Here is a 110,649-nt window from a genome sequence, read left to right on the forward strand (position 1 = left end):
CCGGAACCGCGCGAAGAGCGCAGCTACCGCAAGCGCCACCACCGTCATCATCACCATGGCCGCGGCAATTTCTGCCCGCCTGGACAGGCGAAAAAAGGCCGCTGCTAAGCGCGCCGCTGCAAAGAAAACGGGACGCCATGCGTCCCGTTTTTCATTGCTCTCCCGCTATCCATCCCGGCCAGCTCCGGCATCATTCGCGCCGGGATCCGGCTCGAACCAGTCGTCGCCGAAAATCTCCGCCGGGTGCTGGGTGCGGCTGCTGCCGTTGCCGCAAGCCATGTCCGCAGCCGGGCAATACTTGTCGCAACCCCAGCAGATGCGCTCGGGATGGCGGGGATGGAGGGGAAACTTCTTGGCGGTGCCGGGGACGGAGGATCGCATGGTGTCATTGTGCGGCCGCTCCCATCCATCGGCATTGATCTGGAATAAGGCTAGCGCGCCGGCTTCAGCCCCGCCAGGCTATACGGCGCAGGCTGCCAGGTGTAGCCGGCGCCGTCGCGGCGGACATAGCCCAGGCCAGGGAAGCGGATATGGGCGGCGCCCACCAGCCAGCCTTGGCGGGCGGCCTCGTCCATCCGCGCCAGGCGCTGCTTGGCGGCGGCGGCGGCGTCCACGTCGAAGCGTATGGTCACGCCAGGCTTGGCGAACTGCACGTCCTGCGCGTGGATCAGATCTCCCCACAGCAACATCTTCTTGCCTTCGCTCTGCACCTCGTACAGCGTGTGCCCCGGCGTATGGCCGGCGCCCGAAACCGCGCGGATGCCGGGCAGCAGCTCCGTCTCGCCGTCGAACGGCTTGAGCCGGCCGGCCTCGATGTAGGGCCGCAGCGCCGCCTCGGAATCGGCGAAGGAGTGGCGCTCTTCCTTGGCCACCTTGCCGGCATTGGCCGGATTCAGCCAGAAATCCACGTCCCGCTGGCTCACCCGGATGTCGGCGGCGGGGAACATCCGCTTGCCTTGCCGCGTCAGGCCGCCGGAATGGTCGGCATGGATGTGGGTCAGCAAGACCGTGTCGATGTCTTCCGGCCGGTAGCCGGCCGCCCGGATGCTGTCCAACAGCTGGCCGCCGGCCTGGCCGAACAGGTCGCCGGCCCCGGTGTCCACCAGCGCCAGATGGCTGCCGGTATGGATCAGGAAGGCGTTGATCGAGGTTTCCGCCTGCGTGCCCAGGTGGGCCTGCGCCAGCCGGCGCGCGGTGTCGGCCGGCGGATTATGCAGCAACTGGTCCAGCGGAACGGCCACCGTGCCGTCGGACAGCGCGGTCACTTCAAAAGAACCCAGCATCATCCGGTAGAATCCCGGCGCCTGGACGCGCGCCTGCGCCGGCGGGGACAGCTCGGCCGCCAGGGTCGGCGCGGCGGCGGCGCCGGCCAGGGCGATGGCCAGCGGCAGCAGGCGGATGGCGCGGGCGGCGGCATGGTATGGTGTGGACATGAAGCGCATGGGGTATTCCTTTCCGGGCGGGGAGTTCAAGTGTCCCGATGATGCAGCGCCCGACCATGCCATTCAAATCGATTGGAATGATGATGAGTATCAGGGAAAAAGATTTCCGCGGCGTGGACCTGAACCTGCTGGTCACGCTCGCCGTGCTGCTGCGCGAGCGCAGCGTGTCGCGCGCCGCCGCCTGCCTGCATCTGGGCCAGCCGGCGGTCAGCGGCGCGCTGGCCCGGCTGCGGGAGCTGTTCGACGACGAATTGCTGGTGCGGGTGCCGCAGGGCATGGCGTCCACCGCCCGGGCGCTGGCCTTGCAGGCCGAACTGACGCCCTTATTGGAACAACTGCAAACACTGCTGTTCGCCGCGCCCGCGTTCGAGCCGGCTTCCGCCACCCGCGCGTTTTCGCTGGGCATGAGCGACTGGGTGGAAATCTGGCTGGCGCCCAAGCTGCTGCCGCGGCTGCGCGCGCTGGCGCCCAAACTGCGCGTCGCGCTGGAGACCACCGACCCGTTCACCGGCAGCGCGATGCTGGAGCAGGGCCGGATGGAGCTGGGGGTATCGGTGTTCGTCCCCGGACCGGCCTGGCAGCAGACCCGGCCGCTGCGCTCGATGGGCTTCGCCGTCGTTTACGATCCCAAGCAGCTGCCGCTGTCCGCGCCGCTGAGCCTGGACGACTACCTCGCCCACGAGCACGCGCTGGTCAGCTACCGCGGCGCGCGCCAGGGCGCCGCGGACCGGGCGCTGGCCGAGCGGGGCCTGTCGCGCGTGGTCAGCCACACCGCCTCCCGCTTCGCCTCGCTGCCGCCGCTGCTGAAAGCCCTGCCCCTGCTGGCCACCGTGCCGGAAGCGCTGGCCGACGAATGGGCCGCCAGCCACGGCCTGCGCGCCAGTCCGCCGCCGCTGGATCTGCCGCCGTTCACCGTCTCGCTGATCCGCCACGCCGCCAGCGGCGGCGACCCCGGGCTGGACTGGCTGGAAGCGCAGATCCTGGACATCGCCGGACGCTGAAAACTCCCCCCCCCGCTACAACGCCACCGCCAGCCAGCCCCACATCGCCAGCAGCAGGATGTTGGACGCCAGGAAGGCCAGGAAACGGTGTATCGGGTGATTGTAGGAAAGATGGATGGCGGAATGCGCGACGCGCGCCGCCACGTAGCACCAAGCCAATCCCAGCGGGACGGCCCCGGCCAGATTCTTGGCGATGACGATGGCGCCGAACACGTAAAACAGCACCGGCGCCTCGAACAGATTGGAGAAATTCCGCGCCAGCTTCAATTCGCCGTCCGGCGGCGCGTCGCCCTGCATCAGCCGGTAGTAACTGCCTTTCACCCGCCCCGAGCGGGCGTTGGCGAAACGGCAGGCGCCGAGGCGGACGCCGACGAAAAAGGTCAGCAATACCAGCGCGAACATCGGGTAAATCATCGTTTTCCCTTTCTGGTGGTCCTGCGTGATCAAAACCGGGCGGGACGGCGCGTCTCAAGATTCCGCCGGCTGCCCCTCCTCCCGATCCAGCTCCTGCTGCAGCTTTTCCAGCTCATCCAGCACCCGCACGAACTTGCCGCCAAACGAGGTGACCCGGTATTCAACCCTGGGCGGGGATTCGTCAAACGCCACCCGCTCCAGGATGCCGAATTCCATATTGCGGCGCAGGCATTCGTTCAGTACCTTGGTGCTCAAACCCTCCACCTGGCGCACCATTTCGCCGGGGCGATTGATGCCGCTCGCCAGCAACTGGTAGACCGTCAGCGACCATTTGCAGCCATAGATGCTTTCCACCATGCGCGCGCTGCGCTCCGGCGGCGATTTTCGGGAGAATTTTTTTTCCTGCGCCTTCATCGAGATGTACCAAAAAGTAAGTGGCTTACCAATTTGTGCCTGCTGTTCAAGGATTTGCCGCGCTTTTAAGCTGCGGCCATCTCCTCAACCCACGGAACGCAAGCATGACACATTCCCCCACTCTCGCCATCATCGTCGGCGGCTCCAGCGGCATGGGCAAGGAAAGCGCGCGCCGTCTGCTGCGCCAGGGCCGGACAGTGCTGCTCCTGGCCCAGAGCACCCTGCGCCTGGCCGCCGCCAAGGCGGAACTGGAAGCTGACACCGGCGGCAAGGTGGAAACCTCCGCGGTGGACCTCTACCAACCGGAACAGGTGCGCGCCTTCATCGCCAGACTGGATGCCGAGCCGCGCGCCATCGGAGAATTGGTCAACGCCGCCGGCTACTTCCAGCCGGTGAGCTTCCTGGAGCACAGCGAACAGGACTACGACCGCCAGCTGGACATCAACAAGGCCTTTTTCTTCATCAGCCAGGCGGTGGCGCGCAATATGCGCCGCCACGGCGGCGGCGCCATCGTCAACATCGGCTCGATGTGGGCGCGCCAGGCGGTGAAGGCCACGCCGTCGTCGGCGTACTCGATGCAAAAGGCCGGCCTGCACGCGCTGACCCAGCATATGGCGATGGAACTGGCCGACGACGGCATCCGCGTCAACGCGGTGGCGCCGGCGGTGGTGTTGTCCAGCATCTACAAATCCTTCATCGCCGAAGACCAGATCGCGGCGACGCTGGCCGGCTTCAACGGCTTCCACCCGCTGGGCCGCATCGGCACCGCGGACGACGTGGCCGACGCGATCGAGTTTCTGCTGTCGGACAAGGCCGGCTGGATCACCGGCACGGTGCTGGACGTGGACGGCGGCGTGATGGCGGGCAGGAATTAGACGGGAATAATCGGCGGGCGCGGCCTGTGGCCGACCCGCTCTGCAAGCGAGCGCCTCAATCGAGCTGCCTGACGTCGCCGTTGCGCGGCGTCGCGTTCTCGTGAAGCAGGTCTTCCAGGTACTGCATCAGGCCATCTTCCGTCACCCAATCCGGGATGACGAAATCGGCGGGCCGGCGCTTGCCGTCATTGCCGGGCAGGAAAGTCCGCCAGCCGGAGCCATGCCGCTCCACCGCGATGATCTGGCCGTAGACCGTGAATCGATACGTTTGCATGCACCAGCCTCCGTTTGCGCTCAATGGTTCATGATTACAGACTGACTATCGTCGGCGCAATGTCAATCACCCACGGTCAAACCGCGTCTGCTTGAACAAAGTGATAGTCGCTCCTTAGAATGGTTTTGAAAACAGAATTATGCAGTGCTGCTGAGTCTCTCTTTTTCTTTTAGCTACACAAAAGAAAAACACGTCCATTGGCCTGCGCCAACATTTAAATAATCACATACAAAACAGCTATTAACCTTATAAACATATTAATTATTTGCATTCAAAGCATCCTTTATGATATTGAATCTGACTTTCACATCACAATCCAAATAGCCAACAATCCATATATCATCTGCTAATTTTTCTTTGTGATAAAAATCATTCATACACTTTTCCTCTTTTGTATGCATGATGTCAATAACAATACCAACACTATCACTGCTTTCCGTCATATGAATAAGTTCACTTGGAAACCATCCTGACATTTCGATCTTATGGCTTAAATCATAAATAATCTTAACTCCAAATCCATAATGGCTTTCCTCTTCATTTTCATCCAATCTGTTGTATAAAATATTATCCCTACGACACCTCAAGAAACCATCTGTTGATTTCAAAAAATACCAACACATATCCAGTAGCTCTAAACACCTTTCCATGCCAGGTGGCTCAGCATCATTGTGCTCAATATCATTTCTGACTTCCAATAGCTTTTTCAACATCAACGGTCTAATGACATTAAATGTTTCCAAATATTCCAAATATCCCCTTGGAGAATTTGGCAACGCAATCTGTCGCAGATTATAAACTTGCTCTATAAATTTAAGTCTTTGATTTAGGCATCGCTTAAGCGTCAATATTGAATCGGCCCTATGAAACTCACTATCACCACTTAATAATATTCTTTCAGCATGCTTCCAAATTTCATAAGCTCGTGCAAAATTTCCCTCTGGAATGAAGCGCCCCCCTTCATAACTGACATACCAATCAAAAACCTCCTTACTTAACCAAGCCTTCTTTTCCATAGCAAACCTTTATCCAATAGAAAATTGACAAAAAAAAGGCAAGCTATACAAGCTTGCCTTCATAATACTTGATTAAATTAATGCCACCACAGCAGCTCTACGGCCGCTGCTTGAAGAAAGTCATCGGCGCGGAAGCCGGAATCTCGCTCGGCGGCGGCGACTTCAGAATATGCTTCTTCATCTTGCCCATCACGTGCATCTCGCAAGGGCGGCACTCGAATTTCAGCGTATAGGTCTCGTCGCCGGACTTCAGGATCATCGGATCGGCGCGCACCTGGCCCATCACGCCCTTCACCCCCTTGGCCTGCTTCGGGCACAGATTGTAGGAGAAGCGCAGGCAGTGCTTGGTGATCATCAGGCTGACCTCGCCCTCTTCCTGATGCGCCTCGTAGGCCGGCTCTATCACCTCCACGCCGTGCCGCTTGTAGAAGTCCCAGGCCAGCGCGTTGTAGACGTTGGCCAGATAGCTGAGCTCCTTCTGCGGGAAGACCGCCGGCGGCTCCACGGCGGCCTTGCGCTCGGGGCGGACCCAGGCGGCGGCGCGGGCGGCTTCCAGTTTTTCCGCCGCGTCGCGGCGCAGGCCGTTGATGACCGAGGCCGGCACGAACCACGGCTGGCTCAGATGTAGCGCGACGTCGTGCGCCTGGAACATGGTGTTGCCGAGCTTGGCGGCGGCGTCGCGCAGGCTCTGCTCGGCGCGGGCAGCGTCCTTGGCCGGCTCCAACGCCAGCTCGGCGCGGGCGCTGGCGCTGCAGCCGTCGGCGTCGGTATACGTCAGTTCCAGTCCATCGGCGGTTTCGGACAGCGAGGCCCAGACGCCGACGCGGCGCTCGGCCGATTTCTTCAGCAGCGCCAGCTCCCAGGCGTGGTCGCGGTTGCGGCTGATGTCCACGCCGGGCTTCAGCCCTTGCAGCGCCGCCGGGTCATTCGGCTCGCAGCGCCACACCAGCAGCCCGCCCTCGGCCTTGCCCACCTGCTTGACGGTATTGAGCTGCATGCCCACCACTTCGCGCTTCTTCATGAAGTTGATGCCGTCGCCATTGGACATCTGCTCGGCGGTGGCGATCTCCAGCCAGGCGTCGCCGACCTTGTGCACGGTGCCCAGGCCGACGCCGACGAACTTGGGCGAATCGAAGGCGCCGATGTCCTGCTTGCGGCCGGTGGCGAAGTAGTCGGTGGCGCCGCGATGGAAGGTCTTGTCCGGATCCGGCGTGAAGTAGATTTCGCTGCTGCCGCTGGCGGCCGGCGCCAGTTCCGGGCGGCGCTCGAAGATCTCGTCCAGCAACAGGCGGTAGTGGGCGGTGATGTTCTTGACGTAGGACACGTCCTTGTAGCGGCCCTCGATCTTCAGGGACCGCACGCCGGCGTCCAGCAGCGCTTCCAGGTTGGCGCTCTGATTGTTGTCCTTCATGGACAGCAAATGCTTGTCGAAGGCCACCACGCCGCCCTTTTCGTCGGTCAGCGTGTACGGCAGCCTACAGGCCTGCGAGCAGTCGCCGCGGTTGGCGCTGCGTCCGTTGTCGGCGTGGCTGATGTAGCACTGGCCGGAGAAGGCCACGCACAGCGCGCCGTGAATGAAGTATTCGATGGCGGCGGAATCGGCCACCCGGTCGGCGATCTTCCGGATCTGCGGAATGGTCAGCTCGCGCGCCAGCACGATCTGGCTGAAGCCGGCGTCGGACAGGAAGCGCGCCTTGTCGGCGTCGCGGATGTCGCACTGGGTGGACGCGTGCAGCTGGATCGGCGGCAGGTCCATCTGCAGGATGCCCATATCCTGGATGATCAGCGCGTCGACGCCGGCATCGTACAACTGCCAGATCAGCTTGCGCGCGCCTTCCAGCTCGGCGTCGTGCAGGATGGTGTTCAACGTGGCGAAGATGCGCGCGTGGTAGCGGCGGGCGAAGGCGGTCAGCCCGGCGATGTCCTCCACGCTGTTGCAGGCGTTGTGGCGCGCGCCGAACGACGGCCCGCCGATGTACACCGCGTCGGCGCCGTGCAGGATGGCTTCGCGGCCGATTTCGGCGGTTTTGGCGGGCGACAGCAGTTCGACTTGGTGCGGCAGCAGGCTCATGGCGGTTCCGGGCTGATCGATGGGTACGATGCGTGGTTGGGTGGGGGCGGAATTATAACGGAATCATGGGCTTATAGATAGCAGCCGATTGCGCTGTCCCGTTCTAGGTACGACTACTTAAAATACTGTATCCAGATTGCTTGCCCTCGCGGCGGCTGCTACTCCGAAGAGTATCGGGGCCCAGTCCCCGCCCATAGCAGCGAGTCCCTCATGTTCAACTCCCTCACCATCGCCCGGCGCCTGGCTGTCATGGTCTGCGCGCTGCTGGCCATCCCCTTGCTGGTCGGCTGGTACGGCCTGCACACCCAGGAAGGCATACTCGGCGACTTCGCCACCACCTACAACGACCGCGTGGTCTGCCTGAAGCAACTGAAGATCGTCGGCGACGGCTACGCCGTCGGCATCGTCGACAATGCGCAGAAGCTGCGCAACCAGAGCCAGACCACCGCCGGCTTCCTAGCCAATCTGCACAAGGCGCAACTTGATGTCAGGCAGCAATGGAGCGATTACCGCGCCACCTATCTGACCCCGGAGGAAAAGGGACTGGCCGACCAGGCCGAGGCGGCGATGGCCAACGCCAACCGCAGCGTGGACAAGCTGCGGCAGATCGTGCAGAGCGGCGACGCGGCCGCGCTGCAACATTACGTCGATAGGGAAATGTATCCCGCGCTGGACCCGGTGTCGCAGCGCATCGCCGCGCTGGTGGACCTGCAACTGCGGGTGGCGGCTGAGGAATTCGCCCAGTCGCAGCAGCGCGCCGCCTTCAGCCACGCCGCCAATATCGCGCTGATCGCCGTCGGCGTGGTGGTGGGTTTCCTGCTGGCCTGGATAATCGTGCGCGGGCTGCTATCCGAACTGGGCGGCGAGCCGCGCGACGTGGTGGCGCTGGCCGAACGCATCGCCGAAGGCGACTTGGGCCAAAAGCTGACGGTGAAGCCGGACGACCATCACAGCGTCGTCGCCTCGATGGCGCGGATGCAGAGCGCGCTGATCCAGCTGGTGCGCAATATGCAGGACATCACGCTCAGGCTGTCCAACAGCGCGACCGAGCTCGCCGCCGCGTCGGAACAGGTGGCGACCAGCGCCGAGGAGCAAACCCGCGCCGCGTCGTCGATGTCGGCGTCGGTGGAACAGCTGTCGGTCAGCATCTGCTCGGTCAACGACACCGCCGCCGACGTGGCCAAGGATTCGGTATCCAGCGGCGAACTGGCCCATCAGGGCGAGACCATCATCGACCAGACGCTGCAAACGATAGGCCGCGTCGCCGAGCAGGCGCGCTCCTCGCAGCAGCAGGCCGACCTGATGGGCAGCCGCTCGCAGGAGATCGCCAACGTGATCCAGGTGATCCGCGACGTGGCCGAACAGACCAATCTGTTGGCGCTGAACGCGGCGATCGAGGCGGCGCGCGCCGGCGAGCAGGGCCGCGGCTTCGCCGTGGTGGCCGACGAGGTGCGCAAGCTGTCGGAACGCACCGCGCAGTCCACCACCGAAATCAGCGGCAGCATCCGCGAGATGCTGGACTGCAGCCAGCACGTGGTCGACAACATCCATCACACGGTGGACCAGATGGAAACCGGGCTGACCCAGGCCAGCAGCGCCCGCGAGGCGATCACCGGCATCGCCGGCAATGTCGACCGGGTGAAGGGCTCCTTGTCCACGATATCGATCTCGCTGAACGAACAGCAGCAGGCCGGCACCAGCATCGCCGCCAATGTCGAGCAAGTGGCGCAGATGTCGGAGGAAACCAGCGCCGCCGCGACGCAAACCGCCGAGGCCGCCGGCCAGGTGGAACAGATGGCCGGCGCGCTGCAGGCGGCGATCAGCCGCTTCAAGCTGCCGGCCGGCGGCCAGCCGCCGGCCTCGGACCGGACGCCGCAATCGTTGACCGCCACCGCCTGGCAGGCCTGAGCGCGGCGGAACCCGACTGCAATACTTGGCTTGTGGGCCAGAAGGCCGATCAGACAGGCTCAACACGGAATCACGCACCTTGCCGACAGCCGCCGCACCTTTCCTTAGGGGAGGCCCGCCTCCCCCTTGAACCTTCCTCTCTCGTTTTGGCCCGCCTCGCGCGGGCATCTTTCTGCCTGTGAATATTGCGGTGCAACATCCGCAATTCGAACATCTCAGTTCCATTTAGAACATCAAGCATTGGTATTTTACTGGCTTATTTTCGCAGTCAATCATCCATCATTCCAAACCCATCACCACTCATACTTAAATTGCGATTATTTGCTAATTAACATCATATTTATTGCCAACAATTATCATTTATTAGGTTTTTATTAAATTTATTACCTTGCATGGCAACATTGCAACGCCATGCCATTCGATTTTAACCAGAATTGTCTCATACCAATTGAAGACCAATATAAGACCAGCTAACGTGCCTCCAGGACGTCCACCCCTGAATTCGGCAATCGGACCTGGAGCAATCTCATGCACAAGAAACGCGTTTTATTCCTGGCAATCATGGCCGTGCTGTCCGGCCACGCCCTCGCGGCGGAAGAATCGTCCGTCCCTCCCGGCAGCGACGGCCCCGCGCTGAAAGGCACCGCGCAAGCCATTCCGGAAAGCGACGTCTATGACCTGCTGACCAAATCGGAAACCACCTTCAGCGCACTGTATTACGGCCGCGACCGGCAGGAAAAACAACCCAACAACAGCAATGGCGGCGACATCCGCGTCAACGCGCTGAACCTAGGACTGAACTTCAAATCCGGCTACGCCTGGAATGTGCTGGGCTTCGACGCAGCCGCCCATACCTCGCTGCGACTGACCAAGGGCATCGGCTTTTCCGAAGTGCTGTACCACGACTACAACGACATGAGCGATCCGGCGGAGGGCGGCGGCGGCCGGGACAAGAGCGACGCGGTGCTGAGCCAGGCCGCGATGAAGTTCCGCCAGAGTCCGGACGGCCAGGGCTTTTCCGCCCGCGCCGGCTACACCCCGATCAGCATCGGAACCATGGGCACCTCCGGCGGCCTGCAGTCCCACTCCTACCGCGGCCTGGAAGCCAAGTACAAGATCGGCGACTTCGAGCTGGGCTACGGCTGGGCCGACCAGTTCCGCAACGAGTGGGACTACCGCTTCCGCGATATGACCAATTCCTGGGAGCAGGGCCGCAGCAACGGCAGCCAAGCCAAAAAAATAGATTACGTCAACAGCATAGGCTTCCGCTACGCGCCGGAAAACGCCTTCATCGACCTCGGCTTCGGCGAAGGCAAGGACTACCGCCGCACCGCGCAGATCGCCGGCTCCTACACCTGGAAACTCGCCGGCGGCGACACGCTGACCGGCGTCGGCTACTACTTCCAAGGCAAGGACGAAGCCCAGCTGGGCATGAAGAACTCGCAAACCGCCAGCCACGCCAGCGCCAGCGTCAGCTACACCACCGGCGGCCTGACACTGATGGGCGGCCTCGGCAAAAGCCGCAATCCGGACGGCGGCGAAGTCAATTTCCGCCTGACGCCATACGGCAACAGCGACAACCGCAACTTCATCCAGACCTGGGGCCAGGACGACGACTTCGTCTGGGACGGCACGCGAGTCGTGAAGATCGGCGTCAGCTACGACCTTTCCAAGCAAGGCCTGCCCGGCGTCAGCGTCGGCGCCAGCGGCAACTACGCCACCGGTCTGAAGAATCCGAATGGCGCGCCCGACAGCAAGGCGCATGAGATCGACCTGAGCGCCAGCTACTCGGTGCAAAGCGGATGGCTCAAGGGCGCCAGCATCGGCGTCTACCCGGCCTGGTTCCGCTCCGGCGACTTCTACGGCAAGAAAGACCGCAACGACGTGAAAGTGATCGCTTCCTACAGCAAGACCTTCTGATCCACCAGTGGCCGGCATGCCAGTGCCGGCCGCTTCGCCTATCGGTTCCGATAAGCGAAGCCGAAAAGGAGAAAAAACACGATGAAACTGAAAACCCTGAGCCTGTCGCTGCTGATCGCCGCCGCCCCCCTGTTCGCCCACGCCGCCGACAAACCGGTGCTGGAGGTGTGGACCATGAGCCTGTCGCCCAAGTTCGACGGCTACTTCAAGGAACTGGTCAGCAAGTACAACGCCCAGCATCCGAATGTGGAAGTGAAGTGGACCGATTATCCCTGGGACGTGATCCAGGCCAAGTTCACCGCCGCCGTCGGCGCCGGCAAGCCGCCGGCGCTGGTCAACCTGAACGTGCCCTGGGCCTACGACTACCAGCAGGAGGGCCTGATCCAGCCGCTGGATGGTCTGATCGACAAGAATCAGTACGTGGCCGGCGCGCTGAAGGACGTCACCTTCAACGGCAAGGCCTATGCCTTCCCGCACTATAACGGCGCGGATGTCATCGCCTACAACGCCGCCTTGTTCAAGAAAGCCGGCCTGGACCCGAACAAGCCGCCCAAGTCCTTCGATGAGGAGCTGCAGTACGCGAAGGTGATCAAGGCCAAGACCGGCGCCGCCGGCTTCGCGCCCAAGATGGGGCCGACCAAGATCGAGGGCCTGTTCCTGCAAAACGGCCTCGATGTGATCAAGGACGGCAAGCCGGCGTTCAACAGCCCGGCCCACATCGCCTTCGTCAAGAAGCTGGCCGAAGCCTACAAGGCCGGCGCGCTGATGAAAGACAATCTGTTCGTCCAGGACAACTTCCAGGTGGCGATGGCCGCCTACAACAGCGGCCGCATGGCGATGCTGGAATCCAGCCCCACCGCGCTGACCCGCGTCCGCGACGAAGCGCCCAAGGTCTACCGCGACACTCGCGTCGCCGCAGCGCCGCTGGGCCCCACCGGCATCGCCGCCGGCGGCTGGATGTTCAACTTCGCGGTGGCCCGCAACGTGGACAAGGCGCTGCTGCCGGAGATCGGCAAGTTCGGCAACTACCTGACCAACGCCGACAACCAACTGGCCTTCGCCAAGCTGGCCGGCACGCTGCCCACCGCGCGCAAGGCGGCGCAAGACCCGCACTTCCAGAAAGTGGCCGCCAACGCCGGGCCGGCCGAGCGCGCGGTCGGCATCGCCGCCGCCAATCTGGACAAGACCCGCACTCTGTTCCTGTCGGTGAAAAACGCCGACACGCTGTCGGCCAGGCTGTCGGCCGCGGTGGAAAAGGCGGTGACCGGCCGCCAGGATGCCAAGGCCGCGCTGGACGAGGCCGCCGCCTACTGGAACGGCAAGCTGTAAGACCGGCCTTTGTCCGCGCCCGCAGCCCTCGCCGGCGGCGGGCCGCCTCTCTTTCAGACTCGGTGGCACTTCATATGCGCAAACCCCGCAAGACCACGCTGCAGGCCTATCTGTTCCTGGCGCCGGCATTGCTGCTGCTGGCCGCGTTCTCGTTCTGGCCGGTGGGCTTCGGCTCCTTCCTCGCCTTCACCCGCTACAACCTGATCGACGCGCCGCAATGGGTGGGCCTGGACAATTTCCGCGAGCTGTTCGGCGACGAGCTGTTCCTGTCGGCGCTGAAGAACTCGGCGCTGTACCTGCTGGTGGTGCCGATTATCCAGCTGTTGGCGATGCTGCTGGCGGTGCTGGTCAACAACAACCTGCCCGGCATCAAGCTGTTCCGCGCCGCCTATTATCTGCCGGTGGTCACCTCGGTATCGGTGATCGGCATCATCTGGAACTTCATGTACACCGAGGACGGCGTGCTCAACGCCGCGCTGCGCTGGCTGCATCTGATCAACGATCCGGTAGGCTGGCTCTCCGACGATCACATCGCGCTGTTCGCGGTGATGTTCATCACCGTCTGGCGCGGCATCGGCTGGTACATGGTGCTGTACCTGGCCGGCCTGCAAGCGATCCCGGCCGACGTCTACGAAGCGGCGCAGCTGGACGGCGCCGGCCGCTGGCAGCGCTTCTGGCGCATCACCGTGCCGCTGTTGGCCCCCACCATCCTGCTGTGCTCGGTGATGTCGGTGCTGGCGGCGGTGAAGGCCTTCGAGGAAGTGCAGATCCTGACCAAGGGCGGGCCGATGCAGTCCACCTACACCGCGCTGTTTTACGCCTACGAGTTCGGCATCAAGTCGCTGAATTTCGGCCGCGCGCTGGCCGCCAGCCTGGTGATGTCGGCGTTCTGCATCGCGCTGGCCTGGCTGAACTTCCGCTACCTGCAACCGCGAGACCGTTGAGGAGACGCGATGAACCACTCCACCACCCTGGCCGCTCCCGCCGTCCGCGCGCGGGCGGACCGGCTGGCCGCGCGGGCCGTCCATTACCTGGCGCTGTCGGCGATCGCGCTGATCACCGTCTACCCGTTCTGGTGGACGCTGGTGACGGCGCTGTCCGGCGACGGCGAGGTATTCGCCTTCCCGCCGCCGCTGCTGCCCACCGCGCCGACGCTGGACCATTTTCGCGAGGCGGTGTCCAGCATCGACATCCTGGCCTTCTACCGCAACTCCTTCGCCATCGCCGCGCTGACGGTGGCTGGCACGCTGCTGGTCAGCGCGCTGGCCGCCTACCCGCTGGCGCGCATGAAGTTTCCCGGCCGCCGGCTGGTGTTCGGCGCCATCCTCGCCACCATGATCCTGCCCAGCGAGGTCAACTTCCTGGTCAACTTCATCACCGTGTCCAAGCTGCAGCTGACCGACAGCTACAGCGGCGTGGTGCTGCCGACGCTGGCCGGCGCGGTGGGCATCTTTTTGCTCAAGCAGGCGTTCGAGGCGGTGCCGCAGGATCTGATCGACGCCGCCCGCGTCGACGGCGCGTCGGAGTGGCAGATCTTCTGGCGCATCATGCTGCCGCTGGCGCGGCCGGCGCTGGCGGCGCTGACCATCCTGACCACGGTGTCGGCGTGGAACCAGTACATCTGGCCGTCCATCGTGATGTCCAGCCCGGACAAGTTTCCGCTGTCGGTCGGCGTGCTCTACCTGGCCGGCGCCTTCAGCTTCAAGACGCGGGTGGTGGCGGCCGGCGCGGTGCTGACCGTGCTGCCCATACTGATCGTATTCCTGTTCACCCAGCGCTATTTCCTGCGCGGATTCGATGGAGCGGTGAAATGACCCTGAGCAAGGAACAACTGGACCAGCTGGCCGGCCGCTGCCTGATGGTGGACGTGGCGGGCCCGGCATTGAGCGATGAAGAAGCGGCGCGGCTGCGGAAAATGCGCGTGCGCGCCGTCTGCCTGTTCCGCCGCAACGTGCCGGACGCGGCCTCCACCCGCCGCCTGGCGGCGGACCTGAAACGCGCGCTCGGCGACGAGCTGCTGATCGCCCTCGACCAGGAAGGCGGCGCGGTGATGCGCACCCGCTTCCTGCCGCAGGCACCGGCGGCGATGGCGCTGGCCGCCGTCGGCGACGAGGACCTGGCGCGCAAGGTGGGCGGCGCGGTGGCGCGCGGCATCAAGAGCCTGGGCGTCAACTGGAACTTCGCGCCGGTGCTGGACCTGAACAACAACCCGGCCAATCCGGTGATAGGCGAACGCTCCTTCGGCGCCGATCCGGCGCGCGCCGCCGCCCTGGCCCGCGCCTGGATGGACGGCCATCTGGCCGAGGGCGTCGCCTGCTGCGTCAAGCATTTCCCCGGCCACGGCGACACCCATACCGACTCCCACCTCGACCTGCCGGTGGTGGACAAGCCGCAGGCCGAGCTGCGCGACTACGAGCTGGCGCCGTTCAAGGCGCTGTCCGCCCACGCGCCGGCGCTGATGAGCGCCCACATCCGCTTCCCCAGCCTGGACGCCGAATGGCCGGCCACGCTGTCGCCGGCCATTCTCACCGGCCTGCTCAGGCAGGAACTGGGCTTCCAGGGCGTGGCCATCACCGACGCGCTGAACATGAAAGCGATACGCGAGCGCTGGGGCCAGCCGGCCGGCGCGGTGCAGACGCTGAAAGCCGGGGCGGACCTCGCGCTGGTGCTGCAGTTCGCCGACGAGATGGAAGCCAGCTTCGACGCGGTGCGCGCCGCCTTGCGAAGCGGCGAACTGGCCGAACAACGCCTCGCCCAAGCCGCCGCGCGGGTGGACGCGCTGATCCGCCGCTATCCCAGCCTGGACGATTACGACTACGCCGCCGAACAGCGCGCGGCCGACGAGGCGCTGTTCGCCGACGCCTGGCGCCGCGCGCTGACCGCCCATGGCGAAGTCCCCATCCTGCCCGCCGGCCAGCGGCTGCGGCTGGTGGTGCAGGACCAGGCGCCGTCCGACGGCGTGTCCGAGGAAGGCCTGGCGGCCGAGGCGCTGATCGCCGCGCTGTCCCGGCGCCACGCGCTGGAAATCGTCCGCTTCAAGGAGCGCGCCGCGCTGGCCTGGCCGACGCTGCCGCAGGATGGCCTGTTCACCGTGCTGGCCTCGACCACGCGCGAGCGCTACGGCCGGCGCGAGCAACAAAGCTGGAAACCGGACTTGCATCTGGCATTATGGAATCCCTACGCCGCCGCCGACATCGCCGCGCCGGCCTTGATCAGCTACGGCTTCGCCGACGCCGCGCTCTTCGCGGCCAGCCGCTGCCTGGCCGGCGAGATCGCCGCCGCCGGCCGGCTGCCGGTGGACCTGGGCCAACCCCATCAGGAGCAATGAGATGTCCCGACTCTCGCTGAAACACATCCGCAAGGTGTACGACGACGGCAACGCCGTGATCCACGACGTCAGCCTGGACATCCGCGACGGCGAATTCATGGTCTTCGTCGGTCCGTCCGGCTGCGGCAAATCGACGATGATGCGGATGATCGCCGGGCTGGAGGACATCAGCGCCGGCGAATTGTGGATAGACGACAAGCTCTCCAACGACGTCGAGCCCGCCCGCCGCGGCCTGGCCATGGTGTTCCAGAGCTACGCGCTGTACCCGCACATGACGGTGCGCGACAACATGGCCTTCAGCCTGAAGCTGGCCGGCCACAGCAAGGCCGAGATCGACGCCGCGGTGCGCCGCGCCGCCCTGACGCTGCAGATCGAGCACCTGCTGGAGCGCAAGCCCAAGGCCCTGTCCGGCGGCCAGCGCCAGCGCGTCGCCATCGGCCGCGCCATCGTCAGGAAACCCGGCGTGTTCCTGTTCGACGAGCCGCTGTCCAACCTGGACGCCGCGCTCAGGGTGCAGATGCGGATCGAGCTGGCGCGGCTGCACCAGGAGCTGGGCAGCACCATGATCTACGTCACCCACGACCAGGTGGAGGCGATGACCATGGGCCACCGCATCGCGGTGTTCAACGCCGGCCGCATCGAGCAGGTGGGCACGCCGCTGGAGCTGTACAACCACCCGGCCAACCGCTTCGTCGCCGGCTTCCTCGGCTCGCCCAAGATGAACTTCATCCCGGCGCGGGCGCTGGATCAACATTCAGGCGGCGTGGAGCTGGAGCTGCCGGGCGCATTCCGGCTGGCGCTGCCGCTGGCCGACGCCGGCGGCGGCCCGCTGGCGCTGGGCGTGCGCGCCGAGCACCTTTACTTCGCCGAATCCGGCCTGCCGGCGACGGTGCAGCTGGTGGAGCATCTGGGCGACCAGCAGATCGTCTACCTGCGCCACGAAGGCGAGGGCGAGACCATCGCGCTGAAACTGCCCGGCCACGAGGCCGAGCCGCGCCCGGGCGAGCGCCGCTTCCTGGCGCCGGACCCGCGCCATTGCCACCTGTTCGGCGGCGACGGGCTGGCGCTGGCGAGGCGTGACCCGCTGCCCATCCAGGAAAGGCCGCAAGAAACGGCCACAAGCTGACTCGCTTCGCGTCACGCGCCGCCGGTTTCCGAATCGTCACCGCGAAACCGGCCTTATCGAAATATACCTTCCGGCCATCATGAAAATTTCGATCGTCATTCCCACCTACAATTGCTCGGCGCTGCTGGCCGCCTCGCTTCGCGCCCTGGAACGACAAACCCTGCCGCGCCGCCAGTTCGAAGTGATCGTCTGCGACGACGGCTCATCCGACGACACCGAACAAGTCGCCTCCCGGTTCGCCTCCGCGCTGTCCCTGCAATACCTATGGCAACCCGACCAGGGCTTCCGCGCCGCCACCGCGCGCAATCAGGGCGTCGCGGCGGCAAGCGGCGACATCATTCTATTTCTGGACTCCGGCGTGCTATTGGCGGAAACGGGACTGGCCGCGCATTGCCGCCGCCATGCCGAGCGCCCCCGTCAAATCGTGATTGGCTACGTCTACGGCTATATGGCGCAGACCCTGCACACCGAGTGGGGCGGCCCCAGCCCCGATCCCGACTGGCCCAGCCGCGTCGATCCAGAGCGGGTCGAAGCATCCATCGCCGCATTGCGCGCCATGCGGGTGGCCGATGTGCGGGAGGGGCGCTATCTGCGCCATGGCGACGATCTTTCCGTCTGGCCGGTGCCGTTCGACGTGTTCTGGACCTGCCATGTCTCGCTGGAGCGCGCGCATTTTCATGAAGCGGGCGGCTTCGACGATGATTTCCGCCAATGGGGAGGCGAGGATTTCGACCTCGCCATTCGCCTGTTCAACAGCCCGGATGCGCACTGGACGCTGGATCGCGAATGCCGATCTATTCACCTCCCGCACCAGGAGGAGGTGGCCTCCAATGCGCAACGCGAACAGCGCGTCGCCGACACGCTGCGCCGCCTGGCCGCGCGTTATCCGCAACCGCAGCTGCTCGCATACCTGGACTGCCTGGCGGCCAACAGCAAGCCGCTGGACGTCAACGCCTACCTGTCGCGCCCAGCCCGCGCGGCGCCGGTGGAAAGCGCGCTATGCTGAACGTCGCCATTCTCGGCTGCGGCTACATGGCCTATTACTACGCGATGGCGGCATTCAACCACCGCGCCCTGTTCTCGATATGCGGCGGCTACGATACCGATGATCGGCGCGCCTCGCGCTGGGCGGCGCATTTCCATGTCCGCGCCTATCCGTCTTTTGAGGATCTGCTGGCGGATCCCGACATCGATATCGTCGTCAACCTGACCCCTCCGCAACAGCATTTCGACGCCAATCTGCGCATTCTGCGATCCGGCAAGCACCTATACAGCGAAAAACCGCTGGCGATGACCGGCGAACAGGCCAGGATCTTGCAGCGGGTCGCCCAGCTTCACGGTGTGCTGCTCGGCGCCGCGCCGTCCTGCCTGCTCAGCCCTGCCGTGACGCTGGCGGCGCAGCTGCTGGAACAAGGCGCGATCGGCCGCCCCCGTTTCCTGCATCTGTCCATGCATGATTTCCGCGTCGACCTGGCCAGGCCGGAGCGCTGGATCAACCCGCTGGGCGTGGGCTGGCCCTACGCCAACGAATTCGAAACCGGTTGCACCGCCGAGCACAGCGCCTATTCGCTGTCCATCGCGCTGGCCTGGTTCGGCCCGGTCAAATCGGTGAACAGCCTCACCCGGACGGCGATCCCCGACAAGCGGGTTGCGGGGGCGCCGCTTCCCCCCGGCCCCTCGCCCGACTTCACCACCAGCGTGCTGGATTTCGCCAATGGCGTCACCGGCCATCTCACCTGCGGCATCGTATGCGACATCGCGGACAGAAGCATCGCCATTCATGGCGATGAGGGCAGCTTGGCGCTGGAAGACTGCTGGGACTATTTTTCCCCGCTGCGCCTTGCCCGCCGCCGGCCCCTGGGCGACGGCCAACACGTGGAGAGCCGGACCATCGCGCCTGAGCGCGGCGCGGGCTTTATCCACGATTACGGCATGGAAATGGATCAATGCATGGGTATCGCCAACCTTTGCCTGGCGATCCGCAATCATTCCCCGTTGCTATGCGGCGGCGAACTGGCGATCCATGCCACCGAGCTGTGCGAGCGCATATCCAACGGCGGATCCGCGCAGTTGGACGCGTCGTTCCAGCCCTTGTCCGCCCAGCCCTGGATGGCAGCGGCCCGCGCCGCTCTCGGCGCGCCTCCGCTCATCGCGTGGCGGCAAGAGCAAGGCACGCCGGCGGCCGCGCTGCCGGCGTCCAAAACGATGGCGGGAATCCATCTGGACACGCTCCCGGCAATGCCGGCCGCACCCGCCTGCCTATACGCCGCCGGCAACGACTCCGAGCTGCCCCGGCAACTGGAGGAGACGCTGGCGGCCGGCCTGCCCGCTTATCTGCCCCCTTCCCGCCTCGCCCAGCTGCTGCTGCGGAACGGCCCGCGGCCCGATCTTTCCAGCCCCTGGCTGAAAAGCGGCCTTCCCGCCGGCTATCGCGCCGATATTCGCGACGCGCTCCGGCAGTCGCTGCCTCCCAAGCAGTTGGAAACACTGCGATGGGAATGGACTACCGCGGCGCCCGCGGATCGGCTGGCTGACGCCTTGGCCCTGTGCGGCCTGCTCGCCGACTGGCCCGACGCGCCGGTCGAACTGCGGTTCGGCCCAAACCAGCGGGACGATATCCGCCTCGACCTGCAGTGGTCGAATGGCCCCCGCATCGAGATGCGCATCCGGCGCGGCGAAGCCGACGCGATCCAGGCCCATGCTTCGCTGCGCGGCATGGCCGAGTTCATCGTGCCAGAGGCGTGGCTGGCCGCCGCGCTGCGACCGGACCCGGAAGCTGCCCTCAGGCAGTTGAGCTGGCTGGCCCGGCTGCCGGCGCATCATGTCGACTGGCAGCCGGCGCACTCATTCCGCTTCGCCGCGCTGCTCTACGCGTTGCCCGCCCCGGCTCAGGCCTTATTCCACTGATGGGACGCCGTCCATGACCTTCCGCGACTCCTCCTTGCTCGCCAGCATCTTCCTCACAGGCATGAGTACCGCGCTGTTCAATCCCCTGCAGAGCTCTTTCTTCGTGCGCGAGCTGGGGGCCAGCCCCGGCTTCGTCGGCGTGTATATGGCGCTGTCCATCGGCTGCGCCATGCTGACGTCGCACTGGATAGGCTCCCGCTCCGACGACGGCCGGCCGCGGCAACGGTTGATCCGCGTATCCGCGCTGGCGGGCATGCTGGCCTTCCTCGCTTTCGCCACGCTGCGCGACAAGGTCTGGCTGGCATTGGCCAGCCTGACCCTGGTCAGCCTGACCTCGATTGCCGCGCCGCAACTGTTTGCGCTGGCGGCGTCGCGGTCGTCGGGCAACGGCGCGGGCATGCTGGGCTCCATGCGCGCCATGGTGTCCCTGGCCTGGGTGATCGGCCCCCCTCTTTCATTCGGCATCGCCGCCGCCCTTGGCTACCAGGCCGCTTTCGCGCTATTGATCGCCATCTATGGCCTGATCTGGCTGGCCAGTCATCGGCTTCCCGCCAGCGATAAACCGCAAACCGCGCCCGCTGCGGCCGCGATCGACGACAAACCCGGCAAAGCGATGTGGCTGGTGGCCGCCGGCATCGGGATGCTCTATGTCGCAATCAATAATTACATCATCCAGATGCCGCTCCACCTGGCTCTGCAGCCGCATGCGCCCTCATGGCTGCCAGGGGTGCTGTTCGGGTTAACCGCCGCGATAGAGATTCCTTTGATGATGCTGTCCGGCAAGATCAGCCGCCGCTGGCCGCCGGAAGAACAGCTGCTGGCGGCCGCCATGCTGGGCGCGGGCTATTACATCGTATTTGTCATGGTGGATGCCTGGCAGCTCATTCTGCTGCTTCAATGGCTGCCTGCCGCCTGCATCGCCTTGAGCGCCACCGCGGGACTCCAGCTATGCCAGCGATTGGCCCGGGAACGCCTGGGCTACGCGTCCACCTTGTACTCCAACGCGATATCCGCCGGCATGGCGTTAGGCGCGTTGATAGGCGGCGGCATCGCCGCGGTCTGGGGCTACCGCGCGTCGCTCGCCCTATGTTCCGCCGCCTGCCTGCTGGCTAGCCTGCTGTTTCTCTGGCTGCGCGGGGAAAGGACGCGCGCAGCCGGCGCGCTGGCCCCGCAAATGAAGTGACCTGCCACTTACCCACAGCCATCGCCAAAAAGACAAGTTATCCACAACCAGGCCCCCGCTAAGTATTCTTTCCTAGTTAGGGACAATCTACCCTACAACTAGAACAGAATCATTCTTGTCGGGAGCTTCACATGGAGCGCCAAACCTCTCTGGCCGGGCAGCTGGCCGCCATCGTCGGCCTGGTGGTCGCCATTCTGTTGTGCGCGTCGCTGTTTTCCCTGTACCAGCTATGGGGCGGCATCCGCACCTTCCGCGACCAGGTGGCGGCCGACCAGCAGAGCGTGCGGCAGGTGCTGACCATGCAAGTGGACTTCAAGAAGCAGGTGCAGGAGTGGAAGGACACGCTGTTGCGCGGCCAGGACCCGGCCAAGCTGGCCAAATACTGGGGCAATTTCGAGAAGAAGGAAGGCCAGGTCCACGACGAGGGCAGCGCGCTGGCTGCGTCGGTATCGGATCCCCAGGCTCAGCAATTGCTGCAGCAATTCGTCGCCGCCCACCAGAAAATGGGCGAAGACTACCGCCGCGGCCTGGAGGCATTCAAACAGTCGGGCAGCGACGCCAAGGTCGGAGACAAACAGGTGGCCGGCATGGACCGCCCGCCGACCGAGCTGCTGACCCAGGCCAGCGAGCTGCTGGCCAAGCGCGCCCAGGCCGACGCGGCCGATGCCGAAGCCAGCGCCAACGCCGCGCTGTGGCGGGTGGGCGTCGCCATGGCCATCGGCACCGCGCTGGGGCTGGGCTTCTTCCTGTATTACGTCAACGCCACCATCATCCGCCGCGCCCGCCAGGTGGTCGCCGATCTGACGCGGCTGGCCGACGGCGACTTCACCCGGCCGTTCCAGCCCGGGCGAATGGATGAGATCGGCCGCATCGCCGCCTGCAGCGAAACGGTGCGCATCCATCTTGGCGCGCTGATAGGCGAGCTGATCCAGGCCGCCAGGCAGGTGGGCGACACCAGCCAGGAGCTGGGCCGCTCCGCCCGCGCGCTGGCCAGCGGCGCCGAAACGCAGAACGACGCCATCGCCAGCAATGCCGCCTCGCTGGAGCAGATGGCCACCAGCATAGACACCATCGCCGATCAGACCTCCCGCATCAGCGAGGATTCGCACAACAGCGCGCAGAAGACACGCGAGGGGCTGGAAGAAGTGGCGCGGCTGCGCCGCCAGGCGGAAACCATAGACACGGTGATGGGCCAGGTCGACACCGCCTCGCAGGCCTTCCGCGACAGCACCCAGGCCATCGGCCATTTGACCAGCCAGATCCGCGACATCGCCGAACAGACCAATCTGCTGGCGCTGAATGCGGCGATCGAGGCCGCGCGCGCCGGCGAAATGGGCCGCGGCTTCGCGGTAGTGGCCGACGAAGTGCGCAAGCTGGCGGAAAACTCGGCCAAGGCCGCCAGCGAGATCAAGCTGGTGACGGAACGGCTGAGCCAGAACGCGCAATCGGTGGGATCGACGGTGCAAAGCGGCCTGGACGCCACCCGGCAAAGCCGCGGCACCATGGAAACAGTGATGTCCAACCTGCAGGCAGCCAACGACAGCGTGCAGGAGGCCAGCGGCGGGGTGGTGCAGATCCGCGACGCCATCGCGGAACAAAAAACCGTGTGCAACAGCATCGCCGGCAGCTTCGAGACGGTGTCGCAGATGGTGGCCGACAATACCCTGGCCGCCGGCGAGCTGCACGGCGCGGTGGTGAGCCTGAACGGGCTGTCCACGCACATGCAGGACATGGTGGGCAAGTTCCGCCTGTGAAGCGGCGCCGCGCGTCCGAAACCGACGCGCGGAACGCGCTGTCAGGCCGAGAAAACCGGATTGGCGGCGTTCAGCCGGAACCGCAGCAGCCGGCCGGCATGCGGCGCCAGCCGCCGCTCCAGCCAATCCATGCCGGCCTCGCCGGACGGAAAGCCGCCATCCGGCCGCTCGCTGACGAACACCGCGTTGCGGCTGGACTCGGTCAATTTGAAACGGTCCGACTCCAGCCAGTTCAGGCAGCGGCACACCACCTCGCGCCCGCCGTTCAGCCACGCGGCTTCGCCCGGCAGCGCGCGCTCCGCCTCGGCGCGGCCCAGGGGCAGGAAAGCTTCGTCGCCGCGCGCCAGATCCAGCAGCAGCGTCCCGTCCAGCTTGTCGATGTCTTCGCCGCCGAACGGCGCCAGGCTGAGCAGGGAGGCCTGGTTATACAGGTCCACCAGCGGCAGGATGCGGCGCAGCTTGTCCTTTTGCGCCGCTTTGGCCAGATACTCCAGCGAACAGCGCGCCTTCTTGTCGCCCGGCAGCGCCCGGTAGATTTCCTTCCAGCGCAGCAATAGCGCGTCCAGATCCGCCTCATGCGCCGGCAACACCAGCTCCGCGTCCGGCAGCCCGGCCGCGTCCAGGTCCAGCGCCAACAACCCGCTGACTTCCATTTCCGGCATCCGGCCCAGCAGGGCCTCACTCAAGGCAATGCGCATCTTCGCTCCCATCATCGGTATTGGAACCATGCTAGCCAATACGGGGAGGGCCGTGAAACGAAAGCTTTTAATGAGGCATTAGCGCGCCGGCGCCGGAAACGAAACCGCCCGACGGACCGGGCTGCGTTTAATCGGGAAAACCGCTCAGGCGCTCAGCGCCTCGCGCGACGGCTGCGCGCGCGCGGCCAGCCAGGCGTCCACCACCTCGGCGGCGTTGGCCGGCAAATGCAGCTTCAGCTTGGAGCGCCGCCACAGAATGTCCTCGCTGCGGGCCGCCCATTCGGCGTCCGCCAGGTAGGCCAGCTCGGCCTCGTACAGGCCCGGCAGCACTTCCTGGCCCAGCCCGGCCAGGCTGTCCGCCTTGCCGATCAGCTTGGAAACGCGGGTGCCGTAGGCGCGCGCCCAGCGCTCGGCCAGCGCCTCCGGCAGCCACGGATGGCGCTGGCGCAGGCCTTGCAGGAAGAGGCCGAAATCGGCGCCCGGCATGTCGCCGCCCGGCAGCGGCTCGCCGGCGGTCCAGGTGGCCTGGCCGCAGCCGAGCAGCGGCGCGATCTTGTCCACCGCCTCTTCCGCCAGCTTGCGGAAAGTGGTGATCTTGCCGCCGAACACCGACAGCAGCGGCGCGCCCTGCAGGTCCATTTCCAGCGCGTAGTCGCGGGTGACGCTGGAGGCGTTGTCGGAGGCGTCGTCCAGCAGCGGGCGCACGCCGGAATAGGTGGACAGCACGTCGGCGGGCGTGATCTGGCTGTGGAAGTAGCGGTTGCTCATCTGGCACAGGTAGTTGATCTCGTCGCCGTCTATCGCCACCTGGGCCGGGTCGCCATGGTATTCGACGTCGGTGGTGCCGATCAGCGTGAAATCCTTCTCGTACGGGATGGCGAAGATGATGCGCTTGTCCGGGTTCTGGAAGATGTAGGCGAACGGATGGTCGAACAGCTTCTTCACCACGATGTGGCTGCCCTTGACCAGGCGGATGGACTTGCTGGACGGCATCGCCAGCTTGTCCTCGATCAGGCTCTGCACCCAGGGGCCGGCGGCGTTGACCAGCGCGCGGGCGCGGACCTCGAAACGGCCGCCGTCCTCGCGCTGCAGCGTGGCCAGCCAGTGCTCGCCGTCGCGGCGCGCGGCGACGCAGGCGGTGCGGACATGGATTTTCGCGCCGTGCTCGGCGGCGTCCATCGCGTTCAGCACCACCAGCCGCGCGTCCTGCACCCAGCCGTCGGAATAGACGAAGCCGCGCTTGAACGCGTCCTTCAGCGGCGCGCCGGACGGGTGCCTGGCGAAGCTGACGGTTTCCGAGCCCGGCAGCACTTCGCGCTTCGCCAGATGGTCGTACAGGAACAGGCCGGCGCGGATCATCCACTCCGGCCGCTGGTCGCGCGCGTGCGGCATCACGAAGCGCAGCGGCCAGATGATGTGCGGCGCCGCCTTCAGCAGCACCTCGCGCTCCTGCAGCGCCTTGCGCACCAGGCCGAACTCGTAATATTCCAGGTAGCGCAGGCCGCCGTGGATCAACTTGGTGCTGGCCGACGACGTGTGCGAGGCCAGGTCGTCCTTCTCGCACAGCAGCACCGACAGGCCGCGCCCGGCCGCGTCGCGCGCGATGCCCGCGCCGTTGATGCCGCCGCCTATGATTACCAGATCGTAAGTTTCCACCGCATACCTCGCTAAAGTCCGGGCTGGCCCTGCCAGCTTTACTACCCAGAATAATTAATAACGAACCTTAATACAACACAATATTTTCGTTTTACGTTTTATTTTGCGCGTTTTATGTACGCGAATAGTTTTTTGCGCGTCCGACGGATCGCCAGCCGCGTCCCTCACGCTCAAGCCGAGGCCAGCTTGCCCTGTTGATGGCCATGCCAGGTGGTCAGCGCCAGCAGCACGATGGCAGCGACGCAGGAGCCGATCAGCAGCGCGAAGCCGCCGTCCCAGCCGAAATGGTCGACGGTGTAGCCGACCGCGGCGTTGGCGGCCACCGAGCCGCCCAGGTAGCCGAACAGGCCGGTGAAGCCGGCGGCGGTGCCAGCCGCTTTTTTAGGCGCCAGTTCCAGCGCGTGCAAGCCCACCAGCATCACCGGGCCGTAGATCAGGAAGCCGATGGCGATCAGCGCCAGCATGTCCACGGTGGGGTTGCCGGCCGGGTTCAGCCAGTAGACCACGGTGGCCAGGGTCACCAGCGCCATGAAGAACACGCCGGTGGCGCCGCGATTGCCGCGGAACAGCTTGTCCGACATCCAGCCGCACAGCAGCGTGCCGGGGATGCCGGCCCATTCGTACAAGAAGTAGGCCCACGACGACTTGTCGACCGAGAAGTGCTTGACCTCCTTCAGATAGGTAGGCGCCCAGTCCAGCACGCCGTAGCGCAGCAGGTAGATGAAGACGTTGGCCAGCGCGATGTACCACAGCAGCTTGTTGGGCAGGATGTATTTGCGGAAGATCTCGCGCGCGGTCAGCTCTTGCTCGTGGGTGTCGCTGTAGTCTTCCGGGTAGTCGTTCCGGTAGGCCTCTACCGGCGGCAGGCCGCACGATTGCGGCGTGTCGCGCATGGTCAGCCAGGCGAAGACGGCGACGCCGATCGCGGCGGCGGCCGGCACGTAGAAGGCGGCGCGCCAGTCGTTGAACCAGCCCATGCCCAGGATGAACAGCGGGCCGATCAGGCCGCCGCCGACGTTGTGCGCGCAGTTCCAGATCGACACCACGCCGCCGCGCTCCTTCTGCGACCACCAGTGCACCATGGTGCGGCCGCAGGCCGGCCAGCCCATGCCCTGGAACCAGCCGTTGAGGAACAGCAGCACGAACATGACGCCGACACTGGACGTGGCCCAGGGGGCGAAGCCCATCAGCAGGAACACGGCGGCGGACAGCACCAGGCCGGCGGACAAGAACACGCGCGGATTGGAGCGGTCGGACACCGCGCCCATCAGGAACTTGGACAGGCCGTAGGCGATGGCGACGCCGGACATCGCGAAGCCCAGGTCGCCGCGCGAAAAGCCCTGCTCCACCAGGTAAGGCATGGCCAGCGAGAAATTCTTGCGGACCAGGTAGTAGCCGGCGTAGCCGAGGAAGATGCCGAGAAAGATCTGCCAGCGCAGCCGGCGGTACAGGCCGTGCTGCTGCGCGTCGGGCAGCGGAGGAAGGTGTGGCGCGGGTTTGAACAGACTGATCATGGGACTTCTTTCCGAGTTGAGGTGCGGACAACAGCCATCCACCGTCCCGGGCGAAACCATAAGGCGTCGCCCGAGGGGCGGATCGCTCCGGCGGGCCGCGCGCTCTGTCGGCGGCGGTCCCGCGCCAGGCTGGCTGGCGCCAGCCTGTGAAAACGCCGCCGTGCGGACACGGCGGCGCAAAAACGGCTACAACATCAAAGCGGCAGCGTGAAGGCCAGCGCCGCCAGCGCGCCGCCGATCAGCGAGCCGACCACCGGCACCCAGGCATAGCCCCAGTCGCTGTCGCGCTTGCCGGGAATCGGCAGGATGGCGTGCATGATGCGCGGCGCCAGGTCGCGCGCCGGGCTCATCGCGTAGCCGGTGGTGCCGCCCAGCGACACGCCGATGCCCAACACCAGCAGCGCCACCGGCAGCGCGTCGATCGCGCCCAGCGACATCTTGGGGGCCACCATCGACAGGATGGCGAACACCAGCACGAAGGTGGCGACGATCTCGGACACCAGGTTGCCCGGCAGGCTGCGGATGGCCGGGCCGGTGCAGAAGGTGGCCAGCTTGGTGTCGGCGCAATCGGTGGTTTCGTAGTGCTTGCGGTAAATCAGCCACATCAGGCCGGCGCCGGCCATGCCGCCCAGCATCTGCGCGGCGACATAGCCCGGCACCTTGTCCCACGGGAACTTGCCGGCCACCGCCAGCGCCACCGAAACCGCCGGATTCAGGTGCGCGCCGCTGATCGCCGCCACGCTGAACACGCCGACGAACACCGCCATCGCCCAGCCGAAGGCCACCACGATCAGGCCGCTGTTGTGGCCCTTGGTGTTCTTCAGCAGCACGTTGGCCACCACGCCGTTGCCCAGCAGCACCAGCAAGGCGGTGCCGATGAATTCGCCCATCAAAGGATTCATGATTGTCTCTTTCCAACTTTATCTTGAGTTGCCCGCCGCTTGGCGCGGCGGGTCATGCCGTCATCGCTCGGGCACGGCCGGCAGCGGGTTACGCCGGCCCGCGCGCCGTCAGTCCTGATCGTCGGCCCACACCTTGGCGGCGTTGACCGCGCGTTGCCAGCCCTTGACGTTGGCGGCCACTTCGCCGGCCGGCATCGCCGGCTGGAAGCGGCGGTCCAGCTGCCATTGGCCCTGGATGTCGTCCACGCTCTTCCAGTAGCCGACGGCCAGGCCGGCCAGGTAGGCGGCGCCCAGCGCGGTGGTTTCGGTGATCTTGGGGCGCACCACGTTCACCGCCAGGATGTCGGACTGGAACTGCATCAGCAGCTCATTGACGGTGGCGCCGCCATCGACGCGCAGTTCGGCGATGCTCATGCCGGCGTCGGCTTCCATCGCCTTCAGCACGTCGCGGGTCTGGTAAGCGATGCTGTCCAGCGCGGCGCGGGCGATGTGGGCGGCCTTGGTGCCCAGGGTGGCGCCGACGATGGTGCCGCGGGCGCTGGCTTTCCAGTGCGGCGCGCCCAGGCCGGCGAAGGCCGGCACCAGGTAGACGCCGTCGCTGTCCTTCACTTCCTGCGCCAGCGGGCCGACGTCGGCCGAGTGGCGGATGATGCCCAGACCGTCGCGCAGCCATTTCACCACCGCGCCGCCGATGAAGATCGAGCCTTCCAGCGCGTACTGCACCTTGCCGTCCACTTTCCAGGCGATGGTGGTCAGCAGATTGTTCTTGGATTCGATCGGCTTGTCGCCGGTGTTCAGCATCATGAAGCAGCCGGTGCCGTAAGTGTTCTTCACCATGCCCGGCGTGGTGCACTGCTGGCCGAACAGCGCCGCCTGCTGGTCGCCGGCCACGCCGGCGATCGGAATTTCGCGGCCCAGATGGGCGGCGTGGGTATGGCCGTACACTTCGCTGGAGCTCTTCACTTCCGGCAGCATGCTGGCCGGAATGCCCATGATGTCCAGCAGCTCGGCGTCCCACTGCAGGGTGTGGATGTTGTACAGCATGGTGCGCGAGGCGTTGGACACGTCGGTCACATGCACTTTGCCGTGGGTGAAGTTCCAGATCAGCCAGCTGTCCACGGTGCCGAAGGCCAGCTTGCCGTCGCGGGCGCGGTCGCGCGCGCCGGGCACGTTGTCCAGAATCCACTTGATCTTGCTGCCGGAGAAATAGGCGTCGACCAGCAGGCCGGTCTTGGAGCGGATCAGTTCGGAGAGGCCGCGCGATTTCAGCTCGTCGCAGAACTCGGCGGTGCGGCGGTCCTGCCAGACGATGGCGTTGTACACCGGCTGGCCGGTTTCGCGGTCCCAGACGATGGTGGTTTCGCGCTGGTTGGTGATGCCGATGGCGGCGATGCTGCGGCCGTCGATGCCGGCCTTGGCCACCGCTTCCGCGGCCACGCCCACCTGGCCGCCCCAGATTTCCTGCGGATCATGCTCGACCCAGCCCGGCTGCGGATAAATTTGGCGGAATTCCTTCTGCGCCAGCGACACGATGTCGCCGCCGCGGTTGAATAGGATGGCGCGGGAACTGGTGGTGCCCTGGTCCAGGGCCAGCACGTACTGATCGGTCATGACTTTCTCCTGTTTGCCGGTAAGGCGGCATGGTGGACATGCCTGGGTGTCGACGTTGCGCGAATGTTTGTTTTTTTGCTTATGACGTTCGTTTTATTTGCGGACAATTCTAGGCCCGAACAGAACCTTGTCAATCTTCCGGTAAAAAAAAATACATTTTCCGCGCTGCAACCAGAGATCGCCATCCGCGCAATACGGAATTAATCCTTTAATATCAACACACTGAAAGATGTAGCTCCGCGCTACATTTTCACACGCGCCTATTTCCACGCCCCCGTTCCGGAAAAACGGCGCGCCATGCCGGCCCGCGCGGCGAGAACAGGCGAGGCCTCAGGACAAATGGATGGAAAATCCGTCTATTTCGCACTGCAACAAGCATTTGCATGCGCTACAGCCGCTTGCTTGAAAACGAAAAAATAAGAAAATAACCGAAACTAAAAAGCGGACGCTTCGATCAGACCATCGTCGCAAAACGTTGTTTCGCCAACAAACGGCCGCAAACACGTAATCCTGCCGCTACAACGCAGATATGGCAGCATGAATGACAAGGCAGACTCCGGTTCCGCAACGGACCGCGCGACGCGAAACGCCGGGCATTCGACCCAGCGCAAGAAAGCGAAAACGGCGATATGGCATCATCGCCGCAATCCGGATACGCGACGCGGCGCCCCGTCCGGCAACCACCCGCCGCAAGAATTACGCAATGGTTCCAAGCTACTCGGCCGCATGGGCCGCAAAGGACTGTCATGCTTCGCAACACCAAAATACTCGCCACGCTCGGCCCCTCGTCCAGCACCCCGGAAAAAATCCTGGAACTGGCCCGCTCCGGGGTCAACATCTTCCGGCTCAATATGAGCCACGGCAGCCATGACGACCATCGCGCCCGCCTGGCCGCCATCCGCGCCGCGGAGAAAGCGCTGGACCGCCCGATCGGCGTGCTGGTGGACCTGCAGGGCCCCAAGCTGCGCATCGGCAAGTTTCCGCAGCCGGCCACGGTGAAAACCGGCGACCGCTACGAATTCACGCTGGACGAAACCGACGGCGGCGCCGAGCGAGCCACCCTGCCGCACCCGGAGGCGTTCGAGGCGCTGGAGCCCGGCCACCGCATCCTGGTCAACGACGGCAAGCTGGCGTTCGAGGTGACGGAAATGCATCCGCGCCGCATCGTCACCCGCGTCGCCGTCGGCGGCGAGCTGTCCAGCAACAAGGGCTTCAACCTGCCCAACACCGTGCTGCCGCTGTCGGCCATCACCGACAAGGACCGCAAGGACGCCGAGTTCGCGCTGGAGGAAGGCGCCGACTGGGTGGCGATGTCCTTCGTCCAGACCGCGGCCGACGTCAAGGAACTGCGCGGCATCATCGGCAAACGCGCCGGCATCGTCGCCAAAATCGAGAAGCCGTCGGCGGTGGACGACCTGGAGGCCATCGCCACGCTGGCCGACGGCGTGATGGTGGCCCGCGGCGACCTGGGCGTGGAGCTGCCGCCGGAAGACGTGCCGGTGGCGCAGCGCCGCATCGTCCACCACTGCCGCCACCTGGGCCGTCCGGTGATCGTCGCCACCCAGATGCTGGAATCGATGATCACCGCGCCGACGCCGACCCGCGCCGAAGCCAACGACGTGGCCACCGCCGTCTACGAAGGCGCGGACGCGGTGATGCTGTCGGCCGAGACCGCCGCCGGCCAGTATCCGCTGGAAGCGGTGCAGATCATGGACCGCATCATCCGCCGCGTGGAAAGCGCGCCCGACTACCGCAAGGTGATGGCGCTGGACTACAGCGCCGCCGACGAGCCGGACCGCACCGACGCCATCGCCGCCTGCGTGCGCAAGGTCAGCACCCTGCTGCCGGTCACCGTGGCCGTCGCCTTCACCACCAGCGGCGCCAGCTGTCTGTCGCTGGCGCGCGAACGCCCGTCCACCCCCATCCTGGGCATCTCGCCCAAGCTGGAAACCGCGCGCCGGCTGACGCTGGTGTGGGGCGTGGTCGCCTACCACGGACCGGACGCCGAAAACCTGGAAGACATGGTGGTGAAAACCACCTTCTGCGCGACCAAGCTCAGCCTGGCCGAGCAGGGCAAGCCGATGGTGATCATCGCCGGCGTGCCCTTCGGCACCCCCGGCTCCACCAATCTCTTGCGCATCGTCTATCCGTAAGGCGCCACCGGCATGGCAGCGACAACGGAACCCTCGGGTTCCGTTTTTTCTTGCCCGCCCGCCGCAGGTACTATGCTGCAACAGTGACCACCTCCAAGAGCCCGTCCCGATGCGGCCGATGTTTTTCCGCAAGGCGCTGGCGTCGCTGCTGTTGCTGACCGCCTGCCTAGCCAGCCGCGCCGGCGAGCCGCCCGGCCTGATCGTCGACTTCGACGCCAGCAACCCCCCGCTGATGTACGCCGGCAAGCCGGGCGCGGCCGGGCTCTATCCCTTGCTGGTCGCCAAGGCCTGCGAACGCGCCGGCATCGCCGTCACCCTGCGCGCCGTGTCCTGGCGCATGGCGCTGCAGGAATTGCGCGGCGGCAGCGCCGCCGCCGGCGGCATCATCAAGACAGCCAGCCGGGAAAAGCTGTTCGACTTCAGCCAGCCGCTGTTCACCGAACGGGTGGTCATGGCCTACCCGCGCGCGAACGGCCAGTCCTACCGCCGGCTGGAGGACCTGAACGGCAAAAGGGTGGGGGTGATGGCCGGCTGGAGCTATGGCGACGCCTTCGACCAGGCCCGCAAAGACCGCAAGTTCACCGCCTTCGACGGCGACAGCGACCAGCAAAATCTGCAGCAGTTGAAGCTGGGCCGGCTGGACGTGGTGCTGGGCATACGCGAACCGCTGCAGCTGGCGCTGCGGGAGGGCGGCTACCATGGCTTCGCGCTGTCGGCGGAAGCGCTGGCGGCCAACCACTCCTATCTCGCCATCAACAAACATTCGCAGCAGCAGGCGCTGCTGACCCGCTTCGACCTGGCGCTGGAAGGCATGCGCAAGGATGGCAGCTACGACAGGCTGGTGCGGGACGTCCTCAACGCCGGCCGCGACGATTGAGCGCGTTCAGGCGCCGCGGATCTGGGCCAGCGCGCCGTACAGGTCGGCGCAGCTCCAGTGCTCGGCGTACTTGCCGTCGCGCACCACCACGATGTCCATCGCGTTGATGGCGATGCGTTTGCCGCTGGCGGCCTGGCCGAAGAAGGCGCCGGTGTGGGTGGCTTCTATGGTCTTGCGCGTCACCACCTTGCCGTTTTCCTCGATCTGCTCATGGATGTGCACGCGGATGTCGGACAAGGCCGGATGCAGCATGCCGGTGAAGAAGCCGGCGAAGCCGTCCGGCCCCGAGGGGACGCCGGGCGGGGCCGAGTGATTGACGAAATCGGCCGCCACCAATTCGGCGAATGCCCCCATGTCGCGGTTTTCTATCACCTCGCGGTTGAAGCGTTGAATCACTGCCTTGCTGCTGTCCATGAAATCGCCCTGAGAATGGGCGCCGGCACATGTCCGGCGTCCGGGTTGAATCGCCGGCCATCCGGCAATGACGTTGAATTAAACGACAAGCGCCATTTCATTTCAATAACATAAAAAAGACAGTATCCAAATCATTCGGCATCATTCCTGTCCCGCCTCCGCCATCTGCGCGGGCTTCCGTCCAGAGGGTCAAAAGCTGTAGCTGCTGACTTCCACCAGATTGCCGTCAGGATCGTTGAAATACACCGAGGTGATGGGGCCCATCGCGCCGCTGCGGGTGATCGGCCCCTCGACGATGGCCACCCCCTCGCGCTTCAGGTTCTCGATCACTTCGGGCAAAGGAATGGCGGCGATCAGGCACAGGTCGCCGGAGCCGATCGCCGCATGATTGCGGGTCTCCTGGCCCAATGACTGCAGATTGATCTTCTGGTTGCCGAAACGCAGCGCGCGGCGGCCGTTGCCGAAGGTCACCGCCTCCAGCTTCAACGCGCGCTGATAAAACGCCGCCGCCGCCTCGATGTCGCGCACGGTCAGGACGATGTGGTCGATATGGCTGATCATGGCCATTGCTCCGGGTGGAAAACGGACTGTCCACCCTGCCACAAGCGCGCCGGCTTGTCATGCCTTTGGCATTACACGGAGACGGTCGCCGCTGGTATAGTCGTTTTTCCCGTCGCTTCCCGGTTCGGCCATGACTCTCCACCTGTCGCTGCAACACGCCCGCCACCTGCAACTGGCCGCCCAGGGCCTGCTCGCCGCCCCGCGCCGCAAGGCGGCCAAGGCCGACGCGCTGGCCGCCATCCGCCGCATGGCGCTGCTGCAGATCGATACCATCAGCGTGGTCGCGCGCAGCCCCTACCTGGTGCTGTACAGCCGGATCGGCGCCTACGACCCGGCCTGGCTGGACCAGTTGCTGGCCGAGGGCGCGCTGTTCGAATACTGGGCGCACGAAGCCTGTTTCGTGCCGACGGAAGACTACCGGCTGCTGCGCCACCGGATGCTGAACGCCGAAAGCATGAGCTGGAAATACTCGCAGCGCTGGCTGGACCAGCACCGCGCCGACATCGACGCCATCGTCGAGCACATCCGCGCCCACGGCCCGGCGCGCTCGGCCGATTTCGAGCGCAAGGGCGGCAAGGGCAACGGCTGGTGGGACTGGAAGCCGGAGAAGCGCCACCTGGAAGTGATGTTCACGCTGGGACGGCTGATGGTGAAGGAGCGGCGCGGGTTCCAACGCGTCTACGACCTGGCAGAGCGGGTGCTGCCCGGCTGGGACGACGCGCGCGACCTGCCGTCGCCGGAAGACGCGCAGCTGGACATGGTGCGCAACAGCTGCCGCGCGCTGGGCGTGGTCAAGCCCGGCTGGGCGGCCGACTACTACCGGCTCAAGCGCGCGCCGTACGGCGAGCTGCTGCACGGCCTGGCCGACAAGGGCGAGCTGATCCCGGCGAGGGTGGAAGGCTGGAGCCACGACGCCTTCGTCCACGCCAGCCTGGCCGCCGAACTGGAACTGGCCGCGGCGGACAGGCTGAGCAGCGGCAACACCGCCATCCTGTCGCCGTTCGACCCGCTGGTGTGGGACCGCAAGCGCGCGCTGGAGCTGTTCGATTTCGATTACAAGATCGAGTGCTACACGCCGGCGCCCAAGCGCCGCTACGGTTACTTCACCCTGCCGATCCTCAACCGCGGCAAGCTGGTGGGCCGGCTGGACGCCAAGGCCCACCGCAAGGAAGGCGTGTTCGAGGTCAAGTCGCTGCATCTGGAGCCGGGTGTCCGCGTCAGCCAGCGGCTGGCCGACGACCTGTCCGCCGCGCTCTGCCGGATGGCCGCCTGGCACGGCGCGCCGCGGCTGGCCATCGGCCAGGCCCCGGGAGACTTGGCCCAGCGCATCCTGGCCTGAGAACCTGTTGAATGCCGGCTGCGCGTCTGCGAGACTTCAGAACAGGCTGCTAGCGCCTATTGCGCGTTGGCGTACCAGCCGCTGACGCCGGGCTGGCGCTCGTCCCACAGCGCCACTTCGTTGTACTGGATCACGGGCTGGATGTCGGTGTAGTTGGGAATGTCGCCCATGATGCGCGCGGCCACCGGGCCGAAGGCCTGCTGGAAAGCCTCCGTCGATTCGCACAGCAGCGTCGCCTGCGCGACGTAATCGGGCGCGCTGCCGGGCTCGGCGCCGGACAGGCCGCGGTCCACCCTGGCGCCCTTCAGGGCATTGCCCAGCAGCTGCTGCACCATCGGCATGTGCTGCCGCAGATAGTAGTCGAAATCGAAATGCGCGCCGGCGCGCTGGGGATAAGTGACGCTGACGGTGATCATCCGGGACTCCGTGGCGGTAAAGGGGAGACATCAACTTAAACCCAAATGCCCGCATTGCCAATGTCATTCCGGCCTGGCTGTCCGACAAAATGGAACTTGCGTCCCCTTATTCCGCTCTTTAACAGCATCTTTCAACGCTTAGGACAAAACCATGCGTATCGTGATGCTCGCCGCCGGCAGCGCGCTGCTGCTCGCCGGCTGCAACCAGCAACAGACCACCCAGCTGCAACAGGCCGCGTCGGCCGCCATCGGCAGCGTGCACCAGGGCGTGGACAGCGCCAGCGCGCCGCTCGGCCAACTGAAGGATCAGGCCAGCGCCGCGATCGGCGCGGCCAAGCTCGCCGCCTCCGCCGCCGCCCAGAATCCCGAGGTGCAACAGCAGGTGGACAAGCTGAAGGAGCAGGCGTCTGCGCTCAAGGGCGCCATCCTGCCGAAGAAGGAATAGCGTTAACGAGATTTTGATGTCCGGCCGCCGTTTATTTAGATTCAATTTAGACACGCCGACCTAGCATGAGCCTGCATCCACCATACAGGAGAAGGTCCATGCAAACCCTGGCCGACATCTGCCGCGGCAGCGATATCCTGCTGGACGTCGACATATCGGATAAACGCCAGCTGTTCGAATACGCCGCCCGCCAGTTGGGCCAGCGACACGCGCTGAACGCGCCGGCGCTGCAGGCCGCGCTGCAGCAGCGGGAGGAAACCGGCAGCACGGCGCTGGGCCACGGCCTGGCGCTGCCGCACGCCCGCATCGCCGGCCTGGCCGACGTGCGCGCGCTGTTTATCAGCCTGAAGCGGGGGCTGGATTTCGACGCCCTGGACGGAGAGCCGGTGCGCAGCCTGCTGGTCTTGCTGTTGCCGCGCGACACCCGCGCCCCGCACCTGCAACTGTTGGCGGAGATCGCCCGCGTCTTCGGCGAGCGCCCGTTCCGCTCCGAGCTGGCGGCCTGCCGTCTCCCCGGCCAGGTGGATAGCCTGTTCCAGCGCTGGTCCGACCCCGAGCCCAGCAACGATCCGCATTTCATGCTGGACAGCAACCGCTATTTCCTGGACGCCGAAGCCAGCCTGCGGCCCGATTACAGCGTGCGCCGCAAGGTGACCGCCCGCTTCTGACCGTGACAGCGCGAAAACCCCTTTGCTAGGATGAGACGATGGTTTCATCCTTCCGCAACAGGCGCGCATGTCCAATTCCCTGCTGATCATGGTTTCGCTGGCAGTCGCCAGCATCGGTCTCATCACCTGGCAGCACAGCGTGCGCTCCGACCTCATCCGGGCGCGGCGCCGCTGGCTGCAGGCCTCGCTGCTGCTGGCCGCCGGCATGCTGGTGGAGGGCTATGTCGAACCCGGCAAGGGAGAGATGCTGCGGCTGGCGCTGGGCAGCGGCATGAGCAACGCCGGCATCGCGCTGCAGCTGACCATCATCGCCCGCGTCACCGGACTGAAGCCGCCCAACTGGCTGTGGCTGGCCGTCGGCCTGGTTTCCACGCTGGACAAGCTGCTGCCCTACCGCCCGCTGATGCTGGCGCTGGAAAGCGCCGAGATTCCGCTGCTCTACCTGGCCGCGGCCTGGCTGTACCAGCGCGCCGAGCGGCTGGTCAGCCGCAACCGCTTCAGCCCCACCGCGCTGCTGTTCCTGCTGGGCGCGCTGCTGTTCGTCTGGCGAGACGCCAGCGATTTCTACCTCCGGCTGCAAACCTCCACCGCGCCTGACAGCCTGGACCAGCTGCACCAGCTGGCGCTGGCGTTCGCCGCCGCCGCCCAAGTATGCGGCGCGGTGGGTTTTCTCAACATCGTGCTGCAGCGCCAGCACAACCGGCTGGAGGACGCGGCCAACTTCGATCCGCTGACCGGAGCCGGCAACCGCCGCGCACTACAATACTGGCTGCGCACGCTGGAGGCGTCGGTGGAGCGCGTCTGCGTGGTGATGCTGGACATCGACCATTTCAAGTCGGTCAACGACCGCTACGGCCATCCGGCCGGCGACGCGGTGCTGCAGGTGCTGGCCGCCGTGCTGCGGGGCGGCATCCGCGACAACGACATGCTGATCCGCTATGGCGGCGAGGAGTTCTGCCTGCTGATGCCGGACGCGGACATCGAGGACGGGATGCTGGCGACGGAGCGGCTACTGCAGGCCTTTCGCCAACTGGCGCCGCTGCCCAAGCAGCCGGAACTGCGCTGCGCCTTTTCCGCCGGCGTGCATGAATGGCATTGCCGGCAGCAGGACTTCGCCGATGCCCAGCAGAAGGCCGACCAGGCCCTGTATCTGGCCAAGCAGTCGGGGCGCGACCAGGTGCGCCGGCTCTAGCGGCCGACTACGGGCTGCTCCTCGCTGGCTTTTTCGTCGGTCTTGTCCGCCAGCTTGCTCGGCCCGGCGGCCAGATCCATCCGGTGGCGCTGCTTCATCTCATACATGCACTGGTCGGCCTTGCCCAGCAGCTCTTCCGGCGGCATGAAATCATCCGGACCGGTTTCCGAACAACCCACGCTCAGGGTCACGCCCGGCAGCGCCGTAGCCAGTTCCTCGCTCAGGCGGATGAGAAAAACGCCCTCCGCCTGTTTGCGGTCGCAATTGGGCAATACGATGCAGAATTCGTCGCCGCCGTAGCGAAAGCTTCCATCTTCGACTCGCGTAATGCGATTGATCACCTCACCTAGCCGGCGCAGCACCTCATCCCCCTGCTGGTGGCCTTGGCTGTCGTTGATTTGCTTGAAATCGTCGATGTCCAGATACACCAGCGTCACCTTCTCGTGACGGCGCTGCGCGCTGCGCAGCACCCGCGTCAGCGTCTCGTCCAGGTAGCGCCGGTTAAGCAGCCCGGTCAGCGGGTCGGTGCGCGACAACTCCTCCAACTGGCGGGTGCGGATCACCACTTTTTCCTCTAGCGAACGCGCGTACTGCTCGGACTTGTTGCGCGAGGTTTCGATCTCGGCCACCAAGCTGCGGATATAGGTTTCGAAAACCAGCGCCACGTCGAACATCACCAGCTTGTCCAACGCCAGCAAGGTATGTCCTCTCACTTCAATGTCGGGAATCAGTTCGCAGATCTGGGCAGACAGCAACGTCTTCAACGATTGCACCGCCGCCAGGTACAGCTTGGGCTCGACGCCGATGCGCTTGTGCACCAGGCCGATGCGCAGCCGGTTGTTCACATATTCCAGGTCGTAGACGCCGCTGAACAGGTCGATCACATAGCGGCGCTGGGCGTTTCGCAGCCGCTGCAGGGTGTCGGCGTCGCCGATCAACAGCGCGATCTCCGGCGTGCTGGTCTGCAACTCGTAGAAACGCGTCACCAGTTCTTCCAGATGCGACTCCACCAAATGGCCGGCGGCGCGCAGCAGCATTTCGTCGCGCGGTTCCAACTCAAACAATTGCTTGCGCTGCTCAATCTCGAACTCGGTAATGCGCAATTGTTCCAGCAGGGTCTGATCGGTTTGTTTCATCCCGTTCCCCAGAACGACGATATCTTCTTAAAGCTATATGTCAGGTTTTCGCTATTCAATCCAGATAACTACCTTCCCGCGTCGAAACTGGCCATCTGTCCACACAGGGCTCGCGCCCCCCAGGTCGGCGTAACCCACTCTCAACCCCGGCGCCAGCACCTTGGACAGCGAACCGACGTACGCCACGCGCCGGCCGGCCCAGCGGCGGCATCGGCCGATGGTCGAAGTGTAACTCGTGGTCATAGTCGTCCTCGATGATGTGAAAATCGTAGCGCTCGGCCGGCGCCATCAGCGCGGCGGGAAACTGGTGGAGGGGCGTCAGATACACCGCCTTCACCGGATGGCGGCGGCACAAGGCTTCCTGCGCATCCGGCAGCATGAGGCGACTTAAAGCCTCTGACAAAACCTCGCAGAGAACCTGAGCCAAGGCGCGCCGACACAGGTAGCACTCATTACGACAAGCAGGCGCAACGCAGGATCAGGGGTTTTGTTAGCAGCCTTATCCACAAGCCGCCGCGCGCCTCCCTGTTTATCCACAACCGTCAGCCTTCGCCCTGCTGCAACAGCACCGCCAGTTCGTCCGCCGCCTCGCTCCACTCGGCGTCGCACTCCAAAGCTTGGCGCAAGAAGGCGGCCTGGGCCGGCGTCCAGAACGGCGCGTCGGCCAAGGCGACGCGCGGCGGCAGCGGGTGGCTGGAGATGAAGGCCCGGATGGCGGCGGGCTCGTCCGGCAAGCCCAGCTGGCGAAACAGGCCGGGCAACAAATGATTGCTGGTGTCCATCCTCGACTCCCTAAGCAGGTTTCATCCCCTCATGCTAGACCGCCGCCGCCGCCTCTGTGCCGCAACGAACGCCAAACCAGCCCCATCGGCCGGTTATACGCGCTCACAAGCCCAGCCTGGCGCGAATCTCCGCCGTCCAGTCGACCTCTTCCCAACCCGGCTCCATCCTCAGGCTCAGGCAATAATCGCGGCCATCGCCGGCGATCTCCATCCATACATGGACAGCCCCATGGCTGTCGGGAACCAGGGTCAGCCGGATCTGGCTCCAGTTCCAGCCGGCGTCGCGCGGCCTCAGCACCCATTCCTGATAGCAGCCCAGCAAGCCGGCGACGCCGCCGACATAGGCGATGCCGGCTTCCATCCCCGCGCCCGCCAACTCCCAGCCCAGGCGGGAAAAAGCCTGCAACAGGGCATCCATGCGCGGCGGCGGCAACACCTGCAGCCGGTCGCTGTCGCCGGCGTCCCGCGCCTGGCCCAAGGCCAGATCGGTATGGACCCACACCAGCGGCTCGCCGCCCAGGGCCGGGTGGCAATTGACCGGCGTCGCTTCCGGCAACGGCAGCAGAAACGGCAAGCGCCATTCGCAGCCGGCCGGAATCCGGCACGGGCCGCTGACCGGCAGGCTGGCCAGCAACAGGGTTTCCCCGCCGCGCTCGCCTGCGGCCTCGGCCAGCAGCAGCAGTTCTATTTTGGCGATGCGCTGGTCGACCGCTCCGCCGCAGACCCTCACCTCTCCGCGCAGCGTTTCGCCGGACTGCAGGCGCGGGTTCGACAGACGGGTGGCCACGGCGGCGGCGCCCGTCTCCACGGCGGCAAAAAACGATTTCAGCATGTATTGGCGATCCAAATGGAAAACGGGCCGGCTCACAAGCCGACCCGATAACATTTTATGCCAAAAAAATCATTAAAATACCAAAATTGACCTATTGATCAGACCTTGTCATACAGCTTGCTACCGCCTTTGACGAACTCGATCGACTTTTCCCGCATCCCCTCTCTCAGCGCGTCCTGCTCGCCTATGCCCTGGCTGGCCGCGTATTCGCGCACGTCCTGAGTGATCTTCATGCTGCAGAAGTGCGGACCGCACATCGAGCAGAAGTGCGCGACCTTGGCGCTGTCTTTCGGCAGCGTCTCGTCGTGGAAATCGCGCGCCTTGTCCGGGTCCAGCCCCAGGTTGAACTGGTCTTCCCAGCGGAATTCGAAGCGCGCCTTGGACAGCGCGTTGTCGCGGATCTGCGCGCCGGGATGGCCCTTGGCCAGGTCCGCCGCGTGCGCCGCCAGCTTGTAGGTGATGATGCCTTCCTTGACGTCATTCTTGTTGGGCAGGCCCAGGTGCTCCTTCTGCGTCACGTAGCACAGCATCGCGGTGCCGTACCAGCCGATCTGCGCGGCGCCGATGGCCGAGGTGATGTGGTCGTAGCCTGGCGCGATGTCGGTGGTCAGCGGCCCCAGGGTGTAGAACGGCGCCTCGCGGCACCACTCCAGCTCCTTGTCCATATTCTCCTTGATCAGCTGCATCGGCACGTGGCCCGGGCCTTCAATCATCACCTGCACATCGTGCCTCCAGGCGATCTCGGTCAGCTCGCCCAGCGTTTTCAGCTCCGACAGCTGCGCCTCGTCATTGGCGTCCCAGGCGCTGCCCGGGCGCAGGCCGTCTCCCAGGCTGAAGGCCACGTCGTAGGCCTTCATGATTTCGCAGATATCTTCAAAATGGGTGTAGAGGAAATTCTCGCGGTGATGCGCCAGACACCACTTGGCCATGATGGAGCCGCCGCGCGACACGATGCCGGTCATGCGGCCGGCGGTCATCGGCACGTAGGCCAGGCGCACGCCGGCGTGGATGGTGAAGTAGTCGACCCCCTGCTCGGCCTGCTCGATCAGCGTGTCGCGGAAGATTTCCCAGCTCAGGTCCTCGGCCTTGCCGTTGACCTTTTCCAGCGCCTGGTAGATGGGCACGGTGCCGATCGGCACCGGACTGTTGCGCAGAATCCACTCCCGCGTTTCGTGGATGTTCTTGCCGGTGGACAGGTCCATGATGGTGTCCGCGCCCCAGCGCGTGCCCCAGGTCATCTTGTCCACTTCCTCGGAAATGGACGACGTTACCGCGCTATTGCCGATGTTGCCGTTAATCTTCACCAGGAAGTTGCGGCCAATGATCATCGGCTCGGATTCCGGATGGTTGATGTTGGCCGGGATGATGGCGCGGCCGGCGGCCACTTCCTGGCGCACGAATTCCGGGGTGATCTCCTCCGGCAGGTTGGCGCCGAAACTGTGGCCCTTGTGCTGGCGCGTCATCAGGTCCAGCAGCCGCTGGTTGCCGGCGGCCTGCAGCGATTCCACATAGGCGCGGCGGTTCAGGTTTTCGCGGATGGCGACGAACTCCATCTCCGGCGTGACGATGCCGCGGCGCGCGTAGTGCATCTGGCTGACGTTGCGGCCGGCCTTGGCGCGGCGCGGCTTGCGCTGCAGATTGAAGCGCAGCTCGGCGAGCTTGGGATCGGCCTCGCGGGCGCGGCCGTATTCGCTGGACAGGCCGTCCAGCCGCTCGCAATCGCCGCGCTCGGCGATCCAGCCGGCGCGCAAAGGCGCCAAGCCGCTCTGAATGTCGATGCGGACGGCCGGATCGCTGTAGGGGCCGCTGGTGTCGTAGACGAAGATGGGAGGGTTCTTTTCGCCGCCGAACTGGGTCGGCGTGTCGGCCTGGCGGATCTCGCGCATCGGCACTTGAATGTCCGGGCGGCTGCCTGCTGCATAAATCTTGCGGGAGTTGGGCAAAGGCTGGACGGCGGCGGCGTCCACCACCATCTGCTTGTTCACGGGCGCGTTCATCGGGCGGGTCTCCAAAAGCGATGAAGCGGCGCAAGGAGCGGTCCGGCATGGCCGGCTGCGGGCCCGAATGGGCCGGTATGGCAGGTGACGCTTCCCTACGCCGGTATTATCCGGGTCAGGTTCCAAGGGTATTTCTCACCCGCGCTCCGTCATCCGGCGCCATGGCCTACACTTTGGTGGCCATCTGCGCCGAACGCCAGGCGCAGGACCCCTAGCGATGCCGTGTGAAGGTAAGGCAAATATGGGATAATCGCAAGCAATCTAGATTGTTGACAAAGCATCTCGCCTTCGAGAAGGCGAGGCTCCCTTGCAGGTTTAAGAGGGCGGCATGCGTGCGAATTTTCAATTCGCTCAGCGGAGCGATAGGGATTCAATGGTCAGGCTGCGGACTCAAGCACTTATGTGGCGGGGCCCGGCTCTGCCGGGTTCTGTAAAATCGCACCAATTCACTTTGTCAGCAGACTGTATCGTCATCACACGAGTCCTTGCCGCCGACGCTGTCCTCCATGGGCGGAGCGGACTCCCAGCCCTCCGGAGTTTAAGTTGATGGATTTCGAAAAAACCCGTTTCAACATGGTCGAACAGCAGATTCGTCCGTGGGATGTTCTGGATACCAACGTGCTGGATCTGCTGTTTCACGTGAAACGCGAGGACTTCGTCGCCGACAATCAGCGCCAGCTGGCCTTCGTCGACACCGAACTGCCGCTGCCCAACGGCAGCAAGATGCTGCAACCGAAGATGGAAGCGCGCCTGGTGCAGGACGCCGCCATCCAGCCGAGCGACAAGATCCTGGAAATCGGCACCGGCAGCGGCTACCTGACCGCGCTGCTGGCCAAGATGGGCAAGCAGGTGGTGAGCGTGGAAATCGATCCGGCGCAGAAGGAGCGCGCGGCCGCCAACCTGAAGAAGGCCGGCGTCGCCAACGTCACCCTGGTCGAGGGCGACGGCGTGCTGGGCCTGGCCGAGCAAGCGCCTTACGACGTGATCGTGGTCGGCGGCTCGCTGCCGGTAGTCCCGCAAGAACTGAAGGACCAGCTGGCCGTCGGCGGCCGCCTGATCCTGGTGGCCGGCGATCTGCCGGTGATGGCGTGCAAGCTGATCGAGCGCGAAACCGACACCAGCTTCCGCGAAACCGCGCTGTTCGAGACCTGTGTCGAGCGGCTGAAGAAATTCGAGGCGGTTGAACCCGCCCGTTTCAGCTTCTGATCATGCTGCGCGAAATCACCGCCCCGGCGCTGGCCGCGCAACTGGCCGATCCGCAGGCCGCGCGCCCGGTGCTGCTGGACGTGCGCGAAGGCTGGGAATACCAGCTGGCGCACATCGAAGGCAGCGTGCACATCCCGATGAATCTGATCCCGATCCGGATGAGCGAGCTGCCGGACGACGCGCCCATCGTCGCCATCTGCCACCACGGCATGCGCAGCGCCCAGGTGGCGCTGTTCCTGCTGAACGCCGGCTTCGACAACGTGATCAATCTGCAGGGCGGCATCGACGCCTGGTCGACCCAGGTGGACCCGGCCGTCGCCCGGTATTGATGCTGGACGGCGCGTCGCCTACAAACACCGCCCGAGGGCGGTGTTTTGTTTTGGAACGAATCGCGCAGCCATCTTTCCAAGCCACGTTAACCGCCTGGCGATCCATAGCAAAGAACCCGATATGTCTTCTCTGACCTACCTCGCTCCCGCCCTCGCCCGCGTCCACCCCGCCTGGGAAACGGTGCTGGGCCAGCCCGCCATCGCCGCCCGCCTGGCCGAAATCGACCGCCAGCTGGCCTTGCAGCAAGGCGACGGCAAGACGCTGTTTCCGCCCCCGCCCCAGGTGTTCAACGCGCTGACCTTCGCCGCGCCGGCCGACGTCAAGGTGGTGATCCTGGGCCAGGACCCCTACCACGGCGACGGCGAGGCGATGGGCCTGTCGTTCTCGGTGCCGGACGGCGCGCGCGTGCCGCCGTCCCTGCGCAACATCTACAAGGAACTGGCGGCCGACCTCGGCCACGGCATTCCCGCCTGCGGCGACCTCAGCCACTGGGCGCAGCAGGGCGTGCTGCTGCTCAACAGCGTGCTCACCGTCGAGCGGGACAAGGCCGGCAGCCACGGCAAGCTCGGCTGGCAGTCTGTCAGCGACGCGCTGATCGACGCCGTCAACCGCGACAACCCCGGCTGCGTGTTCCTGCTGTGGGGCAATTGGGCGCAGAGCAAGGCCGAGCGCATCGACGCCGGCCGCCACCTGGTGCTGACCGCCGCCCACCCGTCGCCCTTGTCCGCCAGCCGCGGCTTCCACGGCTGCCGCCACTTCTCCCAGGTCAACGCCTGGCTGATCGCCCGCGGCCGCCAGCCGGTGCGCTGGGAAGCGGCGCCGGCCGCGCGGAACGCCCTGTTCTGAAACGGCTCCGCCGCGCCGCTTTGCGCGGCGGGCCGCTTGCCCTAAGCTAGTAGCTCCTCCACTCCCCCGCTCTCATCGTGGAAATCCTGCTGCTGCTGGGCCTGATCCTGTTGAACGCCGTGTTCGCGATGGCCGAGATCGCCATCGTCTCCTCGCGCAAGGTCAGGCTGCTGCAAAAGGCCGAAGACGGCCACAAGGGCGCCCGCGCCGCGCTGGCGCTGGCTTCCGAGCCCACCCGCTTCCTGTCCACTGTCCAGATCGGCATCACCTCGATCAGCATCCTGTCCGGCGTCTACGGCGAGGCGGCGCTGTCCGAGCATCTCCGCGGCGCGCTGCTGGACGTGCCGCTGCTGGCGCCGTACAGCAAGCCGCTGTCGGTGGCGCTGATGGTGTTGTTCATCACCACGCTGTCGCTGATCCTGGGCGAACTGGTGCCCAAGCGGCTGGCGCTGCTTAACCCGGAACGGGTGGCGATGGCGCTGGCGCGGCCGATGCTGCTGCTGTCGCGCGCCAGCGGCCCGCTGGTGCAGGTGTTCAGCCGCGTCACCGACGGCCTGCTGCGCCTCTTGGGCGCCAAGAAGAGCGACGAGCCGTCCATCACCGAAGACGAAATCCGCACGCTGATGGAACAGGGTGCCGACGAAGGCGTGTTCGACCGCGCCGAACAGGAACTGGTGGAAAACATCTTCCGCCTGGACAACCGCAAGGCGTCGGCGGTGATGACGCCGCGCAAGGACGTGGTGATCCTGGACCTGGAAGACGGACCGGAACGCAATCGCGAGCTGTTGCTGGCCTATCCATTCAGCCATTTTCCGGTCTGCCGCGGCGACACCGACCAGGTGATAGGCGTGCTCAACGCCAAGACCCTGCTGGACCGCCTGCTGCGCGGCGAGCCGCTGGACTTCGCCGCCGAGCTGTCGCCGCCGTTGTACGTGCCGTCCACCTGCTCGCTGATGCAATTGCTGGAGCAGTTCAAGCAGGCGCGCAGCCACAGCGCGCTGGTGGTGGACGAGTACGGCGAGCTGGAAGGCCTGGTGTCGATCAACAATGTGATGGAAGCCATCGTCGGCTATCTTCCAGACATCGACGGCGAAATCGACGAAATCGTGCAGAGAGAAGACGGCAGCTGGCTGGTGGACGGCATGGTGTCGCTGGAGCATTTCCGCGAGTTCTTCGAGCTGGAAGCCCAGCTGCCCGGCGAGGCCGGCGGCAACATCCACACCCTGGCCGGCGTGATCCTGTACCAGCTGGGCCGCGTGCCCAGCGTCACCGACCGTTTCGAATGGAACGGCTTCAGCTTCGAGGTAGTGGACATGGACCGCACCCGGGTGGATAAGATCCTGGTGCAGCGCCATCACCTGCCGCAGCCGGAGTTCGAGTCGATATGAGCGTCGTCACCGCCGCCTCCCATCCGGACGCCTGGCTGGCCCTGCGCGCCGCGCTGTGGCCGCACTGCCCGCGGGGTAGGCACCAGGAGGAAATCGACGCCCAGAGCGCCGATGTCCGCCGCTGCGCCGCCTTCCTCGTTCAGGACGGCCAAGGAGAGGCCGTCGGCTTGATCGAGCTCGCGCTGCGCGGCGATTACGTCAACGGCACCCGCTCATCGCCGGTGGCTTTCGTCGAAGGCCTGTACGTGGCGCCGGAACACCGGCGCGCCGGCATGGCGGCCCTGCTGCTGGCCGCGGCCAAGGACTGGGCCATCCGCCGCGGCTGCGCCGAGCTCGCGTCCGACACCGGCCTGGACAACCAGGTCTCGCAGCACGCGCACCTGGCGCTGGACTTCGAGGAAACCGAGCGCGTGGTGTTCTACCGGATGGCGCTGTAAACGCCCTCAGCGCGCCGCGCGCTGCACCAGCCTGGCCTCCCCCTCCCCGCACACCTCCAGCGTCGCCCAGGCGCCGTTGAGCAGGCTCCATTGCGGCGGCACGTGGCCGATGTCGGCATCCACCGCCACCGGATACGGCAAACCGTCCAAAGCGGCGCGCAACGCCCCCTCATAGCTCAAAGCATCGCTGTCGGCCGCGTCAGGGCCGCCGCTGCGGCCCAATACCAGCCCGGCTAGGCCATCCAGCGCGCCGGACAGCCGCAGGCCCGCCAGGGCCCTTAAAACGCCGCAGGGCGCGAGCTCGCAGTTTTCCAGGTACAGGATGGCCGGCTCCGCCTTGAACGCGTCCAGATCGAAATACGGCGTGCCCTGCAGCGGCGCCAGCACATCCAGGCAGCCGCCGATCAATCTGCCCTCCATTTTCCCCGCTCCGCCCTCCAGCAGCCGCACCCGATTGGCGAACTGCCGGCCCGGCTCGTCCCAGCGCCAGTAAAGCCCATGCTGCGCCTGCGCCGGCGGCATGCCGGTCTCCAGCGCCGCCAGCAGCGCCTCGTTGCCGAACGCGCGCTCTTTCAGCGGCAAGTCCATCAGATTGGGCCCGTGCAGCGTCGCCCAGCCGGCGCGCAGCGTCAGCGGCGCCATCAGGGTGGAGACGTCGGAAAATCCGGCGATCCATTTCGGCGGCAATTCGGCCAAGGCATCGAAATCCAGGCCTGGCAGCAATTCGATCGCCCGTTCGCCGCCCCAGGGCGGCAGGATGGCGCGGATGTCGGGATCGAACAGCAAGCGCCGCAATTCGGCCAGCCGCGCCGCGGCGGGAGCGCTGGCGTCGTGTTTCTCGCCGCGCAGGCACTCCCCCTCCACCACGCGGTAGCCGCGCGCGCGCAGCTCGTTCAGCGCGTCGTCCAGCCGGCCGTGCAGCTGCGGATGGACCCCGGAGGAAAAAGCGGTGACGGCGATGGCGTCGCCGGGCTGGAGCGGCGCGGGAAAGCGGATGGGCATGGTATGGCCTCGAAGCGTGTGGACAAGTCTGCCGCGCTCAATCCCGCCGCGGCAGATCGAGCGCGAAGGTGATGCCGGTGCTTTTCTGCTGGTAGCCGATGCGGTGGTAGAAAGCGTGGGCCCAGGTGCGGTGGATGCCGGAGCGCAGCCGGATGCGCGGGTAGCCGCGTTCATGCGCCCACCGTTCGCAGGCTTCCAGCAGCAGCCGGCCTATGCCCAGGCCGCGGCAGGCGGGATCGACGACGATGCCGCCGATTTCGACATAGCTGTCCGCTTGCAGCAGATGGCCGCCGTGGCCGTGGATCCAGCCGACCACCTCGCCCTCCCGTTCCGCCACCCAGATCTCGTTGTCGACGGCGTCCCGCGCCGTCGCATAGCGGGACGCCAGCTGCTCGGGGGTGGTCGGATAGTCGAGGTCGCCGCACAAGCGCGCCACCGCGTCGATGTCGGCTTCCGTCATGGCGCGGATGAGAATGGGGTTCATGTGGCCGGTTCCGAAGCAAAACCCCATGCTAAGGGAATCCGGCAGACAAACCAAACGTCATTTCTCGCGGCGAGCCAGCCCGTATCCGTCCCCGTCGCTCAGAAGCTTGTCAGCCGTTCTTGTTCAGCCGGTGGAGTTCGATCAGCTTCGCGTACTTGATATGGCTGTTGAAGCAGCCGATCAAGATGTGCACCAGGCCCGGCAAGCCGTCCAGGAAGCCGCGGCGGACGAAATAGAACTTGAAAAAGCGCAGCAGCGGACTGAACAGCAGTTTGCCGGCGCCCACCTTCTTGCCGCGCTTGTACAGCTGTTCCGCCTGCAGCGAGGTATAGCGGTTCTGCTTGGATAAATAGAGCGCGATGTCCTCGCCGGACTCGTGCATCAGGTCTCCCGCCAGTTTTTCCGCAGGCCCGTCGCAGATCACGTACTCGTGCACCGCGTCGTCGGACCAGCGCGCGCGGCGGCGATCGAACAAGCGCAGCGACCAGTCCGGATAGCCCTCGCCGTGTTTCAGGAAACGTCCCATGAAACGGTTGCAGCGCGGGAAGCGATAGGCTGCGGCCTGTGGATTCTCCAGCATCCTATTGATAGACAAGGACAATTCTTCGGACAGGTATTCGTCCGCATCCAGGCACAGCACCCAGTCATGGCTGGCCTGGCTGACCGCGAATTGTTTCTGGGGACCGAATCCCAGCCATTCCTGGTGGATAACTTTGGCCTGATAGGCGGAGGCTATTGCCAATGTGCTATCGCTGCTGCCGGAATCCACAACCACGATCTCGTCCACAAAGCTCAATTTCTGCAGACATTGTTCCAGTTGTTTGCCTGCATCCTTGGTGATTAGCACCGCGCTGACTGCTACTCGCATCTGTTCATGTATTCCCATTTATAAAATGATGAAACTGGTAGAAGGTTGCTTCTTCTTGTGGATAAGTACGTTTATCCGTTTATTTTCAATGGATTGATTCTATCCAAAACCTGTTGTCAGCCGTGCTCGCAATTGGGTGAGCAGTTGTGGATAACTTTAGCGGTTTCTGCAGACTCATGGTTGTCCACAGTTGTTGATCCGGTTTTGCAGACTGGCTTGTGCACGACTTTTTTTGCATCCAGCCTGGCCTACCTCAGCGGTTTTTCATTAACGCAACTATAAAATGATGAAACTGCTGAAGGTGGCACTTTGCTGTGGACAATTGCTAAAAAGGCCTTTGCTTCATAGGTTTGTCCTGTTGATAGGCATGGGATTATTGCATAGGGCAATGGCAGGGCAGATTGTGGATAAATCCGGCCGGACTTATTCACAGCCGCTTATCCACATCCCGTCACGAGGGATTTTACGTGGTTAACCACAGCCCCGCTCGGGTACAATGCGCGCCATGATGAATGTGCTGATTGTGCGCACCTCGTCGATGGGCGACCTTATCCACACTTGGCCGGCCATCACCGAGCTGAAGACGCATTACCCGAATATCCGCTTGAGCTGGCTGACCGAGGAAAGCTTCGCCGACATCGCCCGCCTGCACCCGCAGGTGGACGAAGTGCTGACGCTGAGCTGGCGCAGTTGGCGCCGGCGCCTGTGGCAGCCCGCCGCCTGGCGCGAACTGAAGGCTTTGAAGCAAAAGCTGCTCGACGCGCGCTTCGATTTGGTGCTGGACAGCCAGGGGCTGATCAAGAGCGCGATTCCGGCCCGCTGGGCGCGCGCGCCGTTGGCCGGGCTGGACTGGAGCAGCGCGCGCGAAGCCTTGGCCAGCCTGTTCTACGACAAGAAGCACAAGGTTTCGCGCAAGTTGTCCGCGATCGCGCGCAACCGGCAGTTGTTCGGCCTTAGCTTCGGCTACGCGCCGGAAGGCCAGCCGCTGTTCGGCGTCCGGCCCGGCGAGCGGCCCAGCTGGATGCTCAGCGGCCGCTACGCGGTGCTGCTGCACGCGACCAGCCGCGCCTCCAAGGAATGGCCGGAGGCCCGTTGGGTGGAATTGGGGACTCGATTGTCTTCCGGCCATGACATGGTGACCGTGCTGCCCTGGGGCAGCGACAAGGAAAAGGCGCGCGCCGAACGCCTGGCCGCGCGGCTGCCGGCCGCGGTGGTGGCGCCCAAGATGAGCCTGGGCGAAGCCGCCGGGCTGCTGGGCCACGCCAGCGCGGTGATAGGCGTGGATACCGGCCTGGTGCACCTGGCCAACGCGCTGAACGTGCCGGTGGCCGCCATCTACACCGATACCGACCCGCAGCAGACCGGCGTGGTGGAAACGCCGTGGGCGACCAATCTGGGCAATATCGGCCAGTGTCCCACCGTGGACGAGGTGCTGGCGGCGCTGCAATCGCGGCGGGATTGGACATGAGCTGGCAGCTGGCGCTGTACAACGGCCTGTGGCGCGCGCTGACGCCGCTGGTGCGGCGCTATCTGAGGAAGCGGGCGCGCAAGGCGCCGGCCTACCTGGAGCACTGGGATGAGCGCTTCGGCCAGGCCCTGTCGCCCAAGGCGGGAGGCGCGATCTGGATCCACGCGGTGTCGGTAGGCGAGACGCGCGCCGCGCAGCCGCTGGTGGCCGCGCTGCGCCGCGAATGGCCGGACGCGCCGCTGTTGCTGACCCAGATGACGCCGACCGGCCGCGCCACCGCCGAGCAGCTGTACCCGGACGCCGAGATCCGCTACCTGCCCTACGATTATCCACAGGCCGCCGCCGATTTTCTGCGCGCCTACCGGCCGCGTTGCGGCGTGCTGATGGAAACCGAAATCTGGCCCAATCTGATCCACGCCGCGGCGGCGCAGCGCGTGCCGCTATTGCTGGCCAATGCCAGATTGTCGGAAAAATCGCTGAGCGGCTATCGCAAGATCGCCGGGCTGATTTCGCCGGCTTTGGCGAAATTGACCGCAGTTGCCGCGCAGACAGCGGAAGATGGCGAGCGTTTGACGAAGTTGGGCGCGCGGAATGTTTCGGTCTGCGGCAGCAGCAAATATGATATAGAAGTGCCGGAAGCGCAGCGTCATCTGGCCGCCGGCTTCCGCGCGCGGGCCGGCGGGCGGCCGACGCTGCTGTGCGCGAGCACCCGCGACGGCGAGGAAGCGCTGATTCTGGACGCCTGGCTGGCCGCCGGCGACGCGGTCGGCGACGCGCTGCTGGTGATGGTTCCCCGCCATCCGGAACGCTGGGACGAGGTGGAGAGACTGGCCGCCGAGCGCGGCCTGAAGCCGCAGCGCCGCAGCGACGGCGCCGCCATCGCCGCCGATGCTCGGGTGTGGCTGGGCGACAGCATGGGCGAGATGTTCGGCTACCTGGGCGCCTGCGACGTCGCCTTCATCGGCGGCAGCCTGCTGCCTTACGGCTGCCACAATCTGATCGAGCCGGCCCAGATGGGCGTGCCGGCGCTGTTCGGCCCGTCGGTGTTCAATTTCCAGCAGGCCGCCGCCGATTCGCTGGCCGCCGGCGCGGGCCGCCAGGTGGCCAACGCGGCCGAGCTGGTGTCGACGGCCTTGGCGCTGATGGACGATCCGGCCGCCGGCGAGGCGATGCGCCAGGGCGCCGCGCGCTTTCGCGACGCCCACCGCGGCGCCAGCGAAAGGATGTTGGCGCTGATCCGCCAGGCGCTATCTTCCTGACGGCCGCTCAAAGCTTTTTTCGGGCCGCGCGGCCTAAAAATGAAAAACCGCCCATCCGGGCGGTTTTTTTCATGGCTGGCGTCATTGTCCCAGCCATTTGGCGGACAGCCGGGCGAAGCCGCCGTCCTGCATCCGCTGGCCCAGCCATTGATCGACCCAGGCTTTCCAGCGCCAGTCGTTGGGCAGCAGATAGGCTTTTTGCGAGAAGTCGAACGGCTTGTCCGGATGGATGGCGCACAATTCCGGATGCAGCTTCTGCTGGTAACGGGTTTCCACCGCGTCGGTCACCATCGCGTCGGCCTTGCCGTCGATGATCTGCTGGAAAATGCGGTTATTGTCGGGGAAAACCGTCAAACTGGCATCCGGCAGGCGTTGGCGGGCGAAGCGCTCGTTGGTGCCGCCGGGGTTGACCACCAGCCGCGTTTGCTTGCGGTTCAGCTGTTCCAGCGTCTGGAAGCGGGCCGCGTTGTCGCAGCGGGCGATCGGCGTCTTGCCGTCGTTCAGGTAGGCGGCGGAATACAGCGCCTGTTTCTGCCGCTCCAGGCTGATGGAGATGCCGCTCATCGCGATGTCGAACTTGCCGTCGCGCTGGTCGCGCATCAGCGTCGGCCAGCTGGTGGCCACCAGTTGCAGCTTCACGCCCAGCGCCCGCGCCAGGTCCGCGGCCATGTCGATGTCCAGGCCGCGGTATTGACCGCTGGCCGGATCCAGGCGGCTGAACGGCAGATAGTCGCCGGTGGTGCCTACGCGCAGCTCGCCGCGGGCGAGGATGTCGTCCAGCCGGTCGGCCTGGGCGGCCGGGCTCAGCAGCAGCGCCGCCAGGCAGGCGGCGGCGATGGTTGGGGCTTTCATCGGCTGCCTTCGCGCGGGTTCAGGGGGAAGGCGAACAGGTCGCGGCGGTAGGTTTCCACCACCAGGCTGAACGGGGTATTGCCGTCCTTGTACAGCACGGCGCGGTGCTGCAGCACTTGTTCCGGGATGTCCAGGCCGCGCTTGGCGTCGCCGGCCGGCAGCGGACGGGTTTCCCAGCCCTGCGGCAGCGGCGACCACAACAGTTTCGCGCTTTCGGTGCGGCGGGTGAAGTCCAGCGCCTTGACCGCGGCGCCGAACGGCGTGTCGGTGGTGTCCAGCAGGCGGTTCATCTCGGCGGTCAGCCGCGACGGCACGTACCAGTTGTCGGCCTCGGACAGCACGCGGTCGCCGCAGGCCAGCTGCACCCGGCGGTAGCCGATGGGCTCGTCGGCGCCCACCTTCAACTGGCGGCGGATCTCGGCGTCGGCCGGCTTGCGGGTGGCGGTGTCGCGGAGCGCGCGGATGCGGGCCTCGGCGGCCAATTTGTGTTCGCCGCACCATTGCTGCAGCGTGCGGGTGGCGCTGGGATTGCTCAGCAGGGTGGCGTTCAGCGTCTGCAGCAGCGCCTGCGCCTTGACGCGGGTGTCGGCGCCGTCTTGCCAGCCGGGATAGGACCAGGCTTCGGCGTGGGCCTGGCCGGCCATCAGCAGCGCGGCGGGCAGCATCCAGGCCAGCGTCTGTTGGCGAAATCTTCCGGCATGGGTTTTGTGGGTGGCGTTATGCTTCATGGATCTTTACAAAAGTAGAACAAACATACTAATGAGGCCAATAGTAAACGCAAAGTTCCGCTAAGTTGAAAACAGGGTCGACCGCACTGGGCGGGCCAGCCCGTTTTCCCCTTTTCGAGTCGCCCTGCGAGGAGCCGTCATGGCTAAAGATTTTTCTCCCTTGCCCACACTGACTCTGCCGCGCACCACCGACCTGGTGAGACTGGACCAGCGGCCCCATCCGCCGATAGGCGTGGACAGTCCGGCGTTGAGCGTGATGACCGATCTGAAGCTGGTCAATCCGATAGGCATACGCGCCGACGCCGATCTGCGCGAAGCCCACCAGCGCATGGTCAGCCACGGCATCCGGCTGCTGTTCGTCCACGACGACGACGGCAGCCTGCTCGGCTTGGTCACCGCCGTCGACCTGCTCGGCGAGCGTCCCATCCAGTGCATGAAGGAGCACGGCAAGCATTACGCCGACATCCAGGTATCCGATGTGATGACGCCGCGCGGGCGGCTGGACGCGTTGAGCCTGGCCGACGTGGCGGCGGCCAATGTCGGCCAGCTGGTCGCCACCATGCAGCATCTGGGCCGCCAGCACGCGCTGGTGGTGGAAGTGAATCCGTCCAACGGCCACCACGAGCTGTGCGGCTTGTTCTCCACTTCGCATATGGCGCGCTTGCTGGGACAGCCGCTGTCCTTCATCCGCGTGCCGCAGGCGCTGTCGGAGATCCAGTACTCGCTGCTGCACGCCGGTTGACCCGGAAGCGGGAACGGCAAGAATCGGGTCGCCGCCGGGCGCGCGCCGCCATAGACTTCGGACATCGCAATGATACGAAGGAGAGCGCCATGGCCTGGCAACTGGAAACCCTGGACCCGGTTTTCGTCGAACGCGCGCGGCGCGAAGGCGTCGACGCGCTCGGCCAGCCGGTGCGGCGGCTGACGGCGGCCGGCGGCGAACCGTGCCGCGACGCGCTGCGCCGCGCCCGCCCGGGCGAGGCGCTGATCCTGGCGAGCTACAGTCCGTTCCGCCAAACCGGGCCCTACCGCGAGTACGGGCCGATTTTCCTGGCCGGCGAGCCACAGCCGCCCGCCTTGCCCGGACTGTCGGCGCTGCTGGGCCGAGCCGGAGATAATGCCTACCTCGGCGACGGCGTGGCGCTGCGCGCTTATGACGACGGGCAGACGATGTTGGAAGCCGTGTTGCTGCCGACGCGCGAGGCGGGGGCGACGCTGGCGCGCTGGGAGGCGCGGCCGGAGATCGCGTTCGCGATGCTGCGTTTTCCCGCGCACGGCTGCTACGCGCTGCGGCTGAACCGGAGCGCGTGAAATGGACGCCCTTTTGCATGCCGACGAGGAAGCCGGCCGCGATTACGCCCGCGTCCGCGACGCCATCCGCTACCTGGTCGCCCATGCCGGCGAGCAGCCGCAGCTGGCCGACATGGCCGCCGCGCTTTATCTGTCGGAATCGCGGCTGCAGCGGCTGTTCAGCCGCTGGGCCGGCGTCAGCCCCAAGCGCTTCATCCAGCAACTGACCTGCGAGGCGGCCAAGGCGCGGCTGGCGGCCGGCGCTTCCCTGCTGCCGCTGTCGCACGAGCTGGGCTTGTCCGGCAGCAGCCGCTTGCACGACCTGTTCGTCACGCTGGAGGCGATGACGCCCGGCGAATACCAGCAGGGCGGCACCGGGCTGGACATCGCCTGGAGCGTCGAAGCCACCCGTTTCGGCCCGGCGCTGCTGGCGCAGACCGCCCGCGGCGTGTGCGCGCTGCAGTTTGTTTCCGGGGACGAGGAGGCGGAGGCCTGGCTGCGCGGGCAATGGCCGCGCGCCGCGCTGCGCCATATCCCTGGCCAGGCGCGCGCGTTGTGCGGCCGCTTGTTCGATCCGCTGGCCGAGGCGGGCGGACCGCCGCTGGCGCTCAGGGTGCAGGGCAGCAATTTCCAGATCCAGGTGTGGCGGGCGTTGCTGGCCGTGCCCTACGGCGGCCTGCTCAGTTACGGCCAGCTGGCCGGAAAAATGGGGCGGCCGGGCGCCGCGCGCGCGGTGGGCAACGCGGTGGGAGCCAATCCGGTGGCCTGGCTGATTCCCTGCCACCGGGTGATTCGCGCCGAGGGCGCGCTGGGCGGCTACCGCTGGGGCGAGGAGCGCAAGCTGGACCTGATAGGCTGGGAAAGCGCGCGGCTGAGCCGCGAGGAAGCGACGGCGTGAGCGGGCAGCGGCGGGAGTTCGCTTGGCTCGCGCTGCTGGCGGCGCTGTGGGGCGGGTCTTTCCTGTTCATGCGCGTCGCCGCGCCGGCTTTCGGCCCGCTGCCGCTGATCGCGCTGCGCGTCGGACTGGCCGCCTGCCTGTTGCTGCCGTTGCTGTTGTGGCGCGGGCAATGGAAGCTGTGGCGCGGCCACTGGCTGCCCATCGCCGTGGTCGGCGTGTTTTTCACCGCGTTTCCGTTCAGCCTGATAGCCTGGGCGCAGCTGTCCTTGTCGGCCGGCATGGCCTCGGTGTTGAACGCCACCACGCCGTTGATGACCGCGCTGTGGGCGTGGCCGCTGGCCGGCGAGCGGCTGTCTTCGCGGCGGGCGGCGGGCCTGGTTTTGGGCTTGGCCGGCGTGTTGGCCTTGCTGGCCGGCCACGGCGCGCGTTTCGAGGTCCGTTCGCTGGCGCCGGTATTGGCGATGCTGGGCGCCACCGCCAGCTACGGTTGGGCCGGGCATATGGCCAGGCGCTGGCTGCCCGGCATGCCGCCTCTGGTGACAGCCTGTGGCGGCTTGGCCAGCGGCGCGCTGCTGATGCTGCCGCTGGCGTGGCATGACTGGCCGGCGAGCCAGCCGCCGCAGAAAGCCTGGATCGCCCTGGCGCTGTTGGCGGTGTTTTGCACCGCGCTGGCTTATCTGATTTTTTACCGGCTTATCAACCGGCTGGGCGCGACCCGCGCCAGCGGCGTCACTTACTTGGTGCCGGTGTTCGGCGTGCTGTGGGGCGCGCTGTTCCTCGGCGAAACCATCGGCGCTGCGATGCTGCTAGGCGCTGCGCTGATCCTGGCCGGCGTGCTGGCGCTGAACGGGCGGCGCTAGGCGGACAGCCGGCTCAACTCGTGGAAGAACAAGCGGCTCAACCGTTCCAGGCCGGAGTCGTCGCGGCCTTCCGCTCGGCGATACAGGGCAAGCGGCACCGAGGGCAAGGGAGGCAGATAATCATCCGGCAACGGCGCCAGCCTGCCGCCGACAGCATTGGGCAACAAAGCGCCTACTCCCAAGCCTGCCTCCAGCGCGGCCTGGACGGCGAGCTGGCTCGCGCTTTCGAATACGATGCGGGATGGACGCGCGCTCAGGCGCAGCGCTTCCAGCATGGCGTCGCGCCAGCTGCATGGCGCGGCGAACATCACCAGGGGCAATGTATTTCCTTCCGGCATGCGCCCGTCCAGCGCCATCCAGCGCAATGGGCATTCCACCACCCACTTCGGCGTTTCCCTCAAGCCGCACTGCAGCGGATTGGCTATCAGCAAATCCAGATCGTTTCGGCGATAGGCCTCGCTGAGTTCGATTTCCATCGCGGCCCGCACCTCCACTCGCAGCGATGGATGAACGGCGGAAAAATCGGCTAATACCTGGGGCAGATGATGACTGATCACATCTTCGATCAGGCCGACCCGGCAGCGTCTCGGCTCCATGGCCAGAGCGCCGGGCACCATCTGTTCGGCCAGAGAGACGATGCGCTCGGCGTAGGGAAGCAGCGCCTGGCCGGCCGCCGTCAGCGCCACGCCGCGGGTGGAGCGCTGCAGCAAGGTCTGGCCGCAGTGTTGTTCCAGCTTGCGCAGCTGCAAGCTCAGCGCCGGCTGGGTTCGTCCCAGCTCAAGGGCGGCGCGGTTGATGCTGCCGAGGCGGGCCACGGCGGCCAGCGCGCGCAGCAAGGCGGTATCGATGTCGCTGGTCATATGAATTGCTTATAACGATTGCCGGATTTTCCAGTCTACCTATAGCGGCGACGAATGTTTAGCATGGGCCCAATGTGAATCGCCGCAAGGAGAGGAAAATGTTTTTCGCCGCATTATTGCTGGCGGTGGCCGGCTCCGTCGTCTACCACCTGTCGATCAAGCAGTTGCCGCAGGAGTTGAACCCGTTCTTTTCGCTGGCGGTCAGCTACGGCCTGGCGATGTCGCTGTGCCTGGCGGGCATGTGGTGGCTGCCGGCGGGCCAGCGCGGGATGTCGGCGCTGAACTGGAGCAGTTTGGGCGTGGCGCTGGGGATACTGGGAATCGAGATGGGCTTCCTGCTGGCCTACCGCGCCGGCTGGAACCTGGGCTACGCGGCGCTCAGCTCCAATGTGCTGAGCACCGCCTTGCTGCTGCCGATAGGCTATTGGCTGTTCCGCGAGAGCCTGTCGCCGGGCAGGCTGGCCGGGCTGGGGCTCAGCCTGGCTGGCTTGTGGATGATGCTGCGCTTTCGCTGAGCGTCTCGCCCAGCGGCAGGCGGATGGCCACCTTGAAGGCGCCGTCCTCGTCGGTCAGCTCCAGCGCGCCGCCATGCTGCTTGACCACCCGCGAGACGATGGCGAGGCCGAGGCCGCTGCCGCCGTCGGTGCCGCGGTGCTCGGCCAGCCGCTCGAACGGCGCCAGCGCGGTTTCGCGCAGCGCGGCGGGTATGCCGTCGCCGTGGTCGATCACGCTGAGCATGGCGTCGCCGGCGGCCTTCTCCAGCCGGACCACCACCGGCGGACGGCCGTAGCGGCGCGCGTTCTCCAGCAGATTGCTCAGCAGCCGCTCCAGCGCCAGCGCGTCGGCCCTCAGTTCGATCTCGTCGCGGATGTCCAGCCGCGCGTCCATGCTCTCGCGGCGGAAGCGCGCCACCACGCTGGCGGCCAGATCGGCCAGCGCCACCGGCTCCAGCCGGCTGGTCTCCTCGGCGCGGGCGAAATCGATGAACTGGCGGACGATGCGCGACAGCTCGTCGATGTCGGACAGCATGTCGTGCTGGTCGGTGCTGGCTTCCTGCATTTCCAGCGTCAGCTTCAGCCGGGTCAGCGGCGTGCGCAGGTCGTGCGACAGGCCGGCCAGCATCAGCCGCCGCTCGCGCGCGGCGTTATCCAGCGCCTGGGCCATGCCGTTGAAGTTGTGCGCCAAGAGCTGCATCTCGCGCGGGCCGGTTTCCGGAATCGCCTGCGGCATCGAGCCGCTGGCCAGCTGGCGGCTGGCCTGCACCACCTGGCTGATCGGCCTGGTGATGCGCCAGGCCAGCAAGGACGCCAGCAGCGTGGCGAACAACGCCGCCAGCAGCGAGGCCTGCAGCATCGGGCTGATCATGCGGTCGCGGTAGCGGCCGAAGGGGATCACCAGCCAGTACGGCTGGTCCAGCACGTGCACGTGCACCCACAGCTCGCTGTGGTCGGCTCGGCGCGCGTAATGCGCCTGCACCGGCTCGTTCAGGTCATGCGACAGCCGCTGCGCCAGCATCGCGCCGATCTTGGGCAGATCCTCGCTGAACTGCTGGCCGCGGTCGGCGTTGAACGGCAGCAGGCTGGGCAGCCCGGGGCGGTTGTAGTTGTCGAGGAAGGCTTGCCGCTCTTCCTCGACCATGCCGGTCATCGAGTCCTCGAGAAAGGACAGCGTGTCCAGCACCTGGATGTACAGCTGCCGCTCCAGCAGCTTGTGGCGCTCGTTGTTGGCCAGCCAGATGGTGAACAGCTGGGTGGTGATCACCACGGTGACCACCAGCAGCGCCAGCCGGAAGAACAGGGAGCCTAACAGCTTGCGTAACAAGGCCTACTCCCTGGGCGATCCGTCCGGCACGAACACGTAGCCGTAGCCCCACACGGTCTGGATGTAGCGCAGCTGGCTGTCGCTTTCGCCGTTTTCCAGCGCTTTGCGCAGGCGGGAGATGTGCACGTCGATGCTGCGGTCCAGCGATTCGCCGTTGCCCTTGCCCAGCGCCAGCTCCATCAGCTGTTCGCGGGTCAGCGGGCGGCGCGGATGGCTGACCAGAACCGACAGCACCGCGAATTCGGCGCTGGTCAGCGACACCGGCTGGCCGCCGCGGCGCAGCTCGCGCTGGCCGAGGTTGAGCACGAACTCGCCGAACTCCACCACGTCGTCGGCGTCGTGCAGCGCGGCCAGCGCCGGCGTGGTGTGATGGCGGCGCAGCACCGACTGGATGCGGGCGGTCAGCTCGCGCGGATTGAAGGGCTTGGGCAGGTAGTCGTCGGCGCCCATTTCCAGGCCCAGGATGCGGTCGATGTCCTCGCCACGGGCGGTCAACATGATCACCGGCAGCGATTCGCCCTGGGCGCGCAGCCGGCGCACCACCGCCAGCCCGTCCTCGCCCGGCATCATCACGTCCAGCACGATCAGGTCGGGACGGTTGCGCGCCAGCTTGCGGTCCAGATCCTTGGGATCGGGCAGCGTTTCCACGATATAGCCCTGCTGGGTCAGGTAGCGGGTCAGCAGTTCGCGCAGCTTGGCGTCGTCGTCGACGACCAGGATTTTATTATGTTCCATATGCTGTTCCTTCAGTGTTCCGGCTGCCAGCTTAGCGCGGCGCGGCGCAGGCTGGGACGCCTTGTTTTTTACAGATGTTAAGCCGCCACGTCGCGATACAGTCGTTAACAATTGTGACGTCCCCATTGACGTCCGCGCAAATGCTTGCGCTTAAGCTGGAACAAATGGCCGGCGCGGAAGCCGTTTCAAGCGGGAAATATGCAGTATTTTCATGACGCTGGCCGAATCCGCCGCTGCCGGAAAATGGATCGCTGCGACGCTGATCCGCATCCGATGCCTTGCCGGGCTTGCGTTTCGCCGCCTTGAGCGGCGATGGCAGCGCGGTCAACAGACAGGATAGAATATCGACATGAAGCGATATCTGATCATGCTGGCGCTGGGCGGCCTGCTGGCGCAGCAGGCCGCGCTGGCGCAGCATTTCCCCGGTCCGGGACCCGGCAGGCATGCCGAGGGCCGGCCGTCGGCGCGCGGGTGCGACGGCGATCAGTCGTGCAACAACCGCCGGCTGCGCAATCTGCGCCAGCGCGAAGCCGCGCGCAACGGCGACATCGGCTTCGATCCGGTCCAGCATCAGTCCAGCCGTCTGTTGCCTCCGCCGGACGATCATGTCAAATCAGTACCCAGCAAGCCCAATTTTTGGCAGGATAAACGCCGGCAGGAGCAGATGCAAAACCAATCCGATTGATTCGACGTCCGCTGAGGAAAGGACAGGACGATGACGCAAGGGGGAAAGCGCGGCGCAAGCCTGGGAAGGCGGGCCTTGACGGGCCTGCTGTTGTGCGGGCTGTCCGCTTTTCCGCTTGCCGGATGGGGCGCCAAGGACGACTGCGCCGACGCGGTGGCTCCCCAGCGCTGCCAAGCGCATCTGCAGGGGCTGCGCAGCTGCCTGGATCTGCCGGAGGCCAGGCGCCGGGCCTGCCTCGCTTATTACACCCCCCCTCTCAGTTGCCAGCGCCAGCGCGACGCCAAACGCTGCGAAGCGCTGCTGGCGGCGCAATCGTCGTGCGAAGGCATGCTGGGCGCGCAACGCCGCGCCTGCGTGGACGAGCGTTTGCCGCCGGCGTCCTGCGCCCTGCGCGGCCAGCGGCCTTGCGCGGCGGACGACGCCGCCTGCGACGCCGGCCGCCGCCGCGACGGTTGCAGCCGTCCATCCCTGCCATTGGACGAATAGCGCCGGAATCAGGGCAGCAGGATGACGGAGCCGGTGGTGCGGCGCGCTTCCAGGTCGCGGTGCGCCTGCGCGGCTTCCGCCAGCGGGTAGCGGTGCGACGGCGCGAGCTTGACCGTGCCGTCCCGCAGGCGGCGGAACAGCGCGGCGGACGAGGCTTCCAGCTCGGCGCGGGTGGAGATGTAATCGCCCAGCCTGGGCCGGGTCAGGAACAGCGAGCCGCGCTTGGTCAATTCCAGCGGCGCCAGCGCCGGCACCGGTCCGGAAGCGTTGCCGAACGTCACCATCATGCCGCGCGGGCTCAGGCTGTTCAGCGAGGCCTCGAAGGTATCCTTGCCCACCGAATCGAACGCCACCGGCACGCCCTTGCCGCCGGTGATCTCGCGCACCCGCGCCGCCACGTCTTCCTCGCGGTACAGGATCACGTGGGCGGCGCCCAGGCCGCGGGCGATCTCGGCCTTGGCTTCAGAGCCCACGGTGGCGATGACGTGGACGCCCATCGCCGACAGCCACTGCAGCGCGATCTGGCCGACGCCGCCGGCGGCGGCGTGCCACAGCACGGTCTGGCCCGGCTGCACCGGGAAAGTGCGCTGCACCAGGTATTCCACCGTCATTCCCTGCAGCATCGCGCAGGCGGCGGTTTCATCGGACACGCCGTCCGGCAGCTTGACCAGGTGTTCGACGGCGATCAGCCGTTCGGTCGAATAGGCGCCCAGCGGGCCGCCGGCATAGGCGACGCGGTCGCCGGGCGCGAGTCCGGCCACGCCCTCTCCCACTGCTTCCACCACGCCGGCGGCCTCGCTGCCGAGCCCGCTGGGAAGCGGCAGCGGATACAGGCCGCTGCGCTGGTAGGTGTCGATGAAATTGACGCCGATCGCGGTATGGCGCACCCGCGCCTGGCCGGGGCCGGGCGGGCTGATTTCCGCATTCTGCAGGCGCAGCACTTCCGGGCCGCCGGTTTCCGTGAAAACGATAGCTTGGCTCATGGCGTTTCCTTTGCGAGTGGATGGCACAGTCTGCGCCGGGCCGTGGCGGGCCGGCAAGCGGGGGCGGCTAGACAGGGCGTCAAACCTGGCTGGACAGTCGCCGCCGCGCCCAGGCGACCACCTCCGGCAATACCTTGGGCCAGTTGTTCAGCCGGTGGTCGTCGCCGTTGAATACAGCCTGCCGGCTGTGGCGGTAATGGACGGCCGCTTCGCGCCAATCCAGCGTCTCGTCGCGGCTGCCCAGCAGCAGCCAGTAGCGGCCGGCCGTCGGCGCCGCCACTCGCTGCGACAGCAGGGCCCGCAAGTCGTCGTCCCCCAGCGTGTAGACCTCGCCGGTGTAGGGGTTGGTCTGTTCGCCGCGAAAGCGCTCCAGATCCCGGTCCGGGCGCACCGCGGGATTGATCAGCGCGGCGGGACGGCCGCGCAGTTCGGCCAGATGCGTGGCGTAGAAGCCGCCCAGCGAACTGCCGATCAGCAGAGTGTCGGCCGGCAGGCCCGACACCAGTTCGTCGGCCTGGCGGATGGCTTCGGCCGGATGCGGCGAAAGCCGCGGACAGTGCAGGACGATGTCGGGCGCGTGCTGGCGCAGCCAGGCGGCGGTTTCGCCCGCCTTCAGCGATTGCGGGCCGGAGTTGAAGCCGTGGAGATAAACGATGTGCATGATGGACGCCGGTGTGGAGTGTGTCGATGGTACGACGCCGGCTGAGGTTTGTCTTTGCGGCAAGTGCTTAATTTCGTTGTAAATCTCGAGTAAAAGCTTGCAACCAGCGGCGATGAGCCATTGTCATGCCAGTGGGTGCAATGCTCAAATAGCCGCAAAATCCAATTACAAGAGGAGAACCTCCATGACCACCCTTCCGGTAGGCGGCCCCACCGTTGCTCCGCATTCGCTGGAAAGCCTGATCGTCGCTTGCGGCTACCTGCAGCACAGCGCGCTGCTGTTCGCCGAGGACATCAACGACGACCTGGCGCTGATCCGTTCCGGCTTTTGCCCGCGCCACCAGGTGCAGCTGGACGCGCTGGGCGACATGCGGGTCAGCCAGGAAGTGCACGAGGAAGTGGACGCGCTGTTGCAGGACAGCCATACCCTGCGTTTCGCGCTGCACGAGATGCTGATGCAGTTCGGCCCCGCGGTGTGCAACGATCCGCTGGCGCGCGTCATCTTGCAGGGAGTGCGCAGCCTGGGCGATTGGCACCAAGTATGCCGCTCGCTGGCCGATCTGGGACGCGGCCCGGTGCGGGCGGCGGCCTGAGCGCGGTTTCGCGCCCGCCAGGGGCGGGCGCATCGAAGCGTGGTGCGTCAAATAAATTGTTTGCAATTAAGTAGCGTGCTATTTAATATGTGGACATGGAGCAAGAAAAAATTTGTCCGCCGCCGGACGCGCTGCTGAAGCTGGACCAGCAACTCTGTTTCGCGCTGTATTCCGCCTCGCTGGCGATGAACAAGGTGTACCGCGACAACCTGAAGCCGCTGGGCATCACTTATCCGCAATACTTGGCGCTGCTGGTGCTGTGGGAACAGGACGAGCGCTCGGTGTCCGACATCGGCGAGCGGCTGTATCTGGACTCGGCGACGCTGACGCCGCTGCTGAAGCGGATGGAGGCGGCCGGCTGGCTGGAGCGCAGGCGGCTGCCCAGCGACGAGCGGGTGGTGGTGGTCAAGCTGACCGAGGCCGGACGCGCGCTGCGCGGGCAGGCGGAGCGGATTCCGTTGCAGCTGTTGTGCCGCAGCGGCCTGCAGCTGGATCAGATCGCCGGTTTGCGCCAATCGCTGTGCGATTTGCGGGACCAGTTGCTGCAATGACCCGTCAGGGTTTTGATAATCAAATAGCGCACTATTTAATAGCATATTATTTCAATCGTAACGGCGACACGCCAAGGAGAGCCAGATGAACCCTCTGCAGAAAGTACTGTATACCGCCGAAGCCACCGCCACCGGAGGCCGCGATGGCCGGGCCGAATCCAGCGACGGCGCGCTGGCCGTGAAACTGAGCACGCCGCGCGAGCTGGGCGGCGCGGGCGGCGACGGCACCAATCCCGAGCAGCTGTTCGCGGCCGGCTATTCCGCCTGCTTCATCGGCGCGCTCAAGGTGGCCGCGCAGCAGGCCGGCGTGCGCCTGCCGGCCGAGGTGTCGGTGACCGGCAAGGTGTCGATCGGGCCGATCGCCCACGGCTTCGGCATCGCCGCCAAGCTGGCGGTGTCGCTGCCGGGCGTCGAGCGCGAGGCGGGTCTGAAGCTGATCGAAGCCGCGCATGGCATCTGCCCCTATTCCAACGCCACCCGCGGCAATATCGAAGTGGAGCTGACGCTGGCGTAAGCGCCGCGAAGGGAAAACAGCGGGCCGCTCCGGCGTTCGGGGCGGCCCGCTGTTTCATGCTCTGTCTCGGCAGGGGTTCTGGAAATCGCTGCCGCGGCTTCCGTTGCGCGCGCAGCGCTAGCCCACGGTTTCGGAATGGCGGCTGGGCGACTGCTTGTTGCCGTACATCTTGCGGTCGGCCACCGCCAGCAACTCGTCTATCAGCAGGCCGTCCTCCGGGTAGTAAGCGATGCCGATGCTGACGCCGACCAGCACCCGGTGCTGGTCGACCTGGTAAGGCATCTGTATCGCCTGCTTCAGCCGCGCCGCCACCTTGTCCGCCTCGCGGTTGGACTCGATGTCCTCCATCAGGATCACGAATTCGTCGCCACCGATGCGGGCGACGGTGTCTTCATTGCGGATCACGTCGCGGATGCGGGCGGCGATCAGTTGCAGCACCCGGTCGCCGACCATGTGGCCATAGGTGTCGTTGACCGGCTTGAAGCGGTCCAGGTCCAGGAACAGCAGGCCCAGGCGCTTGCCGCTGCGGTCCAGCCGGGTGATCGCGTGCTGCAGCCGGTCGTAGAACAGGTTGCGGTTGGCCAGGCCGGTGAGGCGGTCGTGGTTGGCCAGGTGGAACAGCTGGCTTTCGCGCTGGCGGCGGCTGTCGCTGCTGCGCACGAAGCTGAAGCCGGCCAGGCCGATGCCCAGGCCCAGCAGCAGCGACAGCAGCATCCATACCGTCCATTCGAACAAGCCGATCTGCGCCCAGCCTTGCTGCCAGCTCAGCGTCAGCCGCAGCGGCTGGCTGCCGCCGCCCAGCAGCTGGCTGGTCTCCAGCCGCGGGAACAGCAATTTCTCCAACGCGCTGGGGTGGGCGCCGCCCAAGTACAGCGCCTGGCCTTCCGGCGGGCGCAAGGGGTCGTCGCGGTGGTGCAGGTTGACTTCCATGCCCGGCTGCAGCGCGATGTCGGTGGGCAGCAGCGAATCGGCGCGGACGAACAGCATCACGAAATGCTGGGGCTGCAGGCCGATCAACTGGTCGTCGAGGCGGTCGTCCACGCCACGCAGCAGCACGTAGCCGGAATCGCCATGCGGCTGCAGCCGCAGCTGGCGCGACAGCGTGGCGCGGCCGCTGTTGATGCAGTCCTGCAGCGCCTCGCGCAGCCGCGGCTGCTGCCAGGCGTCCCTCCCCACCAGCCGCAGATTGGCCTGCGACTGCGGTTCGGCGTACATCAGCGGGAAGTAGGCGTCCTGTTCCGGCAGGCGGACGCCGCCGCCGGCGAAGCCGCGCAGCCGGTAAGCGGCGCCGTAATCGCGCTGCAGCGCGCGGTCGTAGCCGGCGACCTGTCCGGCCGGCACGCGCTCGATATGGGCCAGCGTGGTGATTTGCGGATAGCGGCGCAGCAGTTGCGCGACGAAGGGGTGCTTCTGGCGGTGTTCGGTGCGGTGGTCGATGCTGCTGAAGGTGGCGTAGCTGTCGAGTATGGTTTCATTGGCGAGCAGGCGCTGTTTCAATTGCTCGGTCAATTGCTGGAGCTGGCTGTTGAATTGCTGTTCGGCGCCCAGCAGGGAGCGGCTGGCGATGGACAGGGCGGCAAGCGCGCTCAGTATCAGCCATAGGACGAGGCACCCAGCATAGACCAGTCTTGCGTGCATGTTAAAACCATCGACATATATTCAGCAGTGAACGATTCTATAAGAACAATGGGTCTATTTTTTAGCAATAAGCCGGGGAATGCCGGTTTTAAGTAGTAGTACGTAATCAATTGTCTACGCTCAGCGCGGCGCGCAGCGCGTGGATCTGGCGGCGGCTGACCGGCAGCGGCGTCGGGATGTCGCGCAGTCTGACAATCCACTGTTCGTCGCCGCCGTCGTCGCCGCGGCACAGCTCCTGCACCGCGTGGCGCATCACCAGGCAGTTGCGGTGGATGCGCAGCGCCGATTCGCCCAGCCGCTGCTCCAGCGCCACCAGCGCGTCGTCCAGCAGGTATTCGTTGTCGGAGGTGACCAGGGTGACGTACTTGAGCTCGGCTTTCAGGTAGCGCGCGTCGGCGAAGGGCACGTTGAGCAGGCGGCCGCGCTGGCGCACGGTGAAGCTGGGCTGCTGCCGGCCCTCCCGCCGCGCCTGGGCGCGTTGCAGCGCCTGTTCCAGCCGCTCGCGCCGCACCGGCTTGAGCAGATAGTCGGCGGCGTCCAGTTCGAAGGCCTCCACCGCGAAGTGATCGTGGGCGGTGCTGAACACCAGCGCTGGCGCCAGCGCCTGCTGCCGCAGCTGGCGGGCCAGCGCGATGCCGTCCAGGCCGGGCATGCTGATGTCGAGCAGCAGCACGTCGACCGGATGGCAGGCCAGCCAGTCCAGCGCCGTCTTGCCGTCGGCTAGGCAATGGACCTCTTCTACGCCGCAATCGGCCAGTAGTTGGCGCAGCCGCTCGCAGGCCAGCGCCTCGTCGTCCACCACCAGCGCCCGCAGCGCGCTCACAGCGCCCATTGCGGCTTGTCCATCTTGTTCACCAGCGCGCGCCAGGAGTGCAGGATCTTCTGGAACTTGTTGTTGGTGGGCGCGGTGTCGCGCACCTTGCCCAGCAGCTCGTAGGCGCGGCGCATATGGCTTTCGTGCCAGCCGTTCTGGCTGACGTAGGCCATCACCGCGTTGATCAGGTTGAGCATGATCTGCACGTTGTGCGGCATTTCGTCCAGCGCCTTGACGAAGCGGTCGATCGCCGCGTCGAACTGGCCGGACTGCGCCTCGCGCACCGCCTGGTTGTTCAGCTCCAGCACCGATTTGACGTTCTGTGCGATCAGTTGGCGGCCGGCCTGTCCCAGGCCGATCTCCTCGAACATGTCGCCGAAGTGGGCCAGCATGTCCTCGTCGTCGTGGTGGTTGCGCACCAGGTATTCCATCACGTCGTTGCCCTGGCCGTCGCGTCCCTGCTGATAGCAGGCGCGCGCGTATTCCAGCTGCGATTCCTGATCCAGCTTGGGGGCCAGCTGCTTGAAGCGCTCGCCGGCGGCCTGCAGCAGTTCGCGGGCCTTGTCGGCGTTGCCGTTCTTGGATTGAAGCTGGCTGTCCATCACGCCGGCCAGCCACTCGCCTTCCTCGTTGTAGCGGTAATCGTGGCGCAGGCTGGCCAGCGTGCGGGCGGCGTTGCCGCTGTCGCCCCGGGCCAGCTGGACCCGAAGCAGCGCCGCGTAATGGGTGGGGCTGCGGTGCCAGGAGTACTTGGCGATGTCCAGCGTCTGCTGGCAGGCGGTTTCGGCGGTGGCGAGGTCGTGGTTGAGCAGCGCGATCTGGGCCAGCTGCTGCTGGCGGCGGAACACCACCGGCGACATTTCGGTCGCGGTCTGCAGCGTGTGCTGGGCGCGGCCCAGGTCGTGGCCGCGGTAGAGCCGGGCCAGCCAGTCGTAGGCTTCCATCACCTGGTTGTTGTCGGCCAGCACCGCCTCGAACAGCAGCCGCGCCTCGTCGTGGGACTTCAATCCGGCCAGCGATTTGGCCAGCCCCATCTTGGCCCAGGTGGAGGGGCGGACGCGCAGCGCCTGCATATAGGCGTCGCGGGCGGTGTCGAAGTCGTTGATCTTCAGCGCCAGCGAGCCTCTCAGCCGCATGAAGTCGAGCGCGAACTCGCCGTTTTCTTCAATTTTGAGGCCGCAGGTTTCGATGGCGGACAGGTATTCGTGGCGCAGCACGCTCTCGTCCACCAGCCGCAGGGCCTCGCGCTTGCGCATCGCCCGCTCCAGCCGGTCGCGCAGCACCTCGCCGGTGAACGGCTTGAGCAGGTAGTCGTCGGGCGCCAGTTCGGCGGCGGAGATCACCCGCTGCGCGCGGCGCTCGCCGGTGACGATCATGAATACGCAGGACTGCTTGAGCAGGTTGCGCTCCCGGATCTCCTCGAACAGGTAGAGCCCGTCGTAGCCGTTGCCCAGATCGTAGTCGCACAGCACCACGTCGAACTCGTACTTGGCCATCTTGGCCAGCGCGTCGCTGGCCTTGGCCGCGTATTCGACCGAGTTGGCGCCGAACGACGACAGGGTCATCGCCAACGCGCGCTGCATCTGCGGCAGGCTGTCTATGATCAAAAACAGCCGCTTGGCGTAGGGATCGTCGAAGGCGGCGCTGCGCGTCGGCGCCGTCTTCACGTGGTGCACCGGCGCGGATGCCGCTGTCGGGGAGGGAGTGGTTTCGCTCATGACGCCTCATCGGCTCGCTGTGCTGTGGTTGCGGATCGCAGTGTCGGCGGCGCGCGCGTCCCGGCTCAGGCCGGGCTCAGTTTCGCATAGCGCATATCCAGCCATTTGACGCCGTGTTCGGCGAAGTTGATTTGCAGCCGCACATCCTCCCCGTTGCCCTCGGCGTCTATCACCACGCCGATGCCGAACTTGGCGTGGCTGACCGCCTGGCCGATGGACAGGCCGTAGGCGTTTTCCGCCTGCCGGCGCGGCATGGCGGCGGAGCGCCGCGCCTGCTGCGGCGCAACGGGTGCTTTCACTGTAGCAGACAGCGAATGGATCAGTTCGGCCGGAATCTCGTCGATGAAGCGCGACGGGATCGGGTAGCGGCTCTGGCCGTGCAGCATCCGGCTCTGCGCGCTGGACAGATACAGCCGCTTGCGGGCGCGGGTGATGGCCACGTACATCAGCCGGCGCTCCTCCTGCAGGCCCTTGCCGTCCATCACGCTGTTCTCGTGCGGGAACAGGCCTTCTTCCAGCCCGCTGACGAATACGGCGTCGAACTCCAGGCCCTTGGCCGCGTGCACCGTCATCAGCTGCAGCGCGTCGCTGCCGGCGTCGGCCTGGTGCTCGCCGGCTTCCAGGCTGGCGGCGGACAGGAATTCGGTCAGCGCCTGTTCCGGCTGGTCGGGCATGAAGCTGGCGGCGGCGTTGACCAGTTCGTCCAGGTTGGCCAGCCGCTCCTCGCCGTCCTTCTTGTCCTGCTCGTACATGTCGCGCAGGCCGCTGCGGTCGATGACCAGGCTGATGGTTTCTGCCAGGCTGAAGTCGCGGCTCTGCTCGCGCAGCCGCTCGATCAGCAGCACGAACTCGCCGATCTTGGCGGCGGTGCGGCCGCTGCCGGCGCCGCAGGCGGCCTGCCACAGCGAGATGCCCTGCTCGCGGCCGGAGGCCTGCAGGTTTTCCACGCTGCGCGCGCCGATGCCGCGCGCCGGCACGTTGATCACCCTAAGCAGCGCGTTGTCGTCGTCCGGGTTGGCGACCAGCCTGAGGTAGGCCAGCGCGTGCTTGATCTCCTGGCGTTCGAAGAAGCGCAGGCCGCCATAGATCCGGTACGGAATCTGGGCGTTGACCAGCACGTGCTCCAGCAGCCGCGACTGGGCGTTGGAGCGGTACAGCACCGCCATGTCGGATAGCGCCAGGCCTTCGCGGTGCAGGCTCTTGACCTCATCGATGATGAATTCAGCCTCGTCGCCGTCGCTGCCGGCCTGGTAGAAGCGGATCTTTTCGCCCTCGCCGGCGTCGGTCCACAGGTTCTTGCCCAGGCGGCCGTCGTTCCGTTCGATCAGCGCGTTGGCGGCGTTGAGGATGTTGCCCATCGAGCGATAGTTCTGCTCCAGCCGCACCGGCTCGGCCACCTGGAAGTCGGACAGCAGCGCGCGCATATTGCCGACTTCGGCGCCGCGGAAGGCGTAGATGCTCTGGTCGTCGTCGCCGACGGCGAACAGCGCGCCGTGCTCGCCGGCCAGCAGTTTCAACCACGCGTATTGCAGGCGGTTGGTGTCCTGGAATTCGTCCACTAGGATGTGGGCGAAGCGGCTGCTGTAATGCGCGCGCAGCGCCTCGTTGCGGGACAGCAGCTCGTAGCTTCTGAGCAGCAGCTCGGCGAAGTCGACCACGCCCTCGCGCCGGCACTGGGCGTCGTAGGCGGCGTACAGCTCCACCAGCTTGGCTTCGTACGGGTTCAGCGCCGGCGGCAGCGATTCGGCGCGCAGGCCGGCTTCCTTGTTGCCGTTGATGAACGATTGCACCGCGCGCGGAGGGTATTTCTCGTCCGATAGCTCCAGGCTTTTCAGCAGGCGCTTGATCGCGGCCTGCTGGTCGGCGGAGTCGAGGATCTGGAAGGTTTGCGGCAGGCCGGCGTCCCGGTAGTGGATGCGCAGGAAGCGGTTGCACAGGCCGTGGAAGGTGCCGATCCACATATTGCGCACATTGACCGGCACCAGCGTCGACAGCCGCGTCTGCATCTCGCGCGAGGCCTTGTTGGTGAAGGTGACCGCCAGCACCCCGGCCGGCGAGGTCTGGCCGGTGGACAGCAGCCAAGCGATGCGGGTGGTCAGCACCCGGGTCTTGCCGCTGCCGGCGCCGGCCAGCACCAGCGCGCTCTTGGCGGGCCAGGTGACGGCGCGCAGTTGTTCGGGATTCAGGCCGGCTAACAGATCGCTCATGTCGGGACGCTTTTTCGCTGCAAAAAAGCCATTTTAGCATGCGAGTCGAGCGGTCCGTCCCCGTCCGGCGGCGCGGAGGATCAGCCGGACGCGGCGTTTATTCCTGCCACAGGTAGTGCGACATCAGCGTTTTCAGCCGGCCGCTCTTGTGCAGGCGGTCGATCGCGCGGTTCAACTGGTCCAGCTTCACCGGCGAGCGTTGCGACAGCGCGCACATCGTCGGCTGCGACGACACCACCAGCGGATGGATCTTGAAGCTGGCCGCTTCCTGGGCATGGCCGCGGGCCCACCAGACATAGGTCAGCTCGGTGACGATGGCCACGTCGCTCAGCCGCTTGTCCAGCGATTTGGGCAGCAGGTCGAAGCGAGCCTCGGTGACGCGCTCGCTGCGGTTGCCGGACCACAGGTATTCCAGCGACGGGTAATGGTAGCCGTGGATGGTGCCGATGCGCTTGCCGGCCAGATCGTCCAGCTGGCGCAACGGGGGCTGGCTCTTCAGCGACAGCACGCGCTCCACCAGCGGATAGATTTCATGGCTCCAGCTCAGCCGGGCGGAGTTGCCATACCAGTCGGGATTGGCGTTGCAGATGATGTCCACCTTGCCGCTTTCTATCGACGGCTCCACCCGCCGCCGCGCCAGCAGCGTGAATTGCGGCTTCATGCCCATCTCGTCGGCCAGCAGCGCGCCCAGATCGCGGGCCAGGCCCCCGCTCAGCGTGCTGCCGTCCTCGGCCAGCACCGCGATCGGAGCCGCGTCGGTATCCGATACGCCGATTCGCAATGGCGTCGGTTCGGCCTGGGCTATCAAGGAAAATAGACACAACGGCAACAGCCATTTCTTATGCAAACTGGCCATATGGGTACTCTCTCAATATTCTATTGCCGGAAGACTGACGCATCGAACGACGATGTTAAGATGGATTGAAGCTCAGAAGTACCAGCGTTTGCTTTCGTTTTAGACAAAATACCAGCCACCGCCATGACAAAGCCATTCCTTCATCCCGTTTATCAGCAGTTATCGCAACGCATCCTGATCCTGGATGGGGGCATGGGCACCATGATCCAGCGCCATCAGCTGGACGAGGCCGATTACCGGGGCGAACGCTTCGCCGACTGGCGCTGCGACGTCAAGGGCAACAACGATCTGCTGGCATTGACCCGCCCCGACGTGATTGCCGGCATCCACCAGGCCTATCTGGACGCCGGCGCCGACATCGTCGAAACCAACACCTTCAACGCCACTTCCATCGCGATGGCCGACTACCAGATGGAAGAGCTGGTGTGGGAGATCAACCGCGAGGCGGCGAAGCTGGTTAAAGAGCTGTGCGCGGCGGAGACCGCGAAGAACCCGGCCAAGCCGCGCTTCTGCGCCGGCGTGCTCGGTCCCACCAACCGCACCTGTTCCATCAGCCCGGACGTCAACGACCCCGGCTACCGCAACGTCAGCTTCGACGAGTTGGTGACAAGCTACACCGAGGCGATAGACGGCCTGGTGGCCGGCGGCGCCGACCTGCTGCTGGTGGAGACCATCTTCGACACCTTGAACGCCAAGGCGGCGGTGTTCGCCATCCACCGGTATTTCGACGAGCGCCCGAACACGCCGCGCTTGCCGATCATGATTTCCGGCACCATCACCGACCAGTCCGGCCGCACGCTGACCGGCCAGACCACCGAAGCGTTCTACAACTCGCTGTCGCACGCCGACGCCGTCAGCTTCGGCCTCAATTGCGCGCTGGGCCCGGATCTGCTGCGGCCCTACGTCGAGGAAATGTCGCGGGTGTCGGCCACCTACGTCTCCGTGCACGCCAACGCCGGCCTGCCCAACGCCTTCGGCGGCTACGATCTGGAGCCGGAAGCGATGGGCGAGTACGTGCGCGAATGGGCTGAGAGCGGGCTGATCAACATCGTCGGCGGCTGTTGCGGCACCACGCCGGAGCACATCGCCGCCATCGCCCAGGCTGTGGCAGGCGTCGCGCCGCGGCCCTTGCCGCAGATCGAGGCCAAGTGCCGATTGTCCGGCCTGGAGCCGTTCAACATCGGCGACGGCGACTTGTTCGTCAACGTGGGCGAGCGCACCAACGTCACTGGTTCCCGCGCCTTCGCCAAGCTGATCCTGAACGGCGACTACGCCACCGCGCTGGACGTGGCGCGGCAGCAGGTGGAGAACGGCGCCCAGGTCATCGACATCAATATGGACGAGGGCATGCTGGACGCCCACGCCGCGATGGTGCGCTTCCTGAACCTGATCGCGTCGGAGCCGGACATCGCCCGCGTGCCGATCATGATCGACTCGTCCAAGTGGGAGGTGATCGAGGCCGGCCTGAAATGCATACAGGGCAAGGGCATCGTCAATTCCATCTCCATGAAGGAAGGCCGCGACAAGTTCGTCGAACAGGCGCGCTTGATCCGCCGCTACGGCGCCGCGGTGATCGTGATGGCCTTCGACGAGCAGGGCCAGGCCGACAATTACGCGCGCAAGATCGAGATCTGCGACGAGAGCTACCGCATCCTGGTGGACGAGGTGGGTTTTCCGCCGGAAGACATCATCTTCGACCCCAATATCTTCGCCGTCGCCACCGGCATCGACGAGCACGCCCGCTACGGCCTGGACTTCATCGAGGCCACCGGCTGGATCAAGCAGCATCTGCCGCACGCCAAGATTTCCGGCGGCGTGTCCAATGTGTCATTCAGCTTCCGCGGCAACAACAAGGTGCGCGAAGCGATACACGCGGTGTTCCTGTATCACGCCATCCAGCGCGGCATGACCATGGGCATCGTCAACGCCGGCGCGCTGGAGGTGTACGACGAAGTCGACGCAAGCTTGCGCGAGCGCATCGAGGACGTGGTGCTGATGCGCCACCCCAAGGACGGCGGCGACGCCACCGAGCGGCTGATCGAGCTGGCCGAGAAGTTCAAGGGCGAGGCGGCCGGCGAGAAAAAGGGCGAGGACCTGGCCTGGCGCGGCTGGCCGGTGGAAAAGCGGCTGGAGCACGCGCTGGTCAAGGGCATCACCACCTTCATCGTCGAGGACACCGAGGAGGTGCGGCTGAAATCGGCGCGGCCCATCCACGTGATCGAAGGCCCGCTGATGGACGGCATGAACGTGGTCGGCGACCTGTTCGGCGCCGGCAAGATGTTCTTGCCGCAGGTGGTGAAGTCGGCGCGAGTGATGAAGGCCGCCGTCGCCCACCTGGAGCCGTTCATCGAGGAAGAGAAGATCCGCCTGGGCCTGGCCGACGCGCCGGCCAAGGGCGTGATCATCATGGCCACGGTCAAGGGCGACGTGCACGACATCGGCAAGAACATCGTCGGCGTGGTGCTGCGCTGCAATAACTACCAGGTGATCGATCTGGGCGTGATGGTGCCGTGCCAGAAGATCCTGGACGCCGCCGTCGAGCACAAGGCCGACATCATCGGCCTGTCTGGCCTGATCACCCCCAGCCTGGAGGAGATGAGCCACGTCGCCAAGGAGATGCAGCGGCTGGATCACGCGGTGCCGCTGCTGATCGGCGGCGCCACCACCTCCAAGGTACACACCGCGGTGAAGATCGCGCCGCATTACCGGCAGCCGGTCATCTACGTGCCGGATGCCAGCCGCGCGGTGGGCGTCTGCTCCAACCTGCTGTCCGATACCCTGAAGGACGCCTTTGTGCTGGAAAACGCCGCCGAACAGCAGCGTGCGCGCGAAGGCCACGCCAACAAGGCCAACCGCAAGGTGGTCAGCCTGGAGGCGGCGCGCGCCAACAAGGAAAAGATAGACTGGGCCGATTACGTTCCGCCCAAGCCGCGATGGCTGGGCGTGCGCCGCTTCGAGAACTATCCGCTGGCCGAGATCGCCGCCTACATCGACTGGACGCCGTTCTTCCAGAGCTGGGAGCTGGCCGGCCGCTTCCCGCGCATCCTGAATGACGAGATCGTCGGCGAATCGGCGCGCGCGCTGTATGAAGACGCCCAGGTCATGCTGAAGCGAATCGTCGACGAGAACTGGCTGGCCGCCAACGCGGTGATCGGCCTGTTCCCGGCCAATAGCGTCAATGGCGATGACATCGAGATCCGCAATCCGGACAACAGCGCCAGCCTGATGACCTGGGTCGGCCTGCGCCAGCAGCTGCCCAAGATGGACGGCAAGGCCAACTGGGCGTTGGCCGACTACATCGCGCCCCGGGACAGCGGCGTGGAAGACTATATCGGCGCCTTCGCCGTCACCGCCGGCATCGGCATCGAACCGCACGTGAAGCGCTTCGAGGACGCCAACGACGACTACTCGGCCATCCTGCTGAAGGCGCTGGCCGACCGCCTGGCCGAAGCCTTCGCCGAGCTGATGCACGCCCGCGTGCGGCGCGAGTTCTGGGGCTACGCCGCCGACGAGCATCTGGACAACGAGGCGCTGATAGACGAGCAGTACCGCGGCATCCGCCCGGCTCCCGGCTATCCGGCCTGCCCTGACCACACGGTGAAGACCGAGCTGTTCCAGCTGCTGGACGCGCCGGCCATCGGCATGACGCTGACCGAGGGCTACGCGATGCTGCCCACCGCCGCGGTGTCCGGCTTTTACTTCAGCCACCCGGCTTCGCGCTACTTCGGCGTGGGCAAGGTGGAAAAGGACCAGGTAGCGAGTTACGCCGAGCGGCGCGGCGTGACGCTGGAGCAGGCCGAGCGCGATCTGGCGCCGAATCTGGGCTACGACGCCTAGGCCGCGCCAGCGATGAGGCCCTGGATCAAACCCGCCCTCGCCAGCCTCGCCTTCGGCGGCTGGTGGTTGCTGCTGACCGTGTGCCGCGACCGCTGGGTGATGGTGACGCTGGCCGCCACCCTGCTGCTGTGGGAGGCTCTGCCGCGCGGCCTGCGCGGGCGGGCGCTGCTGCTGGCCGGCATCGGCTGCCTGCTGGATCTGGCGCTGGCGGCCGCGGGCCTGCTGCGCTTCGTCGGCGTCGGCGCGCTGCCTTTGTGGATGATGGTGTGGTGGCTGGGTTTCGCCTGCTGGTGGGTGTGGCTGCTGCAAGCCTGGCGGCCGTCGCCGCGCTTGCTGATGCTGTTGGGCGCGATCGCCGCGCCGCTGGCCCGCTACGCGGCGTTCAAGCTGCAAGCCTTGCAGCCCGGCGCGGCATGGTGGCTGCTCCTGCCCTTGCTGGCGCTGTCGTGGGGTTTGCTGCTGCCGCAGACGCTGAGGCTGGCTGGCCGCCTTCCGGCTGAGGCGAGGACGGAATGAAGCGGGCGATGCTGGGGATGGCGCTGCTGTGGTGCCCGCCCTGGTCGGCTTGGGCCGCGGTCGATAGCGAAACCCGCTGCTTCAGCGCCGACAACGGCGGCAAGCCGGTCCATTTGCAGTTCACCGTGGTCGGCGACGCGGACGCCGGCTGGCAGGCGGCCTATGTCCGCTATGGCAAGCGCGGCCGGCCGATCACGCTGGCGTGGCTGCGCGGCGAGCATGAAATGCTGGCCGAAGACCGGCCCTGGCAGTTCACCGACGAATGGCTGGAGATCGTCGACGGGAAAATCCATGGCCGCTACACCACGGTCCACCAGGGCGCCCGCTACTACGGTTTCCACTATCGCGGCGCCGACGGCCGCGAAGTCGAGTTCGCCGAGGATCTGGCCGCGTTGGATTCTTCGGGGCGGCGCTGCGAATGGTAGCTGTGGATATATTCTGCATTGGGGCGGGGTTGTGGATAACGATCGGTTGATCGCTTCCGGATCGTCCCGTGTTTTTGATCTGTCCATGCCAGCGGCTTCATGCCCACCCCAGCGGCAGCAGGCCCAGCGCCGCCAACGCCAGCAACAGCCACAGGCTTTGCCGCCCAGCCTCGCGCGCGCCCAGCGCGCAGGCGTAGACGCCCTTGGCGGCGTTGTTGGCCGCGGCGGCGATCAGGATGGCCGAGGCGGCCACCGGCAGCGGCGTCAGCGCGGGCGTGGATTGGGTAATGCCCATGATGAAGGGGTCGACGTCGCTGACGCCCATCACCGCCGCCAGCGCGTACACGCCGCCGGCCCCCAGATATTGGCTGGCCAGCCGGGTGGCGGCCAGCATGGCGAGGAACAGCAGCGCGAACAGCAACGCGGCGCCGATTTCCAGCGGGTTGCGCGGCCGGTAGTCTTCCTGCCGCCGCGCCGCCGCCTCATGGCCGCTTTTCGCCCACAACCAGCCTCCCAGCAGCGCCGCGGCCGCCAGCAGCAGGAAAGACAGCCACAGCCGCTGCAGCAACGCGGGATTGAACAGCGCCAGGAACACGCCCAGCCGCAGATACATGATGCCGGAAGCCATCAGGATGGCGCCGGCGTACAGCCTGGGCGAGCCGGCGGCCACCGAACGGCGAGACAGCACCACGGTGGTGACGGTGGATGAGTAGGCGCCGCCGGCCAGCGCGGCCAGCAGCAGGCCGCTGCGGCCCTGGCGCAGTCGTTGCAGCAGGTAGCTGCCGTAGGACACGGCGCTGACGGCCACCACCACCAGCCAGGCCTGGAACGGGTTGATGCTGAAGCGGCCCAAAGGCGCGTTGGGCAGCAAGGGCAGGATCACCGCCGCCAGCAGCAGGAACTGGGTGACGGTGAGGATGTCGGCCGGGTCGATGCGGCGGGCCAGGCTTTCCAGGCCGGCCTTGAACTCCAGCAGCAGCACGCTGGCGACGGTCAGCGTGGTGGCCAGCCAGAACAACTCGCGGAACACCAGTGCGCCGATCAGATAGGTGGCCAGAGCGGACATCTGGCCGGTGACGCCGGACTGGCCTGAGGCGTCCAGCTTGTGCCAGTAGGACAGCAGCAGGAAGGCGGCCACCACGATGAAGCCCAGCGTCAGCGGCAGCAGCTCGCCGCCGGACAACGCCGACATCGCGTAGCCTATCAGGCCGATCAACGGGTAGGTGCGCACGCCGCCGAAGGCGTAGGGATCGCCGTTGGTCTTGCGCTCTTCCCGTTCCAGGCCGATCAGGAAGGACAGGAACAGCACCACGATGATTTGCGTGGCTTCCGGCGGCAGCCAGTCCGGGTAGATCATCTTCGCACCTGCCTGCATGACGATGCATTCCCTTCAGGATACGCCGCCGCCGGCGCGTCGGCTACGAGCAGTCTGCGTTCAGCGACGGGTAAGCGGTGTTCAGCAGCCATTTGCCGGCGGTGCCGCCGCTGCCGGGCGCGTTGTAATACCAGAAGCAGACCTTGACCGGGGTGAACTTCTGCCAGGTTTCGCACAGGCCGTTGCCGCCGGCCTTGGTGCATTTCCAGCCCTGGGTGACGCCGACCAGGCCGGCGTCGACGATGTCCTTGGGGCCGCCGCTGGTGCCGCAGTTGACGTGCGGCTTGGTGGTGTCCTTGCTCCATTTGTCGAAGGACTGTTTGAAAGCGGCCCAGTTTTCGAACACCGACTTGTCGATCTGGCTTTGCGCGCCGCTGGACGGCAGCGGCAGCGCCGCGTTTTTCATGTGCAGGCCGACGTGGCCGCCCTTGCCGCCGGCCGCGCGGTTGTCGGCGTCGGACTTGGCGCTGGTTTGGACATTGGCGTTGGCGGTGCAGGCCGCGGCGTGGATCTGCGGCGCGGCGCTCAGCGCCAGCAGGGCGAGGAGGATGGAGCGGGACATGCGCATGGACGGTCTCCTTGGCCAGTCTGGGAGTGGCCTCATGCCATCGGCGATGGCTGTGGATAAAAGAGGAAGTCGGCGAGCGTTGTGGATAAGCCGCCATTTCTGTCAACGCGCATGATCGCGCCGCGTGAAGCCGCGCCGCGCAGGGCCTGGACTATGGAACTGGGGTGTCCTGGCTGAACAGGTTGCGCCACCGGCCGTCCCGGCGCAGCCACAACGAGGAGATGTACATGGTTTCCTCCTGTTCGGCGTTGGGGCGCAGCCATTGCGCGCGGTAGCTGAGCAGGCCGGCGCCGGGGGCGGCCCAGACCAGCCGCGCCTGGTCCAACTGGTAGCGGACGGCGGCGGGGCCGGCGCGCAGCGGCGCGACGTGCTCGTCCCGGTTGGAGAAGCCGCTGGCGTAGACGCCGACGAAGTCGTCGTCCAGCAGCGCGGCGTCGGCATCGGCGTCGCCGGCCACGAAGGCCCGCCACACGCCTTCCTCGAGGGACAGCAGCAAGGACAGGGAGGGGATGATGATCGCGTTCATGCCTGAAGCATAGCGCATGAGGTCACGCGGCTTCCTCTTCCCGCTCGATGAAGGCGAACACGTGGCCGTCCGGGTCCGGGAAGTAGCAGATCCGGCAGTGGTCGTCCTCGTACCTGGCGATGATGTCTATCTTGTCGCCCGCCTGGTCCAGCTTGGCGAAGATGTCGTCGACGCGCAGGTAGAAGATGGCGCTGGCCGGCGACAGGCTCGATGCCGGGCGCGGCAGGAAGGCGCAGGCGCCCGCGCGCGGCTGCACGGTGAACAGCGTGGCGCCGCCCTCGCGGACCGCGTGCACGGTTTCGTGCCGGGAGAGGCTGTCGCGGACGACTTCGTAGCCGAGCGACTCGAAGAAGTCCAGCGTGGCGCCGGCGTCCTGCACGGCGAGCCGGACGCAGAAGGGGTGGGAGGGCATGGTTTTCCTTTCGTTTAGGGCGCCGGAAATGGCTTGGACCGCCGCGCCCATGCGACAGTTTAGAATGCCCCTGCTGACAGCGTATTGTCAGTGGCATGCTCCCGCCGCCACGCCTGCTGCTGCCGGCGCAGGTAGTCGGCCAGGCTGGCGTGCGATGGCGGCGGCGGGGATTCGGTCCGCCGCAGCGCCTGGATCAGGTCGACGCGGAAGCTGCGGTAGTCGCCGCGCAGGCCGCACCACGCCACCAGCGTCCACTTGCCGCCCCAGTACAGCAGGCCCAGCGGAAACACCGTGCGCCGGGTGTGGGCCTGGGCCAGGCTGAAGTAGTCGATGTCCAGCGCCGCGCGTTCGGCGATGGCCAGGCGCAGCTGGTCCCAGCGCGCCTTGTGCGCGTCGTCGAACGGCTCGGTGAAGGCCAGCACCGCGCCTTCGCCGTCGCTGGCGCGCGCGTCGGGCAGGCTGGCGTAGATCTTGGCCAGCAGGCTTTGCGCCGCCCGGCTCAGGTCGTTGCCCACCGCGCGCGACAGCATGTCCATCGCCAGCGTCAGCGCCTCCAGCTCGGCCGAGTTCAGCGTCAACGGCGGCAATTCGAAGTTCTCGTCCAGCCGGTAGCCGACGCCGGCCTCGCCGTACACCGGGATGCCGTTGACCGACAGATCGTCGATGTAGCGGTAGATGCTGCGCACCGACACGCTCAGACGCTCGGCCAGCTCCGCCGCGGTGATGGGCTGGCGGGCGCGGATCAGGTTGACCAGTTGGAACAGGCGTTCGGCTTTGCGCATGGGAGTGATCGTTGGCTGCGGGGTTGCCAAGTGTAGCGCCAACGCGCGGGCGGCTACACTGAATCAAGGGCCCGCCGGGCCGTCACGCGGGAGGGGATCATGGACATGCTCAGTCGCGAAAGCCTGTTGTGCCTGGTGGAGGACGTGGAGTCGGAGGACCCGATCGATTACGCCGACCTGCCGTTCGACGAGCAAAACCTGCGCGAATTGATCGTCGATTCGCTGCTGGAGCGCGAGCTGGTGTTTCGCGCCGAGGAGCCGGACGAGGCCAAGCGGATGCTGGTCTATCTGGCCGCCACCGCGCGGCTGACGCTGGAGAACATGGTGCTGCACGCCCGGCTGCTGCGGGCAGGGCTGGAAGAAGCCTAGCGCGGGTCTTGAGGATATCTTGCGCGCCGGCAGCCGGCGAAATAATCATACGGCATGAATCGGATTATACTGGCGGTTTCCCCACCGCGAGGAAGCCGCCATGCTCCGCATTCTCGGCCGCAGCAACTCCATCAATGTCCGCAAGGTGCTGTGGACCTGCCATGAAATCGGCCTCGACTACGAGCGCGAGGACTGGGGGCGCGGCGTGCGCCCGGTCGCCGATCCGGAATTCCTGGCGCTGAATCCGTTCTCCATGATCCCGGCGCTGGTGGACGGCGAGGTGACGCTGTCCGAATCCAACGCCATCTGCCGCTATCTGGCCGCCAAGCACGGCCGCCACGACCTGCTGCCGGCCGATCCGGCCGCCCGCGCCCAGGTCGAGCGCTGGATGGATTGGCAGGCCGCGGATCTGAACCCCGCCTGGAGCTACGCCTTCCACGCGCTGAGCCGCAACAGCCCCGACCACCGCGATCCGGCGCGCATCGCCGACAGCGTGGCGGCGTGGAAAAAGCAGATGGCGGTGCTGGAGTCGCTGCTGGGCGAGAGCTGGGCGCGGGGCGACGCGTTCACGCTGGCCGACATCGTGCTGGGGGTGTCGGTGCAGCGCTGGCTGCTGACGCCGTTCGACAAGCCGGCGCTGCCGAAGACCGAAGCCTATTTCGAACGCCTGCGCCGCCGCCCCGCCTACCAGGCCCACGGCGGCGAGGGGGTGGCCTGATGGAGAACCGAGAGATGACGATGCAAGCGCAATGGAACGCGGTGGACGATTATTTCTGCCGACAGCTGGTTCCGCAGGACGCCGCGCTGGAGGCGGCGTTGGCCGACAGCGCCGCCGCCGGGCTGCCGGCGATCAATGTGGCGCCCAACCAGGGAAAATTCCTCAACCTGCTGGCGCGCATCCACGGCGCGCGCCGGATTCTGGAGATCGGCACCCTGGGCGGCTACAGCACGATCTGGCTGGCGCGCGCGCTGCCGGAGAACGGCCGGCTGGTGACGCTGGAGTACGAGCCTAGGCATGTCGAAGTGGCGGCCGCCAATCTGGCCCGCGCCGGCGTAGCCGGCAAGGTGGACATCATTCAGGGCGCGGCGGCGGATTCGCTGCAACGATTGATAGACGACGGCGCGGCGCCGTTCGATCTGGTGTTCATCGACGCCGACAAGCCGAACAATCCGGTGTATCTGGAACTGGCGCTGCGGCTGTCGCGGCCGGGCACGGTGATCGTCGGCGACAACGTCGCGCGCCAGGGCGAGGTGGCCAATCCGGCCAATCCCGATCCGGCCATCGTCGGCACCCGCCGCTTCATCGAGCTGCTGGGTAGCCATCCGCGGCTGTCGGCCACTGCGATCCAGACCGTGGGCGGCAAGGGCTACGACGGCTTCGCGCTGGCCATCGTCGAAGGCTGAGCGCGGACGCGAAAACGGACGGCGCCGCGAGGCCCCGCCCGTTTCGTTTGGCTGCGCGGCCTTGCCGGCCGCGCGGCTTATTGCTGGGGTTCGAACACGTCGCGCCAGCCGGTGTAGGCGGTGACGAAGGCCACCGGGATCCACAGCAGCAGGCCCAGGCCCAGCGGCAGCAAAGCCACCATGCAGCTGAGGCCCAGCACCAGGCTGGCCACCAGCAGCGGCAGCCAGTTGCTCAGGCAGGCCTTCAGGCTGGCGCGCAGCGCCGGCCAGGGATCGATGCGGTTCAGCGCCACCATGGTCGGCGCGAACCAGTAGGCCATGCCCACCAGCACGCCGCCGATCAGGGCCAGCGCCCCCAGCGCGACGGCGGCGCCGCCGCCCGCGGCGGTGCCCGCGCCCGCTCCGGCCGCCTTGCCGAACAGGCCGGCCATCAGGCCGCCGGACACGCCCATCGCCACCGCGGCCACGATCACCACCAGCATCAGGCCGAAGATCATCGCGCCCAGCAGCAGCAGCGGGCCGGGCATCTGGCGGAAGGCGGCGAACAGGTCGGCCAGCTCCAGTTCCTCGCCGCGTTCGGATTTGGCGGCGGCCATCACGAAGCCGGCGGCAAACAGCGGGCCGATCAGCGCGCTGGCCAGATCGCCCAGCACCGGCACCACGCTCAGCGCGATCTGGATCACCAGGTAGACCAGGGTCAGCAGCACCCAGGTCAACGGTTGCTGGCGCACGATCTGGAAGGCTTCCACGAACCAGCGCCAGCCTCGGCCGGCGCCGACTTTGCGATGGATGGGCGGACTGTTGGGTTGCTGCATGGGGTTCTCCGGAAAGGCGCGCGCGGGCGCGGAATGTTGATCGAATATGTCGAAAGACTGCGTTTGATCGTTGCTTATGCCTGATTGTACTCAATTTGCGCCGGGACGGCCGGTTGCCGGGAAAGGGCAAAATCGGCGATAATCTCGCGGTTTTGCGACGGAGTGCCCCTGTCGCCAGCCGCATCGAGCGCGAGGGATGGACCGTCGTACCGGTTCCCAATAGTCTTGAGGTTTTACCTGCATGGTTACCCGCACCGAGCTTGCCAACGCTATTCGCTTCCTCTCCATGGACGCCGTGGAAAAAGCCAAATCCGGCCACCCGGGCGCGCCGATGGGCATGGCGGACATCGCCGAAGTCCTGTGGCGCGATCACCTGAAGCACAATCCGGCGAACCCGGACTGGGCCGACCGCGACCGCTTCGTTCTCTCCAACGGCCACGGCTCGATGCTGATCTACAGCCTGCTGCATCTGACCGGCTACGATCTCTCCATCGACGACCTCAAGAACTTCCGCCAGCTGCACTCCAAGACGCCGGGCCACCCGGAATACGGTTACGCGCCGGGCGTGGAAACCACCACCGGCCCGCTGGGCCAGGGCATCACCAACGCCGTCGGCATGGCGATGGCCGAGAAGATGCTGGCCGCCCAATTCAACCGCGCCGGCCATGAAATCGTCAACCATCACACCTACGCCTTCCTGGGCGACGGCTGCCTGATGGAAGGCATCAGCCACGAGGCCTGCTCGCTGGCCGGCACCTGGGGCCTCTCCAAGCTGGTCGCGTTCTGGGACGACAACGGCATCTCCATCGACGGCCACGTCGAAGGCTGGTTCAGCGACGACACGCCGGCCCGCTTCGAAGCCTACGGCTGGCAGGTGATCCGCAACGTCAACGGCCACGATCCGGCCGAGATCGCCACTGCGATCGCCACCGCCAAGAAGAGCGCCGACAAGCCGACGCTGATCTGCTGCCGCACCACCATCGGTTTCGGCGCTCCCACCAAGCAGGGCAGCCACGACTGCCACGGCGCGCCGCTGGGCGCCGCCGAGATCGCCGCCGCGCGCGATCTGTTGAAGTGGCCGCACGCGCCGTTCGAAATCCCGTCCGAGATCTACGCCGAGTGGAGCGCCCGCGACCAGGGCGCCGTCGCCGAAATCGAATGGAACAAGCGCTTCGACGCCTACCGCGCCGCGCATCCGGAACTGGCCGCCGAGTTCGAGCGCCGGATGGCGGGCGAGCTGCCGGCCGGCTGGGCCGAAGCCCAGGCCGCCGCCATCGCCAAGATCGCCGACGCCGCCCAGACCGTGGCCACCCGCAAGGCCAGCCAGATCGCGTTGGAAGCGTTCTCCCCGTCCCTGCCCGAGTTCGTCGGCGGCTCCGCCGACCTGACCGGCTCCAACCTGACCAACTGGTCTGGCAGCAAGTGGATAGACGGCGAAGGCAACGGCAACTACATCAGCTACGGCGTGCGCGAGTTCGGCATGGCCGCCATCATCAACGGCATGACGCTGCACGGCGGCCTGCGCCCGTACGGCGGCACCTTCCTGATGTTCAGCGAATACGCCCGCAACGCGCTGCGCATGGCCTCGCTTATGAAGATCAACCCGATCTTCGTGTTCACCCACGATTCGATCGGCCTCGGCGAAGACGGCCCGACCCACCAGCCGGTGGAACAGACCGCCACGCTGCGCTACATCCCCAACCACCACGTCTGGCGTCCGTGCGACACCACCGAGACCGCGGTGGCCTGGGCGCACGCGATCGAGCAGAAAACCACCCCGTCCAGCCTGGTGCTGAGCCGGCAGAACCTGCCCTTCGTCGCCCGCGACGCCGCGCAGACCGCCGCGATCAAGAAGGGCGGCTACGTGCTGCGCGACGCGGCCGGCGCCAAGGCCGTGCTGATCGCCACCGGCTCCGAAGTGGAGCTGGCGCTGAAGGCGCAGGAAACGCTGGCCGCCGAAGGCGTGCCGGTGCGCGTGGTGTCCATGCCTTGCACCAATGTGTTCGACGCCCAGGACAAGGCCTGGCAGCAGAGCGTGCTGCCGGCGGGCCTGCCGCGCGTGGCGGTGGAGGCCGGCCATCCGGACTTCTGGCGCAAGTACGTCGGCCTGGAAGGCGACGTGGTCGGCATCGACCACTTCGGCGAATCCGCGCCGGCCGGCCAGCTGTTCAAGGAGTTCGGCTTCACCGCGGAAAACGTGGTCGCCAAGATCCGCGCCGTTCTGCGTTAAGACGTAAACAGACCACCGGTTCTCCGGTGGTCTTTTTTTGCCGTGTCATGTAGTGACGCCACTACATTCAGTGCCCTGGAGAAGAGAGAAGCATGACCATCCGCCTCGCCATCAACGGTTACGGCCGCATCGGCCGCCAAGTTCTGCGCGCCATCTACGAAAACAAGTTGCACGACGACTTCAAGGTGGTGGCGGTCAACGCCTCCGGCGACCTGAACATCAATGCCCACCTGACCCAGTTCGACACCGTGCACGGCCGTTTCCCCGGCAGCGTCGAGCAGGATGGCGAACACCTGATCCTGAATGGCGACAAGATTCCGTTCTTCAGCACCCGCAACCCGGCCGAGCTGCCGTGGAAGGCGCTGGAGGTGGACCTGGTGCTGGAGTGCACCGGCGCCTTCACCAGCAAGGAAAAGTGCCAGGCCCATATCGACGCCGGCGCCAAGAAGGTGCTGATCTCGGCGCCGGGCGGCGACGACGTCGACGCCACCATCGTCTACGGCGTCAACCACGACACGCTGACGCCGGAGATGACCGTGGTGTCCAACGCCAGCTGCACCACCAACTGCCTGGCGCCGGTGGCCAAGGCGCTGAACGACGCGATCGGCATCAAGAAGGGCCTGATGACCACCATCCACGCCTTCACCAACGACCAGGTGCTGACCGACGTCAAGCACAAGGACCTGCGCCGCGCCCGCTCCGCCACCGACAACATGATTCCCACCAAGACCGGCGCGGCCAAGGCCGTCGGCCTGGTGCTGCCGGAACTGAAAGGCAAGCTGGACGGTTTCGCGGTGCGCGTGCCCACCATCAACGTGTCGCTGGTGGACCTGACCTTCACCGCGATGCGCGACACCTGCAAGGACGAGATCAACGAGATCCTGCAAGGCGCGGCCAACGGCAGCATGAAGGGCATCCTGGGCTTCAACACCCTGCCCTTGGTGTCCGGCGACTTCAACCACACCGAGGAAGCGTCCACCTTCGACTCCACGCTGACCAAGGTGACCGGCGGCAACCTGGTCAAGGTGCTGGCCTGGTACGACAACGAGTGGGGCTTCAGCTGCCAGATGCTGCGCACCGCGCGCGCGATGTTCGGCCGCTGAGGCGGGCGGCGCGAAACGGCGGGGCGGGCGGCGATTTCATGCCATTCGCCCTGTTGTTTTGTTACATGGCGCGCGCAAAAAATTTGATTGGTGTTAAAGTGACGCCGCCTGATTGGCATACACTGCCGGATAGGGGCGATCATCGGTCCGCGCGCCCAGCGCGCCGGATACGGCGGCAGCGGACGGGAAATTTTGCGACAGCCCGCGCGTCGAAAAGGATTGCCCGTGGTTTCGTTCCAGCCTGTTCCGCAAGACCGGCGGCCCGCCGCTTGCCGGACCGTTCCGCATCCAAACCGAGTGAGTGAAACGATGAAATTCAACAAACTCTCCGAACAGAATCTTTCCGGCAAGCGCGCGCTGATCCGCGTGGACATGAACGTGCCGCTGAAGAACGGCGTGATCGGCGACGACACCCGCATCCGCGCCAGCCTGCCTACCATCGAACACTGCCTGAAGGCCGGCGCCGGCGTGCTGCTGATGACCCACCTGGGCCGCCCGACCGAGGGCGAGCCGAAGCCGGAAGACAGCCTGGCGCCGGTGGTGGCCCGCCTGTCCGAGCTGTTGGGCAAGCCGGTGGGCCTGATCGCCGACTTCCACGCCGGCGTCGAGCTGGCGCCGGGCGAGGTGGCGATGCTGGAGAACGTGCGTCTGAACAAGGGCGAGAAGAAGAACAACGACGAGCTGGGCCGCGCCTACGCCGCGCTGTGCGACGTGTTCGTCCACGACGCCTTCGGCACCTCGCACCGCGCCGAGGCCTCCACCCACGCGGTGGCCAAGTTCGCGCCGGCCGCCTGCGCCGGCCTGCTGCTGTCGGCCGAGCTCGACGCGTTGGGCAAGGCGCTGCAAGCGCCGGCCCGCCCGCTGGTGGCCATCGTCGCCGGCTCCAAGGTATCGACCAAGCTGACCATCCTGGAAGCGCTGGCCGACAAGGTGGACCAGCTGATCGTCGGCGGCGGCATCGCCAACACCTTCCTGCTGGCCGAGGGCAAGGCCATCGGCAAATCGCTGGCCGAGGCCGAACTGGTGGAAGACGCCAAGCGCGTGATCGCCAAGATCCGCGCCCGCGGCGGCGACGTGCCGCTGCCGGCCGACGTGGTGTGCGCCAAGGAATTCGCCGAGACCGCCGCCGCTGTCACCAAGCCGGTGAGCGAAGTGAGCGCCGACGACATGATCCTCGATATCGGCCCGGACTCCGCCAAACAGCTGGCCGCCATCATCGCCCAGGCCGGCACCGTGGTGTGGAATGGCCCGGTCGGCGTGTTCGAGTTCGACCAGTTCGGCAACGGCACCAAGACCCTGGCCCATGCCATCGCCCAGTCCAAGGCGTTCTCGATCGCCGGCGGCGGCGACACGCTGGCGGCGATCGCCAAGTACGGCATCACCGACGACATCAGCTACATCTCCACCGGCGGCGGCGCCTTCCTGGAATTCCTGGAGGGCAAGGAGCTGCCGGCGGTGGCCATCCTGGCCGAGCGCGCGGGTTAAAGGGAAGGATCGCATGGCGGCGTTTGCCGCCATGCGCTTGAGAATATGGATATTTTGGCGAACAGCGGGCGCACGACTGGCCGCCTGGGCCGGCCGCTCCGTTATACTGGCGGGTATCCCCCCAGCAGGAGAATGTGATGTCGCTGCAAACCTGGCTGTTGTTCGTCACCACCGTGTTCTTCGTCTCCGCCACGCCCGGCCCCAATATGCTGCTGGCGATGACGCACGGCATTCATTACGGCGTGCGCCGCACGCTGATGACCTGTTGCGGGCTGATGACCGCGCTGGGCCTGATCATGCTGGGCTCGGTGGCCGGGCTGGGCGCGCTGCTGGCGACGTCCGAGCTGCTATTCTCCATCGTCAAGTACGCCGGCGCGCTGTACCTGGTGTACCTGGGCGTCAAGACCTGGCGCAGCCTGCCGCAGCCGGTGGCCGAGCTGCGCGAGGACGACAGCGGCAAACACGGCCCGTGGGCCTTGTTCCGCCGCGGCTTCCTGGTGGCGATGAGCAACCCCAAGGCTTTCATCTTCTTCACCGCGCTGTTCCCGCAATTCATGAACGCGCATCAGCCGCAGGGGCCGCAGCTGGCCATCCTGGCGGCCACGTTCTACCTGATAGAGTCCTGCTGGCAGCTGAGCTACGCCAGCGGCGGGGCCCGGCTGGCGCGCTGGCTGAACAGCGCGCGCCGGCTGCGCCTGGTCAACCGCTTCAGCGGCGGGGCCTTCGTCGGCGCCGGCCTGTTGCTGACCGGCCTGTCTCGACAATAACCATCACGGCTGCCGATTCGCCATCGTCAGCCGTTTTTTTCGAACCGGCCCCGCGCAGCGCGGGGCTTCCCGAAGGAGAAACTCATGGCACTCGTTTCCATGCGCCAGCTGCTGGACCACGCGGCGGAATACAGCTACGGCCTGCCGGCCTTCAACGTCAACAACCTGGAACAGATGCGCGCCATCATGGAAGCGGCCGACAAAGTCGACGCGCCGGTGATCGTGCAGGCTTCGGCCGGCGCCCGCAAATACGCCGGCGCCCCCTTCCTGCGCCACATGATCCTGGCCGCGATCGAAGAATTCCCGCACATCCCGGTGGTGATGCACCAGGACCACGGCACCAGCCCGGACGTCTGCCAGCGCTCGATCCAGCTGGGCTTCTCCTCGGTGATGATGGACGGCTCGCTGAAGTCCGACGGCAAGACCCCGGCCGACTACGACTACAACGTCGGCGTCACCCGCACCGTGGTCAACTTCGCCCACGCCTGCGGCGTGTCGGTGGAAGGCGAGATCGGCTGCCTGGGCAGCCTGGAAACCGGCATGGCCGGCGAGGAAGACGGCGTCGGCGCCGAGGGCGTGCTCGACCATAGCCAATTGCTGACCGATCCGGAAGAAGCCGCCCGCTTCGTCAAGGACACCGGCGTGGACGCGCTGGCCATCGCCATCGGCACCAGCCACGGCGCGTACAAGTTCAGCAAGAAGCCCACCGGCGACGTGCTGCGCATCGACCGCATCAAGGAAATCCACGCCCGCATCCCCAATACCCACCTGGTGATGCACGGTTCTTCCAGCGTGCCGCAGGACTGGCTGAAGATCATCAACGAATTCGGCGGCGACATCGGCGAAACCTACGGCGTGCCGGTCGAGGAGATCGTCGAGGGCATCAAGCACGGCGTGCGCAAGGTGAACATCGACACCGATCTGCGCCTGGCGTCCACCGGCGCCATCCGCCAGTTCATGGCCAAGAACCCGGCCGAGTTCGATCCGCGCAAATATCTGGCCAAGACCATCGAAGCGATGCGCGACATCTGTATCGCACGTTACGAGGCCTTCGGCTCCGCCGGCCAGGCCAGCAAGATCAAGGCCATCAATCTGGACTCCATGGCCAATAAGTACCTGAAGGGCGAGCTCGCGCAAATCGTGCGTTGAGCGCCGGATGACGATGAATGAGGCCGGGCGGGCTTTGTAAGCAAGATGTAAAAGCGCTTGCAAGGCTTTGCCTGGGAAGCAATAATTCATTTGTCATTTCAGGAACGGGTTCCGTATGCATACTGGCGTAGGCTCATCCGAGCGACGCCGGTTGCCATGCCGACTGCCCTACCCGCCCTCGCGGCGGGTTTTTTTTTGCCAATGAACGATGTTTGCGCGCCGGCATTGGCCCGGCCCGGCGGTTTGCATACACTGCCGGTATTCGGATCAAGAATCAGGAGGGACCCATGAAATTGAGCCTGCTGTATTTCGCCCGGCTGCGCGAGACGCTGGGCGTGGAGAGCGAGCAGCTGGACAGCGAGGCGGCCAACGTGGCCGAGCTGCTGGCCGAGCTGCGCCAGCGCGGCCAGGTATGGGCGCTGGAGCTGGCGGCGGACAAGGTGTTCCGGGTGGCGGTGAACCAGGAGATGGCGAGGCCGGACACGCCGCTGGCCGATGGCGACGAAGTGGCGGTGTTTCCGCCGGTGACCGGGGGCTGAGATGACCGTCAACCATATCCGGGTGCAGGCCGAGGACTTCGATGTCGGCGCCGAGGTGAGGCGCTGGTCGGCCAATCCGGCCTGCGGCGCGGTGGTCAGCTTCACCGGCCTGGTGCGCGACTATGGCGACCGCCAGGATGTGGTGGCGCTGGAGCTAGAGCATTATCCGGGCATGACCGAGAAGGCGCTGGCCGACATCGTCTGCGAGGCGCGCAAGCGCTGGTCGCTGAAGGGGGTGACGCTGATCCACCGCGTCGGCCGGCTGGCGCTGGGCGACGACATCGTGCTGGTGGTGGCGGCCAGCGGCCATCGCCGCGACGCCTTCGAGGCCGCTTCCTTCCTGATGGACTATCTGAAGCGGCAGGCGCCGTTCTGGAAATGCGAAATCCTGGCCGACGGCAGCCGCCACTGGGTGGATGCCAAGGCCAGCGACGAGGCGGCGGCGGCGCGCTGGGACGATCCGGCCGGCCAAGCTTGATCGGAGATTGCGAAGGGGGTTGGGCATGACGATGGACGTGATCGACTACCAGGTGTTCGGCGACGACATGCAGTACGTCGAGGTGGATCTGGACCCGGGCGAGGCCGCGGTCGGCGAGGCCGGGGCGCTGTACTACATGCAGGACGGCATCGCGATGGACACCGTGTTCGGCGACGGCTCCGGCCGCGACGGCGGCGTGCTGGGTTCGCTGCTGGGCGCCGGCAAGCGGCTGCTGACCGGCGAGTCGGTGTTCACCACGGTGTTCGCCAACCAGTCGCACGGCCGGCGCAAGGTGGCCTTCGCCGCCGCCACGCCGGGCAAGATCGTGCCGGTGCATTTGCTGGAGCTGGGCGGCGTGCTGTACGCGCAGAAGGACAGCTTTCTCGCCGGCGCCAAGGGCGTCAGCCTGGGCCTGGCCTGGCAGAAGCGCATCGGCACCGGCCTGTTCGGCGGCGAGGGCTTCATCATGCAGAAGCTGGAGGGCGACGGCTACGTGTTCCTCCATGCCGGCGGCGCGCTGACCGAGCTGCAGCTGCAGCCGGGCGAGACGGTGCGGGCGGATACCGGCTGCGTGGTGGCCTACCAGCCCAGCGTCGATTTCGACATCGAATATGTCGGCAAGCTGAAGAGCGCGCTGTTCGGCGGCGAGGGGCTGTTCTTCGCCAAGCTGACCGGCCCGGGGCGGGTGTGGCTGCAATCGCTGCCGCTGTCGCGGCTGGCTGACCGCATCGTCGCCGCCGCGCCGCGCGCCGGCGGGGAATCGAAAGAACAGGGCTCGCTGCTGGGCGGCCTGTTCAGCGACAAGAACTAGGGCGCGTCAACTGGCCCGGGCTGGCGGCGCCAGCCGTCCAGCCGGTAATGGCGGGCGCCGTCGGCGAGCGGTTCGGACGCCAGCAGCGCCACTTCCTCCAATGGCAGAGCCAACGGCGGCAGCGCCTGTTCCGGCAGCGGCCGCGCCAGGCGGCGCAGCAAGGTCAGGTGCGGGCGGTAGGCTTGCGTCTCGATGGCCAAACCCGCCGCGCGCAGCTCCGTTTTCAGTCGCTCCACCCACGCGCGCAGCGCCGGCGGCGGATGGGCCGGTCCGCACCAGCCCACATCGCGCCAGCTGCCGCAGCCGTCCAGAACGATGGCGGGCGGCAGATTGGCCGCCGCCCGTTCGGCGCAGTCGGCGGCTTGTTGCAGCCGCAGCGGCGTCAGTTCTCCCAGGAAAACCAAGGTCAGATGCAGCTGGGCCGGGGCAAGCGCGCGGCCGCCGGCCTGTCGCCGCAAGCTTTCCTGCCATGCCTGCAACTTGGCCAGGCATTCCGGCGGCGGCAGGCAGGCCAGGAAGGCGCGCATGCCGGCCTCAATCCTCGTGGCGGATCAGCGCCTGGCGGCGCTTGACGAAGCCGCGCACCCGTTCGTTGTCGTGCGGCAGCCAGTGCAGCAGCTCGCGCAGGCTCTGCATCTCGCCGGCGTAGTCCTGGCCGGCCTCCTGCCGGTTTTCGGCGATGCGCAGCAGCATCGCGCAGCCGTACAGGCCCAGCCGGCAGTTCAGCGTCCGCATCGCCTCGCCGTGCAGCATCGCGGCGGCGGTTTCCAGCTTGCCCTGGTTGGCCTGCTCCAGCGCGGCGCGGCTCTTGTCCTGCAGCTCGGCGTAGGCGGCGCGCGCGGCGTCGCCGCAAGCCGGCCGCGGCGCGGCCACTTCCAGCAGGCTGCCCAGCTCGTGGCGGCTGTCGGCGAAGCGCAGCGCGATGGATCGCGCCCAGTCCGGCGCGCTTTCGGCGCCGTGCCCGTCGGGCAGCTTGGCCGCCGCCGACAGGAAACGCAGCGCGCTGCCGAAATCGGTTTCCGGCGCGCTTATCCATTCCGCGGCTTCGGCCAGGTGGGTTTCGGCCTGTTGCGGTCGCTGCTGGGCCAGCGCGGTCAGCGCGCGGCACACCGCCATCGTCAGCGGGCCGCCGGGCAGCTCGCCCTGGCGCGCGGCGATGTCGTGCTGCAGCCGGTCCAGCTGTTGGGTCTGGCCGCTTTCGCAGCGCGCCTGCAGCAGGTCCACCATCGCCTCCGGGCCGAAGAAGCTGTTGCCGCGGCCGATGTCCACCGCGCGCTGCAGCGGCTCCACCGCCCGCGTAGCGTCGCCGCTGCGCAGCAGCGAGGTGCCGTAGTGGTGCAGCCGGTTGAAGTTGCGCGGCGAGATCGCCACCGCCTTTTCCAGCGCGCCGGCGGCGTCCGAATACTTGCCGTCGTCGGTCAGGTTCTGCGCCAAGAGGTCGTAGGCCTCGGTGTAGCGCGGGGCTTCGGCGATCACCTGGTCCAGCAGCGTATTGGCGCCGCCGCCGTCGCCCTGCTCGGACAGGATGCGGGCGACGCCCATCTTGGCCCAGGGCAGCTCATCCTTGGACAACACCTCGCGGTAGAGCCGCAGCGCCGCCTCGTGCAGCCCTTCGCGCGCCAGCAGCTCGCCGCACAGCCGCTGCGCGTCCAGCCGCCGCTGGCGGCTGTCGGCCTCGGCGATCAGCCCGCCCAGGGTCTGGATCGCCTGCTCGGTCTTGCCCTTGTCCAGCAGCCGGTGCGCCGGGGAGAGGAAGGCCTTGCGCCGGGCGGCCGCCTCCAGCCGATCCAGCAGCTGCTGGGTGGTGAAGGGTTTGAGGATGTAGTCGTCGGGGACCAGCTCGGCGGCGCTGGCCACCTGGCCGTAGTTGCGCTCGCCGGTGATCATCACCCACAGCGTGGACAGCGGCAGCGCGCCGGAGCGCCGGGTCGCCTCCAGCAGCTCTTGGCCGTTCATGCCCAGGCCCAGGTTGTAGTCGCACAGCACCACGTCGTAGCGGCGGCCGCGCAGCCGGTTCTGCGCCTCGCCGGCGTGGCTGGCGGTTTCCGACTGGGTGACGCCGCCCATGGCCAGGATGGCGCGTATGCCCTGGGACATGCTGTGGGCGTCGTCCACGATCAGCACCGTGGTGTTTTCGTCGAATGCCATATCGCCTCTCGCGTTGGCCGGCGCGCCGGCGGAAGGGTTGCCGGGCGGGTTTATTCGCAGTCGGGGTTCAGCGCGTGCAGCCGGCGCAGGAAGCCGCGCACGCGCTCGTTGTCTTCCGGCAGCCAATCGATCAGCCGCTGCACCTGGCGCTGCGCCTCGGCGAAGTCGCGGTTCGCCTTGTGGCGGTTTTCGCAGTTGCGCAGCAATAGCGCGCAGGCGTTCATGCTGATGCGTTCGTTCAGCGTTTCCTGCGATAGCTGGTACAGCATCGTGGCGGCTTCTTCCAGCTTGCCGTTGCCGGCCAGCTCCACCGCCTTGTTGCTCTCCTGCTGCAGCGTTTCGTAGGCGTTTTCGATGGCGGCGTGGCCGGCTTCGTGTTTGTGGGAGATTTCCAGCAGCGTGCCCAGTTCGTGGCGGCCGTCGGCGAAGCGCAGCGCGATGCCGTGGCCCCATTGCTGCGGCAGCTCGTTGCTCAGCTCGGCCGGCAGCCGCACCGCGGCGGACAGGAAGCGCTGGGCGGAGGAGAAGTCGGTTTCGCGGGCGCGCAGCTCGCCGGCCACGCCCTGCAGCTGGGCCAGCGCGTCGCTGGGCCGCTGCTGGGCCAGCGCGGTCAGCGCGCGGCACACGGCCATCGTCAGCTTGCCGCCGGGCAGCTCGTCGATGCGGCCGGCGATCTCCGCCTGCAGCCGGTCCAGCTGCTGGGTCTGGCCGCTCTCGCTGTAGGCCTGCAGCAGGTCCACCAGCACGTCGGGGCCGAAGAAATTGTTGTTGCGGCCGATTTCCACCGCCCGCTGCAGGTAGTCGGCGGCCTTGGACGGGTCGCCGCAGCGCAGCAGCGCGGTGCCGCAGCTCTTCAGCCGGTTGAAGTTGCGCGGCGAGATCGCCACCGCCTTTTCCAGCACCACGGCGGCGGTCTGGTACTGGCCGTCGTCGATCAGGTTCTGCGCCAAGAGGTCGTAGGCGTCGGTGTAGCGCGGCGCGTCGGCGATGATCTCGCGCAGCAGCGCGTTGGATTCCTGGCTTTCGCCCTGCTCGGCGACGATGCGGGCGACGCCCATCTTGGCCCAGGGGATCACGCGCTGGGTCAGCAGCTCCTGGTAGATGGTCAGCGCCTCGCCCTGGCGGCCCTCGTTGACCAGCAGCTCGGCGGCCAGGCGCTTGGCGTCCAGCCGGTACTGCGCGTTCTGCGTCTCGCGCGCCAGTTGCAGCAGCACCTGTATCGATTGCTCCACCTTGCCCTGGGCCAGCAGCTTGTGCGCCGGCGCGAGGAAGGTCTTGCGCTGGCCGGCCAGGTTCATCCGGTCCAGCAGCAGCTGGGAGGCGAACGGTTTGAGGATGTAGTCGTCGGGAGCCATCTCGGCGGCGGCCACCACCCGTTCGTAATGGCGCTCGCCGGTGATCATGATCCAGATGGTGGACAGCGGCAGGTTGCCGCCCTTGCGCATCGCTTCCAGCAATTCCTGGCCGTCCATGCCCTCGCCCAGGTTGTAGTCGCACAGCACCACTTCGTAGTGCTTGCCGCGCAGCCGGTTGCGGGCCTCGCTGGCGTTGCTGACGGCTTCGGAGCGGGTGATGCCGGCCATGGACAGCATGGTGCGCAGCCCCTGGCGCACGGTGTGGGAGTCTTCGATGATCAGTACGGTGGTGTTGGCGTCGAATTGCATGGCGGGTGCCGGCGCGGGGCCGGTCTCAGACGATATCCAGGTGGTCTATGCCTTCCAGCGGGTCGCGGTTGCGCGCGCTTTCGCTGTACAGCTTGATTCTCAGGCGCAGGTCGTTGATCGAGTCGGCGTTGCGCAGCGCATCCTCGTAGGTGATCAGCTCGGCCTCGAACAGCTCGAACAGCGACTGGTCGAAGGTTTGCATGCCGGCCTCGCGCGAGCGCCCCATCACCTCTTTCAGCCCGGCGATCTCGCCCTTGAACACCATGTCCGACACCAGCGGGCTGTTGAGCAGGATCTCCACCGCCGCCACCCGGCCGCTGCCGGATTTGTGCGGCACCAGCCGCTGCGAAATGATGGAGCGCATGTTCAGCGACAGGTCCATCAGCACTTGCTGGTGGCGTTCCTCGGGGAAGAAGTTGAGGATGCGGTCCAGCGCCTGGTTGGCGTTGTTGGCGTGCAGCGTCGCCAGGCACAGGTGGCCGGTCTCGGCGAACTGCAGGCCGTAGGCCATGGTTTCCCGATCGCGGATCTCGCCCATCAGGATCACGTCCGGCGCCTGGCGCAGCGTGTTCTTCAGCGCGATTTCCCAGCTCTCGGTGTCCACGCCGATCTCGCGCTGGGTGACGATGGATTTCTTGTGGGTGTGCACATACTCGATCGGGTCTTCGATCGTGATGATGTGGTCCTGGTTATGGGTGTTGCGCCAATCCACCAGCGCGGCCAGCGACGTGGATTTGCCCGAGCCGGTGCCGCCGACGAAGATCACCAGCCCGCGCTTGATCAGCGCGATGTCCTTCAACACCTCGGGCAGGGTCAGCTGGTCGAAGGTGGGGATGTCGGTGTTGATCTTGCGCAGCACCATGCCCGCCATGCCCTGCTGGACGAAGGCGCTGACGCGGAAGCGGCCGACGCCGGGCGGGTTGATCGCGAAATTGGCTTCCTTCTTGGCCTCGAACTCTTCTGTCTGGCGGTCGTTCATCACCGCGCGCACCAGCTCCTTGCTTTGCTGGGCGGTCAGCGCCTGCGGCGCCACCGGGGTGATCTTGCCGTCTATCTTCATCGCCGGCGGAAAGTCGGCGGAGATGAAGATGTCGGAGGCGTTCTTGCCTGTCGCGTGCTTGAGCAGGTCTTGGATGAATTTGGAGGCCTGGTCTTTTTCCATGGCGGCGTTTCCTGCGTGAGCTGCTGATACAGTCTAGCCCGCTATCGTCGCGGCGGGCGCTCGCGGCCTTCCTCCGCGGCGGCGGGACTCAGAACGCGTCCTTGTTGCTGGCCTTGGCCCGCGCCTCGTTCGGCGACACCATATTGCGCCGGGTCAGGTCGGCCAGGCACTGGTCCAGCGTCTGCATGCCGTGCTGCTGGCCGGTCTGTATCATCGAGTTGATCTGGGCGATCTTGTTCTCCCGGATCAGGTTGCGGATGGCCGGCGTGCCTATCATGATCTCGTGCGCGGCCACCCGGCTCGAGCCGTCCTTGGTCTTCAGCAGCGTTTGGGCGATTACCGCCCGCACCGATTCCGACAGCATCGAGCGCACCATTTCCTTTTCGCCGGCGGGGAACACGTCGACGATCCGGTCTATGGTCTTGGCCGCGCTGCTGGTGTGCAGCGTGCCGAACACCAGATGGCCGGTTTCGGCGGCGGTCAGCGCCAGCCGTATCGTCTCCAGATCGCGCAATTCGCCGACCAGGATCACGTCCGGGTCTTCGCGCAGCGCGCTTTTCAGCGCATTGGCGAAGCTGTGGGTCTGCAGGCCCAGCTCGCGCTGGTTGATCAGGCTCTTCTTGCTTTCGTGGACGAACTCGATCGGGTCCTCCACGGTAAGAATGTGCGAGAAGGCGTTTTCGTTGACATAGTCGATCATCGCCGCCAGCGTGGTCGACTTGCCGGAGCCGGTGGGGCCGGTCACCAGCACCAGGCCGCGCGGGTAGTTGGCGATGTCCTGGAAGATGCGCGGCGCGGACAGCTGCTCCAGCGTCAGCACCTTGCTGGGAATCACCCGGAACACCGAGGCCATGCCGCGGTTCTGGATGAAGGCGTTGACGCGGAAGCGGGCGATGCCGGGCAGCTCGAACGAGAAGTCGCACTCGTAGGTGTCTTCGAAGGTTTTGCGCTGGTAGTCGTTCATGATGTCGTACACCATGTCGTGCACGTCATGGTGGTCCAGCGGCGGCAGGTTGATCCGGCGGATGTCGCCGTTGACCCGTATCATCGGCGGCAGGCCGGCCGACAGGTGCAGGTCGGAAGCCTTGTTCTTGACGGTAAAAGCCAGGAGCTCGGAAATTTCCATATAATTCTCCACTATGCATAGTCGCCCGCCGGTTTCCCGTTGGCATGGCCGGATACGCAATCCATTGTATGCGCTTGCCGGGCGGCCGGATATCCCCGCCGCGTCCACGCCGGGCGCTTCACGGAAATGAAAACGACATGACCGATTCCCTTTCTTCCCGACTGCAGCAGGTGCGGCTGCGGCTGGACGCGGCTTGTGCCGCCGCCGGCCGCGAGCCGGGCGCCGCGACGCTGCTGGCGGTCAGCAAGACCTTTCCCGCCGATGACTTGCGCGCCGCCTATGATTGCGGCCAGCGCGCCTTCGGCGAGAACTATGTGCAGGAGTTGCAACAGAAGTGCGAGGCGCTGGCCGGCCTGGATATAGAATGGCACTTCATCGGGCCTCTGCAGTCGAACAAGACCCGCGTCGTCGCCGAGCGCGCGCACTGGGCGCACTCGATCGACCGGCTGAAGATCGCCGAGCGGCTGTCGGCGCAGCGCCCGGACGTTTTGCCGCCGCTGAACGTCTGCGTGCAGGTCAACGTGTCCGGCGAGGACAGCAAGAGCGGCTGCGCACCCGAGGAGGCCGCGGCGCTGGCGCGCGCGGCGGCGGCGCTGCCCGGGCTGCGCCTGCGCGGCCTGATGTGCATTCCGGAACCGACGCAGGACGCCGCCCGGCTGGCGGCGCAGTTCGCCAGGCTGCGCGGCCTGCTGCAGCAACTGAACGCCGAGGGGCTGGCGCTCGACACATTGTCGATGGGCATGTCGGCCGACCTGGAGGCGGCGGTGGCCGAAGGCGCCACGCTGGTGCGGGTGGGCTCGGCCATCTTCGGCCAGCGCGACTACCAACATTGAACATCCCGGTTTCCGGCGCGCGCCGGAGCCGACGCATACACAAGGGGACGCTATGCGGATCACATTCATCGGCGGCGGCAATATGGCCGGCGCCATCATCGGCGGACTGGCCCGCCAGGGCGGCCACCGCATCCACGTGGTCGAACATCAGCAGGACAAGCTGGACCAGCTGGCGGCCGACTTCGGCGTCAGCGGCGGCCAGGCTCTGCCCGAGCGCTTTTCCGCCGACGACGTGGTGGTGCTGGCGGTGAAGCCGCAGCAGCTGCGCGAGCTGTGCCTGGCGCTGGCGCCTGTGCTTAACGGCGCGTTGACGGTGTCGATCGCCGCCGGCATCCGCCTGGATGCGCTGGCGCGTTGGCTGGGCAGTCGCCGCATCGTGCGGGTGATGCCCAATACTCCGGCCATGGTCGGCAAGGGCGTGTCCGGCTTGTACGCGGACGCCGCGGTGTCCGCCGCCGACCGCGAGGCGGCCGAGACCGTGATGCGCGCCGCCGGCCTGACCGTGTGGCTGGCCGACGAGGCCGGCATCGACGACATCACCTGCGTGTCCGGCAGCGGCCCGGCCTATGTGTTCTATTTCATTGAAAGCATGATAGAGGCCGGCGTGAAAGCCGGCTTCAGCGAAGTCCAGGCGCGCGAGCTGGCGCTGGCGACGTTCGACGGCGCGGTGGAGCTGGCGCGGCAGAGCCCGCTGCCGGTGGCCGAGCTGCGCCGGAACGTGATGTCCAAGGGCGGCACCACCGAGCGCGCGATCGCGCGCTTCGAAGCCGAAGGCGTCAAGGCGGCCATCGTCGCCGGCGCGATGGATTGCCGCGACCGCTCGATCGAGATGGGCCGCGAACTCAGCCAGGAGTGATGCCGCATCATGTTCGTTTCTACCTTGCAATCCCTGATCCAGATTCTGACCGACCTGTTCGCGCTGGTGCTGGTGCTGCGATTCTACCTGCAGGTCGCCCACGCGCCGTTCAAGCACCCCTTGTGCCAATTCGTGGTGGCGGCCACCAACTTCCTGGTGCTGCCGACGCGCAAGCTGGTGCCGTCGGTGCGCAGCTACGACACAGCCACCCTGCTGCTGGCCTGGCTGGTGTGCATGCTGGCGCGGGTGCTGATGGTGCTGCTGTGGTGGCGGCCGGAGATCTTCGCGCTGCCGCAGGCCTGGATGGTGCTGTCGCTGTGGTCGGTGCTGGCGGTGTTCCAGCTGTCGCTGAAGCTGCTGCTGGGCGCGGTGATCGTCCAGGCGGTGCTCAGCTGGGTGAATCCCTACAATCCGCTGGCGCCGGTGCTGGACAGCCTGACCCGGCCGTTCCTGCGGCCATTCCGCCGCGCGGTGGTTGGCGGCGTGGACTTGGCGCCGATGGCGCTGTCGGTGATCGTCTGGGTGATCCTGGCGGCGCCGGTGGCTTGGCTTGAAGCAGTGTTCTTGACCCAACTCAATGTCATGGGATGATAAAACAGGTTATTTGTCATACTTTTGACAATGGCCGCCTGTCCGGGCGGCCACGTGAAACGCGATAGGGAGAACCACGATGAAAAAAACCTTGCTCGCCGCTCTGCTGCTGGGCGCCGCCGCCGCGCCGGCGATGGCGAACATGCAGCTGGCGCAGAAATATAGCTGTACCGCCTGCCACACGGTGGACAAGAAGCTGGTCGGCCCCGCGTACAAGGATGTGGCCAAGAAATATGCCGGCGACAAGGGCGCCGAGGCCAAGCTGATCGCCAAGGTGAAAAACGGCGGTTCCGGCGTCTGGGGGCCGATCCCGATGACCCCGCATCCGAATATTCCCGACGCTGATCTGAAGGCGCTGGTGAAGTGGGTGCTGAGCCAGAAATAAACACCGGTGTCCGGCTGTAATGAGGCAAGTCCGCAACGGATTTGCCCGAATTCAAAGGCGGCTTTTGCCGCCTTTGAACTTGTAAGGGGGCCAGGGGTCGAAACCGGCATTCCCATTATATTTCTGCCAATTCGGGCGGACTTGTTATCGGTACTGAAACGGGCTATATAAAATGTTAGTGCAATCGGTGATTATTGGGATTTCGCGCTGAATACAGTTGCGCAAACATTTGCCCGCCGGTAATCTTCTCCGCCTGTTGCCAACTCTGCTGGAAGCACCAAACATGGCCAAGCTGACCGAACAGGATATCCTCAACTGGGAAGGCGATGATTACATGAACGCCGACCACCTTGAGTTTTTCAAGGAACGGTTGTTGCAAATGCAGCAGGAGTTGCTGGTAAACGCCAACGCCACTGCCAACCACCTGCAGGAACAGGAAGCCACGCCTGATCCGGCCGACCGCGCCACTCTGGAAGAAGAGTACGCGCTGGAGCTGCGCACCCGCGACCGCGAGCGCAAGCTGCTGCAAAAGATCCAGGCGTCCATCCGCCAGATCGATGACGGCTCCTACGGCTTCTGCGAAGACACCGGCGAACCCATCGGCCTGAAGCGGCTGATGGCCCGTCCGACCGCCACGCTGTCGGTCGAGGCGCAGGAGCGCCGCGAACGGATGAAGCGCCAGTACGCCGACTAAGCGTCGCCTCTTCCCGACATCAAGCGCCACCGCCGCAAGGCCGTGGCGCTTTTTGTCTGGCGGTTGTCACCCGCGGACAAATCCGGTTATCTTGCTGCTATGCAGAAAACGACATAGCCACAAGGGACTACCGCATGCAACGCCAGACCGACGACGTCAGAATCCGTGAAATCAAGGAACTGCTTCCTCCGATCGCCCACCTGTACGAACTGCCGATCAGCGAATCGGCGTCCGAGCTGATCTACAACACCCGTCGCGAGATCTCGGCCCTGCTGCGCGGCGAGGACGACCGGCTGCTGGTGGTGATCGGCCCCTGTTCCATCCACGACGTCGACGCCGCGGTCGAGTACGCGCAGAAGCTGGCGCCGCTGCGCGCCGCGCTGGCGGACGAGCTGGTGGTGGTGATGCGGGTCTATTTCGAGAAGCCGCGCACCACCGTCGGCTGGAAGGGCCTGATCAATGACCCGCACCTGAACGAGTCCTACGACATCAACGCCGGCCTGCGCATCGCGCGCCGCCTGCTGCTGACGCTGAACAGCCTGGGCATGCCTGCCGCCACCGAATTCCTGGACATGATCACGCCGCAGTACTTCGCCGACCTGATCAGCTGGGGCGCGATCGGCGCCCGCACCACCGAAAGCCAGGTGCACCGCGAGCTGGCCTCCGGCCTGTCCTGCCCGGTGGGCTTCAAGAACGGCACCGACGGCAACCTGAAGATCGCCGTCGACGCGATCCGCTCGTCCAGCGTGCCGCACCATTTCCTGTCGGTGACCAAGACCGGCCATTCCGCCATCGTCTCCACCGGCGGCAACCCGGACTGCCACGTGATCCTGCGCGGCGGCAAGGAGCCCAACTACTCGGCCGAGCACGTGCGCGCCGCCGCCGCCGAGCTGGCGGCCGTCGGCCTGCCGCAGAAGCTGATGGTGGACTTCAGCCACGCCAACAGCCGCAAGGACTATCGCCGCCAGATGGAGGTCAGCGCCGATGTCGCCGGCCAGATCGCCGGCGGCGAGCGCGGCATCTTCGGCGTGATGGTGGAGAGCCATCTGGTGGAGGGCCGCCAGGACCAGAAGCCGGGCTGCGAGCTGAAGTACGGCCAGAGCATCACCGACGGCTGTCTGGGCTGGGACGATACCGAGAAGCTGCTGCGCCAGCTGGCCGACGCGGTCAAGGCGCGCCGCGCCGCCGCGTAAGCGCCAGCCGGTTTCGGCCGCCCGATGCCCCGCCTTGGCGGGGCATCGTCGTTTCCGCTTCGCCTCAGGGCGCCGAAACCAGGCGGTCGGCCATCGCCTTCAGCGCCCGCATCTGCAGTCCGCTCTTCCAGGCGTAGGCCGGGCCGGTGTAACCGAACCAGTCCCAGCAGCCCTGAGGATTGGCCGCCGAGGTGGTGGTCTGCGGATACAGCACCAGGATGCGGTTGCTGTCGGCCCAGTTGTTGTAGCCGGCATGGGCGTAGAAGGCGTCGCCCACTTTGCCGGCGTACTGCTGGCAGCCGTGCAGCGCGATGTGCACCTTGCAGGCTTCGCCTTCGGCGCAGGCGCGCGGCACGTAAACAAAGCCCTCGTCCGCCAGGCTGCTGCCGGCGGCGGCGTAAGGCTTCTGGTTGAAGCGGACGATGCGGCCGGTCAGCGCCGAGGCTTTGGCCTGCAGCGCGCCGTAGATGTGCTGCAGGATCAGGCCGGCCTGGTCGTAGCCCTGGCCCTGCCAGCTGCAATGGTTGATGTAGGGAGAAGCGGTGGCGCCGCAGTCGTTGCCGTAGGCCGGGGTGATCTGGGCGTGGCCGGCCGGCAGCTGCTTCTGGTAGGCGATCTGCGCCGCCGGCACGCCCGCCAGTTGGAAGAAGGATGCGGCGGCGTCCACCACCGGGGTGCGGACCGTGTTGTCCTGGGTGCCGCTGAACAGGTACACCCGGCGCTTGGCCAGATCGGCCAGCGGATCAATGCGGCCGGCGGCGGCGAACTGCTTGGCGCTGGCCAGCAGCTGAGCCGGCTGGGGCGGCGGGCCGGCCATGCAGGCCACAGTGCCGGGCAGCGAGCCCTGGGCACAATAGTAGGGGCCGCCGGCCACCACGCCGGCACCGACCACCGACGCGGAATAGGCGACCTGGTACTGCGCCGCCATGAAGGCGCCGGACGACAGGCCGGAAACCGACGACTGCTTGGCGTCGCCATGGAAGGCGGGCAGCGGATCGGCGGCCCAGGCCGCCAGCGGCAGCGCGGCGGCCAGGCACAGCAAGGATTTGAGTTTCATCAACGCTCCTTGGAAGCATGCCGGCGCGGCCGGCGGGATGGGAAGGCGGAAAACGGCGAGCGGGTGTTCATGATGAAAATGGCAAATCATCGCGCAAATGGCAATGACAATTGTCGATTTTTCGTCGGAGAGGCGAAGCGGACTGCCCGGCAAGGCGCCGAGCCGCCTGCTTTCCAGGCCGGGGCCCGCGAGGCCCCGGCGGACGCGGCTTAGCGCGCGGCGGCGGCGGTGGAGCCGCCGATCAGCTTGGCGATGGACTGAGCCAGCGCGGCGTTGGGCAGCGCGAAGAACAGGCCGCCGCGGCCGTTCTGGGAGCTGGCGCAGTCGCCGGATAGCGCGCCTTCCTGGTTCATGTCGCCGAAGATCGCGTAGGACGCGCCGCCGCTGGTGCTGACGCCGATCTTGGCATGGTTGTAGTTTTTGCCGGGGCCGCCCTTCAGCGAGAAGGTCTGGCCCTGCCAGCTGCCGGAGGTGGCGATGGCCACCGGACCCGGGGTCGGCAGGCGGCTGTCCCAGCAGGCCGGCTTGCCTGGCTTGGCGGTGCTCGGGATGGCGGTGCTCTTGCCGCTTTCCCACCAGGTGGCGGCGCGCAGGCCGATCCCTCCCAGCTCTGCCGAAACCAGCTGCCACGGCGGCACTTGCAAGGCCGACGGCTTGGAAATCAGCGTGACGCCGCTGGACAGCTTGCTGACTTGCGGCGTCGCGCTGTCAGACTTCTGCCCCAGCTGGCTCACCGCGTTCTGGATGTCGGCCGGGCCGCCGTTCCTGACGATCTGCGGGTTGCCCGGATCGGTGACCACGCTGGCGTTGGCCAACCCTTGCAGCACCGCCAGCACGTCGGCGCGGCTCAGCTTCAGCGAGAAGAAGTGCTGGCTGACTTCCACGTCGTTGTCGGCCACGCAACCCAGGGTGTTGCCGTCGCTGGTGCGCGGAAACTGGGCATTGCCGGAGGCCGGCCACGACGGCGTGCTGACCTGCATCACCACGCCGTTGCCCTGCGCGTCCCAGGCCAGCACCCCCTTGGAGTGGCCCCAGGGCGCCAGGCAGGCGTTGCCGGAGCACCTGGCGATGGCGGGATCGTCGTAGAACTGGTCGTTCCACACCACGTAGTTCAGCGCGCCGTTGTAGATCTGGCCGAAGGTGGCGCCTACCGGATCGGCCGGAGTGTCGCCGACGCAGCCGTTGCCCTGGGCGAGGCTGGGCTGGCTGCTGCTGGCGTAGATGTACTGCTGGCTGTAGCTGCCGGCGCTGGTATAGCCCTGCGGCGCGCCGCCGAACTGGCAGCGGTTGACCGGCGCGGCGCCGCCGCAGCCTGGGAAGGAATAGGCGTTGAATTTGAAGGCGAACCACCAGTCGACAGGGTGGCTGGCGTCCAGCAGCGGCGACGGGGCGGCGTGGCTTTGCAGCGCGGCGGCGGCGAGCGCCAGGCTCAGGCAGGCGCGGCGCCAGGATGACAGGGTGGGCATGGCATTTCTCCTGTGATAGGTATTGTTAAGAACGAGCCGCGAGAGCGGCCGCGCCATGCTGATTGAGTATTGTGTGGAGAGTTTTAAGGCGAACGTCACCGCAACACTCGTTAACCAAGTGTCAACTTATCCACAGATCCATGGGTTTTGCCGAGTTACCCACATTGCGGCAAGCGATGGGAAAAACAGGTAAAATAGACAAATGCGCGAACTCGATACTCTGATCGTCTCCAGACCCGGCATCACCCCATCGCGGGGTGAGGGGGAGGAGTGCGCGCGCATCCCGGGAGCCTAGCTCCGTCCCCTCAAGCCCCGCCGCATGCGGCCGGGCTTGTCTTGTTGGCATCAAACGCCCAGCCGTCGGCATGTCTCGACATGGAGTTTTTTGACAATGACGCAAAACATCTACGACACCCCTGAGTTTTTCCATGGCTACAGCCAGTTGAACCGTTCCGTCCACGGCCTGGCCGGCGCGCCGGAATGGCCCAGCCTGCAAGCGTTGCTGCCGGAGCTGGCGGGCCGCGCGGTGGCAGATCTGGGCTGCGGCTACGGCTGGTTCTGCCGCTGGGCGCGCGAAGCCGGCGCCGGTTCGGCGCTGGGCCTGGATGTTTCTGAAAAAATGCTGGCCCAGGCCGCGGCGATGACGGCCGACGACGCCATCGAATACCGGCGCCAGGACCTGGAAACGCTGCAATTGCCGCCAGCCGCCTTCGATCTGGTCTACAGCTCGCTGACCCTGCATTACATCGCCGACCTGGCCGGCCTGCTGGCCGCCTGCCATCAAGCGTTGAAGCCGGGCGGCCGCCTGGTGTTCTCGATCGAGCACCCGATCTTCATGGCCGCCCGGCAGCCGCAATGGCTACAGGACGCGCAAGGACAGCGGTGCTGGCCGGTGAGCGGCTACCAGGACGAGGGCCCGCGCGTCACCCACTGGCTGGCCGAGGGCGTGATCAAGCAGCACCGCACCATCGGCACCTTGCTCAACCAGGTGATGGCGGCAGGCTTCACGCTGCGCCACGTCGAGGATTGGGGGCCCAGCGCCGGGCAGGTGGCGGCGATGCCGGAGCTGGCGGAGGAAAGGGAGCGGCCGATGCTGCTGCTGGTGGCCGCGCAGCGTTAGAGCCTGTTCAATGTCTGCTGCGCGTCGTGAGGGGCAACACGGCGAGTACCGCTGCAGAAGGCTCATGTGCCGCATGTACACTCCGCTTCTTCAGCCGTTTTCGCTCGCCTTTGCTCGCGAGACTTTGAACCGGCCCGTTTGCAGACAAAAGCCCCCGCAAAGCGGGGGCTTGGTCATGGGACGGCGGAAGGGTCAGATGGCGGCGGCCAGCCGCGAGCCCTGGTCGATGGCGCGCTTGGCGTCCAGCTCGGCCGCCACGTCGGCCCCGCCGATCAGGTGCACCGGCTTGCCGGCTGCTTGCAGCGGCGCTTGCAGCTCGCGCAGCGGGTCCTGGCCGGCGCAGATCACCACGTTGTCAACTGGCAGCACTTGCTGCTCGCCCTTGACGGTGATGTGCAGGCCGGCGTCGTCGATCAGGTCGTAGCTGACGCCGGACAGCATCTTCACCCGTTTCATCTTCAGGCTTTCGCGGTGGATCCAGCCGGTGGTCTTGCCCAGTCCTTCACCCACCTTGCTGGTCTTGCGCTGCAACAGGTAGACCTCGCGCGGGCTTGGATGCGGCTGCGGTCCTTGCGGCGCCAGGCCGCCGGCGGTGTCGCCCGTCATGTCCACGCCCCACTCGCGCATGAAGGCTTCGGCGTCCAGCGAGGTGGAGCGGCCCTCGTGGCACAGGTATTCGGCGGTGTCGAAGCCGATGCCGCCGGCGCCGATGATGGCCACTTTCTTGCCCACCGGCTTCTTGTGCTTCAGCACGTCCAGGTAGTTCAACACCTTGGGGTGGTCGACGCCGGGGATGGCCGGGCTGCGCGGCGCGATGCCGGTGGCCAGCACCACTTCGTCGAAGCCTGACAGGTCGGCCGCGGCGACGCGGGCGCCCAGCTTGAGCTCGACGCCGGTGGTTTCGATGCGGCGCTTGAAGTAGCGCAGCGTTTCGTAGAACTCCTCTTTGCCCGGAATCTGCTTGGCGACGTTGAACTGGCCGCCGATCTCGGCCGCGGCGTCGAACAGCGTCACCGCGTGGCCGCGCTCGGAGGCGACGGTGGCGAAGGCCAGGCCGGCCGGGCCGGCGCCGACCACGGCCAGTTTTTTCGGCGCGGCGGTTTTTTCGTAGTTCAGCTCGGTTTCGCGGCAGGCGCGCGGATTGACCAGACAGGAGGTGAGCTTGCCCTGGAAGATGTGGTCCAGACAGGCCTGGTTGCAGCCGATGCAGGTGTTGATCTCGTCGCCGCGGCCTGCCGCCGCCTTGCCCACGAAGTCCGGGTCGGCCAGGAAGGGGCGCGCCATCGACACCATGTCGGCGCAGCCGCCGGCCAGGATCTCTTCCGCCACTTCCGGGGTGTTGATGCGGTTGGTGGTGATCAGCGGGATCTTCACTTGGCCCATCAGCTTCTTGGTCACCCAGGCGAAGCCGCCGCGCGGCACCATGGTGGCGATGGTGGGCACCCGCGCCTCGTGCCAGCCGATGCCGGTGTTGATGATGGTGGCGCCGGCTTTTTCGATCTCGCGGGCCAGATGCACCACCTCGTCCCAACTGCTGCCGTCCTGCACCAGGTCCAGCATCGACAGCCGGTAGATGATGATGAAGTCGCTGCCAACCGCCGCGCGCACCGCCTTGACGGTTTCGATGGCGAAGCGGATGCGGTTTTCGAAGCTGCCGCCCCAGTCGTCCGTCCGCTTGTTGGTGGCGCGGGCGATGAACTGGTTGATCAGATAGCCTTCCGAACCCATCACCTCGACGCCGTCGTAGCCGGCCTGCTGGGCCAGCTTGGCGCAGTTGGCGAAGTCGGCGATGGTTTGCCAGACGTCGGCGTCGGACAGCTCGCGCGGGGTGTAGAAGTTGATCGGCGCCAGCAGCGGCGAGGCCGACACGCACTTTTCCTGGAAGCTGTAGCGGCCGGAGTGCAGGATCTGCAGCGCGATCTTGCCGCCTTCGCGGTGCACCGCGTCGGTGACCAGGCGGTGGTTTTCCACCTCGTGCGCGTCAGACAGCTGGGCCGCGCCCTCGGCCACGCAGCCTTCGGCATTGGGGCCGACGCCGCCGGTGACGATCAACGCCACGCCGCCCCGCGCGCGCTCGGCGTAGAAGGCGGCCATTTTTTCGAAGCCGTTCGGGGATTCTTCCAGGCCGGTGTGCATCGAACCCATCAGCACGCGGTTTTTCAGCGTGGTGAAACCCAGGTCCAGCGGGGCCAGCAGGTGCGGGTAAGCGCTCATGTTTCTTCCTCGTGTCCGTTTTGTAGCGGCCCGGGCGGGGCGCGCCCAAGCCTTTGATTCGTCTGGCGATGTCAACCCTTTGGCCAAGATACTTACTGGTAAGTAAGTTGTCAATGGAATCGCCGGCTGTCGGCCGCGGCTGCCGCTATAATCGGCTGGATGGCCATTCGAATATGACAAAGGAGAACAGTATGTGCGAAACATCGCGCCATGAGCGCGCCGATTGCCTGGCCTCGCTGGAGGAGCGCCCGCTCGGCCGCCGCGGTTTTCTGAAACTGGCCAGCCTGGGCGGCGGCGCCGTGCTGCTGGGCAGCTTCCTGCCCCGGACCAGTTGGGCCGCCGGCGGGACCGACGCCTTGCTGCTGTCTTGCATGGATTACCGGCTGGTCCACGCCGTCGGCGAGTTCATGGACGGCCTGGACCTGCGCGGCAAGTACGACCACATCGTGCTGGCCGGCGCCTCGATGGTGTCGATCACCGACAAGTTTCCCGACTGGACAGCCACTTTCTGGCAGCACCTGGGCGTGGCGATAGACCTGCACCACATCAAACGGGTGGTGTTGCTGGACCACCGCGACTGCGGCGCCTACAAGGTGGCGTTCGGCGAGGATTTCGCGCAGGACCCGGGAAAGGAAACCCGCATCCACGCCAAGGCGCTGCTGAAGCTGCGCGACGAAATCCTGGACAAGCATCCGGCGCTGGCGGTGGAAACCTACCTGATGGCGCTGGACGGCAAGGTGGAGACCATCGCGGCCTGATCCGCCGGCCGGCTGGAGCCGCTAACAAAACCTCGCAGAGAACCTGAGCCAAGGCGCGCCGACGCAGGCAGTACCAGTCGTACGACAAGGAGGCGCAACGCAGGATCAGGGGTTTGGTTAGCGGCTCTTATTCGCCGTGCTGGTCGGCGGCGCGGCGGTAGGCCGGGCGCGCTTCGATCGTGTCGACGAAGCGCGCCAGATTGGGGTAGCGGCCGCGGCCATCGCCCTTCACCGCGATCTGGGCGACGAAGGACAGCTGCACATCGGCGCCGGAGAGATCGTTGCCGACGAAGTAGTCGCGGCCCGCCAGTTGGCCGTCCAGATAGCCGAGGTGGTTTTGCAGCTCGCCGTGGATGCGGGGATGCAGCGGCGCGCCGGCCTCGCCCAGCCGGCCGACGTAGAGCTGCAGCAGGATGGGCAGCATCGCCGAGCCTTCGGCGTAATGCAGCAGCTGGACGTAGCGGTTGTAGTCGGAGGAGGCGATGTCCGGCGCGAAGCGGCCCTTGCCATAAGTGCGGATCAGGTAGTCGATGATGGCGCCGGACTCGATCAGCACCGCGTCGCCGTCGCGCAGCACCGGCGCCTTGCCCAGCGGGTGGACGGCTTTCAGCTCCGGCGGCGCCAGCCGGGTCTGAGGATCGCGCTGGTAGCGGATCACCCGGTAATCCAGTCCGAGCTCTTCCAGCAGCCAGGTGATGCGGCGCGAGCGCGATTCATTCAGGTGGTGCACTTCTATCATGGCGAAACTCCAGTCGAAATGGGGAACAGGCGGCGCTCAGGCGGGGACGATCCTGGCCAGCCAGGCCAGGATATCGCCTTCCACTTCGGCGCGGTTGCTTTCGTTCAGCATCTCGTGCCGTCCGCCCGGGTAAACCTTGCTTTGCAGGTCCAGCACGCCGGCGTCGCGGTAGCGGATCTCCAGCTGTCCCAGCGCCAGCCGGCCCAGGCTGACCGGATCGCGGCTGCCGGCGAACAGCAGCACCGGGCAGCGGCGGTTAATGCCCTGTCCCGCCGCCTCGCCTTGCTCCATGGCGACGATGCCGGCGAACAGATCGGCCCACAGGCCCGGCGCCGGATCGAAGCCGCAGTCCGGATCGGCGAGGTAGGCGTCCACTTCGGCCGGGTCGCGGCTCAGCCACTCCATCTTGGTCCGCCACGGTGGAAAGCCCAGATTGAAGCTGCCGAACACCAGCGCGGCCATCAGCCGGCTGGGCCGGTCCCAGCCGCGGCGCCGGCCCAGGAAGCGGGCGAAGGCGCCCAATAGCCGCGCCAGCGGCCGCTGGCGGTAGCCGGTGGACGACAGCATCAGGCCGGCCAGCTGGCCGCCGTAGCGCAGGAAGTGGGCGCGTGCGATGAAGCTGCCCATGCTGTGGCCGAACAGGACGACCGGCAGGCCGGGATGGCGCTCTGCCGCGTGGCGGCGCGTGGTCTCCACGTCGTCCACCACCTTGCGCCAGCCGTCGTCGGCGGCGAAATAGCCGCGCGGCGCGGTCGAGGCGCCGTGGCCGCGGTGGTCGTGCGCGTACACCGCGTAGCCGGCCGCCGTCAGCGTCCCGGCGAAGCGGTCGTAGCGCGCCGCGTATTCGCTCATGCCGTGCGATATCAGCACCGCGGCGCGCGGCGGGCCGTCCGGCAGCCATTCGCACAGCGGAATGGCTTCGCCGTCGACGGCGGTCAAAAAGGTACGGTGCATGCGCTTGCCCTTGCGTTGGTGAAGCGGGTTTCCCAGGCTGCGGCGCGCGGCCGTCGCGTCAGCCCAGCAGCGGCCGGCCGTTGAAGTTCGGGTTGGTCAGCGAAGTCAGCACGTGGTCGCGCCAGGCGCCGTCGAGAAACAGGTAATCCTTGGCCTGTCCTTCGACGGAAAAACCCAGCCTTTGCAGCAGCGCGGCGCTGCGCGCATTGTCAGGCTGGTAATTGGCTTGGATGCGGTGCAGCTTGAGTTCATCGAAGGCGAAGGCGATGGCCGACTGCAGCGCCTCGCGCATCAGGCCCTGCCCTTCGCGCGCGCGGTCGATGCCGTAGCCGAGGTGGCAGGCCTGGAACACGCCGCGGACGATATTGCTGAAGCCGACGGTGCCGATGATCCGTTCCGGCTCGGCCGGCATCGTCAGCAGGAAGCGCGCGCTATGTCCTTCCATCCATGAGCGCGCGCCTTGGCGCAGCTGGCTGCGCCAATATTCCTCGCTGTAGTACTGCGGCCCCGGCGTCGGTCCCCAGGGTTCGAGATGGGCGCGGTTGCGGCGGTAGTAGTCGAGCGCGGCCGCCGCCAGGTCCGGATGGGCCGGCAACAACTTCAGGCGCGCGGTGTCGAGTGCGGGCTGGATCAGGCTCATGCGTCGCTTCTTGATGACGACAGCCTAGATAGTAGTCGCAAGGCGAAGCGCCGCTCAAGCCCGGAATCAGGCCAGCAGCGCGGAAGCGTCGAAATCCGGATTGCGCAGCGAGGTCAGCGCGTGGTCGCGCCACTCGCCGTTGATGAACAAATAATCCTTGGCCACGCCTTCCTCGACAAAACCCAGCCGCCGCAGCAGCGCGCCGCTGCGGATGTTTTGCGGCTGGTAATTGGCCTGGATGCGGTGCAGCTTCAATTCGTCGAAGG

110 protein-coding genes (1 of these 110 only partly in view) are annotated in these 110,649 nt (G+C 66.2%); 57 read left to right on the forward strand and 53 right to left on the reverse strand.

Annotation, left to right across the window (positions count from 1 at the left end):
- Positions 1-165: 165 nt before the first annotated feature.
- The gene (locus tag VL52_RS04850; protein WP_046155986.1) at positions 166-381 is read right to left on the reverse strand and encodes a DUF3079 domain-containing protein; all 216 of its coding nucleotides are present in this window, start codon (positions 379-381) and stop codon (positions 166-168) included.
- A gap of 50 nt (positions 382-431) precedes the next feature.
- Positions 432-1,442, reverse strand: a complete 1,011-nt coding sequence (locus VL52_RS04855) for an MBL fold metallo-hydrolase (protein ID WP_052729159.1) — start codon at positions 1,440-1,442, stop codon at positions 432-434.
- Positions 1,443-1,525: 83 nt separating this feature from the next.
- Between VL52_RS04855 and VL52_RS04860 the strand changes: the two genes are divergently transcribed.
- Positions 1,526-2,443, forward strand: a complete 918-nt coding sequence (locus VL52_RS04860; RefSeq protein ID WP_046156101.1) for a LysR substrate-binding domain-containing protein — start codon at positions 1,526-1,528, stop codon at positions 2,441-2,443.
- A 15-nt stretch (positions 2,444-2,458) separates the two neighbouring features.
- Here VL52_RS04860 and VL52_RS04865 read toward each other — a convergent pair whose 3' ends face one another.
- Together VL52_RS04865 and VL52_RS04870 are read right to left on the reverse strand one after the other, a co-directional pair.
- A complete protein-coding gene (locus VL52_RS04865; protein WP_046155987.1) occupies positions 2,459-2,857 on the reverse strand; it encodes an MAPEG family protein in 399 nt (132 codons plus the stop codon).
- Between the two features lie 54 nt (positions 2,858-2,911).
- Positions 2,912-3,271: a winged helix-turn-helix transcriptional regulator gene (locus VL52_RS04870; protein WP_046155988.1), complete on the reverse strand. Its 360-nt coding sequence runs from the start codon at positions 3,269-3,271 to the stop codon at positions 2,912-2,914.
- 104 nt (positions 3,272-3,375) lie between these two features.
- On the opposite strand from VL52_RS04870, the gene VL52_RS04875 reads away from it, so the two are divergent.
- Positions 3,376-4,146, forward strand: coding sequence for an SDR family NAD(P)-dependent oxidoreductase (locus tag VL52_RS04875; protein WP_046155989.1), 771 nt, complete (start codon positions 3,376-3,378; stop codon positions 4,144-4,146).
- A 55-nt stretch (positions 4,147-4,201) separates the two neighbouring features.
- Here VL52_RS04875 and VL52_RS04880 read toward each other — a convergent pair whose 3' ends face one another.
- From VL52_RS04880 to VL52_RS04885, 3 genes are all read right to left on the reverse strand, one after another.
- Positions 4,202-4,420, reverse strand: a complete 219-nt coding sequence (locus VL52_RS04880) for a DUF7661 family protein (RefSeq protein ID WP_046155990.1) — start codon at positions 4,418-4,420, stop codon at positions 4,202-4,204.
- Positions 4,421-4,677: 257 nt separating this feature from the next.
- Entirely contained in the window at positions 4,678-5,436 is a 759-nt protein-coding gene (locus tag VL52_RS24385) for a hypothetical protein (RefSeq protein ID WP_144410161.1), read from the reverse strand.
- Between the two features lie 97 nt (positions 5,437-5,533).
- The gene (locus VL52_RS04885; protein ID WP_046155991.1) at positions 5,534-7,507 is read right to left on the reverse strand and encodes a peptidase U32 family protein; all 1,974 of its coding nucleotides are present in this window, start codon (positions 7,505-7,507) and stop codon (positions 5,534-5,536) included.
- A gap of 210 nt (positions 7,508-7,717) precedes the next feature.
- On the opposite strand from VL52_RS04885, the gene VL52_RS04890 reads away from it, so the two are divergent.
- From VL52_RS04890 to VL52_RS04940, 11 genes are all read left to right on the forward strand, one after another.
- The gene (locus VL52_RS04890; RefSeq protein WP_046155992.1) at positions 7,718-9,415 is read left to right on the forward strand and encodes a methyl-accepting chemotaxis protein; all 1,698 of its coding nucleotides are present in this window, start codon (positions 7,718-7,720) and stop codon (positions 9,413-9,415) included.
- Positions 9,416-9,943: 528 nt separating this feature from the next.
- Positions 9,944-11,335 carry an OprD family outer membrane porin gene (locus VL52_RS04895; RefSeq protein WP_046155993.1) on the forward strand — a complete coding sequence of 464 codons (1,392 nt, stop codon included), beginning with the start codon at positions 9,944-9,946 and terminating at the stop codon, positions 11,333-11,335.
- A gap of 81 nt (positions 11,336-11,416) precedes the next feature.
- A complete protein-coding gene (locus VL52_RS04900; protein WP_046155994.1) occupies positions 11,417-12,664 on the forward strand; it encodes an ABC transporter substrate-binding protein in 1,248 nt (415 codons plus the stop codon).
- 74 nt (positions 12,665-12,738) lie between these two features.
- A complete protein-coding gene (locus tag VL52_RS04905; protein ID WP_046155995.1) occupies positions 12,739-13,608 on the forward strand; it encodes a carbohydrate ABC transporter permease in 870 nt (289 codons plus the stop codon).
- A 9-nt stretch (positions 13,609-13,617) separates the two neighbouring features.
- Positions 13,618-14,478: a carbohydrate ABC transporter permease gene (locus tag VL52_RS04910; RefSeq protein WP_046155996.1), complete on the forward strand. Its 861-nt coding sequence runs from the start codon at positions 13,618-13,620 to the stop codon at positions 14,476-14,478.
- Complete coding sequence (gene nagZ, locus VL52_RS04915) at positions 14,475-15,992, forward strand: beta-N-acetylhexosaminidase (protein WP_046155997.1); 1,518 nt, start codon at positions 14,475-14,477, stop codon at positions 15,990-15,992. The genes VL52_RS04910 and nagZ overlap by 4 nt, the downstream gene beginning before the upstream one ends.
- Position 15,993: 1 nt before the next feature.
- Positions 15,994-17,118 (forward strand): ABC transporter ATP-binding protein, encoded by a 1,125-nt coding sequence (locus VL52_RS04920; protein WP_046155998.1) that lies wholly within the window; start codon positions 15,994-15,996, stop codon positions 17,116-17,118.
- Positions 17,119-17,197: 79 nt separating this feature from the next.
- Positions 17,198-18,124, forward strand: coding sequence for a glycosyltransferase (locus tag VL52_RS04925; RefSeq protein WP_052729161.1), 927 nt, complete (start codon positions 17,198-17,200; stop codon positions 18,122-18,124).
- Entirely contained in the window at positions 18,118-20,025 is a 1,908-nt protein-coding gene (locus VL52_RS23115; RefSeq protein WP_052729162.1) for a Gfo/Idh/MocA family protein, read from the forward strand. The genes VL52_RS04925 and VL52_RS23115 overlap by 7 nt, the downstream gene beginning before the upstream one ends.
- 13 nt (positions 20,026-20,038) lie before the next feature.
- A complete protein-coding gene (locus VL52_RS04935; RefSeq protein WP_046155999.1) occupies positions 20,039-21,208 on the forward strand; it encodes a sugar efflux transporter in 1,170 nt (389 codons plus the stop codon).
- Positions 21,209-21,339: 131 nt separating this feature from the next.
- The gene (locus VL52_RS04940) at positions 21,340-22,962 is read left to right on the forward strand and encodes a methyl-accepting chemotaxis protein (RefSeq protein ID WP_046156000.1); all 1,623 of its coding nucleotides are present in this window, start codon (positions 21,340-21,342) and stop codon (positions 22,960-22,962) included.
- Between the two features lie 41 nt (positions 22,963-23,003).
- Here the strand turns inward: VL52_RS04940 and VL52_RS23120 are convergent, their stop codons facing one another.
- The 5 genes from VL52_RS23120 to glpK all read right to left on the reverse strand — a co-directional run bounded on the left by VL52_RS23120 (position 23,004) and on the right by glpK (position 29,343).
- On the reverse strand, positions 23,004-23,660 hold the full coding sequence (locus VL52_RS23120; RefSeq protein ID WP_144410162.1) for a B3/B4 domain-containing protein: 657 nt from the start codon (positions 23,658-23,660) through the stop codon (positions 23,004-23,006).
- Between the two features lie 144 nt (positions 23,661-23,804).
- Positions 23,805-25,316, reverse strand: a complete 1,512-nt coding sequence (gene glpD, locus VL52_RS04950; RefSeq protein WP_046156001.1) for a glycerol-3-phosphate dehydrogenase — start codon at positions 25,314-25,316, stop codon at positions 23,805-23,807.
- Between the two features lie 170 nt (positions 25,317-25,486).
- Positions 25,487-26,830, reverse strand: a complete 1,344-nt coding sequence (glpT, locus tag VL52_RS04955) for a glycerol-3-phosphate transporter (protein ID WP_046156002.1) — start codon at positions 26,828-26,830, stop codon at positions 25,487-25,489.
- 194 nt (positions 26,831-27,024) lie between these two features.
- Positions 27,025-27,732, reverse strand: a complete 708-nt coding sequence (locus VL52_RS04960; protein ID WP_021474963.1) for an MIP/aquaporin family protein — start codon at positions 27,730-27,732, stop codon at positions 27,025-27,027.
- Between the two features lie 108 nt (positions 27,733-27,840).
- Positions 27,841-29,343 carry a glycerol kinase GlpK gene (gene glpK / locus VL52_RS04965; RefSeq protein ID WP_046156003.1) on the reverse strand — a complete coding sequence of 501 codons (1,503 nt, stop codon included), beginning with the start codon at positions 29,341-29,343 and terminating at the stop codon, positions 27,841-27,843.
- A gap of 746 nt (positions 29,344-30,089) precedes the next feature.
- Between glpK and pyk the strand changes: the two genes are divergently transcribed.
- Both pyk and VL52_RS04975 read left to right on the forward strand, forming a co-directional pair.
- Positions 30,090-31,496, forward strand: coding sequence for a pyruvate kinase (pyk, locus tag VL52_RS04970; RefSeq protein ID WP_021474961.1), 1,407 nt, complete (start codon positions 30,090-30,092; stop codon positions 31,494-31,496).
- Between the two features lie 109 nt (positions 31,497-31,605).
- Positions 31,606-32,373: a substrate-binding periplasmic protein gene (locus tag VL52_RS04975; protein WP_046156004.1), complete on the forward strand. Its 768-nt coding sequence runs from the start codon at positions 31,606-31,608 to the stop codon at positions 32,371-32,373.
- A 6-nt stretch (positions 32,374-32,379) separates the two neighbouring features.
- Here the strand turns inward: VL52_RS04975 and VL52_RS04980 are convergent, their stop codons facing one another.
- Positions 32,380-32,787 (reverse strand): ester cyclase, encoded by a 408-nt coding sequence (locus VL52_RS04980; RefSeq protein ID WP_046156005.1) that lies wholly within the window; start codon positions 32,785-32,787, stop codon positions 32,380-32,382.
- 189 nt (positions 32,788-32,976) lie between these two features.
- The gene (locus tag VL52_RS04985) at positions 32,977-33,348 is read right to left on the reverse strand and encodes a VOC family protein (RefSeq protein ID WP_046156006.1); all 372 of its coding nucleotides are present in this window, start codon (positions 33,346-33,348) and stop codon (positions 32,977-32,979) included.
- A gap of 130 nt (positions 33,349-33,478) precedes the next feature.
- Here VL52_RS04985 and VL52_RS04990 point away from each other — a divergent pair, with 130 nt between their 5' ends.
- Positions 33,479-34,687 (forward strand): winged helix-turn-helix domain-containing protein, encoded by a 1,209-nt coding sequence (locus VL52_RS04990; RefSeq protein WP_046156007.1) that lies wholly within the window; start codon positions 33,479-33,481, stop codon positions 34,685-34,687.
- A 56-nt stretch (positions 34,688-34,743) separates the two neighbouring features.
- Here VL52_RS04990 and VL52_RS04995 read toward each other — a convergent pair whose 3' ends face one another.
- Positions 34,744-35,103 (reverse strand): EthD family reductase, encoded by a 360-nt coding sequence (locus VL52_RS04995; RefSeq protein WP_046156008.1) that lies wholly within the window; start codon positions 35,101-35,103, stop codon positions 34,744-34,746.
- 151 nt (positions 35,104-35,254) lie between these two features.
- Here VL52_RS04995 and VL52_RS05000 point away from each other — a divergent pair, with 151 nt between their 5' ends.
- The 3 genes from VL52_RS05000 to VL52_RS23125 all read left to right on the forward strand — a co-directional run bounded on the left by VL52_RS05000 (position 35,255) and on the right by VL52_RS23125 (position 37,408).
- Complete coding sequence (locus VL52_RS05000; RefSeq protein WP_021474955.1) at positions 35,255-35,548, forward strand: hypothetical protein; 294 nt, start codon at positions 35,255-35,257, stop codon at positions 35,546-35,548.
- A gap of 98 nt (positions 35,549-35,646) precedes the next feature.
- Positions 35,647-36,216: a PTS sugar transporter subunit IIA gene (locus VL52_RS05005; protein ID WP_052729164.1), complete on the forward strand. Its 570-nt coding sequence runs from the start codon at positions 35,647-35,649 to the stop codon at positions 36,214-36,216.
- Between the two features lie 67 nt (positions 36,217-36,283).
- Positions 36,284-37,408, forward strand: coding sequence for a GGDEF domain-containing protein (locus VL52_RS23125; RefSeq protein WP_052729165.1), 1,125 nt, complete (start codon positions 36,284-36,286; stop codon positions 37,406-37,408).
- Here the strand turns inward: VL52_RS23125 and VL52_RS05015 are convergent.
- From VL52_RS05015 to thiC, 4 genes are all read right to left on the reverse strand, one after another.
- Positions 37,405-38,544, reverse strand: a complete 1,140-nt coding sequence (locus VL52_RS05015; RefSeq protein ID WP_046156009.1) for a GGDEF domain-containing protein — start codon at positions 38,542-38,544, stop codon at positions 37,405-37,407. The genes VL52_RS23125 and VL52_RS05015 overlap by 4 nt on opposite strands.
- A gap of 542 nt (positions 38,545-39,086) precedes the next feature.
- The gene (locus VL52_RS05025) at positions 39,087-39,326 is read right to left on the reverse strand and encodes a DUF2789 domain-containing protein (RefSeq protein ID WP_046156011.1); all 240 of its coding nucleotides are present in this window, start codon (positions 39,324-39,326) and stop codon (positions 39,087-39,089) included.
- Positions 39,327-39,429: 103 nt separating this feature from the next.
- Complete coding sequence (locus VL52_RS05030) at positions 39,430-40,158, reverse strand: sporulation protein (RefSeq protein ID WP_052729166.1); 729 nt, start codon at positions 40,156-40,158, stop codon at positions 39,430-39,432.
- Positions 40,159-40,256: 98 nt separating this feature from the next.
- Positions 40,257-42,131 carry a phosphomethylpyrimidine synthase ThiC gene (thiC, locus tag VL52_RS05035; protein WP_412133470.1) on the reverse strand — a complete coding sequence of 625 codons (1,875 nt, stop codon included), beginning with the start codon at positions 42,129-42,131 and terminating at the stop codon, positions 40,257-40,259.
- 570 nt (positions 42,132-42,701) lie between these two features.
- Here thiC and VL52_RS05040 point away from each other — a divergent pair.
- The 5 genes from VL52_RS05040 (at position 42,702) to aac(6') (ending at position 46,362) form a co-directional block, all read left to right on the forward strand.
- Positions 42,702-43,361 carry a protein-L-isoaspartate O-methyltransferase family protein gene (locus tag VL52_RS05040; RefSeq protein ID WP_046156013.1) on the forward strand — a complete coding sequence of 220 codons (660 nt, stop codon included), beginning with the start codon at positions 42,702-42,704 and terminating at the stop codon, positions 43,359-43,361.
- 2 nt (positions 43,362-43,363) lie between these two features.
- Positions 43,364-43,690 carry a rhodanese-like domain-containing protein gene (locus VL52_RS05045; protein WP_046156014.1) on the forward strand — a complete coding sequence of 109 codons (327 nt, stop codon included), beginning with the start codon at positions 43,364-43,366 and terminating at the stop codon, positions 43,688-43,690.
- A 121-nt stretch (positions 43,691-43,811) separates the two neighbouring features.
- Positions 43,812-44,537 (forward strand): uracil-DNA glycosylase, encoded by a 726-nt coding sequence (locus VL52_RS05050; protein WP_046156015.1) that lies wholly within the window; start codon positions 43,812-43,814, stop codon positions 44,535-44,537.
- A 77-nt stretch (positions 44,538-44,614) separates the two neighbouring features.
- Positions 44,615-45,925 carry a hemolysin family protein gene (locus tag VL52_RS05055; protein WP_200895954.1) on the forward strand — a complete coding sequence of 437 codons (1,311 nt, stop codon included), beginning with the start codon at positions 44,615-44,617 and terminating at the stop codon, positions 45,923-45,925.
- On the forward strand, positions 45,922-46,362 hold the full coding sequence (gene aac(6'), locus VL52_RS05060; protein ID WP_046156017.1) for an aminoglycoside 6'-N-acetyltransferase: 441 nt from the start codon (positions 45,922-45,924) through the stop codon (positions 46,360-46,362). Before VL52_RS05055 ends, aac(6') begins: the two co-directional genes overlap by 4 nt.
- A 6-nt stretch (positions 46,363-46,368) precedes the next feature.
- Here the strand turns inward: aac(6') and VL52_RS05065 are convergent, their stop codons facing one another.
- The 3 genes from VL52_RS05065 to VL52_RS05075 all read right to left on the reverse strand — a co-directional run bounded on the left by VL52_RS05065 (position 46,369) and on the right by VL52_RS05075 (position 48,716).
- A complete protein-coding gene (locus VL52_RS05065; protein ID WP_046156018.1) occupies positions 46,369-47,364 on the reverse strand; it encodes a S66 family peptidase in 996 nt (331 codons plus the stop codon).
- A 37-nt stretch (positions 47,365-47,401) separates the two neighbouring features.
- Positions 47,402-47,848: a GNAT family N-acetyltransferase gene (locus VL52_RS05070; RefSeq protein WP_046156019.1), complete on the reverse strand. Its 447-nt coding sequence runs from the start codon at positions 47,846-47,848 to the stop codon at positions 47,402-47,404.
- 109 nt (positions 47,849-47,957) lie between these two features.
- A complete protein-coding gene (locus VL52_RS05075; RefSeq protein ID WP_046156020.1) occupies positions 47,958-48,716 on the reverse strand; it encodes a glycosyltransferase family 2 protein in 759 nt (252 codons plus the stop codon).
- 508 nt (positions 48,717-49,224) lie between these two features.
- Here VL52_RS05075 and waaC point away from each other — a divergent pair.
- Positions 49,225-50,184 (forward strand): lipopolysaccharide heptosyltransferase I, encoded by a 960-nt coding sequence (gene waaC / locus VL52_RS05080; protein WP_186338609.1) that lies wholly within the window; start codon positions 49,225-49,227, stop codon positions 50,182-50,184.
- Complete coding sequence (gene waaA / locus VL52_RS05085) at positions 50,181-51,443, forward strand: lipid IV(A) 3-deoxy-D-manno-octulosonic acid transferase (protein WP_046156021.1); 1,263 nt, start codon at positions 50,181-50,183, stop codon at positions 51,441-51,443. Before waaC ends, waaA begins: the two co-directional genes overlap by 4 nt.
- 81 nt (positions 51,444-51,524) lie before the next feature.
- On the opposite strand, the gene VL52_RS05090 is transcribed toward waaA, so the two are convergent.
- Together VL52_RS05090 and VL52_RS05095 are read right to left on the reverse strand one after the other, a co-directional pair.
- Positions 51,525-52,295 carry a transporter substrate-binding domain-containing protein gene (locus VL52_RS05090; RefSeq protein WP_046156022.1) on the reverse strand — a complete coding sequence of 257 codons (771 nt, stop codon included), beginning with the start codon at positions 52,293-52,295 and terminating at the stop codon, positions 51,525-51,527.
- The gene (locus VL52_RS05095) at positions 52,292-53,023 is read right to left on the reverse strand and encodes a chorismate--pyruvate lyase family protein (RefSeq protein ID WP_235429210.1); all 732 of its coding nucleotides are present in this window, start codon (positions 53,021-53,023) and stop codon (positions 52,292-52,294) included. Before VL52_RS05095 ends, VL52_RS05090 begins: the two co-directional genes overlap by 4 nt.
- Before the next feature lie 139 nt (positions 53,024-53,162).
- Between VL52_RS05095 and VL52_RS05100 the strand changes: the two genes are divergently transcribed.
- From VL52_RS05100 to VL52_RS05115, 4 genes are all read left to right on the forward strand, one after another.
- Positions 53,163-53,765 (forward strand): CBS domain-containing protein, encoded by a 603-nt coding sequence (locus tag VL52_RS05100; RefSeq protein ID WP_046156023.1) that lies wholly within the window; start codon positions 53,163-53,165, stop codon positions 53,763-53,765.
- Positions 53,766-53,854: 89 nt separating this feature from the next.
- Positions 53,855-54,334, forward strand: coding sequence for a DUF1203 domain-containing protein (locus VL52_RS05105; RefSeq protein WP_046156024.1), 480 nt, complete (start codon positions 53,855-53,857; stop codon positions 54,332-54,334).
- 1 nt (position 54,335) lies between these two features.
- Entirely contained in the window at positions 54,336-55,211 is an 876-nt protein-coding gene (locus VL52_RS05110; RefSeq protein ID WP_046156025.1) for a methylated-DNA--[protein]-cysteine S-methyltransferase, read from the forward strand.
- Positions 55,208-56,071, forward strand: a complete 864-nt coding sequence (locus tag VL52_RS05115) for a DMT family transporter (protein WP_046156026.1) — start codon at positions 55,208-55,210, stop codon at positions 56,069-56,071. The genes VL52_RS05110 and VL52_RS05115 overlap by 4 nt, the downstream gene beginning before the upstream one ends.
- On the opposite strand, the gene VL52_RS05120 is transcribed toward VL52_RS05115, so the two are convergent.
- Positions 56,068-56,931 (reverse strand): LysR family transcriptional regulator, encoded by an 864-nt coding sequence (locus VL52_RS05120; protein ID WP_046156027.1) that lies wholly within the window; start codon positions 56,929-56,931, stop codon positions 56,068-56,070. The two genes, VL52_RS05115 and VL52_RS05120, sit on opposite strands and share 4 nt — an antisense overlap.
- Before the next feature lie 98 nt (positions 56,932-57,029).
- Between VL52_RS05120 and VL52_RS05125 the strand changes: the two genes are divergently transcribed.
- The gene (locus VL52_RS05125; protein WP_046156028.1) at positions 57,030-57,446 is read left to right on the forward strand and encodes an EamA family transporter; all 417 of its coding nucleotides are present in this window, start codon (positions 57,030-57,032) and stop codon (positions 57,444-57,446) included.
- Here VL52_RS05125 and VL52_RS05130 read toward each other — a convergent pair.
- From VL52_RS05130 to VL52_RS24395, 3 genes are read right to left on the reverse strand one after another with little or no spacing between them, the layout of a single operon-like run.
- Positions 57,406-58,752, reverse strand: a complete 1,347-nt coding sequence (locus VL52_RS05130) for an ATP-binding protein (RefSeq protein WP_046156029.1) — start codon at positions 58,750-58,752, stop codon at positions 57,406-57,408. The two genes, VL52_RS05125 and VL52_RS05130, sit on opposite strands and share 41 nt — an antisense overlap.
- A gap of 3 nt (positions 58,753-58,755) precedes the next feature.
- Positions 58,756-59,487 carry an osmolarity response regulator transcription factor OmpR gene (ompR, locus tag VL52_RS05135; RefSeq protein WP_046156030.1) on the reverse strand — a complete coding sequence of 244 codons (732 nt, stop codon included), beginning with the start codon at positions 59,485-59,487 and terminating at the stop codon, positions 58,756-58,758.
- 31 nt (positions 59,488-59,518) lie between these two features.
- A complete protein-coding gene (locus VL52_RS24395) occupies positions 59,519-60,058 on the reverse strand; it encodes a hypothetical protein (protein WP_144410163.1) in 540 nt (179 codons plus the stop codon).
- A 144-nt stretch (positions 60,059-60,202) separates the two neighbouring features.
- On the opposite strand from VL52_RS24395, the gene VL52_RS05145 reads away from it, so the two are divergent.
- Positions 60,203-60,658 carry a hypothetical protein gene (locus VL52_RS05145; RefSeq protein WP_144408745.1) on the forward strand — a complete coding sequence of 152 codons (456 nt, stop codon included), beginning with the start codon at positions 60,203-60,205 and terminating at the stop codon, positions 60,656-60,658.
- A gap of 8 nt (positions 60,659-60,666) precedes the next feature.
- Here VL52_RS05145 and VL52_RS05150 read toward each other — a convergent pair whose 3' ends face one another.
- Positions 60,667-61,641 carry a quinone oxidoreductase family protein gene (locus VL52_RS05150; RefSeq protein WP_046156031.1) on the reverse strand — a complete coding sequence of 325 codons (975 nt, stop codon included), beginning with the start codon at positions 61,639-61,641 and terminating at the stop codon, positions 60,667-60,669.
- A 79-nt stretch (positions 61,642-61,720) separates the two neighbouring features.
- Positions 61,721-62,302 (reverse strand): YqiA/YcfP family alpha/beta fold hydrolase, encoded by a 582-nt coding sequence (locus VL52_RS05155; protein ID WP_046156032.1) that lies wholly within the window; start codon positions 62,300-62,302, stop codon positions 61,721-61,723.
- A gap of 184 nt (positions 62,303-62,486) precedes the next feature.
- Between VL52_RS05155 and VL52_RS05160 the strand changes: the two genes are divergently transcribed.
- The 3 genes from VL52_RS05160 to VL52_RS05170 all read left to right on the forward strand — a co-directional run bounded on the left by VL52_RS05160 (position 62,487) and on the right by VL52_RS05170 (position 63,959).
- Positions 62,487-62,894, forward strand: a complete 408-nt coding sequence (locus VL52_RS05160; RefSeq protein ID WP_046156033.1) for a hypothetical protein — start codon at positions 62,487-62,489, stop codon at positions 62,892-62,894.
- A gap of 95 nt (positions 62,895-62,989) precedes the next feature.
- Positions 62,990-63,445: a MarR family winged helix-turn-helix transcriptional regulator gene (locus tag VL52_RS05165; RefSeq protein ID WP_046156034.1), complete on the forward strand. Its 456-nt coding sequence runs from the start codon at positions 62,990-62,992 to the stop codon at positions 63,443-63,445.
- A gap of 85 nt (positions 63,446-63,530) precedes the next feature.
- Positions 63,531-63,959, forward strand: a complete 429-nt coding sequence (locus tag VL52_RS05170; protein ID WP_046156035.1) for an organic hydroperoxide resistance protein — start codon at positions 63,531-63,533, stop codon at positions 63,957-63,959.
- 117 nt (positions 63,960-64,076) lie between these two features.
- Here the strand turns inward: VL52_RS05170 and VL52_RS05175 are convergent, their stop codons facing one another.
- The 5 genes from VL52_RS05175 to VL52_RS05195 all read right to left on the reverse strand — a co-directional run bounded on the left by VL52_RS05175 (position 64,077) and on the right by VL52_RS05195 (position 71,192).
- Complete coding sequence (locus tag VL52_RS05175; RefSeq protein WP_046156036.1) at positions 64,077-65,597, reverse strand: sensor domain-containing diguanylate cyclase; 1,521 nt, start codon at positions 65,595-65,597, stop codon at positions 64,077-64,079.
- Positions 65,598-65,703: 106 nt separating this feature from the next.
- Positions 65,704-66,429 (reverse strand): LytR/AlgR family response regulator transcription factor, encoded by a 726-nt coding sequence (locus tag VL52_RS05180; RefSeq protein WP_046156037.1) that lies wholly within the window; start codon positions 66,427-66,429, stop codon positions 65,704-65,706.
- Positions 66,417-68,129 (reverse strand): tetratricopeptide repeat-containing response regulator, encoded by a 1,713-nt coding sequence (locus VL52_RS05185; RefSeq protein ID WP_052717384.1) that lies wholly within the window; start codon positions 68,127-68,129, stop codon positions 66,417-66,419. Before VL52_RS05185 ends, VL52_RS05180 begins: the two co-directional genes overlap by 13 nt.
- A 65-nt stretch (positions 68,130-68,194) precedes the next feature.
- Positions 68,195-70,336 carry a UvrD-helicase domain-containing protein gene (locus VL52_RS05190; RefSeq protein ID WP_046156038.1) on the reverse strand — a complete coding sequence of 714 codons (2,142 nt, stop codon included), beginning with the start codon at positions 70,334-70,336 and terminating at the stop codon, positions 68,195-68,197.
- Between the two features lie 97 nt (positions 70,337-70,433).
- Positions 70,434-71,192, reverse strand: coding sequence for a substrate-binding periplasmic protein (locus tag VL52_RS05195; protein WP_046156039.1), 759 nt, complete (start codon positions 71,190-71,192; stop codon positions 70,434-70,436).
- Between the two features lie 123 nt (positions 71,193-71,315).
- Between VL52_RS05195 and metH the strand changes: the two genes are divergently transcribed.
- Genes metH through VL52_RS05210 form a run of 3 tightly spaced genes read left to right on the forward strand, consistent with a single transcriptional unit; the run spans position 71,316 to position 75,970 of the window.
- Positions 71,316-75,029 carry a methionine synthase gene (gene metH, locus VL52_RS05200; RefSeq protein WP_046156040.1) on the forward strand — a complete coding sequence of 1,238 codons (3,714 nt, stop codon included), beginning with the start codon at positions 71,316-71,318 and terminating at the stop codon, positions 75,027-75,029.
- A gap of 12 nt (positions 75,030-75,041) precedes the next feature.
- Entirely contained in the window at positions 75,042-75,545 is a 504-nt protein-coding gene (locus tag VL52_RS05205) for a DUF2878 family protein (RefSeq protein WP_046156041.1), read from the forward strand.
- On the forward strand, positions 75,542-75,970 hold the full coding sequence (locus tag VL52_RS05210) for a hypothetical protein (RefSeq protein WP_046156042.1): 429 nt from the start codon (positions 75,542-75,544) through the stop codon (positions 75,968-75,970). Before VL52_RS05205 ends, VL52_RS05210 begins: the two co-directional genes overlap by 4 nt.
- A 97-nt stretch (positions 75,971-76,067) precedes the next feature.
- Here VL52_RS05210 and VL52_RS05215 read toward each other — a convergent pair whose 3' ends face one another.
- The 5 genes from VL52_RS05215 to VL52_RS05235 form a co-directional block, all read right to left on the reverse strand.
- Entirely contained in the window at positions 76,068-77,345 is a 1,278-nt protein-coding gene (locus VL52_RS05215) for an MgtC/SapB family protein (protein ID WP_235429211.1), read from the reverse strand.
- Positions 77,346-77,388: 43 nt separating this feature from the next.
- Entirely contained in the window at positions 77,389-77,913 is a 525-nt protein-coding gene (locus VL52_RS05220) for a hypothetical protein (RefSeq protein WP_052717383.1), read from the reverse strand.
- A gap of 151 nt (positions 77,914-78,064) precedes the next feature.
- Entirely contained in the window at positions 78,065-78,439 is a 375-nt protein-coding gene (locus tag VL52_RS05225) for a DUF4440 domain-containing protein (RefSeq protein ID WP_046156044.1), read from the reverse strand.
- A gap of 22 nt (positions 78,440-78,461) precedes the next feature.
- Positions 78,462-78,851, reverse strand: coding sequence for a VOC family protein (locus VL52_RS05230; protein WP_046156045.1), 390 nt, complete (start codon positions 78,849-78,851; stop codon positions 78,462-78,464).
- A gap of 59 nt (positions 78,852-78,910) precedes the next feature.
- Entirely contained in the window at positions 78,911-79,633 is a 723-nt protein-coding gene (locus VL52_RS05235) for a helix-turn-helix transcriptional regulator (RefSeq protein WP_046156046.1), read from the reverse strand.
- Positions 79,634-79,732: 99 nt separating this feature from the next.
- On the opposite strand from VL52_RS05235, the gene VL52_RS05240 reads away from it, so the two are divergent.
- From VL52_RS05240 to VL52_RS05250, 3 genes are all read left to right on the forward strand, one after another.
- A complete protein-coding gene (locus VL52_RS05240) occupies positions 79,733-80,002 on the forward strand; it encodes a hypothetical protein (RefSeq protein WP_046156047.1) in 270 nt (89 codons plus the stop codon).
- Between the two features lie 100 nt (positions 80,003-80,102).
- Complete coding sequence (locus tag VL52_RS05245) at positions 80,103-80,720, forward strand: glutathione S-transferase family protein (protein WP_046156048.1); 618 nt, start codon at positions 80,103-80,105, stop codon at positions 80,718-80,720.
- 14 nt (positions 80,721-80,734) lie between these two features.
- On the forward strand, positions 80,735-81,406 hold the full coding sequence (locus VL52_RS05250; protein ID WP_235429212.1) for an O-methyltransferase: 672 nt from the start codon (positions 80,735-80,737) through the stop codon (positions 81,404-81,406).
- A gap of 77 nt (positions 81,407-81,483) precedes the next feature.
- On the opposite strand, the gene VL52_RS05255 is transcribed toward VL52_RS05250, so the two are convergent.
- Complete coding sequence (locus VL52_RS05255) at positions 81,484-82,221, reverse strand: BPSS1780 family membrane protein (RefSeq protein WP_046156049.1); 738 nt, start codon at positions 82,219-82,221, stop codon at positions 81,484-81,486.
- Between the two features lie 241 nt (positions 82,222-82,462).
- Here VL52_RS05255 and tkt point away from each other — a divergent pair, with 241 nt between their 5' ends.
- The 8 genes from tkt (at position 82,463) to VL52_RS05295 (ending at position 90,783) form a co-directional block, all read left to right on the forward strand.
- Positions 82,463-84,451, forward strand: coding sequence for a transketolase (gene tkt / locus VL52_RS05260; RefSeq protein ID WP_046156050.1), 1,989 nt, complete (start codon positions 82,463-82,465; stop codon positions 84,449-84,451).
- Positions 84,452-84,543: 92 nt separating this feature from the next.
- The gene (gap, locus tag VL52_RS05265) at positions 84,544-85,554 is read left to right on the forward strand and encodes a type I glyceraldehyde-3-phosphate dehydrogenase (protein ID WP_046156051.1); all 1,011 of its coding nucleotides are present in this window, start codon (positions 84,544-84,546) and stop codon (positions 85,552-85,554) included.
- A gap of 309 nt (positions 85,555-85,863) precedes the next feature.
- Entirely contained in the window at positions 85,864-87,039 is a 1,176-nt protein-coding gene (locus VL52_RS05270) for a phosphoglycerate kinase (RefSeq protein ID WP_046156052.1), read from the forward strand.
- 137 nt (positions 87,040-87,176) lie between these two features.
- A complete protein-coding gene (locus VL52_RS05275) occupies positions 87,177-87,806 on the forward strand; it encodes a LysE family translocator (protein ID WP_021475430.1) in 630 nt (209 codons plus the stop codon).
- 84 nt (positions 87,807-87,890) lie between these two features.
- Positions 87,891-88,955, forward strand: a complete 1,065-nt coding sequence (gene fba / locus VL52_RS05280; protein WP_046156053.1) for a class II fructose-bisphosphate aldolase — start codon at positions 87,891-87,893, stop codon at positions 88,953-88,955.
- 287 nt (positions 88,956-89,242) lie between these two features.
- A complete protein-coding gene (gene moaD, locus VL52_RS05285; protein WP_046156054.1) occupies positions 89,243-89,494 on the forward strand; it encodes a molybdopterin converting factor subunit 1 in 252 nt (83 codons plus the stop codon).
- A 1-nt stretch (position 89,495) separates the two neighbouring features.
- Entirely contained in the window at positions 89,496-89,972 is a 477-nt protein-coding gene (gene moaE / locus VL52_RS05290) for a molybdopterin synthase catalytic subunit MoaE (protein WP_046156055.1), read from the forward strand.
- A 25-nt stretch (positions 89,973-89,997) separates the two neighbouring features.
- Positions 89,998-90,783: a TIGR00266 family protein gene (locus VL52_RS05295; protein ID WP_046156056.1), complete on the forward strand. Its 786-nt coding sequence runs from the start codon at positions 89,998-90,000 to the stop codon at positions 90,781-90,783.
- Here the strand turns inward: VL52_RS05295 and thpR are convergent.
- The 5 genes from thpR to VL52_RS05320 all read right to left on the reverse strand — a co-directional run bounded on the left by thpR (position 90,780) and on the right by VL52_RS05320 (position 96,883).
- Entirely contained in the window at positions 90,780-91,310 is a 531-nt protein-coding gene (gene thpR, locus VL52_RS05300) for an RNA 2',3'-cyclic phosphodiesterase (protein WP_052717382.1), read from the reverse strand. The two genes, VL52_RS05295 and thpR, sit on opposite strands and share 4 nt — an antisense overlap.
- A gap of 7 nt (positions 91,311-91,317) precedes the next feature.
- Positions 91,318-92,931: a response regulator gene (locus VL52_RS23130; protein ID WP_052717381.1), complete on the reverse strand. Its 1,614-nt coding sequence runs from the start codon at positions 92,929-92,931 to the stop codon at positions 91,318-91,320.
- Positions 92,932-92,981: 50 nt separating this feature from the next.
- Positions 92,982-94,595 (reverse strand): response regulator, encoded by a 1,614-nt coding sequence (locus VL52_RS05310; RefSeq protein WP_046156057.1) that lies wholly within the window; start codon positions 94,593-94,595, stop codon positions 92,982-92,984.
- A gap of 25 nt (positions 94,596-94,620) precedes the next feature.
- Positions 94,621-95,757: a PilT/PilU family type 4a pilus ATPase gene (locus VL52_RS05315; protein WP_046156058.1), complete on the reverse strand. Its 1,137-nt coding sequence runs from the start codon at positions 95,755-95,757 to the stop codon at positions 94,621-94,623.
- Between the two features lie 88 nt (positions 95,758-95,845).
- Positions 95,846-96,883 carry a type IV pilus twitching motility protein PilT gene (locus VL52_RS05320; protein WP_046156059.1) on the reverse strand — a complete coding sequence of 346 codons (1,038 nt, stop codon included), beginning with the start codon at positions 96,881-96,883 and terminating at the stop codon, positions 95,846-95,848.
- A 137-nt stretch (positions 96,884-97,020) separates the two neighbouring features.
- On the opposite strand from VL52_RS05320, the gene VL52_RS05325 reads away from it, so the two are divergent.
- From VL52_RS05325 to aroG, 6 genes are all read left to right on the forward strand, one after another.
- Positions 97,021-97,716: a YggS family pyridoxal phosphate-dependent enzyme gene (locus tag VL52_RS05325; protein ID WP_046156060.1), complete on the forward strand. Its 696-nt coding sequence runs from the start codon at positions 97,021-97,023 to the stop codon at positions 97,714-97,716.
- 52 nt (positions 97,717-97,768) lie between these two features.
- On the forward strand, positions 97,769-98,572 hold the full coding sequence (gene proC / locus VL52_RS05330; protein WP_046156061.1) for a pyrroline-5-carboxylate reductase: 804 nt from the start codon (positions 97,769-97,771) through the stop codon (positions 98,570-98,572).
- A 9-nt stretch (positions 98,573-98,581) separates the two neighbouring features.
- Complete coding sequence (locus VL52_RS05335) at positions 98,582-99,163, forward strand: YggT family protein (RefSeq protein WP_046156062.1); 582 nt, start codon at positions 98,582-98,584, stop codon at positions 99,161-99,163.
- A 79-nt stretch (positions 99,164-99,242) separates the two neighbouring features.
- Entirely contained in the window at positions 99,243-99,548 is a 306-nt protein-coding gene (locus VL52_RS05340) for a c-type cytochrome (protein ID WP_046156063.1), read from the forward strand.
- A 283-nt stretch (positions 99,549-99,831) separates the two neighbouring features.
- Positions 99,832-100,242: an RNA polymerase-binding protein DksA gene (gene dksA / locus VL52_RS05345; protein ID WP_046156064.1), complete on the forward strand. Its 411-nt coding sequence runs from the start codon at positions 99,832-99,834 to the stop codon at positions 100,240-100,242.
- A 134-nt stretch (positions 100,243-100,376) separates the two neighbouring features.
- Positions 100,377-101,435 (forward strand): 3-deoxy-7-phosphoheptulonate synthase AroG, encoded by a 1,059-nt coding sequence (aroG, locus tag VL52_RS05350; protein WP_021478431.1) that lies wholly within the window; start codon positions 100,377-100,379, stop codon positions 101,433-101,435.
- A 64-nt stretch (positions 101,436-101,499) separates the two neighbouring features.
- Here the strand turns inward: aroG and VL52_RS05355 are convergent, their stop codons facing one another.
- Together VL52_RS05355 and VL52_RS05360 are read right to left on the reverse strand one after the other, a co-directional pair.
- Complete coding sequence (locus VL52_RS05355; protein WP_046156065.1) at positions 101,500-102,492, reverse strand: extracellular catalytic domain type 2 short-chain-length polyhydroxyalkanoate depolymerase; 993 nt, start codon at positions 102,490-102,492, stop codon at positions 101,500-101,502.
- A gap of 209 nt (positions 102,493-102,701) precedes the next feature.
- Entirely contained in the window at positions 102,702-103,958 is a 1,257-nt protein-coding gene (locus VL52_RS05360; RefSeq protein ID WP_046156066.1) for a deoxyribonuclease II family protein, read from the reverse strand.
- Between the two features lie 391 nt (positions 103,959-104,349).
- Here VL52_RS05360 and VL52_RS05365 point away from each other — a divergent pair, with 391 nt between their 5' ends.
- Positions 104,350-105,078: a class I SAM-dependent methyltransferase gene (locus tag VL52_RS05365; protein WP_046156067.1), complete on the forward strand. Its 729-nt coding sequence runs from the start codon at positions 104,350-104,352 to the stop codon at positions 105,076-105,078.
- Between the two features lie 192 nt (positions 105,079-105,270).
- Here the strand turns inward: VL52_RS05365 and VL52_RS05370 are convergent, their stop codons facing one another.
- Complete coding sequence (locus VL52_RS05370; protein ID WP_046156068.1) at positions 105,271-107,292, reverse strand: NADPH-dependent 2,4-dienoyl-CoA reductase; 2,022 nt, start codon at positions 107,290-107,292, stop codon at positions 105,271-105,273.
- Positions 107,293-107,483: 191 nt separating this feature from the next.
- Between VL52_RS05370 and VL52_RS05375 the strand changes: the two genes are divergently transcribed.
- A complete protein-coding gene (locus VL52_RS05375; protein WP_046156069.1) occupies positions 107,484-108,050 on the forward strand; it encodes a carbonic anhydrase in 567 nt (188 codons plus the stop codon).
- Positions 108,051-108,177: 127 nt separating this feature from the next.
- Here the strand turns inward: VL52_RS05375 and VL52_RS05380 are convergent, their stop codons facing one another.
- The 4 genes from VL52_RS05380 to VL52_RS05395 all read right to left on the reverse strand — a co-directional run.
- Positions 108,178-108,789 carry a glutathione S-transferase family protein gene (locus tag VL52_RS05380; RefSeq protein WP_046156070.1) on the reverse strand — a complete coding sequence of 204 codons (612 nt, stop codon included), beginning with the start codon at positions 108,787-108,789 and terminating at the stop codon, positions 108,178-108,180.
- Positions 108,790-108,825: 36 nt separating this feature from the next.
- Positions 108,826-109,743: an alpha/beta hydrolase gene (locus tag VL52_RS05385; protein WP_046156071.1), complete on the reverse strand. Its 918-nt coding sequence runs from the start codon at positions 109,741-109,743 to the stop codon at positions 108,826-108,828.
- A gap of 58 nt (positions 109,744-109,801) precedes the next feature.
- On the reverse strand, positions 109,802-110,383 hold the full coding sequence (locus VL52_RS05390) for a GNAT family N-acetyltransferase (RefSeq protein ID WP_046156072.1): 582 nt from the start codon (positions 110,381-110,383) through the stop codon (positions 109,802-109,804).
- Positions 110,384-110,449: 66 nt separating this feature from the next.
- Positions 110,450-110,649, reverse strand: the 3' portion of a protein-coding gene (locus tag VL52_RS05395; RefSeq protein WP_046156073.1) for a GNAT family N-acetyltransferase. It continues 382 nt past the right edge of the window; only the last 200 of its 582 coding nucleotides appear in the window; its start codon lies beyond the right edge, outside the window; the stop codon is at positions 110,450-110,452.

This window comes from Chromobacterium vaccinii (assembly GCF_000971335.1).
GTDB classification, from domain to species: domain Bacteria; phylum Pseudomonadota; class Gammaproteobacteria; order Burkholderiales; family Chromobacteriaceae; genus Chromobacterium; species Chromobacterium vaccinii.

Excerpts from the sequence above, each read along its gene's own strand:
- VL52_RS04850 (WP_046155986.1), bottom strand. The coding sequence starts at position 381 with ATGCGATCCTCCGTCCCCGGCACCGCCAAGAAGTTTCCCCTCCATCCC.
- VL52_RS04855 (WP_052729159.1), bottom strand. The coding sequence starts at position 1,442 with ATGCGCTTCATGTCCACACCATACCATGCCGCCGCCCGCGCCATCCGC.
- VL52_RS04860 (WP_046156101.1), top strand. The coding sequence starts at position 1,526 with ATGAGTATCAGGGAAAAAGATTTCCGCGGCGTGGACCTGAACCTGCTG.
- VL52_RS04865 (WP_046155987.1), bottom strand. The coding sequence starts at position 2,857 with ATGATTTACCCGATGTTCGCGCTGGTATTGCTGACCTTTTTCGTCGGC.
- VL52_RS04870 (WP_046155988.1), bottom strand. The coding sequence starts at position 3,271 with ATGAAGGCGCAGGAAAAAAAATTCTCCCGAAAATCGCCGCCGGAGCGC.
- VL52_RS04875 (WP_046155989.1), top strand. The coding sequence starts at position 3,376 with ATGACACATTCCCCCACTCTCGCCATCATCGTCGGCGGCTCCAGCGGC.
- VL52_RS04880 (WP_046155990.1), bottom strand. The coding sequence starts at position 4,420 with ATGCAAACGTATCGATTCACGGTCTACGGCCAGATCATCGCGGTGGAG.
- VL52_RS24385 (WP_144410161.1), bottom strand. The coding sequence starts at position 5,436 with ATGGAAAAGAAGGCTTGGTTAAGTAAGGAGGTTTTTGATTGGTATGTC.
- VL52_RS04885 (WP_046155991.1), bottom strand. The coding sequence starts at position 7,507 with ATGAGCCTGCTGCCGCACCAAGTCGAACTGCTGTCGCCCGCCAAAACC.
- VL52_RS04890 (WP_046155992.1), top strand. The coding sequence starts at position 7,718 with ATGTTCAACTCCCTCACCATCGCCCGGCGCCTGGCTGTCATGGTCTGC.
- VL52_RS04895 (WP_046155993.1), top strand. The coding sequence starts at position 9,944 with ATGCACAAGAAACGCGTTTTATTCCTGGCAATCATGGCCGTGCTGTCC.
- VL52_RS04900 (WP_046155994.1), top strand. The coding sequence starts at position 11,417 with ATGAAACTGAAAACCCTGAGCCTGTCGCTGCTGATCGCCGCCGCCCCC.
- VL52_RS04905 (WP_046155995.1), top strand. The coding sequence starts at position 12,739 with ATGCGCAAACCCCGCAAGACCACGCTGCAGGCCTATCTGTTCCTGGCG.
- VL52_RS04910 (WP_046155996.1), top strand. The coding sequence starts at position 13,618 with ATGAACCACTCCACCACCCTGGCCGCTCCCGCCGTCCGCGCGCGGGCG.
- nagZ (WP_046155997.1), top strand. The coding sequence starts at position 14,475 with ATGACCCTGAGCAAGGAACAACTGGACCAGCTGGCCGGCCGCTGCCTG.
- VL52_RS04920 (WP_046155998.1), top strand. The coding sequence starts at position 15,994 with ATGTCCCGACTCTCGCTGAAACACATCCGCAAGGTGTACGACGACGGC.
- VL52_RS04925 (WP_052729161.1), top strand. The coding sequence starts at position 17,198 with ATGAAAATTTCGATCGTCATTCCCACCTACAATTGCTCGGCGCTGCTG.
- VL52_RS23115 (WP_052729162.1), top strand. The coding sequence starts at position 18,118 with ATGCTGAACGTCGCCATTCTCGGCTGCGGCTACATGGCCTATTACTAC.
- VL52_RS04935 (WP_046155999.1), top strand. The coding sequence starts at position 20,039 with ATGACCTTCCGCGACTCCTCCTTGCTCGCCAGCATCTTCCTCACAGGC.
- VL52_RS04940 (WP_046156000.1), top strand. The coding sequence starts at position 21,340 with ATGGAGCGCCAAACCTCTCTGGCCGGGCAGCTGGCCGCCATCGTCGGC.
- VL52_RS23120 (WP_144410162.1), bottom strand. The coding sequence starts at position 23,660 with ATGCGCATTGCCTTGAGTGAGGCCCTGCTGGGCCGGATGCCGGAAATG.
- glpT (WP_046156002.1), bottom strand. The coding sequence starts at position 26,830 with ATGATCAGTCTGTTCAAACCCGCGCCACACCTTCCTCCGCTGCCCGAC.
- VL52_RS04960 (WP_021474963.1), bottom strand. The coding sequence starts at position 27,732 with ATGAATCCTTTGATGGGCGAATTCATCGGCACCGCCTTGCTGGTGCTG.
- glpK (WP_046156003.1), bottom strand. The coding sequence starts at position 29,343 with ATGACCGATCAGTACGTGCTGGCCCTGGACCAGGGCACCACCAGTTCC.
- pyk (WP_021474961.1), top strand. The coding sequence starts at position 30,090 with ATGCTTCGCAACACCAAAATACTCGCCACGCTCGGCCCCTCGTCCAGC.
- VL52_RS04975 (WP_046156004.1), top strand. The coding sequence starts at position 31,606 with ATGCGGCCGATGTTTTTCCGCAAGGCGCTGGCGTCGCTGCTGTTGCTG.
- VL52_RS04980 (WP_046156005.1), bottom strand. The coding sequence starts at position 32,787 with ATGGACAGCAGCAAGGCAGTGATTCAACGCTTCAACCGCGAGGTGATA.
- VL52_RS04985 (WP_046156006.1), bottom strand. The coding sequence starts at position 33,348 with ATGATCAGCCATATCGACCACATCGTCCTGACCGTGCGCGACATCGAG.
- VL52_RS04990 (WP_046156007.1), top strand. The coding sequence starts at position 33,479 with ATGACTCTCCACCTGTCGCTGCAACACGCCCGCCACCTGCAACTGGCC.
- VL52_RS04995 (WP_046156008.1), bottom strand. The coding sequence starts at position 35,103 with ATGATCACCGTCAGCGTCACTTATCCCCAGCGCGCCGGCGCGCATTTC.
- VL52_RS05000 (WP_021474955.1), top strand. The coding sequence starts at position 35,255 with ATGCGTATCGTGATGCTCGCCGCCGGCAGCGCGCTGCTGCTCGCCGGC.
- VL52_RS05005 (WP_052729164.1), top strand. The coding sequence starts at position 35,647 with ATGCAAACCCTGGCCGACATCTGCCGCGGCAGCGATATCCTGCTGGAC.
- VL52_RS23125 (WP_052729165.1), top strand. The coding sequence starts at position 36,284 with ATGTCCAATTCCCTGCTGATCATGGTTTCGCTGGCAGTCGCCAGCATC.
- VL52_RS05015 (WP_046156009.1), bottom strand. The coding sequence starts at position 38,544 with ATGAAACAAACCGATCAGACCCTGCTGGAACAATTGCGCATTACCGAG.
- VL52_RS05025 (WP_046156011.1), bottom strand. The coding sequence starts at position 39,326 with ATGGACACCAGCAATCATTTGTTGCCCGGCCTGTTTCGCCAGCTGGGC.
- VL52_RS05030 (WP_052729166.1), bottom strand. The coding sequence starts at position 40,158 with ATGCTGAAATCGTTTTTTGCCGCCGTGGAGACGGGCGCCGCCGCCGTG.
- thiC (WP_412133470.1), bottom strand. The coding sequence starts at position 42,131 with ATGGTGGTGGACGCCGCCGCCGTCCAGCCTTTGCCCAACTCCCGCAAG.
- VL52_RS05040 (WP_046156013.1), top strand. The coding sequence starts at position 42,702 with ATGGATTTCGAAAAAACCCGTTTCAACATGGTCGAACAGCAGATTCGT.
- VL52_RS05045 (WP_046156014.1), top strand. The coding sequence starts at position 43,364 with ATGCTGCGCGAAATCACCGCCCCGGCGCTGGCCGCGCAACTGGCCGAT.
- VL52_RS05050 (WP_046156015.1), top strand. The coding sequence starts at position 43,812 with ATGTCTTCTCTGACCTACCTCGCTCCCGCCCTCGCCCGCGTCCACCCC.
- VL52_RS05065 (WP_046156018.1), bottom strand. The coding sequence starts at position 47,364 with ATGCCCATCCGCTTTCCCGCGCCGCTCCAGCCCGGCGACGCCATCGCC.
- VL52_RS05070 (WP_046156019.1), bottom strand. The coding sequence starts at position 47,848 with ATGAACCCCATTCTCATCCGCGCCATGACGGAAGCCGACATCGACGCG.
- VL52_RS05075 (WP_046156020.1), bottom strand. The coding sequence starts at position 48,716 with ATGCGAGTAGCAGTCAGCGCGGTGCTAATCACCAAGGATGCAGGCAAA.
- waaC (WP_186338609.1), top strand. The coding sequence starts at position 49,225 with ATGAATGTGCTGATTGTGCGCACCTCGTCGATGGGCGACCTTATCCAC.
- waaA (WP_046156021.1), top strand. The coding sequence starts at position 50,181 with ATGAGCTGGCAGCTGGCGCTGTACAACGGCCTGTGGCGCGCGCTGACG.
- VL52_RS05090 (WP_046156022.1), bottom strand. The coding sequence starts at position 52,295 with ATGAAAGCCCCAACCATCGCCGCCGCCTGCCTGGCGGCGCTGCTGCTG.
- VL52_RS05095 (WP_235429210.1), bottom strand. The coding sequence starts at position 53,023 with ATGAAGCATAACGCCACCCACAAAACCCATGCCGGAAGATTTCGCCAA.
- VL52_RS05100 (WP_046156023.1), top strand. The coding sequence starts at position 53,163 with ATGGCTAAAGATTTTTCTCCCTTGCCCACACTGACTCTGCCGCGCACC.
- VL52_RS05105 (WP_046156024.1), top strand. The coding sequence starts at position 53,855 with ATGGCCTGGCAACTGGAAACCCTGGACCCGGTTTTCGTCGAACGCGCG.
- VL52_RS05110 (WP_046156025.1), top strand. The coding sequence starts at position 54,336 with ATGGACGCCCTTTTGCATGCCGACGAGGAAGCCGGCCGCGATTACGCC.
- VL52_RS05120 (WP_046156027.1), bottom strand. The coding sequence starts at position 56,931 with ATGACCAGCGACATCGATACCGCCTTGCTGCGCGCGCTGGCCGCCGTG.
- VL52_RS05125 (WP_046156028.1), top strand. The coding sequence starts at position 57,030 with ATGTTTTTCGCCGCATTATTGCTGGCGGTGGCCGGCTCCGTCGTCTAC.
- ompR (WP_046156030.1), bottom strand. The coding sequence starts at position 59,487 with ATGGAACATAATAAAATCCTGGTCGTCGACGACGACGCCAAGCTGCGC.
- VL52_RS24395 (WP_144410163.1), bottom strand. The coding sequence starts at position 60,058 with ATGCTGGACCGGATCGAAGCCGATGTCGCCGTTGCGCGCGGCTTCGCG.
- VL52_RS05145 (WP_144408745.1), top strand. The coding sequence starts at position 60,203 with ATGACGCAAGGGGGAAAGCGCGGCGCAAGCCTGGGAAGGCGGGCCTTG.
- VL52_RS05150 (WP_046156031.1), bottom strand. The coding sequence starts at position 61,641 with ATGAGCCAAGCTATCGTTTTCACGGAAACCGGCGGCCCGGAAGTGCTG.
- VL52_RS05155 (WP_046156032.1), bottom strand. The coding sequence starts at position 62,302 with ATGCACATCGTTTATCTCCACGGCTTCAACTCCGGCCCGCAATCGCTG.
- VL52_RS05160 (WP_046156033.1), top strand. The coding sequence starts at position 62,487 with ATGACCACCCTTCCGGTAGGCGGCCCCACCGTTGCTCCGCATTCGCTG.
- VL52_RS05165 (WP_046156034.1), top strand. The coding sequence starts at position 62,990 with ATGGAGCAAGAAAAAATTTGTCCGCCGCCGGACGCGCTGCTGAAGCTG.
- VL52_RS05170 (WP_046156035.1), top strand. The coding sequence starts at position 63,531 with ATGAACCCTCTGCAGAAAGTACTGTATACCGCCGAAGCCACCGCCACC.
- VL52_RS05175 (WP_046156036.1), bottom strand. The coding sequence starts at position 65,597 with ATGCACGCAAGACTGGTCTATGCTGGGTGCCTCGTCCTATGGCTGATA.
- VL52_RS05180 (WP_046156037.1), bottom strand. The coding sequence starts at position 66,429 with ATGGGCGCTGTGAGCGCGCTGCGGGCGCTGGTGGTGGACGACGAGGCG.
- VL52_RS05185 (WP_052717384.1), bottom strand. The coding sequence starts at position 68,129 with ATGAGCGAAACCACTCCCTCCCCGACAGCGGCATCCGCGCCGGTGCAC.
- VL52_RS05190 (WP_046156038.1), bottom strand. The coding sequence starts at position 70,336 with ATGAGCGATCTGTTAGCCGGCCTGAATCCCGAACAACTGCGCGCCGTC.
- VL52_RS05195 (WP_046156039.1), bottom strand. The coding sequence starts at position 71,192 with ATGGCCAGTTTGCATAAGAAATGGCTGTTGCCGTTGTGTCTATTTTCC.
- metH (WP_046156040.1), top strand. The coding sequence starts at position 71,316 with ATGACAAAGCCATTCCTTCATCCCGTTTATCAGCAGTTATCGCAACGC.
- VL52_RS05205 (WP_046156041.1), top strand. The coding sequence starts at position 75,042 with ATGAGGCCCTGGATCAAACCCGCCCTCGCCAGCCTCGCCTTCGGCGGC.
- VL52_RS05210 (WP_046156042.1), top strand. The coding sequence starts at position 75,542 with ATGAAGCGGGCGATGCTGGGGATGGCGCTGCTGTGGTGCCCGCCCTGG.
- VL52_RS05215 (WP_235429211.1), bottom strand. The coding sequence starts at position 77,345 with ATGCAGGCAGGTGCGAAGATGATCTACCCGGACTGGCTGCCGCCGGAA.
- VL52_RS05220 (WP_052717383.1), bottom strand. The coding sequence starts at position 77,913 with ATGCGCATGTCCCGCTCCATCCTCCTCGCCCTGCTGGCGCTGAGCGCC.
- VL52_RS05225 (WP_046156044.1), bottom strand. The coding sequence starts at position 78,439 with ATGAACGCGATCATCATCCCCTCCCTGTCCTTGCTGCTGTCCCTCGAG.
- VL52_RS05230 (WP_046156045.1), bottom strand. The coding sequence starts at position 78,851 with ATGCCCTCCCACCCCTTCTGCGTCCGGCTCGCCGTGCAGGACGCCGGC.
- VL52_RS05235 (WP_046156046.1), bottom strand. The coding sequence starts at position 79,633 with ATGCGCAAAGCCGAACGCCTGTTCCAACTGGTCAACCTGATCCGCGCC.
- VL52_RS05240 (WP_046156047.1), top strand. The coding sequence starts at position 79,733 with ATGGACATGCTCAGTCGCGAAAGCCTGTTGTGCCTGGTGGAGGACGTG.
- VL52_RS05245 (WP_046156048.1), top strand. The coding sequence starts at position 80,103 with ATGCTCCGCATTCTCGGCCGCAGCAACTCCATCAATGTCCGCAAGGTG.
- VL52_RS05250 (WP_235429212.1), top strand. The coding sequence starts at position 80,735 with ATGACGATGCAAGCGCAATGGAACGCGGTGGACGATTATTTCTGCCGA.
- VL52_RS05255 (WP_046156049.1), bottom strand. The coding sequence starts at position 82,221 with ATGCAGCAACCCAACAGTCCGCCCATCCATCGCAAAGTCGGCGCCGGC.
- tkt (WP_046156050.1), top strand. The coding sequence starts at position 82,463 with ATGGTTACCCGCACCGAGCTTGCCAACGCTATTCGCTTCCTCTCCATG.
- gap (WP_046156051.1), top strand. The coding sequence starts at position 84,544 with ATGACCATCCGCCTCGCCATCAACGGTTACGGCCGCATCGGCCGCCAA.
- VL52_RS05270 (WP_046156052.1), top strand. The coding sequence starts at position 85,864 with ATGAAATTCAACAAACTCTCCGAACAGAATCTTTCCGGCAAGCGCGCG.
- VL52_RS05275 (WP_021475430.1), top strand. The coding sequence starts at position 87,177 with ATGTCGCTGCAAACCTGGCTGTTGTTCGTCACCACCGTGTTCTTCGTC.
- fba (WP_046156053.1), top strand. The coding sequence starts at position 87,891 with ATGGCACTCGTTTCCATGCGCCAGCTGCTGGACCACGCGGCGGAATAC.
- moaD (WP_046156054.1), top strand. The coding sequence starts at position 89,243 with ATGAAATTGAGCCTGCTGTATTTCGCCCGGCTGCGCGAGACGCTGGGC.
- moaE (WP_046156055.1), top strand. The coding sequence starts at position 89,496 with ATGACCGTCAACCATATCCGGGTGCAGGCCGAGGACTTCGATGTCGGC.
- VL52_RS05295 (WP_046156056.1), top strand. The coding sequence starts at position 89,998 with ATGACGATGGACGTGATCGACTACCAGGTGTTCGGCGACGACATGCAG.
- thpR (WP_052717382.1), bottom strand. The coding sequence starts at position 91,310 with ATGCGCGCCTTCCTGGCCTGCCTGCCGCCGCCGGAATGCCTGGCCAAG.
- VL52_RS23130 (WP_052717381.1), bottom strand. The coding sequence starts at position 92,931 with ATGGCATTCGACGAAAACACCACGGTGCTGATCGTGGACGACGCCCAC.
- VL52_RS05310 (WP_046156057.1), bottom strand. The coding sequence starts at position 94,595 with ATGCAATTCGACGCCAACACCACCGTACTGATCATCGAAGACTCCCAC.
- VL52_RS05315 (WP_046156058.1), bottom strand. The coding sequence starts at position 95,757 with ATGGAAAAAGACCAGGCCTCCAAATTCATCCAAGACCTGCTCAAGCAC.
- VL52_RS05320 (WP_046156059.1), bottom strand. The coding sequence starts at position 96,883 with ATGGAAATTTCCGAGCTCCTGGCTTTTACCGTCAAGAACAAGGCTTCC.
- VL52_RS05325 (WP_046156060.1), top strand. The coding sequence starts at position 97,021 with ATGACCGATTCCCTTTCTTCCCGACTGCAGCAGGTGCGGCTGCGGCTG.
- proC (WP_046156061.1), top strand. The coding sequence starts at position 97,769 with ATGCGGATCACATTCATCGGCGGCGGCAATATGGCCGGCGCCATCATC.
- VL52_RS05335 (WP_046156062.1), top strand. The coding sequence starts at position 98,582 with ATGTTCGTTTCTACCTTGCAATCCCTGATCCAGATTCTGACCGACCTG.
- VL52_RS05340 (WP_046156063.1), top strand. The coding sequence starts at position 99,243 with ATGAAAAAAACCTTGCTCGCCGCTCTGCTGCTGGGCGCCGCCGCCGCG.
- dksA (WP_046156064.1), top strand. The coding sequence starts at position 99,832 with ATGGCCAAGCTGACCGAACAGGATATCCTCAACTGGGAAGGCGATGAT.
- aroG (WP_021478431.1), top strand. The coding sequence starts at position 100,377 with ATGCAACGCCAGACCGACGACGTCAGAATCCGTGAAATCAAGGAACTG.
- VL52_RS05355 (WP_046156065.1), bottom strand. The coding sequence starts at position 102,492 with ATGAAACTCAAATCCTTGCTGTGCCTGGCCGCCGCGCTGCCGCTGGCG.
- VL52_RS05360 (WP_046156066.1), bottom strand. The coding sequence starts at position 103,958 with ATGCCCACCCTGTCATCCTGGCGCCGCGCCTGCCTGAGCCTGGCGCTC.
- VL52_RS05365 (WP_046156067.1), top strand. The coding sequence starts at position 104,350 with ATGACGCAAAACATCTACGACACCCCTGAGTTTTTCCATGGCTACAGC.
- VL52_RS05370 (WP_046156068.1), bottom strand. The coding sequence starts at position 107,292 with ATGAGCGCTTACCCGCACCTGCTGGCCCCGCTGGACCTGGGTTTCACC.
- VL52_RS05375 (WP_046156069.1), top strand. The coding sequence starts at position 107,484 with ATGTGCGAAACATCGCGCCATGAGCGCGCCGATTGCCTGGCCTCGCTG.
- VL52_RS05380 (WP_046156070.1), bottom strand. The coding sequence starts at position 108,789 with ATGATAGAAGTGCACCACCTGAATGAATCGCGCTCGCGCCGCATCACC.
- VL52_RS05385 (WP_046156071.1), bottom strand. The coding sequence starts at position 109,743 with ATGCACCGTACCTTTTTGACCGCCGTCGACGGCGAAGCCATTCCGCTG.
- VL52_RS05390 (WP_046156072.1), bottom strand. The coding sequence starts at position 110,383 with ATGAGCCTGATCCAGCCCGCACTCGACACCGCGCGCCTGAAGTTGTTG.